Source organism: Halosimplex halobium (assembly GCF_051414055.1).
GTDB lineage: Archaea > Halobacteriota > Halobacteria > Halobacteriales > Haloarculaceae > Halosimplex > Halosimplex halobium.
This window is the reverse complement of the sequence record NZ_JBLKNX010000003.1, coordinates 173,015-278,574: the sequence shown is the minus strand read 5'-3', so window position 1 is coordinate 278,574 and position 105,560 is coordinate 173,015. Positions and strand designations below refer to the sequence as shown.

Genomic DNA, 105,560 nt, shown 5'->3' with positions numbered 1-105,560 from the left:
CGCGACGAGTACTGGGGCCAGCCCAAGCAGGACTGAGCCGCGACTCGGCCTCGGACCGCTCTACCTCTCCGCTTTCTCTCTCCGTTTCGACCGTCCCCTAGCGGCGGTGATGGCGATCGTCCTCAGTACAGCGTGTACAGATAGCGTCGACTCGGGCGCGAACCCGTCTGAAAAATCGAGGTCGGTGTCTGCCGCTGTGAGCGACAGCCGTGTTCCGGTGTTACTGCCGGACGACGTTCGCCGCGCGAGGTCCCTTCGGCGAGGACTCGATGTCGAACTCGACCTCGGTACCTTCCGTGAGGTCTTCGCCGCCGACGTCCTCCATGTGGAAGAAGACGTCTTCGTCGTCGTCGAGGTCGCCGTCGTCAGTCGAAATGAAACCGTAGCCGCCAGTGTCGTTGAAGAAGTCAACCTTACCGTTTGCCATTACAAACATACAGAGGTTTGGCTGGGAGATAACCCTTCCGAGGGTCGAGGTACCACGACTCCTCATACTGGCGCGCGAACCGGATGTCATCGAACCCCCGACCGGACACCTTTCCGTTCGGACCACAAACTGGTTCGCATGGCCTTCCGAACCACGCTCGGCTGGTCGCTGATCTCCTCGGGTATCGTCACGCTGCTGCTCGGCGTCCTCCCCGGTGGCGACCTCATGTGGGGACTGCTCCTCCTCGTTCTCGGGACCGCGACCCTGCTGTACCGGCAGACCTGACACACGGGCCCGACAGCCCGCCTCAGGAGGCGCCGCTCGCGGTGAGGTTCAGCCCTGCGATGCCGACGACGATGAGGCCGACGAACGCGACGCGAGCGGCGCTCAGCGGTTCGTCGAAGAGGACGATCCCGAGCGCCGCGGTGCCAACCGCACCGATCCCGGTCCAGACGGCGTAGGCGGTACCGACGGGCAACTGTTCGACCGCCTTCGCCAGCAGCACGACGCTGATCAGCATCGCGACGCCCGTCGCGGCGGTCGGGACCGGGCGGGTGAGCCCGTCGGAGTACTCCAGCCCGGTCGCCCACGCGATCTCGAACAGCCCGGCGACGAAGAGGAGATACCACGACATGGGCGGCCGTTCCACGAGGACGCGCCTGTGGGTTGCGGTTCGGAGCGTCCGGCGGTCGGAGCGGCCGGTGGCCGGGGGTCCGACCGTCGGAGCGGCCCGGCGGACTCGTTCGAGCGCCACCGGAGTCGAGGGGCGCCGCGGGGCCGAGGCGGGGCGCTATCGCCCGACCGCTCTGCCGGGACCGACGGTGTTTATACGCTGGGTATGTGTAGCAGTGTCTATGGAAGACATCTTCGTCGCGCGGCTGATGAGTTCGGACCTGCAGACGGTCGGCCCCGACACGCTCGTGGAGGACGCCGCCGCACAGATGCAGGACAACGGGGTGGGGTCGCTGGTCGTCGTCGACGAGGACAACCAGTTGCTCGGCATCCTCACGACGACGGACTTCGTCGACATCGTCGCCAAGTCCAAGCCGAAAGCCCAGACGACCGTCGAGCGCTACATGACGACCGACGTGGTCACGACGACGGCCCAGACCTCCATCGTCGAGGCGGCGGACCTGATGATCGACCACAGTATCCACCACCTCCCCGTCGTCGACGACGAGGAGGGCGTCATCGGGATCGTCTCGACGACCGACCTGACGGGCTACATCTCCTCCGTGCAGACGCCGTCGCCGGCCTGACACCGCGTCGGTTTTCTCGACAGCCGACTACCGGCCGACAGCGGAGTCACCGCCCGACGGCGGGACTGTCGGCTCCGTGGATTCCCGGTCGGGGCCGCCCGGCGACACCTGTCTGGGTTCGAATCCGCAACCCCGACAGTACCAACGGGGGGAGAACCGCGAGGTTCCCGGCGTCCAGTTGACCGGGAGGTGGCAACTACACTTGTGGCGACCGCTCCGCATCTCCCTCTGTATGGCACGGGAACCGTTCGACGAGTCCGACGAATCCGAGGGGGAGTCCCCCGGGATGGTCCAGACGCAGATCGAACCGCGGTCGACGACCGCCGAGAGCGAGTTGCTCGAACTGGTGGCGGAGCTCAGGGGAGTCGACGCGACGGACCTCCCCTCGCTGTACCGCGAGGTCGACCACGCGGTCGAGAACCTGTTCAAGACGCCGCCGTCCTCGGACGCGCAGATGGAGATCGGGTTCTCCTACGCCGGGTGCAGGGTCAGGATCGACCAGCGGGGCAACGTCAAGGTGGTCCCGGTCGACGGATGGTCCCCGTCGTGACCGCCGCCCGGCGGCCCGCTGGTCAACGTATTTCCCGGCGACGGTCCAACACCGTGGTATGGCCCTGCCGAACTACTCCGAGTACTGGAACGAGATCGAGCCGAGCCTCCTGATCCTGGTCGGGTTCGTCCTGTTCGTCTTCCCCGAACCCGCCACCTCGGTCCTCGGTGCGGGACTCCTGTTGCTCGGCGCGTCGTGGTGGTTCTACGAGTGGGAGCGGTAGCTCGCCCGACCCCCCGACCTCGCCCCAACCGTATTAGGACGTACCCCCACCCAAAGGAATCGTAGGCGTATTCTGATATGAACCGGGTGACAACGCCCGGTTGATGACCGACGAGACGCTCGCGACGCCGCCCGGAGGGAGTCGATGACCGACGGCAGCGCCCTCGACAGGGCGATGACGCTCGCGGAGATGGCACCCCACCCGTCAGTGACGGTCGGCGTGCTCGCGGGGCGCGAGGAGTCGTTCCCCGAGGGACGGCTGCACGACCCGCCCGTGACACACCTCGACGGGACCGAGGCGCCGGCCTACGTCCTGACGAACGGGAAACGCGGTATCGGCCTCGGCACCAAGCGCAACACGACGAAACCGGCCGGCGACCGCGGTACCGTCGTCGTGGTCACCGACCGCCGGACCCTCTGTCTGGTCGGCGGGGAGCGCGAGGACACCGCCATCGAGGTCCCGCACGACTCGGTCGTCGCGGCCTCCTACCACACGGGGCTGTTCGCCGCGCGGTTCGTCCTCCGGACGCCGCGCAAGCAGTACCACTGCTGGGCGAAGCGGTCGACGGACGAGTCGCTGCTCGCGGCGGCCGCGGAGTACGTCGAGGACCGCACCGCCGACTCGCCCGCGGAGATCGAGACCGACGACGGCGCCAACCAGCTGACCTACCGCGGCCAGCCCATCAGCCGCGAGAACCACCCCGGCGTCCCCGACGAGCCCCCGTCGGACTCCGGGACGACCGAGGGAGACGGACCGGACGGCGGCGATGACGGCCAGCCCGGCGGCGACGGGGACTCGCGGGTCCAGTATCGCGGGAAACCGGTCGACTGGTCCGAGTGAGGCGAGTCGGAGCGGGAGAAGGGGGATCCTCAGTTCGTCGTCGCGGCGGGCTCGTCGTCGGCCATCGCGAGGACCTCGTCGAAGAAGCCCTTCGAGTCGTTGGGGCCGGGGTTGGCCTCGGGGTGGTACTGCCGGGTGAGGATGTCGAGTTCGTCGTTCTCCAGGCCCTCGGGCGTCTCGTCGTTGACGTTGATCTGCGTGACCTCGAGGTTGTCGCCGGGGTCGGCGACGGTGTAGCCGTGGTTCTGGGTGGTCATGACCACCTTGTCGGTCCGGAGGTCGCGGACCGGCTGGTTGACGCCGCGGTGGCCGAACTCCATCTTCTCGGTCTCGCCGCCCAGCGCGTTGGCGACGACCTGCTGGCCGAGACAGATACCGGCGATGGGTTTCTCGCCGACGTAGCTGTCGACGAGCTCGTTGGCCTGGTCGAAGTTCTCCGGGTCGCCGGGGCCGTTGGAGATGAACAGGACATCGGGGTCGAGGTCGGCGACCTCCTCCTCGGTGGTGTCGTGGGGCATGAGGTGGACCGTCGCGTCGCGCTCGACGAGCGAGGAGATGATCGACCCCTTGGCGCCGCAGTCGATGAGCGCCACGTCCGCCCCGTCGCCGTCCTCGTTGTAGACGACGGTCTCGGGGGTGGTGACCTGGTCGCCGATGTCGGTGTGGTCGCTCATGTGCTTGCACTGGTCGAGTTCGTCCAGCGCGTCCTGCTCGGTCACGTCCTCGCCGGCGGCGATGCCACACTTCATCGCGCCGGAGTCGCGGATCTCGGTGACGATGTCGCGGGTGTCGAGCTTGTCGACGGCGGGGACGCCCTCCTCTTTCAGCCACTCGACCACGTCGTCGGTGAGGTCGCGGGCGACGACGCCGCGGGGGTGGACGCGGTCGGACTCGAAGCGCTCCTCCCGGACGCCGTAGTTGCCGATCAGCGGGTAGGAGAACGTGAGGATCTGCTCCTCGTAGGAGGGGTCGGTGAGACTCTCCTCGTAGCCGGTGTACGCAGTTGTAAAGACCAGTTCCCCGCGAGTCGTGCCCGGCGAGCGCGCGCGCGCCTCGACGACGCGTCCGCCCTCCAGTGCCACGTAGGCGTCCGTCATTACGAGATGCGTATACCACCTCCGGTGATAAGCCTTGCTTTCGAAGTCAGGTTACGAAATTCGTAACGGTGAAGTGGGGTGGCCGGAAACTGTGGGGTATTCGATGGACGACCTCGACCGGGAGATCCTGAACATCCTCCGCAGGGACGCGCGGACGCCGTACACGGAGATCGCCGACGACGTGGGGACCTCCGAGGGGACGGTCCGCAACCGCGTGGAGTCGCTGGTCGAGGAGGGCGTCATCGAGCGCTTCACCGTGGCGACGCGGACGGGGAACGTCAAAGCGATGATCGAGGTCGGCGTCGACGTGAGCGTCGACACCCACGACATCAGCGACCGCGTCGCCGAGTGGACGGAGGTCGACTTCGTCTGGCAGGTCTCCGGCGAGGAGGACATCGTCTTCGTTGTCGATGCCCAGGACACCGAGCGGGTCAACGAGATCATCACCCAGACGCGCGAACTCGACGAGGTCGTGAGCACGAAGACGAGGCTCATCCTCGACGAACGCGTCGGGTGAGCGGTTCGGGTCGGTCGGAGCGACCGCGGCGAGTCGAAGACTGTTTGAACCCGCTCTCCCACGTGACTCCCATGAGTACGGACGACGAGGGGGTTCCCGGAGACGACGGCGCGCCGTCGGCCAAGGGGGCCGACGACTACCACGACAACGCCGAGCAGTCGGTGATCGCCGTCGACGAGAACGACGAGGAGCAGGGCCTGGTCAACCGCCTCGACGCCCACACCGGCGACGGCCGTCGCCACCGGGCGTTCACCTCGCTGCTGTTCGACGAGGACGACCGCATCCTGCTCGCCCAGCGCAGCCCGAAGAAGCGGCTCTGGGACACCTACTGGGACGGCACGGTCGCCTCCCACCCGCGAGAGGGCCAGACGCAGGTTGAGGCGACCCGCCAGCGCCTCGAGGAGGAACTCGGCGTCACGCCCGACCAGTACGACAACCTCCGGGTGACCGACCGCTTCGAGTACAAGCGCTACTACATGGACGAGGGCGTCGAGCACGAGGTCTGCGCGGTGCTGAAGGCCACGCTGCTCGACACGACCCTCGACCCCGACCCCGAGGAGGTCGGCGGCCTGATGTGGGTGCCCTACGAGCGCCTCTACGAACACCCGCGGTGGTACCGCCAGCTCCGTCTCTGCCCCTGGTTCGAGATCGCGATGCGCCGCGACTTCGAGTAGGCGACGCCGACCGGGCTCCCCGGCCGGCGCTCAGTCGTTCGCTTCGACTCCCGTCCGTTCGGAATCCCGCGAGTCGTCGGGCGTACCGTCGGTCGCGGCGTCGGCCAGGGGGAGGACGAGCGCGACGGTGCAGCCGTCGCCGTCGTCGACGAATTCGACCGAGCCGCCGCACTCGCCGACGACCCACTTGACGAGCCAGAGGCCGACGCCGCTGCCGTGTTCGAGCGCCGTCTCGCGGCCCGCCTCGATGACGCTCCGCTCGTGGTCCTCGATCCCAGGGCCGTCGTCGGCGACCCGGACCTCGACGAACTCGTCGCCGCGGCGGGCCGTCCGCACTTCGACGGTCGGGTCGTCGCCGGCGTGTTCGGCGGCGTTCTCGAGCAGTTCCTCGACGGCCCGCTCCAGGCAGGGGCCGCCGACCACGGTCAGCCCGTCGGGCAGGTCGACCTCGACGGTCGCGCCGTCGTGGGCGGACTCGACGCGGTCGGCGAGCCCCTCGACGCGCTCGGTGACCGCGAACGCGCGGTCGCGCTCGTCGTCGACCATCCGGGCGACGTGGCCGACCTTCTCGCTGCGGGCGACGACGCCGTCGACCGTCTCCTCGATGCGGTCGAGCCGGCGTTCGACCTCGTCGGTCGTCTCCACGTCCCGCCGGAGCAGTTCGGCGTTGCCGGCGACGACGTTCAGCTCGTTGCGGAGGTTGTGCCGGAGGACGCGGTTGAGCACGTCGAGGCGCTGCTCGTGCCGGCGGCGGTCGGTCACGTCGCGGAGGCTGAGGACACAGCCCGCGATCCCCCCGTAGCTCCGGTACAGCGGGGAGACCCGGACGTCGTAGTAACGGCGGCCCTCCGGGCCGTCGAGTTCGAGGTCGGACTGGCCGGTGGAGACCCCGCCGCCGGACTCGGCGAGCATCGGCGCCGCGGTCTCGATCGGCGTCCCGACGGCGCCCTCGGGGTCGAGGTCGAACAGCCGCGCGGCGGCGGGGTTCACGTCGACGATGCGGTCGTCCTCGTCGAGGATGACGATGCGGTCGTCCATCTCGTCGATGACGGCCTCGCGGCCGAGCTGACGGGTGGCAGGCGTGACCGACACCAGCCGGCCGCGGAACAGCGTCGCGGTCGTGACGAGGCCGGCGGCGACGAAGCCGACGGCCCCGAGCGCGTACCGGCCGGGGACGACGCCGAACAGGGAAGCGGTCCAGGCCGTCGCGGCGGCGACCATCGCGCCCAGCAGTGCCGTCGCCTGTCCCCGGAAGAACTCCGTCGTCCGGAAGTTCAGGCGCACGAGTTCGAGCCCGCCGACGGCGAACAGGAGCAGGGAGTACCCGACGTGTGCCCACGTCGCGAGGCCGAACTCCCGGGCGAGGTACGCGGTCCCGGCGGCCGTCGCGACCCACCGGTCGGCCCAGACGAGGCCGTGGGCGTCGTTCGTCCAGACCAGCGCGACGAAGACGGCGGGTTCGACGAGCAACAGCGCCAGCCGGCGGCCCCCGATCGCGCGTTCGCTCTCGGTGTACGCCAGGACCGTCACCAGCCAGGCGGCCGGGAGGACCACGGAGACGGTCGCCGCGACGCTCGACCACCGGAGCTTCCCGGCCAGTCCGGGGGTCGCCAGCCCGAGCCCCTGGGCGAGCGCGTACAGCCCGGTCGCGGCGACGAAGACCGACAGGGGCCGCGCGGCCGGCGTGTCGCGGAACGTCCACACGAACGCGGCGACGCCGCTCGCGACGATGGCGGCGAGCAACACGACGGGCGTGAACGCCGTCGTCGTCATCGATACGGGAGGGTTCCACTGTCCCCGAAATAAGTGTATGTGGCCCGATATCAGAATTGGATCGGGTCGGTCGCGACGGTGAGTGCGGCGGCCGGGCGGGTCGGGAAGCGGTCAGGACCGGCGGTTCGCGACGGCGGTCCAGACGCCGAGCAGCCCGAGGAAGACCGCGGGGACGAACGGGAGCACGAGATACGCGTCGCGGTAGCCCAGCGGGAGCGCTTCGAGCAGTCCCTGGGCCTGCGGGATCGCGATGATAGTCCAGGGGATCACGACGAGCGCGACCACGAGCGCGGCGACCAGCGCCCATCCGCGGCGGCCGAACTCCCGCGACTCGGGGTCGGGCACGTCGTAGCCACCGGGGCCGACCGGCGGGAGGTCGCCGTCCCCGCCGGTTCCGCGGACGTGCCCGTCGGCCTCGTCCCGGTCGTCAGGACCGTCCGCCGGGCCCCGGTCGTCAGGACCGTCGCCCGGCTCCCGGTCGTCGGACCGTCCGGCGCCCTCGGGCACGTCGCCGTCGGAGGCGGGCGTCTCAGCCATCGAACTCGCTGTCGGGGACGACCACGACCTTCCCGAAGCCCTCGCGGTCCTCCAGGAGTTCGTGGGCGCGGGCCGTCTCGCTCATCGGCAGGCGGTCGCGTACGCGCACCTCGAAGGTCCCGTCCCAGACCTTCGCGAGGACGTCGTCGACCTCGCCGGGCGTGGCCATCGTCGACCCGATGATCGACAGCTGGTTCCAGAACACGCGGTTGACGTTGGTCTGGGGCCGGCCGCCCGCCGTGGCGCCGCAGGTGACCAGCCGGCCGCCCTTCGCGAGGCTCTTCAGCGAGTCGTCCCACGTCTCGCCAGCGACGTGGTCGACCACCACGTCGACGCCGCGGCCGTCGGTCAGTTCCCTGATCTGTGCGGCGAAATCGTCCTCGGTGTAGTCGATGGCGTGGTCGGCGCCGACCTCGCGGGCGTAGTCGAGCTTCTCGTCGGTGCTCGCGGTCGCGAACACCTCGGCGCCGGCGAAGTCGGCGATCTGGACGGCCGCGTGGCCGACGCCGCCCGACGCGCCGAGCACGAGAACCGACTCGCCGGGGTCGATGTCGGCGCGGGTGACCAGCATCCGCCAGGCCGTCTGGAAGACGAGCGGCGCCGCGGCGGCGGTCGCCCAGTCGACGCCGCCGGGGACGGCGACGAGGTTGTCCTCGGGGACGGCGGCGAGTTCGCCGTGGACCCCGGGGACGTGCTCGCCGATGATGTGGTAGTCGACGCACATCGACGCCTCGCCGTCGCGGCAGAACTCGCACTCGCCGCAGCTGACGCCCGCCGTGACGGCCACGCGGTCGCCGGGGTCGAAGCGAGTCACGTCCGCGCCGACGGACTCGACGACGCCCGCGGCGTCGCAGCCGGGGACGTGCGGCATCTCCAGGTCGATCCCCGGCAGGCCCTTGCGGGTCCACACGTCGAGGTGGTTCAGCGCGCCGGCCTTCACGTCGACGAGCACGTCGCCCCGGCCCACTTCGGGGTCGGGCCGCTCGGCGTACTCGACCACGTCCCGGTCGCCGTGGTCCGCGTACTGGACTGCGTACATGGTCGGACCGACGCGCGCGGTGTGCAAAACAGTGACGACCCTCCGGCCCGCTGGCGGGGGATCCACCGGGCGGCGCCCGCGGTCCGAGTGGCCGCCCCCGGCCGGAGTGTCACCACCGCACTGATTCTCAGTTCGGATAATTCGGGGGCAAGGTCATTATGGGGGTCGCCCACACGATAGCGTATGTCAACGGCCGTGGGCGGACAGCGCGAGATAGAGATCCACCACCACTTCGTGTGGGGGAGCGAGGAGGAGGCGATGGACACCGTGCTGGCGGAGTACACCGACCGCACCCCCGGCGTGTCGGTCGCCGAGGAGCAGACGGTGATCAACGCGCTCCGGCTGATGATCAAGAGTCGGATCCTGCGGGAGGACCCGCCGGACGTGTGGGACGAGTGGCCGGGCGCGAACCTCCGGCCGACCGTCGAGGCCGGCGCGACAGCCGACATCACCGACCTGTGGGACCGGACGGGCATGGAGCGGGCGTACTTCGACGGGATGGTCGACGTGGCCCGCTTCGACGGCGAGTTCCACGCCGTCCCGCTGGACATGCACCGGATCAGCAACCTCTACTACAACGTCGAGCTGTTCGAGGCCGCCGGGGTCGACCCCGCGCGGCTCTCCGGGCCGGACGAACTCGTCGAGGCGCTCCCGGCCCTGGCCGAGGAGAGCGACCACCCGATCGCCGTCTTCGGCCGGAACCCGTTCGGGCTGCTCCAGCTGTGGGAGACGCTCTTTCTCGCCCACGAGGGACCGAGCGGCTACGAGGCGGCGGCCGACGGGCGGCCGTCACGCCACAGAGCGGCCATCCGCGCCGCGTTCGCCACGCTCGGGGAGTTCCTGGCGGCGGGACCGGACAACCCGGAGTTCATGGACTCGAGCGACCTGGAGTTCGCCTTCTCCGACGGGGAGGCGGCCTGCATCAACAACGGGTCGTGGTCGACGGGCCACATGGCCGGGACCGACATGGAGTTCGGCCGCGACTGGGACTGCGTTCCCTTCCCCGGGACCGACGGCGCCCACATCGTCAACACGAACGCCATCGTCCCGGCGGCCCACACCGAGGGCGACGACGCCGTGATGGAGTTCGTCGAGTACCTCGGCTCCGCCGAGACGATCGAACGGTTCAACACGATCAGCGGGTCGGTCCCGCCGCGGAGCGACGTGTCGGTCGCCGAGCTGCACCCGATGAGCCGCGAGCTCCACGAGGCGTTCGGCGGCCGCGCGACCCAGCTGCCGTCGATGTGTCACGGGCTGGCCGTCCAGCCCGAGCAGGTCGTCCAGCTGAAAGACGCCGTCGCGACCTTCCTCCAGGACCGCGACGCAGACGCCGCCGCCGACGAGGTGGTCGACGCGCTGTCCTGATCCCCGGCCCGCCGTGGCGGGGCCGCTCTCCGCGCTGTCCCGCCCACCGCTGCCCGTTCACTGTCCCGGCCGCTCGCGACCCGGGTTCGGTCGGATGCTGGCCTTTTTGGTTCGCTGCCGGGTAACGATCCCATGGTCGATTTCCAGTCACGCGACACCAGCCGCGGGTACGGGGACGACGAGGACGAGGAGGGGGACGACGCCGAGGGGGACGACGCCGACGAGGACGCCGGCGAGAGGGGGGACGAGACGGAGCCCGTCGAGGAGTCGGCCGAGGGGGTCGAGGAGGCCGACGCCGAAGCCGCGGGGGAGGACCCGCCGGAACCGGAAGGTGGCGCCGCCGGCGCGAGCGGGGGCGGGGCGACTGCCGAGGGGGCGGAGCCCGGAGCGGCCGACGACCCGCTCGCAGCGTCGTCCGGAGACGAGAGCGGCGATCCGCTGGCGCCGGACACGTCCGGGTCGGACGCGGAGTCGGGTGTCGACGAGGGCAGTGGGCCGACCGACGACGAGTCCGGTCCACAGACCGACGACACCCGGGATCCGTCCGACGACGACACCGGTGACGAGGCTCCCGGAGGGGACGCCGGGGCCGACTCGACGGCGGACGACCCGCTGGCGCCGTCGGGCGAGCCGGAGCATGGTGACGAGGGGCAGGACACTGCGGACGACCACCCGTTCGCCGACGCGGACAGCGCCGACGCCGTCCCGGGCACCGACGCCGGCGAGACGGCCGACCCCTCGTCGAGCGGACCTGCCCGCGAGGGGGGCGACCACGCCGAGTCCGGCGCGCGTTCGACGGACTCCAGCGGCCACCCACAGGACACGGCCGACCACTCGGAGGGCCCAGGCCACCAGGAGGGCGTCGACACCCCGGAGAACGCGCACCACTCGGACGGCGCACCGGAGCACGCACACGGGTCGGGCGGCCACTCGCACGGCTCCGGCGCTGACTCACACGATTCGGGGGGCCACTCCCACGACCACGCTCACGGCGCCGACGTCGGCCTGCTCGGCGTCGCGGTCGTCACGGTCTCGTCCACGCGCACACGCGAAGATGACACGAGCGGCGACGTGATCGAGGCGGTCGTCGAGGCCGCCGACCACGAGGTCGTCACCCGGGAGATCCTCCGGGACGACCTCGACGGCGTCCAGACGGCGCTGTTGAACCTCACCGGCCGCGACGACGTGGACGTGGTCGTCACGACCGGCGGCACGGGCGTCACGCCCGACGACGTGACCGTCGAGGCCGCCCGTCCGCTCTTCGACCGCGAGCTCCCGGGCTTCGGCGAGTTGTTCCGCATCCTCTCCTACGAGGAGATCGGCACCCGCGCGATGGTCTCCCGCGCCACCGCCGGGATGGTCGACGGCGTCCCGGTCTTCTGTCTCCCCGGCAGCGAGGCCGCAGCCCGCCTGGGGACCGAGGAACTCGTCGTCGAGGAGATGGCCCACCTCGTCTCGCTCGCCCGCCGGGACGACTGACCGCCGACCTCCTCCCCCTCCCGCCGAACCCGCCTCGTAACACAGTATTCGGGCCGCACCTTTCGCCCCGACCAGGGCAACGATTAAGTCGATCCTGACTGAACGTCCAGTCAATGACGACGGACACGGTGGATCGGCTCCTCTCGGAGCTGACACTGGCGGAGAAGGTACGGCTGACGCACGGCGCGACGGACACGGAGGGGACGGCGACCGGCTTCGTCCCCGGGATCGAGCGGCTGGACATCCCGCCGGTCAGATTCTCGGACGGGCCGCTGGGGGTCCGCACCGACGACCCGGCGACGGCGTTCCCGGCGGCGACGGCGCTGGCGTCGTCGTTCGATCCGGAACTCGCTCGCGAACTCGGCCGGGCGCTGGGCCGGGAGGCGCTGGGGCGGGACCAGGACGTGCTGCTCGGGCCGGGGCTGAACCTCGTCCGGGTGCCCCACTGCGGGCGCAACTTCGAGTACTACTCGGAGGACCCGGTCGTGACCGGCCGCTTCGCCGCGGGCGTCGTCGACGGGGTCGAATCGACGGGCGTCGTCGCCACGCCGAAACACTTCGTCGCGAACAACCAGGAGACGGCCCGCGCGTCGGTCAGCGCCGAGGTCGACGAGCGCGTCCTCCGGGAGCTATACCTGCCGGGCTTCCGCGACGCCGTCGACGCCGGCGCCGGCGCGGTGATGTCCTCGTACAACCGCGTCAACGGGACGTACATGAGCCAGCACGAGCGCCTCCTGACCGAGGTACTCAAGGACGAGTGGGGCTTCGACGGTGTGGTCATGTCCGACTGGTTCGGCACCGAGAGCGTCGTCGGAACGGCGTCGGCGGGGCTGGACCTGCAGATGCCCGGCATCTCCGCCGAGGAGCTGTTCGAGTCGATGGGCGCACCCGGGGAGGAGGCCGACGGTGCGGACCGCGAAGACGGCGACGCGCCGCCCGAGGACCCGACCGAGGGATTCGACTACGCCGACGGGATGCCCGACCCGACGACGGGCGGCCTCTACCGCGAGGAGCTGGCCGACGCCGTCGAAGCCGGTGAAGTGCCGGAGTCCCGGCTCGACGACATGGTCCGGCGGCTACTCACCCAGCTGGACCGCCACGGGCTGCTCGACGGGTCTCGGGAATCGGCCGACACCGAGGGCGCCGTCGACACGCCGGAACACCGCGGGCTGGCCGAGGGGGTCGCGGTCCGCGGGACCGTCCTGCTGGACAACGACGGCGTCCTGCCGCTGGCCGACGACGCCGACGTGGCCGTGGTCGGCCCGAACGTCGACGAGGCGATCCTCGGTGGGGGCGGCTCCTCGGAGGTGACACCGGCCACCGAGACCAGCCCGGTCGAAGGGATCGAGGCCCGCGCCGAGGGCGCTGTCTCTGTCGCCCGCGGCCACCCGCGGGTCGAGGACATCTCGCTGTTCGACGCGTTCGAACCGGACGACGGCGACGAGGGCGAGGAGGGTCCCGACCCATCGGTCGACGATGCGGTCGCGGCCGCAGCCGACGCCGACGTTGCGCTCGTGTTCGTCCGCGACCAGGCCACCGAGGCCGCCGACCGCGAGTCGCTCGCGCTGCCCGGCGAGCAGGACGAACTGATCGAGGCGGTCGCGGCCGAGAACGACCGGACGGTCGTGGTCGCGAACACGAGCGGTCCCTTCGAGGCGCCCTGGCGCGAGGACGTGGCGGCCGTCGTCGCGGGCTGGTACCCCGGCCAGGCCCACGGGGCGGCCGCGGCGGCCGTCCTCTACGGCGACAGCGACCCCGGCGGGCGGCTCCCGGTGACGTTCGCGCCCGCTGAAGCGTACCCCACCGCTGACGAGCGCCGCTACCCCGGCGTCGACGGCGAGGCACACTACGACGAGGGGCTGCTCGTCGGCTACCGGCACTTCGACGCGACCGACGCCGAGCCCACGTACCCGTTCGGCCACGGGCACTCCTACGCGACCTTCGAGTACCGCGACGCCGAGGCGATCGACGACGCCACCGTCGAACTCACCGTCGAGAACACCGGCGACCGGCGCGGCCGGGAGGTCGTCCAGGCCTACGTCGACTCGCCGGCGGCGCCCGACGACCTGGACCGGCCGCCGCGGGAACTCGGCGGGTTCGCCTCGCTGGCGCTCGACCCCGGCGAGTCCAGCCGCATCGCGGTCGCGCTCGACGAACGCGCGTTCGGGCGCTACGACGCCGACGAGGGCTGGACGGTCGACGCCGGCGAGCACACCGTCTCGCTCGGCCGCTCGTCGCGGGACCTGCGACTCGACGTGCCGATCGAGCGGTAGCGGTCACCGACGGTCACAGGTCGCCGCGCCACTCGCCCTCGAAGCGCTCGACGAACTCCCGGACGAACGCGGCCCGCTCCGCCGCTAGTTCCCGTCCGGGCTCGGTCTCCATCGCCTCGGGCAGCCGCAGCAGTTTCTCCCGGGCGTGCTGGATCACGGTGTTGTCACGGTCGTTCCGGTCGTAGCTGTCCCTCGCTTCCCGGCCGGGGTCGTACATCCCCTGGCCGTGGTGGGCGCCGAAGGTGAACGCCCGGCCGATCCCGACCGCGCCCAGCGCGTCGAGGTTGTCGGCGTCCCGCAGGACCCGCTCCTCGGGCGTCGGCTCGCGGTCCAGGTCCGTCCGCTCGGCGAAGTCGTACTCCTCGTGGTGGGCCACGCAGTGACAGACCGCCTCGCGACGGTCCCCGGGAAATTCCGCGTCCGCGAGGATCGTCCGGACCTCCGGGAGCGTCTCCTTCGGGTGGGTGAACCCCTCCCCGCGCAGGCGGTGGAGGTCGTGGACAAGCGCCGCCGCGCCGACGACGGTGGTGTCGGCGCCCGTCTCCGCCGCGAGCCGGCGTCCCAGCCGGTAGACCCGCCAGGCGTGGGCCATGTCGTGACCCGTCTCGTCGCCCGCGAAATGGTCGCGGGCCTCTTCGGCCACCCGCTCGTGGACCGCCGGCACGTCGTCCGCTCGCATGACTGTGGGCCGGCGGCCCGGGACGAAAAATTTCCCGGTGGCTGTTCAGCTCCCGGCCGATCTGCCCGGCCGTCGGATCCGACCCGCTCGCCGCCGGACGCCGACCCCCTCGGCCGCCGGTTTATCCCGCCGACGGTCCTACGGGCGGTATGGTCACGCGACTCTCCGACGACGCCTGGTGGATCGACCTCGGCGGCGTCAACGCCTATCTCGTCGACGACGGCGGCGCGCTGACGCTCGTCGACGCGGGGACGCCCTGGCGCGGCGGCGACCTCGCGAACGCCGTCGTCGAGGCGGGGTACGCCCTCGGCGACCTCGACCGGGTGCTCGTCACCCACTACGACCTGGACCACGTCGGCGGCCTCCCGCGGCTCGACGGCCTCGACGTCACGGTCTACGCCGGCCGGCGCGACGCTCCGCTGGTGACTGGCCGCGAGAAGCCGCCGTTCTCCGTGCCGAAAGGGGTCTTCCAGCGGCTGGTCGGCCCGCTACTCACGCCGCCGGACAACGAAGTCGTCCCGCTGACCGGGGGCGACACCGTCGGCTCGTTCACCGTCCACGAGACGCCCGGCCACACCCCCGGCCACGTCGCCTACGTCAGCGAGGATCTGGGGTTCGCGGCGCTGGGCGACCTCGTGCGCGAGTCCGGCGGCGACCTGAAACCGACGCCGTGGGTCATCACCGACGACACCGCAGTCGCTCGCGAGAGTATCGGTCGGCTGGCCGCCGACGCGCCGGCGTTCGAAGTCGCGGCGATGGGCCACGGTGTCCCGTTCGAGCGCGGCGGGGGCGACCGACTCGCGGACCTCGCGGGACGACTCTGAGTCCGACTCACGGGACGAGTCGACGACTCACATATCGCCGGCGGACTCGCTGCCGACGTTCTTCTCCGCGCCGCCCTCGTTGGAGGCCAGACCCGGCGAGTGTCGCGATGTGCCGCCGGTGAAGTCGGTCTCCCCGCCGCCACCGCCGCCGGGGAACCGCCCGTTCTCGAAGTCGGCCGCGGTGACGCCGGACGGGCGAGCGTCCTCGGCGCGCGTGACCTCGGGGCGGTCGGGGCGGTCGGTGGCGACGTAGGCCGCTACCAGGTCGGGGTCCGTCACGACCGCCGAACGGGGGACCGGCTCGTCGTCCGGCCAGCGCCGCCAGGCGACGCGTTCCTGCTGGAGCGCCGCGCGGGTCTCCGCTTCACTACCGGCCTCGACCCGCTCGCGCGGGGTCGGTACGCGGGCGTCGAGCGCGCGTTCGACCGCGTCGGTGTCGGCGACGTGGTGGAGCCTGACCGTCGACTTCCCGGAACGGACCAGGTCGTAGCTCCCGGCGCCGAGCAGCCGGTCGAGCCGCCCGTCGCGGCGGAGGACGAGGTCGACGTCCTCCCACTGGACGGTCTCCGACCCGCGGAGGAGGTCTCCGAGCCCGCCGGGGTCGTACTCCAGGCGGTCGCGGAAGACACGCAGCTCGGACCGAACTCCGGGGACGGCCCCGGCGAACCGTTCGCTCGGGATCGGGTCGGTCATCGTGCTCTCTCGCCGGCGCTCGGGTATAAGCTTCGTGGGGAGGGCGGCCGGCAGGGCCCGCCTTCGGTGTCGCGGGTGCTACTCGGCAACTCCGTCGCCCCCGGTTCCCCCGGTGAACTCCTCGGCTTCGCTACCGTTCCCGTTGCGGGTTATCCCGTCGAGCGTGGCCGGCCGGTCCGGCCCGGGCGAGGAGCGACGCGGTCGCTCGTCGTCCCCGCGGCCGGGGGTCACGTTCCCCTCCCCGTCGAGTTTCTCGACGAGCACGTCGTCGGTCACGACCGCCGAGCGGGGGAGCGGCTCGTCGGTCGGCCAGTCCTGCCAGAGGACGCGGCTCCGCTGGAGCGCCTCGCGGACCGTCGCCTCGTCGACGGCCTCGACCCGCTCGCGCGGGGTCGGCACGCGGGCGTCGAGCGCGCGCTCGAACCCCTCGGGGTCGCGCAGGTGGCCGAAGAAGCGGTTCGACCCGCCCGAGCGGACCAGTTCGTAGCTCGCCGTCCCCAGTCGCCGGTCGACCCCGGTGTCACGGCGGATCGCCAGGTCGATGTCGTCGTAGGCGACGGTCGTCGCGCCTGGCGAGAGCCCGCCCTCGACGGTGAGGGCGTCGCGGCCGAACCGGACGCTCCGGCGAGCCGTGCCGGCCGCGACGACGCCGAGGACGCAGACGAGCGCGGCGGCCGCCCCGCCGCCGACGAGCGCGGCCGTCGACGGGCCTGCGACGCCGTTGATCGCCAGCAGCGACCGGACGAGGGCCCCGAGGAGCGCGCCGCCGGCCAGCGCGCCGACGCCCTCGCGCCAGGCGGAGAGCACCGCCGCCGACGCCGACGCGCCCGCCGCGGGACCGGTCGACACTTCGGTCATACTGCGAGAGTTTCTCCCGCAGTAACAATAATGTTGCCCCGGAAGCAACGCGGTCGGGGCGGCCGTAGCGGTCCGGACGCCCGCGGCGGTCGGGGCGGTCAGATCCGGGGTCAGTCGTCGGCGTCGGCGGCGTCGGTCAGTTCCTCGGCGACGGTGTCGGCGTCGAACAGCGCGGGGTCCATCCCGAGGACCTGCTGGCCGCTGACGAACTCCGGCAGCGAGTCGGCGGTGTAGGCGACGACCCGGATGTCGGGGTTGAGGTCCCTCGCGACGACGATGGAGGTCGCCTGCCCCGCGTCGGTCAGGACGAACACGTCGGCGTCGTGGACGCCGGCCTCTTCGAGCGCCGGGCGGTTGGCGATCCCGTCGACGACCGACACGGTCGCGCCCCGCTCGCGCAACTCGTCGGCCAGTCCCTCGGTGTCGGTCCCCGCGAAAACTGCGTTCATACCCACTGATCGGGGCCGGGGGGTTTGTGCTTCACGTTTCGCGCGGCCCCGCGAAGCGTGCCCCGGGAACGGTCACGCGTTCAGGAAAAAGCACTTACCAGTCCGTTCGAAACGCCCGACATGGACACGTCCCTCCGACGGCGGTCCCTGCTCCGAGCGGTCGCCGGAACGGGGGCCGCGGCCCTCGCCGGCTGTCCCGCGGGCATCGGCCAGTCGACAGGGTTCGAACCCGGCGAGCGCGACTGGCCGAGCTACCGATTCGGACCACGAAACACCGCGGTCCACCCCTCCGCACCCGGCCCGGGCGGCGACCTCACGGTCGCGTGGACGGGCAGCTACACCGACAGCTCGGACGGGCCGGCCGGGGTGAGCGTCCTCTCCGCCCCCGTCGTCCTCTCCGCCCCCGTCGTCCTCGACGGGACCGTCGTCCTCGACGGGACCGTCTTCGCTGCGGCGGACATCAACGACGACTCGGGCTGGCGGACGGTCGTCTCGGCGTTCGACCTCGCGACCGGCGAGCGGCAGTGGGAGCGGTCGTTCCCCATTGCCGAGATGTACGGCGAGGGGAACACCTCGCCGGCGCGGACGCTCGGATCGGACGGCGAGCGCCTCGTCGTCGGGACCGTCTCGGATGGCCCGGGTCTCGCCGCGCTCTCGCCGGACGACGGCGAAACCGAGTGGGAACAGGCCCTCGACACGCCGTACGAGTCGCCGGTGACCGCCGAGGGAGGGTCGCTGTTCGTCGGCGACCGGCTCTACGCCGCCTTCGACGCTGGCGACGGGAGCCGCGAGTCGCACTACGCGCCGGGCGAGGACCCCCTGTGGCGCAACCGGTTCCCGCCGACGGTGACCGAGGACACGATATTCGCGACTGATCACGACGAGATCCACGCCGTCGACCGCGAGAGCGGCGAGCGCCGCTGGACGGCGAGCAACGACTTCTACACGATCCTCTACCAGCAGGAGGGCGCCCCGTTCAACTCCCCGGTCGTCGTCGACGGCGTCGCCTACGCGGTCTGCGGCCGAATCACCAACCGGGACACGGGCGGGATGGTCGCGATCGACATCGAAGACGGGTCGGAGCTGTGGACGGCGATACCGGAGGGCGACGATCCCCAGACCTACGAGGGAGACCCCGCCGAGGCCGAGCAGGCCGCCTTCTACGGGATGCCGCTCGTCCTCGACGACACCGTCTACGTCCAGGGCATGGAGCGCGGCGAGTGGGGCTTCTTCGCCGTCGACGCGGCGGACGGGTCGGTCGAGCGGATGGACACCGACGGCGGGCTCGTCGCGGCCGACGACCGTTTGTACGGCGTCACCACCGAGGACGGGCGGCTGACCGCAAGCGCGGTCGACCCGTCGGCTGACGAGCGGATCGGCTCGGCGACAGTAGCACAGTGGGACGAGCCCAGGGTCGGCCCGCAGGCCGTCGCCGGCGAGTACTACGTCGCCACGACGGATCAGGGCGTCGTGGCGTTCGGACCGAACTGACTGAAGAAATCCGTGTCTGTGGAGCGGCAGACTGTCGCTACTCGTACTCGATGGTCGCCGGCGGCTTGTGGGTCACGTCGTACAGCACGCGCGAGACGTTGTCGAGTTCGCCGGTGATGCGGCTCTGGATGCGCTGGAGCGTCTCCCAGTCGATCTCCTGGGCGCGGGCGGTCATCCCGTCCCGGCTCTCGACGGAGCGGACGGCGACGACCCACCCGTGGACGCGGTTGTCGCCCTTGACGCCGGTGGCCTTGCCGAGCACCGCGGCGAGGGCCTGCCAGGGCTCGTACTCCTCCAGTTCCTCCTCGACGACGTGGTTGGCCTCGCGGGCGACTTCCAGTTTCTCCTCGGTGACCTCGCCGATGATCCGCACCGCGAGGCCGGGACCGGGGAACGGCATCCGCTCGGAGATGATCTCCTCCAGGTCGAGTTCGCGGGCCACCTCGCGGACCTCGTCCTTGTAGAGGTCGCGCATCGGCTCGACGATGCCGTCGAAGTCGATGCGTTCGGGCAGGCCGCCGACGTTGTGGTGGGACTTGATGGTCCCCTCGCTCTCGATGCGGTCGGGGTAGATGGTCCCCTGGACGAGGTAGTCGGCGTCGACCTCGCGGGCGACCTCCTCGAACTCGCGGATGAACTGCTCGCCGATGATGTGGCGTTTCTCCTCGGGGTCGGTGACGCCTTCGAGGGCGTCGACGAACCGGTCCTGGGACTCGATGACCCGCAGCGAGTCCATGTAGTCGAAGGTCTCGCGGATCTGGTCGGTCTCGCCCTTGCGCATCAGACCGGTGTCGACGTAGACGGCGGTGAGCTGGTCGCCGATGGCCTCGTAGGCCAGCGCGGCGGCCGTCGAGGAGTCGACGCCGCCCGAGAGGCCGATGACGGCGTTGGCGTCGCCGACCTCGTCGGCTATCTCGTCGATCTTCTCGTCGATGAAGGAGTCGACGTCGACCATCAGACCTCCACCTCCCCGGTGTCGCGGTCGTCCGCACGGTCCGTCTCGTCCTCGTTCGCCTGCAGGTCCAGCGCGGTGTCGAGCAGGCCGACAAAGGGCGGGCTGGCGCGGCCGGGCCGCGAGCGGAACTCGGGGTGGAACTGCGTCCCGAGGAAGTACGGGTGGTCGGGCAGTTCGAGGATCTCCATCCGGCGACCGGACTTGCCGGAGAAGCGCAGCCCTGCCGCCTCCAGGTCGTCGATGTACTCGGGGTTGACCTCGTAGCGGTGGCGGTGCCGTTCCGTGCAGGAGTCGTCCTCGTAGATCTCTTCGGCCAGGGTCCCCTCCTCGATTTCGGTGACGTGGGCGCCCAGCCGCATCGTTCCGCCCATGTCGTCGACGCCCTCCTGCTCGGGCAGGATGTCGATGACGGGGTGGGGCGTCTCCTCGTCGAGTTCGGCGGAGTGGGCGCCCTCCAGGCCGAGGACGTTGCGGGCGTACTCGACGACCGCGAGCTGGAAGCCCAGACAGAGGCCGAGGTAGGGGACGCCGTTCTCGCGGGCGTAGCGGATGGCCTCCATCTTGCCCTCGGTGCCCCGCGAGCCGAAGCCGCCGGGGACGACGACGGCGTCCATGCCGTCGAGTTCGCCGCCGTGGCCGTCCGCCAGTTCCTCGGCGTGGATCCACTCGGTGTCGACGTTGACGTTGTGGGCGAGGCCGGCGTGTTTCAGCGACTCGTAGATGGAGAGGTAGGCGTCCTCGAGACCGTACTTGCCGACCAGCGCCACGTCGACGGAGCCGGTCTGCTCCTGGGTGACGAGTTCGCGCCACTCGTTGTGTCGCTCGTTCTCGGGCAGGGCGTCGTCGGCCAGGTCCAGTCGCTCCATGACGTACTCGTCGAGGCCCTCGTCCTCGACCATCAGCGGCACCTGGTAGATGTCCGGCACGTCCGGGTTCGAGAAGACGGCGTCCGTGGGAACGTCACAGAACAGCGCGATCTTCTCCTTGGTCTGTCGCTCCAGCGGGTCGTCGCAGCGGCCGACGAGCACGTCCGGCTGGAGGCCGATCGAGCGCAGTTCCTTGACGCTGTGCTGGGTCGGTTTGGTCTTCTGCTCGCCGTTCTTCGAGTAGGGGACCAGCGTGACATGGACGAACAGGATGTCCTCCTCGTCCTCCTCGTGGGCGAACTGCCGCAGGGCCTCGAGGTAGGGCATCCCCTCGATGTCGCCGACGGTGCCGCCGACCTCGATGATGCAGACGTCGTTGCCCTCGGCGACCTCGCGGATGCGCCGCTTGATGTCGTTGGTAATGTGGGGGATCACCTGGACGGTCTTGCCCAGGTAGTCGCCGGCCCGCTCCTTCTCGATGACCGAGCGGTAGACCTTGCCCGTCGTCACGTTGTGCTTCGAGGTCATGTCGATGTCGAGGAACCGCTCGTAGTTCCCCAGGTCCAGATCGACCTCGCCGCCGTCCTTGAGGACGTAGACTTCCCCGTGCTGGAAGGGGTTCATCGTGCCCGCGTCGACGTTGAGGTAGGGGTCGACCTTCACCGCGGTCACGTCGAACCCGGCGTTCGAGAGCAGTCTGCCGGTGCTGGCGGCCGTGATACCCTTGCCCAGCCCGGACATGACGCCCCCGGTGACGAAAACGAACTTGTTCCCCAGAGTTTCGTCGTACTCTGTCTCCGGTTCCGGCATACCGACCGTGCGCGGTGTGACCTGAAAACCGTTTCGGGAGCCGCCGGGGATCTCCGCGTTTGTCAACGTGTGACGGCCGCGGGCCGCCGATCCCGTCGGTTCGCGAACCGGTCGCGAGGGGCGGGTCAGACGCGCGGTTCGAGAAAGTCCGCGACGGCGTCGGCGACCGCGTCCGTCTGGCCGACGAAGTGGTGGTCGGCGGCCAGTTCCGTCACCGCGAACCCCCGCTCGCGCGCCCGCTCGACGAGCGTCGCGGTGTCGACCGTGTCGTCGCGGCTCCCGTAGACGACCTGGCCGGGACAGTCGACCCGCTCGACGGCCGCGACCGCGTCGATCGCCTCCGGGCCGTCGCCCACGCGCGGCGCGGGCGCGAGCGCCGAGACGGCCGCGAGCGCCGGCTCCGTCGGTTCAGTGTCCGTCGGTTCAGTGTCCGTCGGTTCGAACCGCCCGGCCGCCGCGACGAGGGCGAGGCAGCCGCCGAAGCTGTAGCCGAACAGCCCGACGCTGTCGTAGCGCTCGGCGGCCCAGTCGAGCGCCGCGACCGTGTCGCGAAGCTCCCCGGGCCCCTCGTCCCACTCGCCGTAGTCGAACCGCAGGCAGGCGATCCCCCGGGTGGTCAGCGCGTCGGCGACGGCGGTCAGTCGGCGGTTCGACCGGGTCCCGCCCATCTCCGGGTGGGGCGGACAGGCGACCACGCACCCCGATGGATCCGCGCCGTCCGGTTCGTCCAGCGACCCGCGCACGTCGCGGGACCCCGGGACGATAACTGGTTCGCTCACGGGTCGAGTGTGGTCGGGCAGCACCTCGAACCTGTCGGCGGGCGGTCGCGGTGGGGGCCGACCGACATCACTCGGTCTGTTCGGCGGTCGCTGACTCGGCCGGCTCGATGCCGGTGACTTCGAAGCGCGCGCCGCCGTCCTCGCTCTCGGTCGCGACGACCTCCCAGTCGTGGGCCTCGGCGATCCGGTCGACGATGGCCAGGCCGAACCCGGTGTTGTCTGACCGAGTCGAGAACCCCGAGTCGAACACGTCGTCGCGCACGTCCGCCGGGATCCCCCGGCCGTCGTCGGCGACGTAGAACCCGCCGTCGAGGTCGCCGACGCGGACGGCGAGTCCGTCTTCGGCGTCGTCGCTCGCCTCGTCCGCGGCGCCGTGGTCGGCGGCGTCGTCGGCCGCCGGCCGACTGCTCGTGGAACCGTGTTCCACGGCGTCCTGCTGAGTCTGCGAAGCAGGGACCGTCGAGCCGTGCTCGACAGCGTCCTCAGGAGCTTGCGACTGAGGGCTCGTGGAACCGTGTTCCACGGCGTTCCGGAACAGGTTCTCCAGCAGTTGCGCGAGCCGGTCGGGGTCGGCGCGGATCGTCCGGTCGGTCTCGACGGCGAGGCGTTCGCTGTCGGTCTCGACGGCCCCCCACGCCCGGACGGCCGCCTCGGCGAGGTCGACCGATTCCGGCTCGGAGATCGCTTCGCCCTGCCGGGACAGGGTGAGCAGGTTCTCGATCATCGCGTCCATCCGGTCGACGGCGTCCCGACAGCGGTCGAAGTGTTCGGGGTCGCCGGTTTCCTCGGCGGCCTCGACCGCGCCGTTCAGCACCGTCAGCGGGTTCCGGAGGTCGTGGCTGACGACGCTCGTGAACTCCTCCAGTCGCTCGTTCTTCCGTTCGACCTCGTCGCGCTGGCTGCGCAGTTCCGTCCGGCGCTCGGTGCGGTCGAGGGCGGCCTCGAGCGTCGTCGCCAGGATCTCGACGAGCACCTCGTCGGTCCCCGAGAAGGCGTGGGTCCGCTCGGCGGAGACGACGAACACGCCGTGGTCGCCCATCGGGTGGAGGATCACGCTCCGCGAGGGGGTCGACTCGTCGACCCGGTCGTCGGCGGGGACGTCGTCGACCCGGACCGGCTCGCCCGCCTCGAAGGCGTCCCAGACCAGCGCGGCCCGCGACCCCTCGGGCGCGTCCCGCGGGTAGAGGGGGACCTCGTCGAACGCCTCCCGGACGGCGTCGACGACGGCGGTCGGTTCGAGGTACTCGCCCGGGCCGTCGAGCAGGAACACGCCGCTCAGCCGGGCTTCGAGGACGGCGTCGGCGGCCTCGGTCGCCACCCGGGCAGTCTCCTCGGCCGTCTCCGTGTGCATCAGCGCCCGCGTCCGGTGTTGCAGCCGTTCGAGCTTCCGCTCGCGCTCCGCCCGCTCGGTCACGTCGCGCGTCACGCCCAGCACCGCGCGGTCGCCGTTCTCGCCGATGTCGTACGGGAATATCTGCGGCTCGAAGACGTGGGTGTGCCCCTCGGCGTCGACCACCTCGACCCCCGAGAGGTGTTTCGGTTCGCCGGTCTCGATGACCGACCGGAAGTCCTGCAGGAACTTCGCCGCCGCGCGGTCGCTCAGCACGTCGTCGACGGTCGAGCCCTCGATCGCCTCGACGGTCGTCCCGTGGAACTCCGCCAGCGCCTCGTTGACCAGCCGGTAGGTCCCGGCCTCGTCGACCACGTACACCAGGTGGGGCAGCGAGTCGACGATCTTCCGGAGGCGGCGCTCGCTGCGTTCGACCCGCCGCTGGGACCGGGCGTGCTCGACGGCGTTCGCGACCCGGTTGGCCAGCACCGTGTACTGGTCGGTCCCGGTCTCCTTCTGGAGGTAATCGGTCACGCCCGCGGAGATGGCCTCGCTCGCCACCGCCTCCGACCCCTTCCCGGTGAAGAGGATGAAGGGGAGCTCCGGGCAGGACTCCCTGACCCGCTCCAGGAACTCGATCCCGTCGAGCCCCGGCATCTCGTAGTCCGAGACGACGCAGTCGAACGCGCAGCCCTCGAGCCGGTCCAGCCCCTCGGCCGCGTCGGCGGCCGTCTCGACGGTGAACCGCTCGTCGGCCCGTTCGAGGAACGTGGCCGTCAGCTCGGACACGTCCCGGTCGTCGTCCACGTGAAGCACCCGGATCCCCTCCCTCGATACCCCGCTCATGGTCCCTGTCAACTGGTAGCGGGCAATAACTGTTGTGACCGAGTATCGCGTCTGAGAGCGCTCGTCCCGGTCAGAACTGAATGTCACGCTCGCTGATAGCCGGCCCAGCGGGGACCGGCCCGGCGATCCGGCGGGGGAGACCCCGGCCCGCGATCCGGTCGTCGAACCCGGGAACGGGCCGGAATGTGGCTGAAAAACAATTAAAGGCTCGGGCACAAAGCGGGTGTATGGGAATCATCTCGCGCGCCTCGTACGTCGTCCGGTCGAAGATCAACGCGGTGCTCAACCGGGCGGAGGACCCCTCCGAGACGCTCGACTACTCCTACGAGCAGCTGCGCGACCAGCTCCAGGACGTGAAACAGGGGATCGCGGACCTGACCACCCAGAAGAAGCGACTGGAGATCCAGAAGCGCCGGCTGGAGGAGAACGTCGAGAAGCACAACGAGCAGGCCCGCGAGGCCGTCCGGCAGGACCGCGACGACCTGGCCCGAAAGGCCCTGGAGAAGAAGAAACAGAAGATGAACCAGATCGAGGACCTGGAGGGCCAGATCGCCCAGCTCCAGGACCAGCAGGACAAGCTGGTCGAGCAGAAGAACAAGCTCCAGAGCCGCATCGAGGAGTTCCGCACGAAGAAGGAGACGATGAAGGCCCGCTACGAGGCGGCCGAGGCCAGCGCGAAGGTGTCGGAGGCGATGACCGGCGCCGGCGACGAGTTCGAGGACGTGGGCCGGGCCATCGAGCGCGCCGAGGAGCGCACCGAGGACATGGAGGCCCGCTCGCAGGCGATGGACGAGCTCCAGGAGACCGGCGCGTTCGACGACGTGCTCTCCGACAAGGACGACATCGACCGCGAGCTCGAACAGCTCAGCACCGACAGCTCCGTCGACGCCGAGCTGAACACGCTCAAGGGTGAGATGGGCAAGGGGTCGACCGAGAGCGAATCCGAGTCCGAGAGCGCGAGCGCGAGCGGGAACGGGTCCGGCAGTGGGTCCGGTGGGTCCGGCAGTAAGTCCACCGACACCGAGGACGCGGACGTGGACATGGACGTCGACACCGACGTGGACGCGGCAGACGTGGAGACCGAGGCCGAGGACGTGTCCGTCGACGACTCGGCGGTCGAGGCGGAGCTGGAAGAGCTCAAGGAAGACGAGAAGTAGGGAGTCGGACGGCGAACCGTCCGTTCGGGAGCGGCTCCGAACCGACAGTGCTCGCCCGGACCTGACCCCGCCAGCACACTTTTTGCGCCGCCGCGCGACCGTTCGGTATGCGACTCCTGTTCGTCCACTCGGACCACCTGGAGTTCGAGGCCCGCGAGGAGGCCGGACCCGACGACCTCGCGGAGACGGAGGGCGTCCCGATGGAGGGGCGCATGGAGGAGTGCGTGACCGCCTTCATTAGCGTCGAGTCCGGCGACGAGGCCGACCTCGACGGGGTCGTCGCGAACGCGACCGACGAACTCAGGGACGTGACAGGGCAACTCAACACGAACCGGGTGGTGCTGTACCCCTACGCCCACCTCAGCGACGACCTGGCCAGTCCCGACGCCGCCAAGTCGGTCATGCGGGACCTGGAGTCCGAACTCGAGGGGGAGGGCTACGAGGTGCTGCGGGCCCCGTTCGGCTGGTACAAGGCCTTCGAGGTCGCCTGCAAGGGCCACCCGCTCTCGGAACTCTCCCGGCACGTCTCCGCCCACCGCGACGAGGCGGGGGGCGGACCCGGGGAGGGCGAGAGGGAACCCGACCGGGAGCCGAGCGAGTGGCGGATTATGTGGCCCGACGGCTCGACCGAGGACGCGGTCGAAGCCAAACCCGAGGTGAGCGAGGACATGCGGGCGTTCGTCGAGGACGAGGTCGAGGACGTGACCGCCTCGCCCGGCGAGGAGCCGCCCCACGTCGAACTCATGCGGGAGAAGTCGCTGGCGGGCTACGACGAGCTGTCGGACGCGGGCAACCTGCGGTGGTACCCCCGCGGGAAGCTGGTCCGGGACTCGCTGATGGAGTACGTCAACGACCTCGTGGTCGACTACGGCGGGATGCCCGTCGAGACGCCGGTCATGTACGATTTGGGCGCCCGCCCCATCGACGAGCACGCCGGCAAGTTCGGGGAGCGCCAGTACCGCTTCGAGTCGGGCGACCGCCGGATGATGCTCCGGTTCGCCGCCTGCTTCGGGCAGTTCTCGATCATGCGGGACATGCACATCGCCGCGAGCGACCTGCCCCTGCGGATCTACGAGATGTCGACCTACTCCTTCCGCCGCGAGCAGAAGGGCGAGGTGACGGGGCTCAAACGGCTGCGCTCGTTCACGATGCCGGATATGCACACCGCGACGGCCGACATGGCGGGCGCCCGCGAGGAGCTACTGCGGCAAGCGAAGCTCTCGCTGCGGACGGGCGACGACCTCGGGCTGGAGTACCAGCCCGCGCTGCGGGTGACCCGGGAGTTCTACGAGGCCAACGAGGTGTGGGTCGCGGAGGTGGTCGCCGAACTCGGCAAGCCCGCTCTCCTGGAGATCATCCCCGAGCGCCACCACTACTGGTCGGCGAAGATCGACTTCGCGGCCATCGACGGGCTCGGCCGACCCATCGAGAACCCGACGGTCCAGATCGACGTCGAGAGCGCCGAGCGGTTCGACATCACCTACACCGACGCCGGGGGGAGCCACCACCCGCCGATCCTCCACTACTCGCCGTCGGGCGGGATCGAGCGGGTCGTCGCCGCGCTGCTGGAGGAGACGGCGACGATGGACACGCCGCGGCTGCCGACGTGGCTCTCGCCGACGCAGGTGCGGTTCGTCCCGGTCGGCGAGGAACACGTCGAGTACTGCGACGAACTGGTCGAGGAGCTGGCGGCGGCCGGGATCCGGGCGGACGTGGACGACCGCTCGGAGTCGGTGGGCAAGCGCATCGCCCGCGCGGAGACCGACTGGGTGCCATACTACGCCGTCGTCGGCGACCGCGAGGTCGACAGCGGCCGCCTCGACGTGAACGTCCGCGCCGACGACACCGAGGTCGAGCTAACCCCCCGGGAGCTGCGCGAGCGGGTCCGCAACGAGACCGCGGGCCTGCCCCGAAAGAAGCGCTACTTGCCCGAGCACGTCAGCGACCACCCGAATTTCACCGGGCGGTGACTCAGTACGGCGGGTACGGCGTCCGCGGCGGGTCGCCGCGGTCGTCCCCGCCCTCGACACTCCCGGGGTCCGCGCCCGCCTCGTCGTCCGGTTCCTCGACGGGCTCGGTCGGTCGCTCGGCCGGACTGGCCGACTCCCCGGCCGGCTCGGTCGGTCCTCCCTGCCGTTGCACACGCGTCAGGTCCGCTGAACTCGCTTCGCCGCGCTCCCCGGGCGCGACTCGTTCGCGCCTGTCCCCCCGGGCGGGATCGGTGTCGTCCGCCACGCCGCCGAGCGGGCGCAGTTCGACGGCCGTCGACCCCGGGAGCGCTCCGTCTTCGAGTCGGTCGAGGAACCCGTCGACGGACCGGTGCTCGCCGTCGACCGTCGCGGGGGCGACGACCAGCAACCGGTCCTCCCGGACCGCGGCCACCGCGAGCCGCGGGAGCACGAGCTCCTCGTGGCGCTCCCCGGTGATCGACGAATCCACGGTCCGCACGCCGAACGCGTCCTCGATGGACGCGTCGTTGCGCTGGGCCCAGCGCTGGAAGACCGTCACGCGGTCGAGGACGAACCGGCCCGCCCGCGTCCGGACCGCGGCCCGCGAGGGCGGCGCGCGGTCCCCCCAGACCACCACCTCGTAGCCCTCGATGTCGCCGGCCGCCGCCAGCGCGTCCAGTCGGTCGAGCGCGCGCCGCTGGGGCCGGTCCTCGCCGGGCTCCAGCGACCGCACGTACACCTCGATCCGTGTGTCGCTCGCGTCTCGTCCCCCCTGCATAGCGGTCGTGTTGTTTGGTACCAATGAACATAACACTGTCGCAACCGTCCGGGGGACCGGTGAGCGGCAGTGGGACGGGCGGGGTACGGTGGGACGTTCGGCGGTGGGGGGACAGCCGGGGTGGCGCCACCGGACGGCAGGAACGGCCACCCACCACTATACGGCCCGGTGACGAACCCCCGGGCATGTACGACGACATCCTGTTGCCGACGGACGGGAGCAAGGGGACGACCGAGACGGTAGAGCACGCCATCGCCATCGCGCGGGACAACGACGCGACGGTCCACGCGCTGTACGTCGTCGACAGCCGCCGCTACCGCGCGGCCGACGCGGACACGAAAGACGAGATCGTCCGCTCGCTGGAGGTCGAGGGCGAGCGCGCCGTCGAGGACCTGGAGGTCGCCCTCGGAGACGAGGGGCTCGCCGTCGAGACGCGGCTGCGCGACGGCATCCCCCACCGCGAGATCGTCGACTACGTCGAGGAGGCGGGTATCGACCTGGTGGTGATGGGCACCCACGGCCGCACCGGCCGCGACCGCGTTCAGAATCTCGGCAGCGTCACCGACCGCGTCGTCGAGGACGTGGGGACGCCGGTCCTCGTCGTCGACATCGGCGACTGAACCCGTGCTCGTCCGCGAACTGATGACGACAGAGGTGGTGACGGTCGGCGTCGACGCGACGCTCGACGACGCCGTCGGGAAGCTCCTCGCCGAGGGCGTCGGCAGCGTCGTGGTTGTCGACGGCGAGACGCCCACCGGGATCGTCACCGAGAGCGACGCGCTCGAAGCGGCCCACGAGCGCGGGCAGCCGCTCGGCGAGATCCCCGTCCGGGACCTGGCCCACCCGCCGCTCGTGACGACCGACCCCGACCGGACCGTCCAGGGCGTCGCCCGGACGATGGCCGAGGAGGGCGTCAAGAAAGTGGTCGTCACGGAGGGGCTATCGGTGGTCGGTATCGTCACGCTGACCGACGTGGTGTATCACGTGGCCGACCTCCGGAAGGAAGCCGCCGCGGCCGCCGAGGACCTGGCCGACCGCGACTGGCGACGCGGCGGCTGACGCCGATTCGGCTGACAGAACAGCGAGGCGTGGTGGTGCCTACTCGCCGTCGTCGGGACCGCGACCGGTCTGGAGCTCGCCCTGGCGCCCCTTCGTCTGGCGGTAGTCCGTCCCGAGCAGGTCGGCGAAGTGCGCGACGAACGCCTCGGTCGCCTCGGGGGTCTGATCGGCCGGGTCGAGCATGGGAACGAGCTCGAACCCGCGGCCGCGCATCGTCGTCGCGTGCAGTTCCGCCACGTCGAGTTCGTCCTCGCTTTTGGTCGTGTACTGGAATGCCAGCGCCTCGATCGCGCGCTGGCCGACGGGGACGATGATCTCCGGGTTTATCATCCGGAGTTCGCTGGAGCGGTACCCCTCGCAGGCCCGGACCTCCTCGTCGGTCGCCCCGCGGTCGGGGTGGCGACAGCGGGTGACGTAGGTCAGGTACACCTCGTCGGGGACTGGCTTCTCCGCGCCCGGGTCGCCCTCGACGAGACCGAGGCGGTCGAGGATCTCCCAGACGAGCGACTGGTCGCCGGCGAAGGGGACGCCCGTCTCGTCGGCCGCCTCGCTGGGCTGGTCGCCGATGACGACGAAGTCCGCGCCCACGTCGCCGTAGCCGTGGACGACCCGCTCGCGCGTCTCGACCAGCTCCGGGCAGTTCGTGCACTCGCTGTCCATCCCGAACGGGTTGGCGATCTCGTCCTGGCGTGCGTCCATCAGTCTGTCCCCAGTTGGCGCTCCACGCCCATCAGTCCTCGTCGACCGTCTCGGTCATCGTGTCGGCGTCGTCGGGGTCCTTTTGCGGACTCTCGGGGTGGTACGCGGTGTCGTACTCGCCCGGCCGGTCGTCGATGCGGTCGGGGTTGATCCGCCCGCCGAGCAGCATGAAGTCGAGGATGGTCACGCGCAGCATCGCCTCGACCACGGGGACGGCACGGGGCGGCAGGCTCGGGTCGTGACGGCCGACGACTTTCGCCTCTTTCTTTTCGCCGGTCTCCCAGTCGACGGTCTGCTGTGTCTTCGGGATGGAGACGGGCGCGTGCCAGGTCACCTCGCCGTAGATGGGTTCGCCGGTGGTGATCCCGCCCTGGAGGCCGCCGTGGTCGTTGCCGACGGGGACGGGGTCGCCCTCTTCGCTGACCGCGTCGTCGCGCGTGCCGTCGTCGAACTCCCAGTCCTCGTTGCGCTCGATGCCGCGCATGTCGCGGGCCTCGCGGCCCTGCCCGTACTCGACTGCGGTCGTCGCCGGGATGGAGAACATGGCCTGGCCGAGCCGGGCGGGGAACGAGTCGAAGCGGGGCGCGCCCAGGCCGCGGGGGACGCCGCGACACTCGAAGTAGACCGACCCGCCGATGGAGTCGCCCTCCTGCTGGTAGCGGTCGATGGCGTCGCGCATCTCCTCGGCCACGTCGGGGTCGGCACACCGTACCTCGTTGTCCTCGGTGTGTTCGAGCATGTCCTCCCAGGTCACGTCCTCAGCGGTGATGTCGCCGATCTGGTTGACGTGGGCCTTGACCTGTACGTCGTGGTCGGACTGCTCCAGGACCTGCTTCGCGACGGCGCCGGCGGCGACCCAGTTGACCGTCTCCCGGGCCGACGAGCGGCCGCCGCCGCCCCAGTTGCGCGTGCCGAACTTCGCGGAGTAGGTGTAGTCGCCGTGTGAGGGTCGCGGCGCCGTGATGAATGGTTCGTACTTCCCCGAGCGGGCGTCCTTGTTCTGGATGACCATGCCGATCGGCGTCCCCGTCGTGTAGCCGTCTTGGGTGCCCGACTTGATAGAGACCTCGTCGGGTTCCCCCCGGGAGGTCGTGATCATCGACTGACCGGGTTTGCGCCGGTCGAGTTCCTCCTGGACGACCTCCTCGGAGATCTCGACTCCCGCCGGACAGCCCGACACCGTACAGCCCATCGCCTCCCCGTGGCTCTCACCGAACGTCGTGAACCGGAAGAGCCGGCCGAACTCGTTGCCATTCATTACATTGGGGTGAGTGACCCTGGCATATAGTTCTGAAGATGTAGGCGGGCGCAGTTGCCGTCTGGCCGACGGGTGTTCGTCCGTCGCTGGGTTCAAACGGTTCCGCCCCCAAACGCGGATAATGACTGAGACAGCGACGCTCGCGGGCGGGTGCTTCTGGTGCATCGAAGCGGCGTTCAAGGAAGTCGACGGCGTCGAGTCGGTCACTTCCGGGTACGCCGGCGGCCACACCGGGGACCCCACGTACAAGGAGGTCTGCTCGGGCTCGACGGGCCACGCGGAGGTCGTGCAGGTCGAGTACGACCCCGAGACGATCGCCTACGAGGACCTCCTCGAAGTCTTCTTCCGCATCCACGACCCGACCACCGAGGACCGCCAGGGCCCCGACGTGGGTTCGCAGTACCGCTCGGCCGTCTACTACCACGACGAGGAGCAGAAGGAGACCGTCGAGCGGTTCGTCCACAATCTCCAGGGGGGCGGCGACTTCGAGAGCTACGAGAACGACGAGATCGTCACCGAGATCGCTCCGCTCGACACCTTCTGGGAGGCCGAGGAGCACCACCAGGACTACTACGACAAGAACCCCAACGACCGCTACTGCCAGTTCCACGCCGAACCGAAGGTCGAGAAGGTCCGCGAGCAGTTCGGCGACCGCGCCGCTACGCAGTGAGCACCGTCGGCGAGCGCGTTCTCACTTCGAGACGGTCGCGCCCAGCTCGGCGAGCGTCTCGAAGAAGCCCGGGAACGACACGTCCACGTCTTCGGCCTCGGTGACGGTCGTCTCGCCGTCGGCGACGAGGCCGGCGACGGCCAGCGACATGATGATGCGGTGGTCGTCGCGGCCGGGCAGCGTCGCGCCGCGGAGGTCGGTCTCGGCGCCGCGGATGGACAGGCGGTCCCGTTCCTCGACGACGGCGGCGCCCATCTCGGTGAGCGAGTCGGCCATGACGCTGACGCGGTCGGTCTCCTTGTAGCGGACGTGCTCGCAGTCGACGATGGAGGTGGTGCCGTCGGCCGCGGCGCCGAGGACGGCGATGGTCGGGAGGAGGTCGGGCGTGTCGGCGACGCTGACCTCGACGCCCGTCAGGTCCGACTGCCTGACGGTGATCTCGCCGGCCTCGCGGTCCCACTCGATGTCGGCGCCCATCCGTTCGAGCACGTCGACGATGGCGGAGTCGCCCTGCGCGCTGGGGTAGGCGCCCTCGACGACGAGGCCGTCCGGCGCGGCCAGCGCGCCCGCGGCGAGGAGATAGGACATCGAGGAGAAGTCGCCGGGGACGTGGTACTCGCCGCCCTCGGGGGCGTAGGTCTGGCCGCCCTCGACGCGGTAGCCCTCGGCGGTCTCGCTGGCTTCGACGCCGAACGCCTCCAGCACCTCGATCGTGATGTCGACGTAGGGCGCGGACTTGAGTTCGGTTTCGAGGTCGACCGTGATCCCGTCGTCGGAGACGGCGCCGGCCATCAGGAGGGCGGTGACGAACTGCGAGGACACGTCGCCCGGGATCGAGGCGGTGCCGCCGGAGACGGGGCCGCCGATCACGAGCGGCGCCTGGCCGTTGCCGCGGGTGCTCTCGGCGCGGCCGCCGAGTTGCTCGATGGCGTCCAGCAGGGGGCCCTGTGGACGCGAGCGCAGCGACCCGTCGCCGGTGAGGACGGTCGTGCCGTCGGCGAGCGCGGCCGTCGCGGTGGTCAGGCGCATCGTCGTCCCGCTGTTGGCGCAGTCGATCACGTCGGCGGGCACGTCCGGCCGGCCGTCGAAGCCCGCGACTTTCAGGGTCGACCGGTCCTCCGAGAGGTCGGTCTCGCCGCCGTAGGCCTCGACGGCGCGGCGCGTCGCCTGCGTGTCGGCGCTGACCAGCGGGTCGTGGACGGTCGCCTCCTCGCCGTACCCCGCCGCCAGGATCGCCCGGTGCGTGTAGCTCTTCGACGGCGGGGCGCGCGCCCGGCCCCCGACCGTCGACCGCTCGATGGTGGCGTCCATGTGGTCCGGGTCGGCCCGCCGCGGTATCAGGCTACCGGAGACGGCGACGCTGGCGTCGACTCCTTTGCCCGCGCCCCACGGTATTTACCCCGGGCGGTGCTTCCTGGGGGTATGGACCCGGACCTGTCCGCGCTGGACGAGTTCCTCGACGAGCAGGGCGTCGACGGCTACCTCGTCCACGCCGACTCGACGGACTCGACGCAGTACTACCTCTCGGGGTTCGACGCGCCGGACCCGTTCGTCACGCTCTACGACGGCGACGTCCGACTGTTCTTCGGGCGCAGCCTGGAGTTCGGCCGCGCGAAGCGCGAGGCCCGCGCCGCCACGGTCGAGCGCGCCATCGACTACGGCTACGGCGCCTACAGCGAGGAGTACGGCCCTCGCGAGGCCATCCACCGCTCGCTCGCGGACTTCCTGGACGCCCACGGCGTCGACAGCGTGGTCGCGCCGCCGCGGTTCCCGCTGCACGTCGCCGACAGCCTGCGCGACCTGGGTGTCTCCGTGAGCGCCGACGGCGAGGACACCGTCTCGGACATCCGCGCGGTCAAAACCGACGAGGAGATAGAGCACGTCCGCGAGGCCCAGAACGCTAACGAGGCGGCCATGCACGCCGCCGAGGACCTGATCGCCGAGGCCGACGTGGAAGACGGGACGCTCTACCGCGACGGCGAGGAGCTGACGAGCGAGGCCGTCAAGACGGAGATCGAGGTGACGCTGCTCCGCCACGGCTGCGCGCTGGACGAGACGATCGTCGCCTGCGGCGCCGACGCGGCCGACCCCCACGACCGCGGGAGCGGCCCGCTGGAAGCCGGCGAGCCGATCATCGTCGACATCTTCCCGCAGAACAAGGCGACAAAGTACCACGCCGACATGACCCGCACCTTCTGCAAGGGCGAGCCCTCGGAGACCCTGCGGGAGTGGTACGACCTGACCGAGGACGCCTACCGGGCGGCGCTGGACGCGGTCGAACCCGGCGCGACCGGCGCGGACGTACACGACGCCGCCTGCGACGTGTACGAGGAAGCCGGCGAACCCACCCTCCGGAGCGACGAGGGGACCGAGACGGGGTTCATCCACTCGACCGGCCACGGCGTCGGCCTCGACGTGCACGAGGGACCGAGTCTCGCCCCCAGCGGGGAGGAGCTGGAGCCGGGCCACGTCATCACGATCGAACCGGGGCTGTACGACCCCGAGGTGGGCGGCGTCCGCATCGAGGACCTCGTGGTCGTCACCGAGGACGGCTACGAGAACCTGACCGACTACCGCGTCGAACTGGAGGTCTGAGGGCTGGACGAGCCTCGGGGTCAGGCGGTCGCGCCGGCCAGCCGGTGGAAGGCGTAGCGGCTGGCGAACCCGCTGAACAGCAGGCCGACGAGGCCGCCGGCGACGACCGCCGCGCCCTCGCCGCCACCGAGCGCGAGAGCGAGCGCGACCACGCCGCTCGTCACGACGGCGGTCGCGAGTGCCATCGCGGTCCCGACCTTCGCGGCGGTGCCCATCGGCACCTCGATCCGGATGCCGCGCCAGTAGCCGAGACTCGGGCCGGAAGCGGTCGCGAGCCAGACCGGATAGATCGCCGCGGCGCCGACGACGGCTGCGGCGGCGAGGCCGGCGGGGATCGCCACCGCGACGGCGACCGCCGCGACCACGGTGTCCGCCGAGAACAGTTCCTCCTTCCAGCGCCGGACGATGTCGGCCCGGAGTGACTGCGGTTCGTCGTTGGAGGGCATCGCTCCCCGAATTCGGACGCGTCGGGTGTAGTTCTTGTGACGCGACTCCGAGGATAGCCGTTACGTGTTGCTCGTTGAGTAGTGGTTTCTGTTGGCTGGGTCGTGGAAAGAAGTCGTATCGGAGTGGCCGCACTCGACGGTGAGCGTTGAAAGCCCTCGACGCGCTCGCGGTCGCTGAGGCGGGATATCCGCGCTCTCGGCACCGCCCGCGCGGGTAGTGCCCGCTCAGGCGACTACACAAGCGCGAGCGCGCCTCGCCCTTTCAGTCCGCCAGGGACTGCAACCGCACAGCGACTGCACCGCCCCGCACAGCACCGCAGGGGGCCTCACACCTCCCCAGCCTCTTGCGCGTCTCGGCCTACGGCCTGCGATGCTCATCCCTCGCGCGGTTCCGTAGCGCGCATGAAAGCGCGCTCCAGCGCGCGCCGACCGCACCGCAGCCGTTCACTGCAACCGCTACCGCCTCTACTGATCATTCGAGCGATCGTTGCCATCGGACGGCAGCGGGTACGTCGTTCAGGGCCAGCCACAACGACTAACCCCGCCCCTCCCGATCCGAACGATATGACCGACTACACCACCGTCTCGATCCCGAAGGACCTGGCCGACCGCGTCGAGGAGACCATCGAGGGGACGAGCTTCTCGTCGACGAGCGACCTCGTCCGCTTCCTGCTGCGGAGCATCGTCATCCAGAACCAGCAGAAAGGCGAGCTGACGGAGGCCGAGTTCTCCGAGATCGCCGACCAGCTCGAAGACCTGGGCTACCTCGACTGAATCGCGGTCCGACCGCACGGCGGTCCCACCGGACGGTCACTCGGGGAACTCCTCGGGTGGTTCCACGTCGAGCAACTCCAGGGGTTGTTCCTCGCCGCGGCGGTCGAAGACGGCCACCGACCCCTCGTCCCACGGCGGGACGGCGACGAAGATGCGCTCGTGGAAGTCGTCGCGCTGGCGGACGCGCAACTCGCCGTTTGGGTGGGAGACGAACCGCGCCTGGGTCTGGCCGACCGGCGTCCCCATGTCGACGCCGAAGACGAAGTTGACCGACCCCGCCGAGTCCGGGTAGTAGAAGTGCGTGAACACCGGCGTCTCCGGCGGCAGGTCCGCGCCCGGCAGCTCCCCGGCGGGCGTCACCGACAGCGAGATGGTCACCGGGTCCGGGTCGGACTCCCTGGCGAACCTGAGACACGACTCGACCAGCCCCCGCGTCGCGTAGACCACGGTGGGTTATTCGCCGCCCGCGGCAAAACTCCGTCGCTCGCGGCCCTCGTCGCGTCCCTCCCCGTATCGCCGAGTCTCGACACGGAGTCGGCTCAAAAGAGGAACTCCCGGGCCGTCTGGGCGTAGAGCCGCGGCGTCCGCTTGCGCGACCCGTCGAGCGCGTCGGTCAGCGCCGCGGCCGCGCCCTCCATGACGCCCTCGCCGTGGCCCACCAGGATCCGCTCGGGCGAGTAGCGACCGAGCGCTTTCGGCGGCTTCAGCCGCAGCGCGGGGTGGACGCCGATTCGCTCGTCGCTCGTGAGCATGTACGGTGACGTGCCGAGCGCCTCGGCGACGACCAGCGTCTGCGAGTCCTCGTCGTAGAGAAAGCCCTCCTTCCAGACCGGGTTGTCGACGAGCTTGTGGAGGTCGTAGCCGCTGTCGGGGAGGCTCCGCCGGATCAGGTCGACGGGCGCCGAGAGGTCCGAGCGCACGCCGCTCATCCACTCGGGGACGTACACCGGCACTTCGTGGCGCCGCGCGAGCACGTCGGCGTCCCGTTTGTGCCGGTCCAGCAGGAGGACGACGCCCCGGACGGTGCCGTACTCGGCGAGGGTCTCGTCGAGCCCGTCGCAGTCGACGGGGTCGACGAGCCACACGTCGCCGTCGGAGACCAGCGCGTGGCTCGCCCGCTGCATCTCCTCGTCGGGGTAGGCGATCCAGCCGGTGCCGCCCTCCCACTGGTCGATCTCCCGCCACGACGCCGCCTGCCCGGAGCCTTTCATCGGCATATCCCTACTTGGCGCGCCGGCCACATAAGCGCCGATACCGACGAGTTGGGCGCGACGGGGTCGAGGGACTGCGAGGGTCGAGCGGACCGTAGGGTCCGGTCAGTCCAGCCGGCTCGTGTCGATGCCGACGCCGGGCGGCGTCACGACGAGGAAGCCGCGGAACTGCATGAGGTCGCCGTCGATCTCCCGCACGTCGCGGGCGAACCCCGCGGCCAGTTCGTTCACGTCCCCCTCGATGGAGAGCACGAGCGTCCCGCCCTCCTCGACGATCTCGGCCCACTCCTCGTCGGGGGTCGTCCCGTCGAGCACGCCGAGGACGACCCGGCCGCCCCCGTCGTCGCCCTCCTCCTCGTCGGTCAGTTCCTCCTCGACCGTCTGGAGGTCGAGGTCGATCTCGCTCATACCCGCCCCCTCGCGGTCGACCGAGAAAAAGGTGTGTCCGACGGTGGGATTTCAGCCCCGGCGAACGGAACTATGCCAGGGAGGAGCCGACGGTTCTGACCCGCAGTCGTCCTGAACAGACGGTGGACCGGAACGCCCTGTCGGGGCTTCCCACGGGAGCGAGCTACTCGAACAGGTTCCTGGCCCGCGTGTAGATGGGCTGTCCGAGCCAGGACCGTCGCTCCGCGAGTCGGTCGACCTTCTCCCGTGCTCGCTCCCGTTCCATCACCTCTCGCTTCACGAGCGCCTTCAGGACGATGGGCGAGATCGCGACCTCGGCGTCGCTGGCGGTCTGGAGTTCGGGGAGCGCCCGGAGGTCGTCGGTTATCAGGAACTCGGCGTCCAGTTGCCTCGTCAGGAGCGCGCAACTGCCTTCGCCGCGGTCTATCCTGGACGATTCGAGCGTCTCCGCCACATCGTGCGTCTCGAAGTCGTCCCGGCTGTCGAGTACCGTCCGAGCGGCGTCGCCGTGCCTGTCGTCGTATTCGGCGGTGTCTTCGAGTTCCCCGACGACGGTTTCCGTGGTGTGTACGTCGAACTCCGTCGAAACGGTGTCGAACGTGTCGACGGCGGCCAGCGAGACGAGCGCGGACGTGTCCGCGACGATCACAGGTCCGCCAGGTCGTCGGCCAGTTCGTCGCCGCGACTCAGCAGGGCTTTCGACGCGCGCACCGATTCGGCGTCCTGCCGGCCGACGAACTCCTTCAGCGCCTCGAACCCGATCTCGTCGTCGAGATAGAGTTCGACCACGGCCTCCCTGAACCGCTCCTGGTCCTCGATGTCGTCCAGGTAGTCCTGCAACGCCTCGACGACGATCTCAGTCCGGTTCTTGTGCGAGACTGCTGCGGCCACGTCGGCCTTCTCGATCAGCTTCTCGGGGAGCCGGAAGTTGACGCGAGTCGTTCCCATCGTCCACTCACTGTATGTACGTCGTACCCACACGCTCATAAGACTTGGCGGAACGCTCACGCTCGAATCGACGATCCGAGCGCGGATATCGAGGACCGCCGGACTCAAACCGCCGGGGCGGCAATCCCGGGCCATGAGCGAGACAGACGAGTGGGCCGAGCAGTTGCGGGCGAACCGCGCCGAGAAGGACGAGTTCCTGGCCGAGCACCCCCAGTCGCCGATCCCGCCGGAGGAGCGCGACGACTTCGACGGACTGGACTACTTCGAGCCCGACCCCGACTACCGCGTCGACGCGACGGTGACCGTCCACGACCAGCCCGACCCCGTCGAGATGGAGACTTCCGACGGCCGGACCGTCCGCTACGAGCGCGTGGTCACCTTCGCGTTCGAACTCGACGGCGAGTCGTTCGAACTCCACGGCTACCGGCAACAGCCCGACGACGACTCCATCTTCGTCCCGTTCCGCGACAAGACGACCGGCCAGGAGACCTACGACGGCGGTCGCTACATGGAACTCGAACCGGACCGGGAACTCGAAGACGGCGACGAGGTGACGATCGACTTCAACCTGGCGTACTCCCCGTTCTGCGCGTTCAGCGATACCTTCTCCTGCCCGTACCCGCCCGAGGAGAACTGGCTGGAGACGACGATCGAGGCGGGCGAACGCCACGAGTGACGAGCGGATTCGGCCGGTCTCCGGTCGCCCGCCGCTGACAGGCTTATCCCGGCGCGGTCCCTACCGCCGGCAGTGCTCTCGGACACGCTCGGCGTCCATCACGTGTCGGTCGTCGCGGGCGACCCGACCGGGAACCGCCGGTTCTACGCGGAGACGCTCGGACTGCGCTTTCTCCTGCGGACGGTCAACTTCGAGGAGCCGTTCGTCTACCACCTCTACTACGGCGACGAGCGCGGGACGCCCGGCTCGGTGCTCACCTTCTTCACCTACCCGCGGGAGGAGCCCGGCCGGATCGGCAAACCCGACATCACGACGGCGGCGCTGCGGATCCCCGCGGACGCCGTCGACTACTGGGCCGACCGGCTGGCCGACCGCGGCGTGACCGTCGACCGGGGCGAACGGTTCGGCGAGCCCGTCCTGGCCTTCGAGGACCCCGACGGCACGTCGCTGGAACTCGTCGGCGTCCCGGGCGGCGAGGCCGCGCCGACCGACCTCGACGCCGGGACGGACCATCCCTGGACCGGCAGTCAGCCGGACGGTGCGATCCCGGCCGAACACGCGGTCCGCGGCGTCCGCGGCGTCTCCGTCCGGTCGGCGGACCCGTACGTCACGGCGAGCCTGCTCGACACGTTCGGGTTCGAGATCGTGGCCGAACGCGACGAGAGCGTCCGTTACCGGCTGCCCGGCGGACGGCAGTCGACCGTCGACCTGCTGACCGACGACGCGGAGTACGGCAAGGAGGGGCGGGGGTCGATCCACCACGTCGCGCTGAGCGTCGAGAGCGGCGAGCAGTTGCGCGAGTGGCGCGAGCTGCTCGACGAGCGGGGCTTCGACGTGTCGCGGGTGAAAGACCGGCACTTCTTCGAGTCGCTGTACGTCCGCGACGGCGGCGGGATCCTGTTCGAGCTGGCGACCGAGCGGCCAGGGCTCGGCGTCGCCGAGCGGGAGCCCGACCCCGGCGGGGAGCTCGTGCTGCCGCCGTGGCTGGAGGCGGACCGGGAGATGATCGAGGGGCAACTGCCGCCGTTCGACGGCGAGTGAGTCGCCAACCGGGGAGCTTCGGTTCGTCCGGTCGGCGTCAGGCCTCGCGGGGTGCGCCCGGTAGCTCGGGCAGGTTCGACTCGATCTCGGTGCGACGGTCCTCGAGCCACTCGGGGAGCACGAGGTGCTCGCCGAGTTCGTCGACGCTCTCGTCGACGGTGTAGCCGGGCGACTTGGTGGCGAATTCGAAGAGGACGCCGCCCTCGGTGCGGGCGTAGATCGACCGGAACCACTTGCGGTCGATGATCTGCGTCGGGCGGAGCCCCCGCTCGACGAGGGCGTCGTGCCACTGGGCCTGTTCGGCGTCGGAGACCTGGAAGGCGACGTGGTGGACCGTGCCGGCGCCCGCCTCGCCGCGCGGGGCCTCGGGGTCCTCCAGTACGTCGACGACGGCGCCGAGGTCGCCGCCGGCGCGGAACCGCTGGCGGTGGTTCTCGCTGCGGGTCGGCTGGAACCCCATCGTCTTGAGCAGGCTCCCCGTGCCGCTGGCGGTCGCCAGCGAGAGGGTCACCCCGAAGAAGCCGCGGATGGCGTGCTGGTCCGGGACGGGACCGTCCGGCGGGTCGCCGTCCGGCGCGTCCGCGCGTGCGACGAGTTCCATCGGGAGCCCGTCGGGATCCTCGAAGGTGACCACGGTGTCGCCGAAGCGCTCACGGGGCGGGCCGTGGGCGACGCCCTCCGAGTCGAGCCGATCGGTCCAGTACTCGACGGAGCCGGCTGGGACCGTGAACTGGACGGTCGTCACCTGGCCCGTGCCGACGCGGCCGGGCTGGGCGTCGGTGTAGGGGAAGTACGTCATGCTCGTTCCGGGTGACCCGCTCCGGTCGCCGTAGAAGAGGTGGTACACCGACACGTCGTCCTGATTGACGCTGCGTTTCACCAGTCGTAACCCCAGCGTCTCGGTGAGGAAGCGGTGGGTACGGCCGGGGTCGCTGGAGATGGCCGTCACGTGGTGGATCCCGGGGATGTCCGCTGGCATTGCCCCCGGTTCGGTGCCGACCACGATACCCCCTCTGCCGGCACACTCAACCCCCGGCCGCTCCGCCGCGACCGGGACCGGGGACGGACCCGGTCACGGGTCCGGCGGCTCGCGGTCCGCGTCGGCCAGCAGGTCCTCGACCAGCTCGTCCACGGCCGCGAGTTCGGCGTCCGTGATCCCGTGGTCGTCGCCCGGTTCGATGCGGGTCCGCACGTCGCCGTCGAGCACCTCGAAGACCGCGGCCGTCTCGCGGACGCGCTCGACGGGGACCGCCGGGTCGCCCTCGTGGCCGCCGACGAGTACCGGCGTCTCCTCGAGGCAGCCCTCGTACTCGCCGACCTCGGGGCCCATCAGCCCGCCGCTGGCGAGGACGATGCCGCCGTACCGGCGGGGGTTCCGCGCGGCGAACTCGGCGACGACGCAGGCGCCCTGGGAGATCCCGAGGACGACGGTCTGCTCGCGCGGGACGCCCGCCTCGCGGACCGTCCCGACCGCGTCACCGACTGCTTCGAGGGCCGACGAGAGCTCGGGCTCGGTGGCCTCCCGGGGCGCGAGAAACGAGTTCGGGTACCAGCGGTTGTGCCGGGCGGCAGGCGCGACCAGCGCGAGGCCGTGGCGGTAGAACTCGTCGGCGAGTCGGACCATCCCGTCGGCGGTCCCGCCGCGGCCGTGGACGAGGACGGCGGCCGCTTTGGCGACCGAGAGCGGCGCCCCGGCGGTGACGAGCGGCCGGTCCTGATGGGGTCCGGTCATCTCGCTGCCCCCTCGGCGGTCGGTGTCCGGCGGCGGACGGCGACCGCTCCCGTGTGGGCGTCGTACATCCGTGATACACTACGGCTGGGGGCGACTTGTACCCCGGTCTTCGGCCGGTCGCCTGCGTTTGCGACGGGAACCGGCAGCACCGCCCGGGGCCTCCCCCCTTTTCGGGCCGAATTCCCTAGTCGAGCTACTCGTGCCAGACAGCTACGCGATCGACGACGACTGGAACGCACTGTACGTCGACGGCGAGTGGAGGCCCGCCGAGGGCGACGAGACCATCGCGGTCGAGGACCCCTCGACACGCGAGCAGGTGGCGACGGTCCCCGCGGCCGGCGAGGCCGACGTGGACGCCGCCTACGAGGCCGCCGCCGAGGCGCAGTCGGAGTGGGCCGACGCGCCGCCCGCTCGCCGCGCGGAGGTGATTCAGGACGCTATCGAGACACTGCAGTCACACAGCGACGAAGTGATTGACCTGCTCACCCACGAGGCGGGCGGGTCGCCGATCATGGGCGAGACCTCGGTGCAGATCGCCACGGACCAGGCCGGCGAGGCGGCGGCGCTGCCCCGCCAGATGAAAGGCGAACACGCCGCCTCGAACGTCCCCGGCAAGGAGCACATCGTCAAGCGGGAGCCCCGAGGGGTCGTGACGGTCATCTCGCCGTGGAACTTCCCGCTGAACCTCTCGATGCGCGCGGTCGCGCCGGCGCTCGCGGCCGGCAACGCCGTCGTCATCAAGCCCGCGACGAACACGCCGATCACCGGCGGGCTGCTGTTCGCGAAGCTGTTCGAGGACGCCGGCCTGCCCGCCGGCCTCCTCAACGTCGTCACCGGGCACGGCTCGGACATCGGCGACGCGGTCGCCGGCCACCCCGAGAGCGACATGGTCGCGTTCACCGGGTCGACGGCGGTCGGCCGGCAGGTCGCGGCCACCGCCGGCGAGAACCTCGCCGAGCAGTCCATGGAACTCGGCGGGAACAACGCCCACGTCGTCACCGCCGACGCCGACATCGACCAGGCCATCGACAGCGCCACCTTCGGCTCGTTCGTCCACCAGGGCCAGGTCTGTATCTCGATCAACCGCCACGTCGTCCACGAGTCGATCTACGACGAGTACGTCGACGCGCTGGTCGACCGCGCCGAGTCGCTCCCCGTCGGCAGCGCCCACGAGGAGGACACCGTCGTCGGCCCGATCATCAACGAGTCCCAGCGCGACGAGATGCTGGGGTACGTCGAGGAGACGGTCGACGCCGGCGCGACCCTGGAGACGGGCGGCGAGACGGCCGACCTGGAGGGCGTCGACGACTCGCTGGTCGTCCGCCCGACCGTGCTCTCGGGCGTGACTAACGACATGGCCGCCGCGTGTAACGAGCACTTCGGCCCCATCGCGCCGGTCATCCCCTTCTCCGACATCGACGAGGCCGTCGCGATCGCCAACGACACGGAGTACGGCCTCGCCGGTTCGGTCCACGCCGGCGACCTCGGCGTGGGGATGGACATCGCCGACCGGATGGAGACCGGGCAGGTCCACATCAACGACCAGCCGATCAACGACGAGGCCCACGTCACCTTCAGCGGGACGGCCGCCTCCGGCGTCGGCGGCTACAACGACGGCGCCATCCTCGAACAGGTGACCGAAACGAAGTGGATCTCCCTGCAGCGCGAGCCCCGCGAGTACCCGTTCTGACGGGGTGGCTTCCCGTCGGCTTCCGTCGGGATTCAGTCGGCCGTCCAGTCGCTGTCGATGAGGATCGTGATGCTACCGATGGAGGGTGCGCTGGATGGGAGGGGGGAACGCGATCGCATCGAAACAAGCCATTTGTGGCCGGTCTGTGTATATCTAGCCGTGAGTCCGTGTATTCAGGTCAGTGAGGACACGAAGGAACTGCTGGAGCGGCTGAAGCGCGACGACGAGACGTTCGACGAGTTACTGCACCGGCTCGCCAGCGACGAACAGCCGGTGGACATCGGTGCGTGGAGTAGCGAGGAGGCGGAGCAGGCTCGCGAGGCTGTCCGTCGCTCTCGCGAAGGTTTCCGGTGAAGAGCACCCACGAGACGCTCGCGAGCGGCGCCGCAGGCCGGTTCAGACTGTGGGAGGACCAACACCGCTCGCTGGCGACCGCGGAGGGCGCGGAGGGACAGACCGTCTGGGACGCGTTCCTGCTATTCGACGAGAACGGCGACGTGGTGGACGTAGTTCGGCGGAAGCCGTCGACCGTCACCGAGATCGTCGGTGGCGAGTGGAACGACGCCGGCCATGCGAGCCGGGACGGGCGGCAGCGAAAGATTCCGTGGGACAAGGTGATAACACGATAAATGACGTCCGAGCCCTCGCGAAAAATAGCCCCTGTAGATTACAGGTCTCATCTCGAACCTTTTCCGTCAGGATGGCGTAGTTCTAAGTTGTGTTCATCGATAAACCCCGACGTGTTCTCCTTGAAACGGAGCAATGGGACCTTGATGTATTGATTCGAGAGGATTATTGGCCGCGATTCAAGTGGTTGAAAGAAACTCTCGACAGAGTACTAACCGTGACAAATGTATCATTCATTAATGACTATCTCGTACAAACCGGTGGTTGGATACTCAACCTGGCAACCACTACCATTGGCCCCATCAAAACGGAGCTTTCACTATTTGGCTTAGCGATTCTTGCAAGCAGTTATTTATCATTTGACATCGGTGGCTATCGAGTCGTGTCGGGTCTCGGCATTCCAGATTCGTTTCCGATTACATTCACGGAGGAGTATGAAATAGAACTGATTGAGTAGCGACACAAAATAGAGGGGTCGGCTAAGAAGATGTCCGAGTTCGTGTCCGGTTCTCGGCCAAAAAGTCGGACAACCAGCTACACTAATAAGCCCAGATTCGTGGGGTCAGTCCTCAGAGATTTCGATGCCAGCCACTTCGCACCATACAGAAGATCTCTTGAATTTTGTAGAATACGGATATAGCGATTATCATCGAGATCGCGATCATAACTTCCAACACCAACTGAACATCAGGAACCTGTCCGAATACGTGGTATCCCGCAAGCATTGAGCCCGTAGCGACCGACATTAGGCTGTACTGAGTAAGAAGGGCAACAGGGATCGTCAAAATTCCAGCTCCAACCACCATCGGGATGCTATCGACAGTTCGAATCTGCGATGAGTCAAGGAACGGGAACAGCTCAGGATTCCCCCTGAACTCCAACCATTCTGGTGCTGGAAGTTGGTTGAAGAACGTTGTTTCCGCCCCTCGTAGAAATTGAAGGCCAAACGAAATACTGAGTGTGAGAATTACACCAGTCGTTACTAAAGACCAGAATATCTTGAGGATCTGTATCACCTCAGCCGGAGAACCCACTCTCATGTTCAGATGACAATAACACTCCCTCTAAATTAAAGCTCTAGTCCGAAATCTGGAGAAGCCGGCTATCAGAAATGTTCGATTCTATTGTGTAGATCCGAACATTCTGAGGATAGTGGCGTCCGGTTCTCGGCCAAGAGCCGGATTTGTTTAGTGCGGGAAGTCTCAAACCAGGTTATTCACTTGGTAAGCGCTTTGCTAACGATTTACTATAATGTGTTTTTATTCGATTTTGATTTAGAATGGGCGTGTGTTCCACCAAGGACACAATCACAACTAGGGCAAGCGACGATGGATATGCTGGAAAATTGAGACCAACTTGTTTGATCGAATGAATCGCCCTCAAATGAGCTTTTTGAATCACGCTGTGTCGAAACTTCGCGAAGCCAGCTTCTTGAAGACTCTTCCTGATGTCCACACTCTGGGCATTTGACCATACTACTGCGTGTTTCTACTCTGTATTAATTTTAACCACAAGATCAGATCTTTAGTAGCGGTGAACGCACATAACGTTGGTTCCAAGATAATGGGTGCAGACAAACACATTCGTAATAACTATATTAGCGAGTTTGTGTCGGCCGGTGCAGTCCCGAAACTAATTTTGCGAACCCCTTCACCCCCTTCTTAGCTCCCCCGATGTGAAATTAGCAGGGTACAGTGAACAGGGAATACGGCTTGGTAGTGACAGAAATTTGTGTCCGGTTCTCCAAAGATAATAAATCATCTTTGTCTGCCCTTCTGACTGTAATCCTGCTCTTCAATTCATCTCAAGCTGTCCGCCTTACTCCCAAACCGGATCACTACCAGCCCGTGAACGACATCGTGCCACGCGTTAGCGCGGCGCCGCGCCGAGCGGAGCCTTTATTGCCTCCGAGAGAACAGATAGGGGTACAATGTCCAATACAGAGGGCACGTCGGCTTCGCCGGCGGATCGAGTTCTTCCAGGGTACTCTGAATAGTACCTCGGAAGTCCACGAGGCACGTATTTTCGACACCACGCTCCGCGACGGGGAGCAGTCACCACGCACGTCGTTCTCCTACGAAGACAAACGGGAGATAGCGGCGGTGCTGGACGACATGGGGACCCACGTCATCGAGGCGGGCTTCCCGGTCAACTCCGACGCGGAATTCGAGGCCGTCCGCGACATCGCTGAGGCGACCTCGACGACGACCTGCGGGTTAGCGCGGGTCGTCGAGAAAGACGTCGAAGCGGCACTGGACTCCGGCGTGGAGCTGGTCCACGTGTTCGTCTCGACGAGCGACGTACAGCTGGAGGACTCCATGCACGCCACCCGCGAGCAGGCCGTCGAGCGCGCCGTCCAGTCGGTCGAGCGCGTCAAGGAGGCCGGCGTGGAGTGTATGTTCTCGCCGATGGACGCCACCCGGACCGACGAGGCGTTCCTGATGGAGGTCGTCGACGCGGTCTCGGAGGCGGGCACCGACTGGATCAACATCCCGGACACCTGCGGGGTGGCGACGCCCGGCCGGTTCCGCGACATGATCGCGAAGGTCGCCGACCGCACGGACGCGGACATCGACGTGCACACGCACGACGACTTCGGGCTGGCCGCCGCGAACGCGCTGTCGGGCTTCGAGGCCGGCGCCGCGCAGGCGCAGGTCTCGGTCAACGGCATCGGCGAGCGCGCGGGCAACGCGGCCTACGAGGAGGTCGTGATGGCCCTGGAGTCGCTGTACGACGTGGACACGGGGATCGACACGACCCGGATCACGGAGATTTCGCGGGTCATCGAGGGCAAGAGCGACATCCCGGTGCCGGCGAACAAGCCGGTGGTCGGCCGCAACGCCTTCTCCCACGAGAGCGGGATCCACGCGGCCGGCGTCATCGAGAACTCCGACACGTTCGAGCCGGGGGTCATGACCCCGGAGATGGTCGGGGCCGAGCGCGAACTCGTTCTGGGCAAACACACCGGCCAGCACTCGGTGCGCGAGCGGCTGGTCGACGCGGGCTACGAGCCCACCGACGAGGAGGTGCGCGAGATCACCCGGCGCGTCAAGGAGCACGGCGCGGACGACAACCGCGTCACCATGGAGGTCCTGAAGGAGTTCGCCCAGGACGCGGGCGTCGACCGCGAGGTCTCCGAAGAGGAGGTCCGGGCGTAGGACGATGCCCGCCTCCCCGGCCGTCGAGCACACACGGAGAGAGCCGACGCTCCACCGGGGAGCCGTGCGAGCGGCGACAGCCCCGCAGCTGGCGCGAGCGCCGCGAACGGTGCGTCCCGGAACGGCGCGAGCGGCGCCAGCGGCCGCGCGGCGGACACGGAAAATTTATTGCCGCCGGTGTGCAGAACACCGTAGTGATGAGACGGCCCGCTGGCGGCGAGGCGTTCGAACTCGCGTCCAGCGGCACGCTTCGCGCGATCGTAGGGGCTCCCTAGCCCCACCACTCACAGCTGTTCATTCTCGGCGGACGCATCGGACCGACGCGGAGCTGACTCGACGATACCACCACACATGAGCGAACAAACACCAGTGTCGCCGCCGGAGGGCGACCGGACGGACGCGGACGAACAGGCGACTGAGACAGCGGCGGAGGCCGGCGACGGCTCGACCACGCGCGACAGCGTGTCGACGGGCGCGGAGTCGGTCGTCGCGGCGCTCGAACAGGCCGGCGCGGAGACGCTCTTTGGCGTGCAGGGCGGGGCGATCATGCCCGTCTACGACGCGCTGTACGACTCCGAGGAGCTGACCCACATCACGATGGCCCACGAGCAGGGGGCGTCCCACGCGGCGGACGCCTACGGCATCGTCTCGGGCAAGCCGGGCGTCTGCCTGGCGACCTCGGGACCGGGCGCGACCAACCTCGTGACCGGCCTCGCGGACGCGTCGATGGACTCGGACCCCGTCATCGCGCTGACCGGGCAGGTCTCGACCGAGATGGTCGGCAACGACGCCTTCCAGGAGACCGACACCGTCGGCGTGACCCAGCCGGTCACCAAGCACAGTTACTTCGCGGACGACGAGGACACCATCGGTACCGAAGTCGGCGAGGCGTTCGCGCTGGCCGACGAGGGGCGCCAGGGGCCGACGCTGGTCGACCTGCCGAAGGACGTGACCCAGGCCGAGACCGACGCGTTCCCGGGCGAACCGGAGACGCCGGACACGTACAACCCGCCGACGGAGGCCGACGCCGAGGCCGTCGACGCGGCGGCCGCGGCGCTGGCGGAGGCCGAGCGCCCCGTGATCCTCGCGGGCGGCGGCGTCATCAAGGCCGAGGCCAGCGACGAACTCCGGCAGTTCGCCAAAGAGTACGAGATCCCGGTCATCACGACGATGCCGGGCATCGGATCCTTCCCGGAGGACCACGAGCTCTCGCTGGAGTGGGCCGGGATGCACGGCACCGGCTACGCCAACATGGCGATCACGAACACCGACTGCATGCTGGCCATCGGGACCCGCTTCGACGACCGCCTGACGGGCGACGTGGAGACGTTCGCGCCAGACGCCGAACTCATCCACGTCGACATCGACCCCGCCGAGATATCCAAGAATATCGAGGCGGACTACCCGCTGGTCGGCGACGCCAAGCAGGTCCTGCGGCAGCTGGACGACGCGATGCCGGTCGCCTACGACGCCGCTGACACCTCGCCCGACGAGTACGCCGAGTGGCGCGAGCAGTGCCAGAACTGGAAGGAAGAGTACGCGATGACCTACGACATGCCGGAGGACGAGCCGCTCAAACCGCAGTACGTGGTCGAGCGGTTCTCCGAGCTGGCCGACGACGACGCCATCGTCACGACGGGCGTCGGCCAACACCAGATGTGGGCCAGCCAGTTCTGGACGTTCACCGAGCCCCGAACCTGGGTCTCCAGTCACGGCCTGGGCACGATGGGCTACGGCGTCCCCTCGGCTATCGGCGCGAAGATCGCCGCCCCGGACCAGGAGGTCGTCTGCTTCGACGGCGACGGCTCCTTCCTGATGACCGTCCAGGAACTCTCCGTCGCGGTCCGGGAGGATCTGGACATCACGTACGTCGTCCTGAACAACGAGGCGGTCGGGATGGTCCGCCAGTGGCAGGACGGCTTCTACGAGGGTCGCCGGATGGCCTCGGAGTACCCGTGGATCCCGCAGTTCGACATGCTCGCCGAGGCGTTCGGCGCCCGCGGGTTCCGCCTGGAGGACCCCGAGGAGGTCGACGAGATAATCGAGAAGGCGCGCAGCTACGACGGCCCCGCGGTCATCGACGCGATCATCGACCCCGCGGAGAACGTCTACCCGATGGTCCCCAGCGGCGGGGACAACGGCCTGTTCGCACTGAACGACGACCAGCTGGACGACATCTAACAACGAGGTGACACGACTATGACACAGGGAATGGACGGCCCGCACCCGGACGAGCGGATGCGACCGGAGGGCCGTCGGAACTCGCAGGGCATTCGCATCGACCCCGAGGCCGAGGCGACACACCAGCCGCGCAAGGCGGTGCTGTCGACGCTGGTGAACCACGAGCCGGGCGTCCTCGCGGAGGTCTCCGGACTCTTCAGCCGCCGGCAGTTCAACATCGAGAGCCTCACCGTGGGCGCCACGGACGACCCCGAGGTCGCCCGGATGACGATCGTCATCGAGGAGCCCGAGCCGGGGGTCGAACAGGCCAAGAAGCAGCTGGAGAAGCTCGTGCCGGTCATCTCCGTCGAGGAGCTCGAACCGGAGGCGGTCCAGCGCGAGCTGGTCCTCGTGAAGGTCAGCGGCGAGAAGCCCGACGACGTGAACGCGGTCGCGGACATGTACGACGGCAACGTCGTCGACGCCTCGCCGGAGGCCATCACGGTGGAGATCACGGGCAGCCAGCAGAAGATCGAGGCCGCGGTCGAGGCGTTCGACCAGTTCGACGTGCAGGAGGTCGTCCGCACGGGCGCGGCGGCGGTCGAGCGCGGGGCGGACACCCTGGAGGACACGCGGCGGAAAGCGGAGACGATATCAGAGACGGGTGAGACCCCTCAGACAGCTACAGATGACTGACGACTTCACCGTACCCGTCTACGACGACGGCGACGCCGACGCATCGTACATCGAGGACGAGACCGTGGCCATCCTGGGCTACGGCAGCCAGGGCCACGCGCAGGCTCAAAATCTCGCCGACAGCGGCGTCGACGTGGTCGTCGGCCTCCGCGAGGGCTCCAGTTCGCGCCAGGAGGCCGAGGCCGACGGCCTCCGCGTCGAGACGCCGGACGACGCCGCCGCGGAGGCGGACATCGTCGTCATGCTGGTCCCGGACACCGTCCAGCCGGCCGTCTACGAGGCCATCTCCGACGGCATCGAGGCGGGCGACACCCTCCAGTTCGCCCACGGCTTCAACGTCCACTACGGACAGATCGAGCCGCCGGAGGGCGTCGACGTGACGATGGTCGCCCCCAAGAGCCCCGGCCACCTCGTCCGCCGCACGTACAAACGCGGCGAGGGCACCCCCGGCCTCATCGCCATCGAGCAGGACGCCACCGGCTCCGCGAAGGAGCAGGCGCTGGCCTACGCGCAGGCCATCGGCTGCGCCCGCGCCGGCGTCATCGAGACGACCTTCCAGGAGGAGGTCGAGACGGACCTGTTCGGCGAGCAGGCCGTCCTCTGTGGCGGCGTGACCGAGATGGTCAAGGCCGGCTTCGAGACGCTGGTCGACGCGGGCTACGCGCCCGAGATGGCCTACTTCGAGTGTCTCAACGAGCTGAAGCTGATTGTCGACCTCATGTACGAGGGCGGCCACATGGGCATGTGGAACTCCGTTTCCGATACTGCGGAGTACGGCGGGCTCACCCGCGGCGAGGAGGTCATCGACCGCGAGGGGATGGACAAGCTCCTCGAAGAGGTCCAGAACGGGGAGTTCGCCCGCGAGTGGATTTCGGAGAACCAGGCCAGCCGGCCGGCCTACAAGCAGTACCGCGACGCCGAACAGAACCACCAGATCGAGGAAGTCGGCGGGCGCCTGCGCGAGCTGTTCGCGTGGGAGGACGCCGACGAGTGACTCACCGCGAGACAGACAGATGACAGACGAACCGACCACGACACCGACGACAGACACGACGACCGACACCGTCGGCGACGCGGCCCCGAAGGCGACGATGGCCGAGTTCAGCCACACCAACCCCCACACCGGGAAGGCGTTCGGCGACGACTTCGCCTTCCAGCGAGGTCCCGCCGTGGCGGCCGACGGGGGACGCGCGGACGCCGAGAGCGACGAGCAGACGATGGAAGACGTCGACCACGAGCACCCCGACGAGGACGCGGCGGACGCCAACCGCGTCTTCCAGCGGGGTGAAGAGGGACGAGACGGATCAGTATGAGTCAGGGCACACTGTACGACAAGGTCTGGGACCGACACAAGGTAACGACGCTGCCCAACGGGCAGGACCAGCTGTTCGTCGGGCTCCACCTCATCCACGAGGTGACGAGCCCGCAGGCGTTCGGCATGCTCCGCGAACGGGACATCGAGGTCGCGCGGCCGGACCTGACGCTGGCGACGGTCGACCACATCGTCCCGACGGCCGACCAGTCCCGACCCTACGGCGACGACGCGGCCGAGAACATGATGTCCGAGCTGGAGGAGAACGTCCGCGAGGCGGGCATCGAGTTCCTCGACCCCACGAGCGGTGAGCAGGGCATCGTCCACGTCGTCGGCCCGGAGCAGGGGCTCACCCAGCCCGGCAAGACCATCGTCTGCGGCGACTCCCACACCTCCACGCACGGCGCGTTCGGCGCGCTCGCGTTCGGCATCGGGACCAGCCAGATCCGCGACGTGCTGGCCACCCAGACCATCGCGATGGAGAAGCAGAAGGTCCGCAAGATCCAGGTCGACGGCGAACTCGGCGAGGGCGTCGAGGCCAAGGACATCATCCTGGAGATCATCCGCCGGCTGGGCACCGAGGGCGGCGTCGGCTACGTCTACGAGTACGCCGGCGAGGCCATCGAGAACCTCGACATGGAGGGGCGGATGTCCATCTGCAACATGTCCATCGAGGGCGGCGCCCGCGCGGGCTACGTCAACCCCGACGAGACCACCTACGAGTGGCTGCAGGAGACGGACTACTTCCAGGAGCATCCCGAGAAGTTCGAGGAGCTGAAACCGTACTGGGAGTCCATCCGCAGCGACGAGGACGCCGAGTACGACGACGTGGTCCGCATCGACGCTACGAAGTTGGACCCCGTCGTCACCTGGGGCACCACGCCCGGGCAGGGCATCGGCATCCACGACCCCATCCCGGCGCCGGAGGACCTGCCGGAGGGCAAGCAGGACACCGCCCGTCGCGCCCAGGATCACATGCGCGTCGAGCCCGGCGAGACGATGGAGGGCTACGACATCGACGTGGCCTTCCTCGGCTCGTGTACCAACGCGCGCCTGCCGGACCTGCGACGGGCGGCCCGCGTCGTCAAGGGCCGCGAGGTCGACGACGACGTGCGCGCGATGGTCGTCCCCGGCAGCCAGCGCGTCCAGCAGCAGGCCGAGGAGGAGGGCCTCAAGGACGTGTTCGAGGCGGCCGGCTTCGACTGGCGCAACGCCGGCTGTTCGATGTGTCTCGGCATGAACGAGGACCAGCTGGAGGGCGACGAAGCGTGTGCCTCCTCGTCGAACCGCAACTTCGTCGGCCGCCAGGGCAGCAAGGACGGGCGGACCGTCCTGATGAACCCGCGGATGGTCGCCGCCGCGGCGATCACCGGGGAAGTGAGTGACGTGCGCGACCTGGAGGAGGTGCAGGTCGCATGAGCGGGACGGAAGAGATCCCGTCGGTCGACTACGTGGAGGGGACGGGCGTCCCGATCCGCGGCAACGACATCGACACCGACCAGATCATCCCGGCGCGGTTCATGAAGGTCGTCACCTTCGACGGGCTGGGCGAGTTCGCCTTCTTCGACCAGCGGTTCGACGACGAGGACAACCAGAAAGAGCACCCGATGAACGAGGACCGGTTCCAGGACGCCTCGGTCATGGTGGTCAACGACAACTTCGGCTGCGGTTCCTCGCGCGAACACGCCCCACAGGCGCTGATGCGCTGGGGCATCGACGCGCTCATCGGCGAGGGGTTCGCCGAGATCTTCGCGGGCAACTGCCTCGCGCTCGGCATCCCCACCGTGACCGCCGACCACGAGACGATCAACGCGCTCCAGCAGTGGGTCGACGACAACCCCGACGGCGAGATCGAGGTCGACGTGCGCGCCGAGACGGTCACCTACGGTGACAACGAGATCAGTGTCAGCGTCGACCGCGCCCAGCGCGAGGCCCTCGTCGAGGGCAACTGGGACACCACCGCGCTGATGAAGGCGAACCAGAACGCCATCGAGGAGACGGCCGCGTCGCTGCCGTACCTCGAATCCGCGGACTGACGCCGACCCCCGTTCGGCCCTGTCGCTTTCTCCGGATACCGAGCCGCCTTCACCGGCGGCGCGACGATATCGGCGAGCGAACGCCGCCACGTGACTGCCCACGGAGCCGCGGCTGTCGGGTCGGCAAGCGTCGGAAGTCGTCACCGCGGAGCCGCGTCAGTCGTCGTCCGCGGCGGTGTCGAGCTCCTCGTCCGCCTCGCCGGGAGTCTCCAGCGCGGGGTCGTCATCGTCGCCGCTGTCCAGCGCAGGGCCGTCGCTCGCCCGACCGCCGGCGCCGCCGTCGACGGTGAACTCGTCGAGTCGCTCGCGCAGCTCCTCGGCGAGGTCGTCCAGTTCGTCGGCGGTGCCGGCCATCTGCGAGGCGGTCGTGGTCCCCTGTTCGGCGGCGGAGGCGACCTCCTCGGCCTCCGCGCGAGTCTCGCGGCTGGCATCGGCCACGTCGTCGGCCATCGCGACGACCTCCTGGGCGGAGGCGGCCTGCTCGTCGGTGGCGTCGTTGATCGACTGGACGCCGGTGTTTGCCTCCTCGACGTGGTCGGCGATCTCCTCCAGCGTCCGCAGGCTCTCGTCGACGGTCTCGCGGCCGTCCGCGACGGTCTCGTGCATCTCGCGCATGTCCGCGACCGTCTCGGCGGTCGACGACTCCACGCCGTCGATGAGGTCGGCGATCTCGTCGGTCGCCTCGCTCGTCTCCTCCGCGAGGTTCTTCACCTCGTCGGCCACGACCGCGAAGCCCTCGCCGGCCTCGCCCGCGCGGGCGGCCTCGATGGAGGCGTTCAGCGCGAGGACGTTCGTCTGCTCGGCGATGTCGTCGATGAGCGCGACGATCTCGTCGATCTCAGAGACCTCCGCCTCCAGCCGCTCCATCTCGTCGACGGTCGCGTCGGCCCGGTCCTCGATGGTCTCCATCACGTCGATGGACTCCTCGGCGAGGTCGGTCCCCTCGCGGGCGTCGGCCGCGGCCGCCGCCGACAGTTCGGCCACCTCGTCCGACGAGGAGGCGATCTCCTCGACGGTCGCCGAGAGGTCGTTCATCTCGCCGGAGACCTCCTCCAGGCTCCCGGTCTGCTCGTCGGCGCGGGCGGCGATGTCCTCGATGGACTCGGCGACCTCCCGGCTGGCGGAGGCGACCTCGCTCGACCCGCGGGAGACCTGCTCGCTGACGCCCGCGACCTCGTCGCTGAACCGCTTGATCTCGACGACGGTCGACTCCAGGTCGGCCAGCATCGCGTTGAACTCGGTGGCGATGGTCCGCATGGCCTCGCTGTCGCGGTCGGCGTCCATCCGCGCGGTCAGGTCGCCGTCGGCGGCCCGTTCGAGGACCTCCGCGGCTTCCCCCGCCTGCCGCTGCAGGTCCTCGGCCAGCTGTTCGGCTTCCTCGCGGGCGGCCTCTGCCTCGCTCCGGGCCTCGTCCAGGTCCGCGACGAACGCCTCGGTGTTCTCGTGCATCGTCGTCAGTGCGGCGCCCAGCCGGCCGGGCACCTCCTCGTCGAGGACCGGAGCGTCGAACTTCTGGTCGGCCAGCGCGTCGGCCTGGCCGGCGGCCACCGAGAGGTTGCCGTGCATCTCCTCGAAGGCGGTGACCATCTCGCCGATCTCGTCGTTGCCCGCGTCCACGTCCAGCTCCTCGTCGAACTCGCCGCGTGCGAGCCGCTGGGCGTGGTCGCGGACCTGTTCGATCGGCCTGGCGAAGTAGCGGGCCAGCCCGTAGCCGGTCGCGACGACGCCGACGAGGACGGCGCCGAGGATGAGCAGGATCGTCTGGCGGGTCGCGTCGGCCTCCTCGCGGAGCTGTGCGCCGAGGGCGGCCGCCGGGTCGGTCACGTCGGACTCGGGGACCGTCGCGACCATGGTGAACGTCCGTTCGCCCACGTCGATCGGCCGGAAGCCGACGTAGCGTTTGGCCGCGTCGCTGTCGTTGCCGAGGCTGTAGGTCGCGAGTCCGGCCTCGCCCTGGAGCATCCGTTCGTTGACGATCGTCGCCAGAGAGTCGCCCAGTGCCCCCCGGGCGAGGTTGGCCTTGTCGCGCAACAGCGCCTCGCGGGGGTAGCTGACGAGTTCGCCCCGGTCGTTGACGATGTAGAGGTAGCCCGAGTCTGCGACCGTGACGCTGTTGGTGATGTTGGTGACGTGGTGGTAGTTGAACTCCGCCGCCAGCACGCCGGCCAGCCGGCCGTCGTGGTAGACCGGGGTCGCGAGCGTGGCCCGCTGTTCGCCGTCGCGCATCTCGATATCGCCGACGACGACTCGGCCGGGACGGGCGCCTTTCGCCCGGGAGAACCACTCGGCGTCCGCGTAGGCGGTCCCGTCCGTCGAGACGTTCACCGAGCCGGTGCCGGTGCGCGTGACGCCGACGATCTCCCGGCCCTCGGCGTCGGTCAGCCGGAGGCTCCGGTAGGCCTGGACGTTCTCGCCGTCGACCGTCATCGTCTGGGTCCACAGCGCGCTCTCGAACGAGGCCGCGACGGTCGAGCGGGCGTCGTCGACGCCGCGCTGGCGGAACTCCGCCGCGGGGACGCTCGACGCGACCACCCAGTCGAAGCGGTCGGAGTAGGTGTAGGAGACGACCTGCGTCGTCCCGCCGCCCTCCACTGTGTAGGTCTCGGTCGCCCAGTCGCTCCCGTTGCGGACGCTCTCGTCCGAGCGGACCGTCCCGTTGATCGCGTCGTAGACCATCGACAGCTCGCCGACGCCGTCCGCGAGCCGCTGGCCGTCGCCGACCTCGTGGTGGACGACGACCCGGCTCTCGCGGTCGGTGACCGTCGCGTGGCCCGTCTCGCCGACGTAGCCGGGGCGGAAGGTGTCGGCCAGCGCCCCCTCGTCGGTCGTCCCGTTGCCGGTCGTGCCGGCGATCCGACGCTCGACGGCCGCCTCGACGGCCCGCCGCTCCTCGGCGCTCAGGTCCGTCCAGTCGCGCCCGTCGTAGCGCTCGGCGATGACCGTCTCGGCGGTGCTCTCGACGGCGTCGCGGACGTGCAGCGCGACGTAGCCGGCCTGCCGCGCGCTCCGCTCGCGCGCCGCCGTCGACTCGCCGCTCGCCGTCGCGTAGTAGTCGGCGACCGCTGCGGTCCCCGCCAGCGACTTCACGTCGGCCCGCCGCTCGTTGAGCAGGTTCCCGATCTCCTCGCCCCGGGCCTCGACGCTGTTGTTCAGCTCGTCGGTCACCTGCGCCTCCAGCGACGCCGCGCTCGCCCGCTGGGACTGCTCGCTCAGGTCCGTCATCGCCCCGTTGGCCGTCACCCCGACCACCGCCGTCGGTACCAGCGAAACCACCAGAAAGACGAGGATCAGCTTCGCACTCAGCCTCATTATCATCCCAGCTATCGCCGGTTCTCTTATGTTTGATTCATCAGTTATCAGCGGTGATATCGATTCAGGCGGCCCGCGCGGGCGACGGAGCTATCGCGACCGCGGCGCCGCCCATTTCACCCGGGCGGTCGTAGGCCCGCGGGTGCCCACGCTGGACCTCACCCACCCGCTGGCGACGGGGATGCCGGTGTACCCCGGGACGGAGCCCGTGCGGGTCGAGCCGGCGGCGACGCTCGACGCGGACGGCTACCGGACGACCCGGCTGGACCTGGACTCCCACGCGGGAACGCACGTCGACGCGCCCGCACACCTCACGGCCGGGCCGGCGCTCGACGAGTTCCCCGTCGAGCGGTTCCGGTTCGACGCCGCCGCGGCGGACCTGCGGCCGCTCGACGCGCGCGAACAGGTCGACCTCGACGCGCTCCAGGGGGCGCTGACCGCCGACCCCGCCGAGGTCGACGTGGTCGCGGTCGTCACCGGCTGGGACCGCCACTGGGGCGACGAGCGGTACTTCGACCACCCGTATCTTTCCGCCGAGACCGCGGGATGGCTGGCCGACCGCGGCTGCGATCTGGCCGTCGATACGGTCAACCCCGACCCGACGCCGACAGAGCGGGCGAGCGACGACGAGCCCGACGGATTCCCCGTCCACGACCGACTGTTCGACGCCGACCGGCTGATCGTCGAGAACCTCCGGGGGCTCGACCGGGTCCCGGACCGGTTCGAACTGCACGCCTACCCGCTCCGGTTCGCGGGCGCCGACGCCTCGCCGGTGCGGGCGCTGGCCGACACCGACGGGGGCGACTCTGGCGGGGACGCCGACGGCGACTGACAACCGGTGGCGGTCCGAATGCCGTCGCTAGCGCACATCGACACCCTCTTTTCGGCACCCGATGGAGGTACTCGCATGACTCACGAGATCGCCGTGATCCCCGGCGACGGCATCGGGCAGGAAGTCACACCGGCGGCAGTCGACGTGCTGGAGGCGGTCGACGCCGACTTCGACTTCGTCGAGGGCGAGGCCGGCGACGCGGTGAAGGAGGCGACGGGCGAGGCGCTGCCTGCCGAGACGCGCGAGCTGGCCGCCGACGCCGACGCGACACTGTTCGGCGCCGCCGGCGAGACCGCCGCCGACGTGATCCTCCCGCTGCGGGACGTGGTCGGCTCGTTCGCCAACGTCCGCCCCGCGCGCTCCTACCCCGGTCTGGACGCCGTCCAGCCGGACACGGACCTCGTCTTCATCCGCGAGAATACCGAAGGCGTCTACTCCGGCATCGAGGCCGAGATCGACGACGGCGTCCGCACGCTGACGCGCGTGATCACCGAGGACGCCTCCCGCGAGATCGCCGAGTTCGGGTTCAGGTACGCGAAACAGAACGACTTCGACGATGTCACAATCGCCCACAAGGCCAACGTCATGCGCGAGACGGACGGCCTCTTCCTGGAGACCGCCCAGGAGGTCGGCGACTCGTTCGACATCGACTACGACACGGCGCTGATGGACGCGCTGGCGATGCACCTCGTCATGCACCCCGAGGACTACGGCGTCGTCATCTGTCCGAACCTCGCGGGTGACATGCTCTCGGACCTGGCGGCGGGACTCGTCGGCGGGCTGGGCCTGCTCCCGAGCGCGAACGTCGGCGAGGACAACGCGCTGTTCGAGCCGGTCCACGGCTCGGCGCCCGACATCGCCGGCGAGGGGATCGCCAACCCCTCCGCGATGATCCTCTCGGCGGCGATGCTGCTCGACCACCTCGACTATTCCGAGGAGGCGACCGCCGTCCGCGAGGCCGTCGAGGGCGTCCTCGCCGACGGCCCGCGCACGCCGGACCTCGGTGGCGACGGCTCGACCGACGAGGTGACCGCGGCCGTCGTCGACCGGCTCTGAGACGGCCCCGTCCGCGTTCGACCACCGTCGGGACGCAGCGGCTGCCGCGTCCCGAACCGACGATCGTCCCCGAGATTTTTGTACTCCAGCGAACGTAGTTTCCCGCGTATGCCGACGGTCGAACTCGACGAGGAGACGATAGAGCGCCTGGACGCACTGCGCGAGGACGGCGAATCGTACGACGAGATCGTCGCCGAACTCATCAACATCTACGAGGCCGAGGGGCTGACGCTGTTCACCAGCGAGTAGCGGGCCGCGACCGCCGGGCGGTGACGGGTCGGTTGCCGCCCGTGCGTTCCGGCTGGAATCCGGTCACTCCCGGGCGAGGACGCAGACCTCCTCCCACTTCCCGTTCGCTTCGAGTTTCTCCTGAAGGTCGCCGGCGTACATCTGGGCCATCTCCTCCGCGGCGGCCAGCTGCTCGCGGTCGATCCCGTCGTCGCCGCCGAGTCCGAGGGCGTCTTTCACGCCGTCGAGGATGCCCCCGGAATCGTCGTCGGGTCGGCCGCCGCCGGCGGCCATCCCCGACGCCTGGTCGACCTTCTCCAGCTCGGGGACGACGCTCTCGACCTTGCTCGTGTCCGCCACCAGCCGGGCCGAGTCGGGGTCCTCGGGGTCCTCGATCTCGAACTCGACGGCCGTCATGATGAGACCCCACTGCTGGCGCGAGAAGTTCGAGGCGGCGACCTTCTCGGCGAACTCCTGGTCGGTCTGCATCCGCTCGCCGACGATCCGGTCGCTCCACGCTGAGTCGCTCATGGGTTCGCGTAGCACGCTCTCCGGTATGTATCTCCCGCTCGCGCGAGGGACTCCCCGTCGAAACGCGCGGTCGTCAGCCCCCGTTGTTCTCGCCGGCGGAGTCGACACCCATCGCGTCGAACAGTTTCTTCCGGACCGCTTCCTCGGTCAACTGGAGCAGCGTCTCGCGGTTGTCCTCGCTGGTCTCGATGCCGGTGAAGATCCCCAGCGGGATCTCGACGGCGGCGTCGGTCGAGTGGCCCTTCGCCTCCCCCATCTCGCCGAAGGCGTCGTCGAGCACCTTCCCGATGTTCATCCGGATGTCCTTCGAGCGGGCGGCGAGGTAGATGGTGTCGTCGGCGATGGCGAAGACGGCCGTCGTGGTGATCCCCTCCAGATTCAGGAGATGCTGGGCGGCCTGGGCCAGGGCGTCGCGGTCGCGGATGAACCCGGCGTTGGAGACGAGATGAGAGCCGCTGACCTCCCGGTTGCGGATCGCCTCGGCGAGCACGTCCAGGGTCTCGGGCGACATCGACGGCGACTCGACCTGTTCGAGCGTGTCGTGGTCGGCGAAGGGGTAGAGGTAGGCCGCCGCCGTGAGGTCGGCGGGCGTCGTGTCGCGCTTGAAGTCGAGCGTCTCCGCGCGGATGCCATAGAGCAGGGCGGTGGCGACCTCCTGGCTGAGATTGAGATCGAGTTCCTGGATGTACTTTGTGAGGATCGTCGAGGTCGCGGAGACGTTCGAGCGCACGTCCTCGAAGCGGGTGTCCAGGTCCTCGTTCTCGTACTCGTAGTGGTCGAGGAGGATGTCGATCTCGCCGGCGGCGGGCTCGCCGCCCTTGGCGTAGTCGACCAGGGCGACGGTGTCGTAGTCGTCCATGTCGACCTCGTCGCGGGAGACCAGGTCGATGCCCAGCAGGTTGACGAACGCGCGGTTCTCCTGGTGGCCGATCTCGCCCTCGTAGATGATGTCGGCCTCCACGTCGCGGCTGGCGGCGATGTCCCGCAACGCCGCAGCGGAGGCGATGGAGTCGGGGTCCGGGCTGCGGTGGACGAGGATGGCCATGCGATCCTCGGTGTCGTCGATGACCTCGGCGAGGTTGCGGGCCTTGAACTCGAGTTCGCCGGTCTCCAGAGCGCGCAGCGCGGAGTCTGCGATGACGGCGGAGGGGTTGATCACCACGTCCGCGCCGAGGTCCTTGAGTTCGTCGGCGGAGACGGGGTCGGAGGCGCGGGCGACGATGAAGTGGTCGTCGCCGCGGGCGCGGATGTTCTCGACGGCGGCGGAGTTGGCCTCCACGTCGGAGGACATGATGAGGACCACGTCGCAGTCGGCGACGGCGTCGACGACGGCCTCGTCGCGGATGTCGGCGACGTTGGCGTCGAGGTCCTGGTCGCGCAGCGCCTCGACGCGGCCCTCGTCGCGGTCGATGATCTCGACCTCCTTGCCCTCGCTCACGAGTTCCTCGGCGACGGCGTGACCCACGCTCCCGCACCCGAGGATGGCGTAACGAGACATCGACGCCATCGTGATGCCGGCACTCATACTGTCACGTCACAGGGCCACGACGCATATAATTCCCCCTTGTTCCGACCGCCCGGGACCGAACAGTAACGTATTTCAGTCAACCTCCGTAACTCGAGTCCGTGGGCCGGTAGCTCAGTCCGGCAGAGCGTCTGACTCTTAATCAGACGGTCAGGGGTTCAAATCCCTTCCGGCCCGCTTTCTGCCGCGAACTGACCCGCGAGTAGCCCGCTGTCCGTCCGTTCATCGATACTGCTGGCGTCTCAGAGCCACTGCACCGTCGAAAACGAGTCGTGCCGCTGCACCGATGTCGATTAGCGCCACTCGTCGAGCGAACAGGCGTCGGCCTCGGAAATGGAGGCCCACGCCTCGTCGCGGGCGATGTCGGCGACGACGAACCGGGCGACCCCGTCGACTTCGTCGACCGTCGCGACGATCTCCCGCTCGTCCACCGATCGTCCGTCGACCGACCGCACATCGGTGCTCATACTCGGATATTCATCGATTTGTGTGATGAATGTTTTGGTTTTGGCACCATCGTAGCACAGATTCAAAGGAGTATTCGACATCGCTGAATTATCGTCCCGATTTCTCCAGTAGATGTGGACGATAGCGATCTATCGGTCCGAGGTGGTCAGCCGGGTCTTCGTGGTCGGCTGACAGGGTAGTACGTCAGTGAAAACGGGTACTGTGGAAAGTGGCCGAAACCGGGCGACGTGGAGCGTTCGGGCGAAATCGAACGACTTCGCGGCGGCTCGCTACTGGTTGATGCCGTACACGTCGCTCGACCAGTCGCGGGCCGGGTGGTCGTAGACCGGTTCGTCGCGGTCGCGGCCGTCGAGCGTCTCCAGGTCCTCGTCGGCCATCGACCAGTCGAACAGGTCGAGGTTCGACTCGACGTGGGCCGGCGAGGAGGATTTGGGCAGGACGACGACATCGCGCTCGACCGCCCACTTGAGGACGATCTGAGCGGGATGCCTGTCGTACTCGTCGGCCAGCGCCTGGACGGCCTCGTCCTCGAAGACCTCGGTGCGGGCCAGCGGCGCCGCGGCCTCGACCACGGTGTCGGTCTCGCGGCAGTACTCGACGAGGTCGGGCCGCTGGAGCCACGGGTGGAACTCGATCTGGTTGACCGCGATCGGCACGTCGGAGATGTGGTGGGCGCAGGACAGCTGGTAGGCACTGAAGTTCGAGACGCCGACGTTCCGGACGAGCCCCTCGTCGTGCAGCGTCGCCATCGCGTCGAGCGTCTCCCGCAGCGAGATCGCGGGGTTGGGCCAGTGGATCAGGTACAGGTCGAGGTAGTCGGTGCCCAGCCGGTCCAGCGAGTCCCGGCAGGACTCGATCACCGAGTCGTAGTTGAGGTTCTTCGCGAGCACCTTCGACGTGAGGAACACGTCCTCGCGGTCGTAGTCCGCCAGCGCCTCGCCGATCGCCGCCTCGTTCTTGTACCCCTCGGCGGTGTCGACGTGGCCGTAGCCGGCGTCGAGCGCCGCGCGGACGCCCTCCTGCACGGTCTCGCCGCCGATGTTCCACGTGCCGTACCCGACCTGCGGGAGTTCGTCGCCGCTCGGTAGCGTCTGCGTCGGAACCGTCATAGAAGTCTCACCGGTCATCCGTTGGTCCGGTGGCGGGTTGTAAGTACTGATACCGGACGGTCGTGCCCGATCAGAGCCGGTAGAGCGCGAGCTCCGTGAGCGCCGACAGGAGCGCGCACCCGAGCGCGAACGCGAACCGGTGGAGCCCTCACCCGTCGACCGGCGAGAAGAGTAGCGGTGCGACAGTGAGTTCGAGCGGCGTCCCCGCGATTATCCGCGGTTGGTCGGCTGTGTAGCCGTAACTCGGTTTCGTCATCTATCCGGACCGGCACTTATCAGTCTGTATTCACCACGTCTACGTCCACGAGGTCGTGCAGTGGCGGCCTGTCGAAATCGTTCCTGTTGTGAGTGACGAACGTCCCGTTCGCTTCGTGAGCGGTCGCCAGATTCAACAGATCGACAGGAGGGACGTTCACGCCCTGGGACTGCAGTTTCTCGTCGAGGTACGCGGCTTCGAGCGCGGTGTCGTCGGTGAAGTCGACGATCCGGTCGAAGTTCGACCGTAGCGTCGACTGGGTCTGTCGCATCTCGGTTCGGGAGTCCTGTGCCTTGTAGGACTCCCAGGCGACCAGCGAGGGGATAGTCCACTCTTCGCTGCTGTACTGGTGGAGGTGATTGATCACCGACTGGTCCGTCTCGACGAGATTCGCGACGATGTCCCGGTCCAGAACGATCATCGGCCCATCCGTTCCTCGAGCGATTCGTTCAACTCGTCGTGTGCTTCCTGCATGTCCGCCTCGAAGTCCTCACCACCGATACTGCTCAGGTCCTCCGCGATCCGCTCCACGTCTTTCTCCGTTCGGCTGAGACGGTCCAGCAGGTCGTTGAAACTCTCGTCCTCGCGTTTGAGGTCACGGAGACGCTCTTTCACGTCCTCACTGACCCTGATAGTGCTCATATGTATACAGTGTGTACACGCTTTTGTATCTCTTACGCCGCCACAGCCACTCCACTTTTTGGGCCTGCAGAACGTTCGAATCCGCCGAGGAGGCCGGTCTGACACTGACGGGTTACGTCCTCTTCGGCTTCGTGGTTTTAAAATACCCCTCCGAATCGCGGCGATTCCGCGATCTCCGAGGCGGTCGAAAAAGCGGCAGGGACGGCCGCTTTCCTTATATATCGGATAGGTTCGGGCGGATGTTGAACCGGAGGAAGGCGCGCTCTCCGGAAGCGCAAGCGCTTCCGTGCGCTCGTTCGCTCCGCTCACTTCGCTGCGCGCCTTCCAGGGTTCAAACCGCCCTCACGAACGCATTCGCTCCTCGCGTTCGCTCGTCGCAGAATGCGATGGGTTCGGGCGGTCACCAACCACTCGGGTTTAGACCGCTGTACGGCGCGGCGATTCGACTGTGCTCGTGGTGGACGAATGGACTCACTCATGGTCTGGATCGTATGACAGTTTGTCGAGGTGAGGACGGCGCCGCCGCTCCATGCGCTTGCGCGGCTCCGTCTTGTCGTAGTGGTTCTTCAGCGTCTTGATCGCGACGTTCGCCCGCTCGGCGACGACCTTGATCGGAACGCCGCAGTCGAGCTGCCAGCTGATCGAGCCGGTTCGGATCTGGTGGGGTGACCGACTCGACGGGCACTTGCTCTCGTGGTTCGGCTCCCGGAAGTCGCAGGTCGGGATCTCGTGGTTGTGCGGGCACTTGCCGTAGCTGCACGGCTGTGTCACCTGATAGGACATCCGCCGGACGGAGTTCATCCCCATCCGGCCCTCGCGGCTCGTCAGCAGCGGCTCACGGCCGTTGTCGTCGCGCTTGTCCCATCGGTCGCCCTTGATGTAGTCCTGCACCGCCTCGGCGACTTCCGGCGGGAGACCGACCACGCGCTCACCTTCGGTCTTGTTCTTCAGCGGGCTGTCCGTCTCCGGGCGGTGCTTGAACTCGATGAGTTGCTCTTCGGCGTCGAAGTCGCGGCGGTCGAGCCCGCGGAGCGCGCCGAGACGCGCGGCCGTGGACCACGCAAGTTCGAGGAACGCGTGGTGACGGGTCCCGCGTTCGTGCTCCCGGTAGTAGTCGAGCAGCGGGAGCGCCTCTTCAGCGGCGAGCTTCTTGTCGCTGCTCCGGGCCTCCTTCGGGATGTGGATGTTCGGGACCTTCTCGGACAGCCCATCGTCGACCGCCTCGATGCGCTCCAGGTACTCGACGAACCGGCGGATCGTCCCCATCTCCTTCCCGAGGGTCATCACCGCCAGGTCGCGGGAGCGCCGTTCCGTCTCGTACTGCTCGAAGTGCCAGCCGTTGAGTTCGCTGACGCGGTCGATCCCCTGGTCCTCGCACCACTCGACGAACAGGCGGATGCGGTAGTAGATCGACTTCATCGAATGCTCCGTGCGCTCGGGGCGCTTGCGGTCGATGTAGCGCTCCCACGCCTCGCGCGGCCGCAGGTCCGGGCCGTCAGTCATGCCTCCGTCTCACCGAGTCTCGACTGATCGTCTGCAAGTAGTCGCTCCTCTCCGGGCTGGATGTTCCGCCATTGGAGGGACCACTCCTCCATCCGCTCGCGGAGGTCACTCACGCGATTGTCGAGTGTCTCCACATCGGGGGCAGACACGGTGGCCTTCATGGTCTCCTTGTTGCCGCTGTCACCGCCGCGGGTCATCTTGACGGTGAGCTCGATATCGTCGTCACTCATCGCTGCCTACGCCTCCCTTCTGGCGGGCCGTCTCGATCAGGTCCTCGTCGGCGAGTCGGCGCGAGCGAAGTCCGTCGTCACCACGCTCGCCGTACCGCTCGACCGTCACTTCACGGACGGCCTGGACCTTGTGGGGCGGGAACTTCACGCGCTCGCCGTCCCACTCGGTCACGCGCACCCAGCCGCTATCGAGCACGCAGTAGTCGGCGACGAGTTCGTTGCCGAGTCCGTTCCGCTGGAGGAACGCGGGGGATGCGCTCCCAGGCAGGTCTTCGGGGTCGTAGGCCCCGCGACCCTCCTCGTCGGTGTCGCTGCTGCGACTCTTGAGAACGCCGCCGTCGGTCATGATGTCCGAGTCGGCGAACGAGTCGACGGCGTCGAGGTCCACGCGCTCGGTCAGCTCCAGCGCGCGGTCCTCGATCGCGCCGGCCTTCCCCTCCGTGGAAAACTCGTGCGGAAGCTCGCCGGCCTGGAGCCGGCGAAGGGCGGTGAGTTCGTGAACGAGTTCGAGAGTGACGGCGTTCTGAACGCGGGTCTGTTCGGCGATGGCTTCGAGCGCGTCGGCCTGGCGCTCGTCGACAGGCTGACCGCCGTCGGTGACTGGTCGGTGGGGTTGCTTGATCTCAACTGAGCCACCAGTGGCCCTTTCGGCGTCGGGGACATTGCGGTAGATGGACAACTTCGAGCCATCAGCTCGCTCCCCTCGGGGAAACGCCTCTTGCTTCCACTCGACGACAACCTGTCCGCTCGACATGAGCGCGCCCAGGGCGACAGCCTCGTCATCTCGGACGATTTCGACAGGGTTGACCAGAAAATCGTCGCTCATGGGCCTTCCTCCACGTCGTCGTCACTCTTTTGCTCGCTCGCTTCATTACCAAAAACGGGGGCACTGGACTCACTGGACATGATTCAGGCAGCCCCCTCGTTTTGACGACCGTTCTCGTAGTTTTCGTCCCTACACAGTACCTCGTCCGGAGTGTCGAAAGGCGAGTCGTTGGCCTGCCGGACGCAGTGGCGGATGTACTCTGCACGGCTCATTCCGTGCCTCTCCTTCTCTTCCTCGATTCTCTGGAGCATGGACGGCTCCATGCCCACGGTCACATTTGCATGTGGCATGCATTGTTGATTGATTGCCCGATGAGTAATATAGTTAACGGCGAGTGCAATACAACTGTTAGGGTAATCAAGAACCCCGACGGCACTATAAAATACCGGCGACAATCAATCATTCATTGATGAGGTATTCCGGCGACTGGATGGTGCTCGCCGACGATCGGATTCTGGAATATATCCGAGAGAAGGACTCAGGTCGCCCGAAAGAGATGACTGATAGTGGATACGTCCGATATACGCGGTCGTACATCTCTCAGCGATGCAAGAAGCTCGTTCAGCACGGGCTTCTCCGAGATCTCGGTAACGGCGTCTACGTCATCACCAACCGGGGAGAGCGGTATCTAGACGGCGAAATCGATACGTCCGAAGACGCCCCCGATGAGGTGGATTCTCCTTTCGAGAACGGGAACGGCCCATCTGCAGGTGAGAACCACGAGCAAGCGTGACGTATGGCTATGAGAAAGTCGGCTTTCTGGATGAAGCAGTTGGACGAGCGGATCTTAGAGACACTCGACCGAATTGGGATGTCGACTCCCCGGACGATCGCCCGTGAGAGCCGAACCTCTTGTTCGGCCGGTCACGTCCGGGAGCGCATCGACAAGCTCCGCCACCCCGGTTTCGTCGCGAAGTTCCACGGCGAGACGTTCGTGTTGACCCGTGACGGGCAGCTGTATCTGGACGGGAAGATCGATGCGAATAATCGGCCGTGGCCACCAGAGGATAAAGTACTAAGACGATAGATAGTTCCTCAGAGCCATTAAAATCAGATCCCTACATAATAATTGTAATTCACATGCCTGGTATGGAAAAATTGCAGAAGGGAGAGTTCAATCCTGATTTCAGAGATGTTATAGAAGAAGTTATTTTCACACATTCCACCAGATTGACTGCTTACTACAAGATAGCGGTTTTACCGGGGATTTTTCTAATGATTGGGTGGGTTCTGATTTTTTTACAGTCTGTTGGGTTTCCCTTACAATATTCGAATGACCTAATAACTAAAGTTCTGACTATCGGATACGGATTTTCAATACTGATCCACGGATATTATTTATTGCTGCTACTCGCTCTTGTGTACAATTCTTTGAGGAATCTGCTTGATTTTTCTTCGGAGGACCGAGAAGATGAGTGGTATAGTTTTGAGGTTCCAGATTATGATGGAGTCACGGACTCTGGTGATGAATTAGAATATGAGTACAAATTGACTGTAAATCGAATGGATCTTTTGGATACGTCCCGGTATCTTCTTGGAACAATTATTGTTCTTTTATGGGTGGTTGTCAACCTTATTGAGGGGCACTTCAATTTCGGTGAGTTATTCATTTCAAAAGTTGTCGATATTATATCTGAGGAAAACTCACAGAAGATACTCAAATCAGTTATCGGGTTGGTTTCTGTAGGTCTGCTCAATTTATTCAATAGTGTGAACAAACAGCAACTCATATCATTAATAATTCTGACACCACTATTTTTCTCAGCGATCGAAATGATCGGTAGTGTGAGGAGAATAATAAAACGAAACAAGATTAGGGAGTACAGGGGTGAAAATAACCGTCTATCAGAGCCCTTTGGCTATAGTTTCATATTCTTCCTAATACTTTGTTATAAATTGGCGTTCGGGAATACTATTGAAGAGAAAAGATATATCCTGAAGATGACCGTGGCAACTTGTTTGGTTTTATTTGGGAATTTATTGTTTTTACTTGCGTTGGGGGTGGCTATACTAAACTGATTTCTTGGTAAATTAGTCTCGGTGCCCACAATCTGGACAAATTTACAATAGCCACTCTTTGGACTGAGTGGGTTTATGCAGCCGATGGACTCTTATAAGTCACTGAACCGTTTTCCTTGTTAATCCGGACCTTGTGAATTTCTGCTCGGCGATCTCGGATTGAGAACTCCCAGAACTCCTCAAATCCATCGTTCACGTCCGTGACATCGTCGATACCTATCTCCCACCCCTGGTAAATTGTCTTCAGTTGCACCGTCTCTTTCGCAATTCTGCGAAGTTGTTGTTGATGCTGCTCTTTGAGATCTGCATATTCTTTCCCACCTGCAATCGCAGCTCCAAATAGAGCACCGGCAGCCGCTCCTGCTGGACTGAACAGTGCGCCCAACGCTCCACCAAGCGCGGCCCCAGCAGTACTTGGAATCCCGGTCATTTCGACTTTCTCCGCCGAGAGCTGTGGAACTTCCTCCCAGCCCGACCCGTCGGTTCTGAGTTCCTTGCTATCTCGCTGTAGGGTGTCCTCAAGATCGTCGAATCTCGAAGTGAGATCTCCTTCGAGATTCCCGAACCGATTCGCTACATCTGATTTCAGCGCGTAGATTAGATAGACGTTGAGAGCTCCCAGAATAATAATTAGAGCCATTAGAGTAACCTCTAAGCCAAAGGTTTGGAGAGTGTACGGAGCAGCGCCTGCGATCCCCAAGGTCATAGTTAGGCCCTGTAACGCATTTTCAACGAAGTTCTCGAACCGAGCCATACCCTTGACCCCGTTCCGATGTTATTTATCATTTTCAGGTCACCGATTAGAGCCATTCGACCTTCTGGCGCTCGCGCCGTTGCGCTTCCGGTGAGTGCGTCCCCCGGTAGTGGTCTAAGAACGTCTCCAGATCGTCCCAGCCGCCCCAGTCGCAGACGACCATCGCATCTACGTCCTCGCTCCGGAGACTCGTCGCCCAGGTCCGACGGAGATCGTGAAAGCCGACGTACTCCCAGCCGGGCTCGTCGGTCTCGTCGAGCAGCTTGTCGGTGGCCTTCGCGGTCCATCGCCGGAGCGTCCGCGTCGACACGTCGACCACAGGCGCGTCTGTCGGCTCCTCACGCACGTCGCCGACCGTTCGGATGGTCGTGGCGAGGTTCGGCGGGATCGGCGTCTCGCGGTACTTGTCGGTCTTCGCGGACCGCCACACACGGAGTACCGAGCCGGCGTCAGTATCGGGATGGACGTGCTCGGGCGCGACCCGAATCACTTCGTCGGACCGGAGCCCACACCGCACGCCCAATCCCATCGCGATTCGCTTCTCGGTGTCGTCGAAGTAGTCGAGCAGCTGGCCCACTTCTCGCTCGGACAGCCACACTTTCATCCCGTCCCCGTCGGGGTAGCTCTCTAAGTTCATGTCCGGTATCTCAGCTTTGCGGTCAGAAATCCTAGAGTCTTGGGGTCAACCGGGGGTGAATCGGGGTGTGATCGGCTCGGATCTGTCCGACTCTTGGGCAGGAACCGGACACTATTCTTCAGTAGATAATTCTCTGCGGGAGTTGAGGATTCTCTAACTGTATGATTAGCACATTCAGATTTTTCAGAGGCGAATCAAGATGAATTGGCTAACCGGATTTCTGTATCAGAGTTATTCTGATCCATGATTTCGTCCGGTTCGACATCATATTCGACTACATCCGCATCCTCCATCCATGTAAGCCATGCAGCCACGACAGGAGTCATGAGTCCTAATCGCTGAGATAGCTCTTTGAGCGTTAGTGATCCTCCGGCTTCTTCCAGTTCCTCAACGATCCGACGGCGTTTCTCCATCTTCAAAACATCCTCGAACTCATTCATTTCGATACTTTCGGATATCGATTTCAAATTTCGGTTTATCTTTTTTAGTATCTCGACAGATTGATCTCGTCCCATAAGGGAGTCCGCACTGGTGTTCTGTAAAAATATCTCCAAATCTATTGAATCGTCAAGGGGCTTTTCCTCTCCGAATACGTTGGTAAAGGTGCCTGAGACACGTAATTCTTCAAAACCACTATCAGAATTCACCGGTACTTTTGGATCTAATGACCCGACGAAATCTCCCGGAGCAACATTCTTTGAGGAAACTTGATGCTCTTCACCTCCTGGCTTCAGCTGAAAGGTGGCTGAGACAGAGGTTGCGGGCCCATTTCCGATATTCTTGAGTTTTGGGCCCATAGCACCAATACTGTATCCCTCTAGTTCAAGTGCGAATATTGGCATGACTTCTTGTTTCCGGGCATCTCGGGTTTCGGTTACCAGGGACCACGTTAGGATAACATATGCCGCTGTTACAAGTGCCAAGATTACTGAAGAGCCTGTATTTACGAATGACTGGAGTCCTGTGAATGGTCCAGTTACCCCGACTAGATTAGGGTATGACAAAACAGCATATCCTGCAATCAGCAACCCGAGCAGGGTCCCAACTAGTAGAATGATGAAATTGAATACTCTCTGAGTTACATCCATCTTTCATCACAATCGGAACAAGATTGTATTAAATTTGGTTCCTTGCTATTCCTTTGTGTTTTCCATGCCCAGTACTGAACAGGTCCGATTCTGGCGAATCCGGCACCATTATATGGTGGTAAAGGCAGAGCGATACGCACACTCTGGGCGAGAACGTCGGTAAGTAACAGGGTTCCCACCGCGTGCTTCGCTCGGTTTAGAGTACGTCGTAATCGTCGTCTTCTTCGACATAATCAACCTCGTTTGCAGCTCGTCGTAGTGCCATCTTCCGCTCGGTCATGTTCATGATTCGGCCTTCGAGGCTTTCGATGGCCTGGGCGATTTCTTCCTCATCCTCGGCGACATAGTATCCCTTGTTACCACCGACGATGGGAATCCGCTCCTGAAACATGATGTCACGGATGCATTCGCGCGTGGTGGGGAACGAGCCAACATTGTCCATGTCAAGTTCGTCGTCAATCTCCCGAGAGGTGATCGGATCGTCAGCACCACGATGCTCAAGTAGAATCTCTTTCACTCGCTCGTACTGCTTATCAGTGTAGCTCATAGCTGCCGATACTGTCCGCTGGAAAATAAAAGTCTAGCAGACACTTACCGCGTTTTGTAGTAGTGTGACCCGAGTTCGTTCGCAAGTACTTGGGCGAGGTAGTCGTTCCCGACGGTCTGTGCCGCATCAATCGCGTCACACAGTTCATCGTCGAGCGTCGCGTCGTCCTCGTCGTCGTACTCGCGTCGAGTCGGGATATCTGCGGGAACCGCCCGTTCGACCGCGTGCGTCGGTTGCTGAACTGCCATACCCCTCTATTTCCACTCCTGGTATTTCCTAGTTTCGACAGTTTCCGACGTGCGTCTGACGATCTGTACTCAATACGTCTCTGTCTGGATGGAGCGGACTCGAACTTGCCACAAGCGGAATCCCGTTTTCAGGTCAACCCCAGTACACCGAGCGGCGAGACTCCGTCGGGCTCGGTCTTCCAGTCGGTCCGTGCCGGGTCCCACGCCTCGTAACTGTCGCCACCTGTCGATTGGCGCTCTCGATGAAATATCTGCGCGACCACACCGAACTGAGTGCACAGTTGACGGTGACGCTCAACAGTGGACCCGTGGCCCGCCCGCGACTCTGCGAGGTCGTGAGAGACCATCTGGACACCTGACTCTCCCACGTCATCGAGAATTCGGAGAAACAGGTCGTAGTCCTCGCATAGCGAGAACTTCGGCCGATACCGATACCGGTTCTCGAACATCACCGAGGAGTGGAACAGCGCACAGCCGTCTTCGAGGTCCTCCGCGTGGAACTCCTTGGGCTCGACGTACTCGCCGTCCGGCCCGATCTCGCTCCGGTACTTCGCGAGCTGGCCGACGAGCACCGTCTCGGTCTCTTCGAGAACCTGCCGCTGGTACTCCAACCGACCGGGACACATTCGGTCGTCGTCGTCCAGCACGGCGATATAGTCGCCCTTCGCCGCGTCGAGGAGCGTGTTCCGAGCTTCCGGGATCGACCCCTCCGCGCGAACCGTCCGCCCTCGCTCGGGGAACATCCCGGATACCAGCCGGCGAACGTACTCGTGCCGGTCGGCGTGGCCGACCAACACCTCGACGCCGTCGAGGTTCTGCTCACGCACCGACTGGAGAGCGGCCGGGAGCGTGTCCCGACCCACGGTGATGATACAGACCGAGACCGTCGTCATGGCGAGAAGCTGCAGTTCCCGGCCACCTCCCAGTAGCCCTCGGAGTCGTTCCACGTCACCCAGGCGAGTGCGCCGGTTGCGACCTGGATGTACCCACCGCTGGCCGGGTCGATAGTGAACCCGATCCGCTGGAACTCGGCGCTCGCGGCGTCTTCGAGGTTGGCGTCGTTGCCGCCGAAGTTGGCGACGACGAGGTAATCCCCGTCGGACACCCCCGTGCTGTCCAGGGTCAGCACGCTCCCGGAGAACATCACGACGCCGTTGTAGTCGCCCGTGTGGGTGGTGTTGGAGCTGTACCGTCCCACCAGCGAAATTCCGCCACCACCGCCGCCGATCACCCCGGTGTGGACCTTCCCGCCAGGGTCGGTGAAGGCGTCCTTCGCCTCGACGCTGCTGAACTCTGGGTCGGTCGTCTGGTAGTGCTTCAGGTTCCCGTCTTCGTCGTAGACTGGTACGTAGTCGGTCATGCGTTGTCCTCCCTGTCGTCGGTCTGCTCGTCTTCTGCGCTCTCCAGCGCCGCCTGCATGGCCTGCTGTTCGTCCATCCCCGGCGGCGGACGGTAGGCCGGGATCGCCGCGAACATCGCCCGTCCGAACCCGCGCAGGCGCTCCTGAGCGTAGTATGTCGGACACAGCGACCCGGCGAGGAACGAGACGAGGATCGTCGCGAGCAGCGTGGTCGGGATGTCGTAGCCGAACATCACCCATCACGCTCCTCGTCGTCGACGGGCTGGCCGCCGTCCGTCGCCGGTTCGCCGCCGATGAGGTAGTTCTCTGCTCGCTTCACCCGTTGCTCGACGCCGCCCATCCGGTCGTGGACGTGCTCGATCCGTCGGTCGAAGTGGCGCGTCTGCCACGCGTTCAAGGCGAACAGGCCCACGAGGACGAGCACGAGCGCGGCGTTGCCGCCGAGCGCCTGGATCATGATGTCGGTCAGCTCGCTCAACTGCCGTCACCTCCCAGGTCGACGCCCCAGATGCTCCCGATCGCCGCGACACCGACGACTTCGGAGATGGGACCGGGCTCGACGACCAGACCGGGAATCATCAGGACGAGCACGATTAGGGTCAGAAACCCCTTCTGGAGCGCGTCGTCGGACAGGTCGCCGCTCATGCCGATCCTCCCGACGCGCTCACTTCACGGGCGACGAGGAACGCGACCGCGGCGATCGCGATCATCATCGGCCACGAGGTCGCACGGCCGATCGTCTCGTCCACGTCGCCCATCGCCCAGTCCCCCGCGGCGCCGACGGACTCCCAGAACCCGTCTGCGAGCCCGCCGCCTGCTTCATCATCGAACTGTCGAGGAATCGCCCCGAGGGTACCGGTGACGAAGCCACCGGACCGCTCAGACAGCGGCTGAGTAGCCATTCCCTCGGTTTCAGGAACCTCGGCGTCGGAACCGGGCGACTCCATGCCGGGAACGTAGGTGTCCAGATCGAGAGCGCCGCCGCCTGGTTCGTCATCGAACTGGCGCTTCGACGCGCGCTCGACCCCGGACGCGAAGCCGTCGTATGTACTTACCACGCCGTCGGCAACCCCTCCGCCTGGCGTATCGTCGAACTGGCGACCGATCGCCTCGTCGGTGCTGCCGGCGAGGTGGTCAGCCGTCGACGCGATTCCGTCAAGGAGCCCCGCCATCAGGATCCCCTCCCGGCCGCGTAGAGTCCGCCGAGAACGACCAGCGCGAGCAGGGCGTACATCATGCCGCTACCGCCGCCCTGGCCGTCCGGGCCGGAAGTGAACACTCGAACGACCCGAGGGATGCTGTTCTGGGTGTCGTCAGGCCCGCTCTCGTCAGAGTCGGAGTCGGTGCCGGTGACACCTCCGTCCGAGTTAGAGTCCGGGTCGGAGGTCCCGTCGGTCATGCTCGTCACTCGGATTGCAGCTGGGCCACCGTCGACGATGTCCGCGTACTGCGAGATGACGCCCGCACCCCCTTCCGGAGTCGCAACGACACCCTCGGCGCGGCCGCCCTCCTGGACGTAGGAGTCGCTCGCGACGACGTTCGGCGTGTCCTCGCCGGTCGCGATGTAGTCGGGAGTGGTCCCGACGGCGCCGTACGATTCGTTCTGGATCTCCTCGCTGCCGGCCTCGGGGTGCATCCCGGCGCGAATGAACCCACTCGCTGCCTGGGTGGGCGCCATCGCTACGTCCCTCCCTGAGACACAGCGTAGGCGCCGCCGAGCGACAGCACGACGACCAGGGCGAGCATCGGATCGAAGCCTCCGAGGGCATCGCTATCGGACTGATTCGACCCGCTGGAACCGGACCCGCCTGAACCAGCGGTGAAGGCCCGGTACTGACCGAGCGCCTGATCGGCGCCGGTCGACTCGACGGTCTGGTTCGGGTTCCCGGAATCGCTCGACTGCGAACCGTCGCTCTCCGTCGTCGGAGGGGCCTGCTGGTTCTGCTGGTCCGGCTGCTTCGGCCCGCCGCCGCCGACGGTCGTCGTGGTCACGTCTCGCTGGCCCGTGCTGCTCGACCCACTGGACTGGTTCGAGCCGTCCGAGTCACCCGAGTCTCCACCGTTGGAGCTGTCGGAGTCTCCGGAGTCAGACCCGCCGGTTCGCTGTTCGATTAGGTCCTTGGTAGCGGGTGCGAGCGACTCGAAGGCCCCACCGACGACGTTCCCGGTCTTGTCGATAACGTCGATGTTCGTCCGCTCCTGGATGTCTTCGCGGACCCGCTCCGGGATCTTCGCGTTCGTGTTCGTGGTCGCTTTCGAGCTGCCGGAACCCCCGGAGCCGCCGGAGTCGCTACCCCCGGACCCGCTCGAACTACCCGAGTCGCTGGACTCGCCGGAGTCCTGCTGGTCCTGGCGCTTCTCGGCCACCTCTTTGATGTCCTGCTGGTCGCCGATCGGGTCGTACTCGTACTCTCCGAACTGCTCTTTCTGCGAGTCGGACAGGCCGGCGGTCATCCCCTCCTGATACTCGCGATGGGTGACGGTCGCGCCCGTCTCGCCCACCTGTGCCTTCTCGCGCTGGTGGTCGGGCGATGCTTCTTCCGCTTCCTCCTCCGAGTCGTATCCGAAGTTCGGGTCGTCGTAGTCGAACCCGCCTTCGGGTGCTTCGACAGTTGCCATGTGTTAGGCCCCCTTCGCGCCAATGCTGGCGCTGTTGAGGTTCTGATCCACGGAGATCCGAGCGTCGTCGAATCCCGTGCTGAAGTTGTACGTGCTCGACTCCGCGCTGTCGGGCGACGCCTGGTGCTCGCGGTACCACGTCGTCCCGCCGTCCGGGCTCACTTCGACCGTCACGGTCGCCGAGCCGGACACGTCCCACGCGGCGGTCACGTCGGTGCGCCCGTCGGGGACGGACACGCTCGCGGGGTTGCCGCTCCCGGCCGACGTGGTAGTCGCCGAGGAACTCGCTCCGTCGACGTTCCGCGCCGGGTCGACGAGCGTGTTCGTCGAGTCCATCACCCGCGCTTTCCCGACGTTGCGGCCCTGTCGAGACGTGAGATCAGCCGTGATCGTCTCCGCGGACACGTCGAGCGGGCCGTCGGAGTCGACGAGCAGGCTGTCGCCCCCGTTCGAGTCGAGGGCGTCGGCGAGCGCTCGGATCTTCGCCGCCACGTCGACGGCGCTCTGTGCCTGCCCCCCGATCTCCGTCAGGACCACGTCGAGGTCGGCCGCTTCGGTGACCCGAAGCTCGTCCGTCCCCTGCGTGGCGAGGGCGTTGGTCAGTGCGTCGAGGAAATCCGACGAGTACTGCTGCGTGTTGGACATTCAGGCCACCTCCATCCCGCCGAGTTCGTAGTCGACGGTGAGAGCGACGAACCCGTCGAGGTCGCTGCTGGAGCTGACGTTGTCGGCGTCGACGCCGATACGCTGCCCCTCGAACACAGCGACGGAGAAGTCGAAGTCGTAGGTCGTCCCGGACCCGACGATGTGGTCGGGGATATCGGGACTCTCCTCGGTCGCTTCGGCTTCGTTGATCGGTTCGCCGCCCGCGACGAGCGTCAGGCGAAGGTCCGTGCGACTCCCTTCCGGGAAGAAGACGATACCCCGCTCGATCCGCCCGTCCTCGGGTAGTTGCTGGCGATACCGCTCGGTATCGCCGCTGTCGACGCTGATCGGGAAGGTGAACGGCACGCGCCCGCCGCGCCCGCTCATGCTCGCACCTCCTTGATCGTGACGTAGAGGAGCAGGAACGTCTGGATAATCGCGAGGTACAGCTGCAGGTCTTCGCTCGTGAGCGTGATCTCGGCCCCGTCGGCCATCGAGAACGACAGCGACGGGCCGGTAGCGGCCTGGGCGGTGGAACTGCTGGACCCGCCAGACGCCGAAAAAGCCTGCGTAGGCTCGCGACTATCAGCAGACGCCCCACCCGCTTCGATGAGTGGAACGCTCATGCTGGGTCATCCCTGCTTGGGCGCGATGATGTCGGTCTTGACCGCCTGCGACAGGTCCGGGAGGTCCTGGGTCGCCCGGTTGATCGGGATGGAGACGACCGCGTTGGTCGCGACGGTGTTCTGACCGTTCGCTTCGCCCGAGTCGTCCCACGCGAACGGCACCGACCCCTCCGCGTAGATGTCGATGGTCCACTTCCGCGGGACCATCGGATCGAGCGGGTTCCCCGCGGTGAAGTCGATCTCCGGCGGTTCCTTGTGCTGGTTCCGCTCGTGGAGCATCGAGGTGGTCGCGTCGAAGACCGTTTCCTCGACCCGGCCTTGGGACTTCGGCGCCGTCTTGACGATCTCGACTTCCACGGGGTCGCGGGGCACGTAGTAGGCGTGCAGATACTCCTGCGAGCCGGGGCCCGTGTAGGTGAACGAGTTGCCCGCGTAGTCGACGGTGTCCGCCTCGGCGCGGCTGCCGCCCTCGTAGAGCACGAAGTCGGTCGTGTTGTTGGTCGGGAGCGCGTCGTGGGCGAGGTCGTAGGTGGTCTGACTGCCGTCGCCGGGCGTCTGGAACTGCTCGACGGTGGTGAACACCAGCCGAACGGACTCCTCGCGAAAGGCCAGCGGCGTCTCGACGTGGTAGCTCGCGATCTTCGTGCGAGCCCCGGCCACGCCGGTCGAGAGGTCGAAGTTCTGGCGCTTGAGTCGCTGTTCTTTCGCGGGCATGTCCTCCAGCGCCTTCCGGACTTCTTTGGTCGTAGGCATCCGTGGTCACCCCGAGAACGGGCGCTCTTCGACGCCCTCGCGGACGATGTAGAACTCGGAGTTCGACCAGTCGATCTGCTTCGAGCAGTCGAGTTCCACGCGGAGCGTGTCGCGGTCGCGGACGTTGACGGCCTGGCCGTTCATCCGGACCTTCACGGAGTCGATGTTCTCCTCGTTTCGCTGTTCGGAGGTGCTGAGCCCGTTCCAGGCGGCGATGTTGTCCTCCTGAACGCTGACGGCGACGGGCGAGTCGTCGGTCGGCCGCATCACCCGGAAGATCAGCTCCGTGTCGGTGGGGAGCTTGTTGTTGTTCGAGTCGCGGAACTTGGCGATGACCGGCAGGCCGCGGGAGGCGCCGGTCGGCACCGCGTCCAGAAAGCGGAGTCGAGTGCCGTTCTCCGGGTTGATCTCCAGGATCGGCGTGGTGACGCCGGTGTCGTTCGTCCGCTGGGTGACGATATCCGAGAGGTGGCTGATGGACTTGCCCATCTCAGGCACCTCCCATCGAGGTGACGCGCTGCTTCACGTCGGCGCGTTCGAGCAGTTTGTCGACGGTGTAGGTGGCACCGCCGAGGGTGATCATGTGCGAGTAGGCCGGGCTCATCTGCCCGCCGGCCATGATGAGAACCCCATACAGCTCGTCGGGAGCGTCGAAAGGGGTGTTCGGTTCGATGACGTTGCGAGCGACCGACGGCGCGAGGAAGCCCGCCATCGTCGCGGCGGCGTCCTCCCACACGTCGGTGTCGGCCACGGTGTCGAAAGCCTCGTTGAGCGAAGCCATACGGGTCGGAAAATGAGAGGTGTTTATGTAACATACCGACAATATTATAGAGGAGTTTCATGGGATAGTACACGAGAGTCGCGGATATCTTTGGTAGTGTCTTGAAACAATAATCTGCTGAAGATTACGAGATGCTACTTGATGGTCAGTCCTTTTGATTGATATCATAGACAAACCTCAGCGCCGCGATCCAACCAGGGACTAGGACCAATAGGCTGAAAAATACGATGATATGGTTATATTGTCGGAAAAGGAGATCATCTTCGGTGTAGACCCGATATCTGCTATCAGAATTCACTTTAGCAGATTGCTCAAATTCAAATGAAACCATCTCCCCACCTTCCTCCCTGTTTATGCTAAGATTGATCTCGGATTGACGTGGTTCAAATTTTAGTTCATACCATCCTGTCTCTGGGGGCGCCCGAATGTGAAACTCACTACCGGTGTAAGGGGCATAAGCCTGAGAAAGATTGACTTTGGTCTGCGAATAGGACTCACCTTCACCAATCGGGCTCCACACAACTGTGATCGCATCAGTTGGAACTCCGATAAATTCCTCTGGAGTAAATTCATTTTTGAGGTTTCTGAAACTACAATGTAGAACCTTTTGATTTATTTTTGAATGTTGTTGTGTTGGCGTACAGGAGATCGAGATTCTAGCTTCATCCATCCCCTCTGAAATAGTCGTTTCACCCTGAACTCTTTCCACTTCTACAGCAGTAGTCCCTTGAACTATCCCTGTTGCTGAGGAGAATGCTAATACGGTAATTGCGGATAGGAGAAATATCAAAATCTTCGCTCCAAATCGTTGCGGCCAAAAATCCGAGTTAATTATCTTCTCAAAGGTGCTGGCGATATCTTCAAGAGACATACCGATTAAAAGTATCCTCTATCATCAAGGCTTCTATATGTTTGGAATATCTGGCGGTAAGCGCGACTGCAATGTGTCTCTTCACAAAATTCTGTACAATCTTAAGCGAAACTTCATCGTGTCTACTCCAGACTTTCTTCTGCTAGGTCAAGTAGTGTCCGTACCATCTCGGCGTTTGAGGCAACCGAGCCCGGCAGTTCCTGATCGAGCCGATCCTTCATCTGTGTCGCCCGTTCTGCATCGTCTCCGTACAGTGTTGCGTGGAACTCGCTCATACTTTCAGCCCCTTGCCCTGCTTGCCGTAGTGGGTGCTCGTCATCTCGCCCGCCAAACCGCGCGTGTTGCGCCGCTCTCGCGTCCCCTCGTTGTCCGAGTAGATCCACTCGGACCCGACCGTGTCGTCGCCGTCGACGTGCTTCTGTAGGCTCTCGGGCGCCTCCCGACCGTCCGGTTCCAGCTCGTCAGGGACGTGGGGAACCGTCCGAACTTGCGGGTTGTGGAGGTCGACGGGGTACTCGGTGATCTTCTCGACCTTCTTCAGGTCGGCGGAACTCTCGAAGCCGCCGAGTAGGCGGGCCTGGCACTGGCTGGCTACGTCCTCCTCGGCCTTCGCGAGCCGCTGAGTCACCCAGATCGAAGACGCACCCTCACCACGCCCGGTGGTCGCCAGTCCCGTGATGGGCTCGGGGACCTTCTTTTTCTGCGGGGCGACGAAGTGCGCCTCGTCGATGACGATCAGCACGTCTCCGGTTCGGCGAGCACCCGAGACGACTCGGGCAGACATCTCCCGCCACTGGTCAGGCTGAAGCCGCTGGTGACGTGCGAGCACGACCTTCTCGTTCTCCTCGATGAACTCCTGCCAGGTGGACGCCGACCACTCCATCTCGCGGGGCCCGGCGATCCACCAGCTGGTCAGGCCGGCCTTCGGAAGCCCCCGGTACTCGTCCTTGTAGTCGAGGACGACGACGTGGTCGTAGTCCGGGATGTTCTCCTCCATGACGTGCTGCGATTTGAACGACTTACCCCATCCAGACTGCGCCGCAAGTAACAGATTCATGGGTCGCTGTGCCCCTCCTCGGGTCGGCCGGCGTCGACGACGATCGTCCCGTCGAGCACGAGATCCCCGCCGTGCCAGCGCGAGAGCTTCACCGAGTCGCCGTCTTCGAGGCGCTGCAGGTGATCCTCCGAGAGCGTCATCGACTGCTCGGTCCACGTCCGGGAGCTGGTGTCCGGGTCGGCCGTGACCGCCTCGTAAACCCACCAGACGAGCAGCCCGATCACGTAGCCGATGAAAACCCAGTCCGACACAGAGAGGCGTCGAGTGTCTACTCTCATGCCGAATCACCTCCCTCGACGGTGGCCGTCGCGGCGTTGATCCCGTCCTCGACCGCCTCGAAGTTCCCCGCGAGGATCGTCCGCATGGCGTCCTTCCGACTCCACTCGATGACTTCGCGCTCGAACTCCCGGAGCGAGACACCGAATTTCCGCTCTACGTGCAGGCGAGCGAGGTCCTCGTCGGTGTGTTCGGAGAAACTCTCGCCGCCGCGCTCGCGCCAGGTGTCCGCCCACGTCTGTTTCTGTTCCTCCCACTTGCCCTCGTCGAGCCCGGCGTAGGCCATCGCGTCGTCTGCGTTGTCCAGTTTCCCGCCGACCACGTCGGTGAACCACCAGCGCTTGAACTCGCGGCTCGCGATGGCGTCGACAAGGTCCAGCAGTTGCTGCTCGCGCTCCTCTTCGTCGGCGTTGATCTGCACGCCGTCGATGTCGAGCGAGTCGTGCAGCCCTTTCACGGCCCGGAGTTGCCGGAACTCCAGGGCGACAAGGATCTCCACGAGGGCCTGCACGAGTTCGCTCTCGGTCGGGTCCTGTGCCACCTGTCGAAGTTGCTGGAATCGTTCCATTCCGCTTCCGAACATCAGAGATCCGCCTCCTGTAGCGCCTTGCTGGCGAGGTCTGTCTTCGTCCCGACGACCACGACCATGAACATCGTCGTGCCGATGAGAAGGGCCTGTTCGGGGGGCATGTCCGATTTCCCGCGGCTCTGCATCCACTCGTCGAAGTACTCGTCCAGATGGAGCTGGCGAGCGAGGTCTTCCTCCACCGTGTCGGCGTCGTCGGTGCCGTGTTCCTCGATGATGGCGTTGCTGACCGTCGTGAGGGTCCCGACGTACATGTCGCCCCACGAATCGCCGTCGGCTACGTCAGCCTCCTCAACTGCTTCCTCGACTTCCTCGTCGGCTGCCCCCTCCGGTTCCTCGCCGTCGGCGCCGGCTTCGGCTTCCACCTCGTCGGCGATTTCGTCGAGGTCGGCGTCGGCGAACTCGGACTCGTCGATCTCGGGAAGGTCGTCGTCGCCGGCCGTCTCGTCAGCGTCGGGCTGTTCCTCCGCGGTCGCTTCGGCTTCTTCGGCGCTCATGCCGTCCCCTCCGGACAGTCCTCGTGTCGTGGTTCCCCTGCCGTCGTTCGTCGCACCTCACCCGTGATGGGCTGGTTACAGACGTAGCAGAGGGTTCTACTCAATCAGGGACACCTCCTCGGTGTCGTCGGACTCTTGGCCGCCGTCTTCCGTCTCGGTGGTCTCCGAGTCGGGGAGCGGTTCCGCGTCGCTGCTACGGCGCTGTGCGACCACGTAGAGAAGCACGAGCACGCCGAGAATGCCGACGAGAAGCATCATCGTCCGCTGGTCGAGCGACGGGAGCGACAGACCCCCTCCGCCGCTGTCGCCGTCGTCCGTTTCTTCGTCGTCGCTGTCCTGTTCCTCGTGCTGCTGCTGATACTCCTCCTCGCTGGGCATGTCGGTGTCCTCCTCCGTGTCTGTTTCCTCGGTGCTCGCTGCCTGTTCGTCCGCTTCTGCTGATTCCTCGCTGTCTTCGGCCTGTGCGCGCACCTCCTCTCGCAGCTCGCTCCAGTCGTGGTCGTCGTCGACGCTGCCGTTGATGTGGCCCTTCACCGAGTCGAGGGCCTGCTGTTCGTCTTCGCCGTAGTCGCACCCCTCTACGGGGCAATGGTGATCGCTCATGTCTGAGAAGCCGCTTCTGCGTGTGGTTCGCCCTCGTGGGCGTCCTGTGCTCGCGCTTCGAGCCGGTCGCTCAGGTCTTCCAGCCGATCGAAAGTAATCGGCTCTTGGCCGTGCTGCTCGCGGATTCGGTTGATCGCCGCCCCCGCCTGTTCGGCGTGGGTCTTCGCTTCGTCGGCATCCTGCAGCTCTTGGTCGAGGCGGGTCACCGCGGCCTTGTACCCCTGCCAGGCCCGTCCGAGGGCCCCCGCGTCGGCCCCCTCGATCGCCTGGTCTTCACCCCCGTCGAGGGTGGTCTCGTCGGCCCGGTCGTCGTCGAGCAGCCGAGAAACTTCAGATTCGTCGTATCCGCACGCGTCGGTCAGAAACTCGCACGCGTCGGGGTCCCCGTGCTCGCAGTGGTCACGGGCGTGGTCGCACCCCTCGTCCTGGGTGCGACGGGCGGCACGACCCGCCTTCTGGGTGGGGGTCTCGCTGTCTTCGCGGCGGCGACCACCCCCCTCGCGGCCTGCTCGTTCCATCACCTCCCGGTGTTCGTCGACGGTCAGGGTGGGGTCGTAATGGGCCAGCCAATCGGACACCCCCTCGGAAGCTGCGAGCGCCTTCACGCTACGGGCGTGAGGGACTGACGCGCGGGCTTCCGAGAAGTCGATCTCCCCCCGTTCGTGGTCGGAGAGGGGGGCCTGACCAGACCCCCCTTCCCGCTCGGCACGGGAGTCGAGGGCCTGTTGCCGGGCCTGGTCGATGACGTGGTCGGGGGTATCGGACGCGAAGACCACCTCTTTGAGGCGCCTGTCGTCGTCGCTACACAGGTGGTCGCTGTGCTCGTCTCGAACGGCGTCGGCCGCTGTTTTCGTTCCAAACTCGATGGTCGTCACAACTGCCTCCGAAACGACCAACGGGCACCCTAGAAATAAAAACTGTCAACGAGTGAATAATTGAATGAGTGATTGACTGACTACGGCCAGGGTTGCGGCCGGCAAATCGGAAGTTGCCTCAACGAGTGGATTAAAATTCAGTTTAACCACAACTTTGTTACCATCGCAACAGAATCGGACTAGAAAATATATGCAGGTTGGTTTCAGTGGGTCCCGGTGGTCAACGTGAGTAATCCAACAGATCTTCAACAGGCCATTCTCTATACGGTCCGCGAACACCCACGATGGTCCAATGCAGAAGTTGCAGACCATGTCGGCTGCTCTGATAGCTATGTCAGCAATACCTTGGAGGAATATGATACTTCTATTCTCGACACGATAGACAACCCTACCACCGCGGATGAGGTTGACCACGAACCAAGTGAGTACGGTTCCGGTACGCAAGACGGTATCGGACTGGTCGAGATGCTGGTCCTGATGCTAATATTGTGGGTCGTAGGCTGGAAAGTCGGAATTGTTCCGGCGCCCGGAGAGGTGCTTACAACAGCGATATTCTGAATTGAGTTCGTCCGTTCATCACAGAAACTCATCGATAGTCGGGGCCATATCTTAGCGAGTGGCACCACCAAAGAAGGGTTAATCAGCCTGAACAGTCGCACCTCCCGTCGCGGCGGCCTTCGAGAATGGCCGGATGTACACTGCCAGGTAGTCGCTCGGGGGCATCCCGTTCTGGAGGTGGACGTAGCCGCGTTCAGCGAGCTTGTGCAGCAACACGACCGCCTGGTCCTGGTCGGCGTCGCCCACAGCCTGCGCGAGCGCCTTCTTCGCCGTCTCACCGCGGACGATCCCGCTCTCGTTGCGCTTCTTGCACAGCGTCCGGTAGGCGACAGCGAGGTCCCGGTCTTTGGGCTCTTCCCACGGCTCGATCTCCTCGCCCTCGTCGTCGGGGGCGTCGACTTGCTGGCGGACGTAGCCCTCCAGGTCGGCGCTCATGTTGTCCACCTGCTGTTTGTACTGCTCTTTCAGCCGAGTGGGGAGCCGGAAGGTGATCTTGTCGCTCCCGTCCTCGTCGTGGAGCTGGGAACCGCCGGGCATGTACTAACAGCACCCCCCAGCGTAAGACGAGACGAAACCCCAACATTGCGAGCGGATCGGCACCGATGTTGGTACATGTAGGACAGCCCCCCGTGGGGTGCTGACCGGGACTCGCGCTAGCGGGCGGGCGGTCGTGCGCGTCACCGGCCGACACCTCCCATGCAGTCACGGGCTCGACGGAGCAGGTTGCCGACTGTACCGGGCGAGCGCCCGCTCAGGTCGGCATACTCGCGGACGCCCATCTCACCGTGGTCGCAGGTCAGATGCGCGTCGAGTTCGGCAGAAGTGAGATCGTCGTAGCGGTTCGGGTCGTCGTCGAGTTCGAGCCACGCTGGTGGCTCTGGGTAGTTCCGGCCCGTGTCGAGGTGGGAGACGACGATCCGGCCGCGGGTCCACTGCCACCACAGCGAGGCGACGTGGGCGCACCAGCCGTCGTTGAACTGGTGTCCCTTGCAGGAACAGTCGGCGAGCAGGGTCCGCCCCTTCAGCGCCCACGTCACTCTGTGTTCGCTCTCGCCGTCGCTGAGGCGAACCATGCGCTCGGCGTCGTTCACGGGCCCGCCGCTGTCGCGCTCCGTCTGCGCCCGCTGCCAGGGCGTCGAGAGCGTCCAGTCGTCGGGCATCGACAGCGTTTCCGGACCGCCGAGTCGGTCGGGGAGGTCGTCGCTCGGCTGCCAGCTGCGGCTGCCGAGACTCATGGGTCGACCCCCTGCTCACTATCCGTACGTAGTGACCAACTGATCGGCGGGCCAAAGACTGAACGGTGTAGGCTCTGAACCACAGATATGGCTGCGACTGCCGCCCAAATCCGTGAGCTGATGGTGATGGTGATTGGTTTACAGCTCTCAATTGTCGGTGCCTTCTTCGAACTGCTGTCTCTGACACTGACTGGAGTATTAGTTACGGCCGTTGCATCCTTATATGAGATATCCAGGTGGATGGGGTTCCGCTGAGAGTCAATACCGCTCATGGGCGACACACCCCCGAGTGACGGCTCGGACAGGGCCGGCCATCTTCGATGATGGGTGTTCCGCAGTACTGACAGATCGTCGTCTCGCGAAGTGGGCGCTTCAAAAAGACCACCTCCGAATCGCGGCGAGTCCACGATTTCTGGAATGGCCGAAAAAGCGGCGCAGAAGGCCGCTATTGTTATAAATTGGATGGGTTCGGGCGGATTTGAACCACCGGTCTCGGCCTTGTAAAGGCCGCGTCATAACCAACTAGACCACGAACCCTCGCCACGATTTTCCGTCCGGGTGGGAATAACCCTTTCTCTCTCGGTCGAACCCGCAGGCTTACGCCGGCGGCGGCCCTCCCGACGCGTATGGTCGACAGTCGGATCGTCTGGGGGTTCGGGGCCTGTCTCCTGGTGGTGGTCGGGGGCGTCTACGCGGTCCAGTCCGGCCTGCTCTACCAGCTGAACCCGCCGGACCCGGACGGCTACGACCGGGTGACGGTCACGGCCTACGACGAGAACGGGACGGAACTCGCGACGGTCGAGGCGCGGGTCGCCGACACCGAACCCAAGCGCTACCTCGGCCTCAGTAACACCACCGACCTGATGACAGGGGAGGGGATGCTGTTCGTCCACGAGGAAGTGGACAGCTACGGGTACGTGATGCGGGATATGGCATTCCCGCTGGACATCGTCTTCCTGGGTGCCGACGAGCGCGTCACGACGATCCACCACGCGGCGATCCCGGAGGGGAGCTACGAGAAGACCTATCGCGGCCGCGGGAAGTGGGTGCTGGAGGTGCCCCGCGGGTGGGCCAACCGCACGGGCGTCGACGCGGGCGACCGGATCGCGATCCCCGAATCGGCACACAACGTGAGCGGGTGAGGCGGTGGGAGGGGTGGGGTAGCTCTCGGGGTGTGTTCCGATACGGGAACGTTTCTCACGGCTTCGACGCGCTTTAGGAACCTCGTCCCCTGAGCGTATGCGATGAGTGTAGACCTCGACGAGGAGGAGGTCTTCGAGGACGTACGCGACCGGGTCGACTACCCGATGCGACGGCTGTTCGCCGAGTACGGACGGGAGAACGCCTTCCAGTTCGTGGTCGGGTTCGTCAGCAGCGTCGCGGCGCGTATCCTCGACCTCCTCCCGCCGCTCTTGCTGGCGGTCGCTATCGACTCTATCTTCGGCGAGCAACAGTACAGCCTCTGGCTGGTCCCCCAGTCGTGGCTCCCCGAATCACAGATCGGACAGATCTGGCTGACCGTCGGCATCATCGCCGCCGCGTTCCTGATCGGCGCGGGCTTTCACTGGACGCGCAACTGGGGGTGGAACTCCTTCGCCCAGAACATCCAGCACGACGTGCGAACGGACACCTACGACAAGATGCAGCGGCTCAACATGGACTTCTTCGCCGACAAGCAGACCGGCGAACTGATGTCTATCCTCTCGAACGACGTGAACCGGCTGGAGCGGTTCCTCAACGACGGGATGAACTCCTTCTTCCGGCTGTCGATCATGGTGCTGGGGATCTCGGTCATCCTGTTCTCGATGAACTGGCGACTCGCGCTCATCGCGCTGGTGCCGGTGCCGGTCATCGCCTTCTTCACGAAGAAGTTCATCGACGTGATCCAGCCCAAGTACGCGGACGTGCGGTCGTCGGTCGGCCAGCTCAACTCCCGGCTGGAGAACAACCTCGGCGGCATCCAGGTGATCAAGACGGCCAACACCGAGACCTTCGAGTCCGACCGCGTCGACGACGTCTCGGAGGACTACTTCGACGCCAACTGGGACGCCATCGACACGCGGATCAAGTTCTTCCCGGGGCTGCGGCTCATCTCGGGGCTCGGGTTCGTGCTGACGTTCGTCGTCGGCGCGTTCTGGGTGGTCGGCGAACCGCTCGGGCCGCTGTCGGGCGAACTCAGCTCTGGTGCGTTCGTGGCCTTCATCCTCTACACCCAGCGGTTCATCTGGCCGATGGCCCAGTTCGGGCAGATAATCAACATGTACCAGCGCGCCCACGCCTCCAGCGAGCGCATCTTCGGCCTGATGGACACGCCGAGCCGGATCGTCGAGGACCCCGACGCGGAGCCGCTCGCGGTCGAGGAGGGGCGCGTCGAGTTCGACGACGTGAGCTTCGGGTACGGGGACGACCCCGAGGCCGAGACCATCGTGGAGGACATCACCTTCGACGTCGAGGGCGGCGAGACGGTCGCGCTGGTCGGGCCCACGGGCGCCGGCAAGTCGACGGTGATGAAGCTCCTGCTCCGGATGTACGACGTGGACGAGGGCGCCATCCGCATCGACGGGACGGACCTGCGCGAGGCGACCATCCCGAGCCTGCGCCAGGCGCTGGGGTACGTCAGCCAGGAGACGTTCCTCTTCTACGGGACCGTCGAGGAGAACATCGAGTACGGCACCTTCGACGCCGACCGCGAGGACATCGTCGAGGCGGCGAAGATGGCCGAGGCCCACCAGTTCATCCAGAATCTCCCCGAGGGCTACGACACGAAGGTCGGCGAGCGAGGCGTGAAACTCTCGGGCGGCCAGCGCCAGCGCATCGCGCTCGCGCGGGCGATCCTCAAAGACCCGGACATCCTGGTGCTCGACGAGGCGACCTCGGACGTGGACACGGAGACGGAGATGCTCATCCAGCGTTCGCTGGACAAGCTGACCGCCGACCGGACGACTTTCGCCATCGCCCACCGGCTGTCGACGATCAAGGACGCGGACAAGATCGTCGTGCTGGAGGACGGCCGGATCGTCGAGCGGGGCACCCACGAGGAGCTGCTGGCCGAGGACGGGCTGTACGCGAAGCTCTGGGCGGTCCAGGCGGGCGAGATCGACGAACTGCCCGAGGAGTTCGTCGAGCGGGCGGCGCGGCGCCGCTCGAAGGTCGAGGCCGACGCCGAGGCCGAAGCGGGCGACGACGACTGACCGGGGGGCGCGGCCAGGTGGCGGTCGTGGGCGGGGTGGTCGTGGTGGGCCCGACCGCTCGGGCCAGTGGTGGGCCCGACCGGGCGGGTGCAGGCGGGAAGCTTTTTGCGTCCGGACGTGGCACCGTCGGGTATGAAGGTCCTCCTGGGCATGGGCGGGAGTCCCGACGGGTTCGACGCGCTCGACGAGACGCTGGCCCGCGCCCGCGAGGCGGGCGACGACCTGACGGTGGCCGTCCTCGACACGTCCGAGGACTACGACGTCGACGACGTGGAGTCGCGGATCCGCGACCGGGTCGCCGACGCCGACCTCGACGCCGAGGTGACCCAGCTCCCGGGTCACCCGGGGAGTCAGCTGTCGCAGTTCGCCGAGCGCGAGGGGTTCGACCGCATCGTCATCGGGGGCGGCCAGCGCAGCCCGATGGGAAAGATCGAACTCGGCGAGGTCGCCGAGTTCGTCCTGCTGAACGCCGACACGACGGTGACTCTCGTTCGATGACCGGACGCACCTACCCCGACGAGCCGGCCGACTCGTTCCCGGAGCCCCCGCTCGAGTTCACCGACGGCGAGGACCGCGAGATCCGCATCGAACGCAGCGGCGTCGACGACTTCGAGCGGCTGGTCGGGATGTACGACGAGTTCGACCCGGCCGACCGCGCGCAGGGCATCCCGCCGGTCAAGGAAGAGGCCGTCCGCGAGTGGCTGGACACGCTCCTCTCGGAGGAGTCGGTCAACGTCGTCGCTGTCCACGAGGGCGAGCCGGTCGGCCACGCCATCCTCGTCCCCGACCGGGAGGCCGCCTACGAGCTCGCGGTGTTCGTCCTCGGCGACTACCAGAGCGCGGGGATCGGCACCAGGCTGCTGGAGGCGTTGCTGGGGGCCGGCCGGGCGGCCGACATCGAGAAGGTGTGGCTCACCGTCGAGCGCTGGAACGAACCCGCCATCGCGCTGTACGAGAAGCTCGGCTTCGAGACGAGCAACGCCGAGAGCTTCGAGCTGGAGATGGCGATCCGGCTGTCCTGAACGGTCGCGACCGGTCTCCGGACTCCCGCGCTACACCGAGAGGACGGGCTGGCTGGCGTACTCGACGACGTACTGGGCGGACTTGCCGAGCGTCTCGTCCGGTTCGGTCCCGTGTTCCCGGGGGACGACGACGAAGTCCGCGGGGAGCTCCTCGGCCACGTCGAGGATGGCGCTGCCGGGGTGCTGGCGCAGTCGCGACCGGGAGAAGCCGACGACCGTCGAGTGGGTGACCGGCACGTCGTCGGCGAACTCCGCGGCGTCGTCGGCGAACGACACCTGTTCGTCGGCGACCGCTTCCGGGTCGACCTCGCCGGTCTCGATCCCGCGCTTGACCGGTTCGTCTATCACGTGCAACACGTGCACCGCCGCGTCGTACCGGTCGGCGATCGCGAGCCCGTAGCGGACGGCCTGTTCGGCCTGGTCCGTCGCGTCGACCGGCACGAGGACCTGATCGATGTCCAGCGTCATTGTTCCCGTGTCGGTGGGGCGAGGGGAAAAAGACACCGGGGTCGGACCGCTCCGCCCGCCCCGGCTCCGACGACGACACCACTGGGACGAGGCGACGACCCGGGCGCGACCGCGTCGGGGATGGCGTGGTTTATATCACTGGGCGCGGATCACACGACCATGTTCGACACGGTGGTCATCGCGACCGACGGCTCGGACAGCGCCTCGCGGGCCGTCGACGTGGCGCTGGACTTCGCCGGCAAGTTCGAGGCGGAGGTCCACGCGCTGTACGTGGTCGACAGGGGGGACGTGGCGGCGTCGCCGGACGAACTCAGGAAGGAACTCGTCGACGCGCTGGAGGCCGCCGCCGAGGAGGCGCTCGACGACGTGCGCGAGCGCACCGAGGGGTCGGTCGAGACGGCCGTCCGCAACGGCCGCCCGGGCACCGAGATCACCAACTACGCAGAGGAGGTCGACGCCGACGCGGTCGCGCTCGGGACGCGCGGCCGCCACGGCGACCACGGGTTCGTCCTCGGCAGCGTCGCCGAGGCAGTCGTCCGCCGCTGTGACCGGCCCGTGCTCACCGTCCGCCAGCTTGACGAGGGCGAGGTCGCGCCGGGCGACGCCTGAGCAGCCGGCGACGGCGGGCGTCGCTGCGGGCGCGAGGTGGTCCGTACTCGCGGGGGACTCCGACCGAGTCCGGCAGGGTTCGCAACCGGGGGCTTGATACCCTCGCGGGCGCTCTCGGGCGTATGGACGACCGGATCATCGACGGCGACCGGCTCCCGCTCGAACGGAAGTCGGTCCTGCCGGGCGAGGGCTTCTTCTACCCCGATTCGCTGCGGGAGACGAAAAAGGAGAGCGAGGCCGTCGAGGCGCTGTCGGGCGCCGAGACGGTCGTGATCGCCGACACCGACGCCGACGGGCTGGGTTGCGTCGCGCTCGTCCGCGAGGTCCACGGCGACGACGCCGCTCTGGTCCCCTCCGGGCCCCACGAACTCCGCCAGAGCATCGAGTGGGCCGTCGAGTACGCCCCCGACGACGCCGTCGTCTTCATCTGTGACCTCTGTCCCGACAGCGAGGGGGACATCGAGGGGATCGAGGCGCTGGCCGAGCGGACGACGGTCCGCTGGTTCGACCACCACCAGTGGGACGACGACCTCGCGGCCGCCGTCGAGGCCGCCGGCGTGGACCTGACCGTCGGCGACTCCGACGAAGTCTGCACGACCGACGTGGCGCTGGCCGAACTCGACTACGGCTTCCCCGAGAAGTTCGAGGCGCTCGCGCGGGTCACACGCGACCACGACCTGTGGATCAAGGAGGACGAACGCAGCGACGACCTGGCCGACTACGCGATGTGGGCCGAGCCGGAGGAGTACGTCCGGGTGATCCGTCGCTACGGTGTCGACTTCCCCGAGGCCGTCGAACAGTTCCTCGAAGAGGAGCGCGTCGAGAAGGAGGCGCTGATCGAGAAGGCCGTCGAGCGGGGTGAACTCCGTGAGGTCGGCGAGTGGACCGTCGGCGTCACCTACGGCCGCTGCTCGCAGAACGAGGTCGCCGAGGCGATGCGCCAGCAGGGCGCCGACGCCTCCGTGATCGTCAAGCCGGCCGGCAGCGCCTCGATCCGCGGCTCGGAGACCTTCGAGCGCGCCCACGAGGTCGCCGAGCAGGTCAACGGCGGCGGCCACCCCCGAGCCGCGGGGTGCAAGCCCGACATCTACGACGACATGCTCGACTACGCCCACCACTGGACGACCCGCGGCGCGGTGGCGAAACAGGCCATCCTCGACGCCTTCCGCGCGCTCCCGCCCAAGGACGAGGAAGGCCTCGACACCGAGCGGTAAGTTCAGCGCAGGTTTCTCACGTTCTCCCGGAGTCGGTCGGCCCGCGCCTCGCGCGCGGACTCGTCCGCGCCGCCCCACCAGGCGTCGAACCACCGACACTCGACCAGCCACGTGACCGCGAGGTAGAACGACTGCCGGCGTTCGAACGCCGCGTCGCGCTCGAACCCGTCCTCCCTGCCTTCCTCGTACGCGTCGATGAACGCCTCGCGAACGCGCTCCCGGGCGGCCGAACCGACGGGCGCCCGCCCGGAGAACTCGCGGACGGCCCAGGCCAGTTCGTACCGGGGGTCACCGGCCTGCGCCGCGCCCCAGTCGAGGACGGCCGTGGGCTCGCCCGTCCCGGGGTCGGCGAGCAGGTTCCCGGGTCGGTAGTCGCCGTGCAGGAGCGCGGCGTCGGCCGCGAGGTCGAGGTCGGCGAACCGGCCGTCGGCGTACTCGCGGAGCGGCCCCGTCAGGTCCGCGAAGCGCGTACCGACCAGCCCGTCGAGCGAGTCGTCGACGATGTCGCGCAGCCTGTCGGGCCACGTCGCTCGACCGTCGCGTACGGCCGGACTGCCGTCCCCGGAAACCAGGTCGCCGAACGCGTCGAACGACCGCAGGTCGTGGACCCGGGCGAGGTGTCGCCCGGACTCGCGGAGGAGTCGCTCCGCGACGGCCGCCCGACCGTCGACGGCGACCCCGAGCGGCGGTTCGCCGGGGAGTCGCTCCATCAGGAACGCGGGGGCGGGAAGTCCGTCCCGGGAGCGATAGGTGCCGTAGACCGCCGGGACGGGGATGTCCGTCTCCCGCTCGACGAGTTCGAGCAGGTCGACTTCGACGAGGAACCGTTCCGGGGACCGACCCTCTGCCGGACCGTCCCTCCGGAAGCACTTCAGCACGGCCTCGCGCCGTCGGTCCTCCGCGTCCCGGGCCGTGACACCGTACACGATGTCGCTGCCGGCCGGCATCGGCTCGGCGTTCAGGACGGTCCAGTCAGCGCGGAGGGCGGCGACGGCGGTCGCGACCTGTTCGTCCGAGAGCGGGTCGCGGGGGCCGTACTTCGGGTCGGTCATCGCCGGGCGTCAGCTCTCACTTCTCGCCGGCGAGCCACTTCTCGGAGTAGGCGGTGCCGCAGGTACACTGGACGTAGGCGTGGATCACGTCGCCCTCCTGGTAGAGTCCCTCGACCTCCTCGTTCTGTTCCTCGGCGAAGGCGAAGACGAACCGGGCGTCGTGCGGTCCCTCGGTGTCGTCGCTATCCGGGCAGACCCCGCCGGTCGCGTCGGCGTCGACGGTCCCTTCGTTGGGCATCGCCTGCTTGGCGAAGGCCATCGGGTCCAGATCGGTCGCGCGCTGGAAGGCGCTACGGCCGCTGTCGCCCTCGACGACGAGGACGACCCCGTCGTCGACGCGCTCGCCGTGGCCCGCCAGGGCGTCGATCCCCGAGACGGCGTCGTCGGCGAAGTACATGAACACGTCCTCCGGCCGGTCGCCGGCCAGGAACTCCTCGCGGTCGCTCATGTCCGCCGAGAGTCGGGGAGCGGTGAAAAGTGGCGCGGCTCCGGGTCGGCGCCTCCGACCGCTCGCCGGCCTCGCTCCCCGCTCACTCGGGGAGGACGGGCGCGGACTCGCCGAGCAGGTTGATGAGGACCAGCGCGCCCGAGGCGAGCGCGAGGAGGACGACGGCCACGGGGTAGGCGGCGTCGAGGCCGCGGCCCTGGAAGGTGGCCCAGATCTGGACCGGGAGCGTGCGCGGGTAGTACGCCAGCACGAGCGTCGCGCCGAACTCGCCGGCCGCGCGGGCGAACGCGAGCGTGACCCCCGCCAGGATCCCCCGCCGGGCCAGAGGCAGGCTCACGCGCCGGAAGGTCCTCCACTCGGACGCGCCGAGCGTGCGGGCCGCCTCCTCGGTGTGAGCGTCGACGCGTTCGAACGCGCTCCGGGCGGTGAGGACGACGAACGGCGAGGCGACGAACGTCTGGGCGAGGACGACACCCGCGAAGGTCCCGGTGACCTCGACGCCGAGCAGGCCGCCGAGCCCACCCGACCCGACGGCGCTCAGGAGGACCATCCCGCTGACGACCGGCGGGAGCACGAGCGGGAAGGCGACGACGGCGGTGACGAGCGTCCGCCCGCGGAACTGCGCGCGGGCGAGCCAGTAGGCCAGCGGCACGCCGAACAGCGTCGCGAGCGCGGTGCTGACCGACGCCGAGACGAGCGTGTTCCTGGCGGCGCCGACGACGAACGGCGCGTCGAGCGCCGCCAGGACCGCGCCCGGCGGCTGGGCGACGAGCAGCCACGCGACCGGGACGGTGTAGAGAGTGAGCAGGACGCCACCCAGAACGGGCGCCGTGGCACCCCACGGCGAGAACTCACGGGCGGTGGGCACGCGGGACATCACCACTGTACTCGGGGAACGTCTCGGGGACGGCGAAGCCGTGGTCGCCCAGGTATCCGCCGCCGACGAGCGTCTGGAACGTTTCGGCGACCCATTCGGCGTCCCGCCGGGCGACGGCGCCGTAGGCGATGGGGGCGCCCCGCACGGTCTCGCCGGTCGGGAGATCGTAGCTGACCGCTCCGTAGGTGTCCGCCAGAGCGGGGTCGCTCAGGTCGATCTCGGCCGGGAGGTCGACGTAGTCGTAGCCCCGATCCTCGGCCATGCTCCGGTAGACGACCGCTGCGTCGAGGTCGCCGGTCTCCAGCCGCGAGAGTAGCGTGGTCTCGGGGTAGACGGCCCGCGGGTCGACGAGGACGTCGCGCAGGCCCGGCCGGTCGTAATACTCGCCGGCGAGGGCGAGCGCGAACAGCGTGCGGTAGCCGAGCGGGTCCAGGTCCGGGTCCGTCCGCCCGAGGGTCGCGTCGCCCGCGAGCAGCGGGTCGAACCAGCGGTCGGCCGTCCCGACGCGGCGGCCGGCCTCGCTCTCGGCGTCGTAGGCGACCACGAGCGCGTTCGTGGCGAACGCGGCGTGCCAGTCGGCGGCCAGCGGCCCGTCGAACAGCGCCGTGTCGGCCAGCGCGACGATGTCCGGGTCGCGCTTGCCCTCGGCGACGAGCCGCGCGACCGTCACGGAACCGTGGGCCTCGACGCGCACCGGCCGGTCGACCGCCCCGCGCAGCCCCTCCGAGAAGGCCAACTGGAGGCTCCCGGCGGCCAGAACCGACACCGGCCGCTCGCCGTCGTCTTCGCCGCCCACCCCGGCGACGCCTCCCACGTTCCCGACACAGCCGCCCAGCCCCGCCGACAGCCCGACCGCTCCCGTCGCGCCGAGCCCGGACAGGAATCCGCGCCGGGTGGTTCCCTCGCCGTCCACCCGGGCGTCGGCGGCATCGGTGGCGTCGGCAGAACCGACGCGCCCGTCGGCCGACCGTTGTGTCGGCATAGACATATCGACGTTGTGTCGGTCGAGACATAACGATTTTGGTCGGCGAAGTCGAGGGGTGGGGTATGGACGCGGGGTTCGAGGCGCACCTGCGGGTCGGCGGGGAGACCTTCGACGAACGGGACGCGGCGCTGTTGCGCGCGGTTGCCGCGGAGGGGTCGCTCAACGCCGCCGCCTCGGCGCTCGGGCGCTCGTACTCGCGCGCCCACGGCCGCATCGGCGACCTGGAGGACGCCGCCGGGCCGCTGGTCGAGCGCCGCCGCGGCGGGAGCGAAGGCGGCGGCAGTCGCCTGACCGACGAGGCACGCGAACTCCTCGCGGAGTTCGACCGCCTGCAGGCCGCGCTCGGTGGGACGGCTGCCACCGAACGGCTCGTCCTCGACGGCCGCGTCGCGGCCCGGGACGGCGACCTCGCCACCGTCGAGACCGACGCCGGGACGGTCCGGGCGCTCGCGCTCACCGACGCCGATAACGTGCGGGTAGCCTTCCGCTCGGACGCGGTGACGCTACACGACCCCGAGAGCGCTCCCAGAGGTGACGTGACGAGCGCCCGGAACCGCTTCCGGGGGCAGGTAATCGGCGTCGACCGCGGCGACGGCACGGCCCTCGTGCGTATCGACGTCGGCGCGGACGACCCGCTGGCGGTGCGAGTCACCGAGACGAGTCTCGAACGGCTCGGGCTGGAGCGGGGCGCTGACGTGGTCGCCTCGTTCAAGGCCACCGCGACGCGCGCGACCGCCGCACCCGGTGCGGGCGTGCGGGAGGACCGGGACCGCGGGACCGGCGAGTAACGGCAGGGACTCGGCTCATACGGATTATTGGGAGCGTTTACCGGGTCGACCGCACGACTGCGTGCGGTCGATCCCGGAATGACTTGCAATAATCCGTATCAGAGCTCCTTCTCCATCTCGACGTGGTCGATGCCCGCCTCCTCGAACACGTCGCTGGTCCGTTCGTACCCGAGCCGCGCGTAGAACCCCTCGACGTGCGTCTGGGCGTGCATCACGAGGCGGTCGATCCCCCGGTCGGCCGCGGCGGCCTCCAGTCGGTCCATCAGCGCCCGACCGATCCCCTCGCCGCGGCGGTCGGCGAGCACGGCCACACGCTCGACCTTGCCGACGCCCGGGTCGACCTCCTGGAGCCGCGCCGCGCCGACGGGGTCGTCGTCGACGGCGACGAAGTGGACCGCCTCGTCGTCCTCGCCGTCCATCTCGATGTTCTCGGGGACGCCCTGTTCTTCGATGAAAACCTCGCGCCGGACCGCGAGGGCGGCCTCGCGGTCCGCCTCGCCGCCGGCGACGCGAACGTCGACGCTCATGGGGGAGCGACGGGGCCGGACGGCCCTGAGAATTGCGGTCGCGGCGCGTCGACGGAGCCCCGTTGATTTTTTGCCGTTCGCGCACCTACTCGGCGGGTGGTATGTCGGACTTCGAGACCTACGAGTGCGAACAGTGTGGCGAATCGTTCGTCGCGCACGACAGCGCTCGGGCGGCGACCGACACCTACTGCAGCCCTCGGTGTCTGTCCGAAGGGAAGGGACTGAACTGACCGAAAACGGCGTCCGGGCGCGCCCCGTCAGGCGTCGTCGGGGCTGTAGTTGGGCGCCTCGTCGGTGATCATCACGTCGTGGGGGTGGCTCTCCTGCTGGCCCGCCGACGAGACCTTCACGAACTCGGCGCGCTCCTTGAACTCGGGGATGGTCTCGGCGCCGACGTAGCCCATGCCCGACTGCATCCCGCCGACGAGCTGGTGGAGTTCGGAGGCCAGCGACCCCTTGTAGGGGGTCGCCGCCTCGACGCCCTCGGGGACGAACTCCTCGTCCTCCTCGTCCTCTTTGAGGTAGCGGTCGCCGCCGCCCTCGGACATCGCGCCGACCGAGCCCATGCCGCGGTACTGTTTGTACTTCTTGCCGTTCATCGTGACGACGCGACCCGGCGCCTCGTCGGTGCCGGCGAAGTACGACCCCAGCATGACCGCGTCCGCGCCCGCGGCGACGGCCTTGATAGCGTCGCCGGAGTAGCGGATGCCGCCGTCGGCGATGACGGGCACGTCGTGCTGGCTGGCCACGTCGGCGACCTGCGCGACGGCGGTGATCTGGGGCATCCCGGCGCCGGTGACGACGCGGGTCGTACAGATCGAGCCGGGGCCGATGCCGACCTTGACGCCGTCGGCGAAGTCGACGACGGCCTCGGCGGCCTCGCGGGTGCCGATGTTGCCGACGACCACGTCGGCGTCGACGGACTCCTTGATCTCGCGGGCGCCCTCGATGACGTTGAGATTGTGCGCGTGGGCCGTGTCGATGAACAGCACGTCGGCGCCGGCCTCGTCGGCGGCCTCCGCGCGCTCGGCCTCGAACGGGCTGACGGCGACGCCCGCCCGGAGGGCGCCGTCCTCGTCGCGGGCGGCCGCGTCGTACTCGCGGCGCTGGAGGATGCCCTGCATCGTGATGAGCCCGATGAGCCGGTCCCCGTCGTCGACGATGGGGACCCGTTCGATCTTGTGCTCGTACATGAGCTCCAGCGCCTCGCGAGGGGTCACGTCCTCCGGCGCGGTGATGACCTCGTCGGTCATCGCCTCGCGCACCTCGTCGGACTCGCCCACTTCGAGGTACGGGCGGATGTCCGTGCCGGAGATGATCCCGAGCACCTCGTCGTCGTCGCTGACGACCGGCGCGCCGGAGACGCCCGCGCGGGCCATCATCTCGTCGACCTCGCGGACCGTCTGGTCCGGCGAGGCCGTCACCACGTCGCGGATGATGAGCTCGTCGGCGCGCTTGACGCGCTCGATCTCCGCGACCATCTCGTCGACGTCCATGTTGCGGTGCATGACGCCCAGGCCGCCCTCCCGGGCCATCGCGATGGCCATCTCGCTCTCGGTGACGGTGTCCATCGCCGCCGAGAGCACCGGCACCTGCAGCTGGACGTTCTTCGAGACCCGTGTCGTCGTGTCGGCGTCGTCCGGTTCGACGCGGCTCTCCTTCGGCCGCAGGAGCACGTCGTCGAACGTCAGCGCCTCCGGTACGCGGAGTTTCTCCGAGAAAGGTTCGGGATCGTTCGCCATGTAAACCGTCGCCCCCGCCGGCCCAAAAACGTTGCGAGACGCCCGCTCCGTGCCAGCCGTTCCCGAGACACGAGCTCACGGCCCACCGATCCGAAGCTGATGCCGAACGGCCGTTCGGCTGTCCCGACGATCTATTTGCCTCGGTCGTCTATGAGTTCGCCCGCCGTGTCCGCGGGTTCGTCCCTTCCGACCGCTGTTCGACCGGATCGCGCCGTATGTGGCCGCCTCTCACGCAATTCTTATACTCGGCTGGAAAATAGTGATAGATATGGACTCCGCCAGTCCCACCACCGCTGGCATCGGCCAGAAGACTTCCAGCGACGCCGCCGGCGTCGCGACGAAAGCTTCTGCCGAGTTCTTTACATGGGGCTGGAATTTCGGGGTGAAATCGACCTCGACGTTCGGCGCGAAGCGGCGGCCCGCGGTCGTCCGCCGACGCCCGTATCGGAGGTCGGATCACCCACTGGCCACGGGAGACGGCCACTGCTGAGCGCATGAGTAGCTCCCAGCACCCGGTCGCACTCACCGTCGAGCGGCGCGTCGGCGGTGCGACGAAGCTCCTCGCGACCATCATGTGTCTCCCGCTGGTCGACGGCATCTTCCCCGCGCTCGTCCTCGCGGGCGCGCTCGGCGATCCTATCGGCATCCTCGAGGTCGGCCTGCTCATCTTCGGTGGCAGCGCGACCGTCGCCGTCGTCCTCGCCGAGATGGACGGCTCCCGCCGTGAGGTCGCGACCGCCATCCTCGCCGTCGGCGCCGTGCTGATCCCGGTCGCCGCCGTCGAGGCCGCGCTGGCGCCGACCATCCGCGACATGCTGAACATGCCGGTGTTCTCCCGGTTCGCGGGCCTCGTCATCCTGACCGTCGCCGCGAAGACCGCCAGCGCCCGCGTCGGCGAGTACCTCCCCCGTCCGGCGATCGTCATCGCCCTCGGGCTCGTCGCGAGTTTCGACCCGAGCGGCCTCTCGCTGTCGGTGACGACCGACCCCGAACTCGTCGCGCGGGCGGTCGCCGCGGCCGGCGTCGGCGTCGGCTTCGCCCTCCTCGTCGCGCTACTCGGGCCGTGGCTCCGCGCCGTCGTCGACATCGACCGCTTCCGCTTCGGCAGCGCGGTCGCGCTCGGCGTCCTCCCGCTGTCTATCTTCGGTCTGGTCCCGGGCGACGCCCCCATCGCGCTGGCGGTGCTGTGCGTCACCGCGCTGTTCGCCTTCGACCCCGACGGCGACCGCGAGTACGACGGCGTTCCGGGCGACGTGTCCGACGACCCCGCGGTCGCCGACGGCGGCGAACCCGAGGACGCCGAAGCGCAACCGGAGGACCCGGCCGACGACGAGTCGGAATCGGTCCCCGGCCGCGTCTCCGACTACGTCACCGCCGAGGACGAACGCGCGCCCTGGCTGTGAGCCTGTGTCCCCTCCCGCGCAGGGCGTCCGGAAGCAGAGGGCTTACGGGCGGGCGCGGCGACGTACGGGTATGGCAGACAATCGCGTCGTGCAGGGGCGGATGGTCACCCCCAAGCGCCTGGCCGAACTGATCGAGGGCGAGTCGGTCATGGACGCCGAGGCCATCGAGGACGCCGACCGGGACTGCCCCGAGTGCGGCGAGAACGTGCTGAAAGTCGGCTACATGCCCGGCGTCACCTCCTTCGTCACGGGCTACAAGTGCCAGGAGTGCGACTGGGCCGAGACCGACGAGGACTGACTACGGGAGACCGAAACCCCTTTAGTGGAATTGGGCTTATCCGGTGATGCAGGCGGGGTCGTGGCCAAGTCCGGCATGGCGACTGACTCCAGAGGCAACGGCGCCCGGGACGACACTCCAGCTGATATACTGAACGGGTCGGCTGATCACTGACCCTGTGATGACCCTCTGGGGTTCCGAGGCGCTACCGGAGATATCAGTCGATCGGGGGTTCAAATCCCTCCGACCCCATACCGTATAAAAGTAAAGCGGCTCTGTTTGCCGCTTGACGTTCACTCTACAATCAGCCCTCTCAAGCGAACGCTCTGACTGTCGGGTGGCGTTCAAGAGGATGTAACGGCGGAATTCTTTTGTGACGATGCGCCGTCGTTTGACGTATGAGCGGGAGTGGCGGACCATCTTCGGTACTCGATGACTTCGAGAAGTCGCTCTGCTCCGATCCGGCGGTCGAGTTCGCGGTAGCGTTTGGGTCGCAGGTCGAGGGCGAACCGACTCAGTCGTCCGATATCGACGTCGCAGTCAGGTTCTCCGACGACCTTTCCGACCGCCAGCGGTTCGAAAAGCGGTGCTTCCTGTCCGGCGACCTCCAGCGCGAAGACGCTCCTTTCGTCGACCTCTCGGACATCGAGTCGCTCCCGGTGGACCTCGCACGGGACGCCGTCAACGGGAGGTTTCTCTGCGGGGACGAACGGGAGTTCGAGCGGTTCAAGGCGGACGTCGAAGCGACCTTCGCCGAACAGCGCGACACGCTTCGAGATCGCCAGCACGGTGTAATCGACCGGATCGCGGAGGACGGACTGCGTGGCTGACGAACGGATCGTCTCGACGAAGCTCGAACAGATCGAGCAGTATCACGGCGAACTGAAAGAAAAGCAGCAGACGCTATCACGGGACGAGTTCCTCCGGGATACCACAGAGCAGCGCGCCGTCGAGCGGATGTTCGAGAACGCTATCCAGGCCAGTTCCGACCTCGCTCAACACATCGCCACGCAGGACTTCGATTTCGACGGCACTACGGCTAAGGGAGCAGTTCAGACGCTCCATCGGGAAGGAGTCGTCGACGAAGAGACGGCGACGACGCTAGTCGCTGCAGTCGGTTTCAGGAACGTACTCGCTCACCAATACGGGCACGTCGATCATGCCGAAGTGTACGAGACGCTCCAGACCGGTCTCACCGTGTACGATTCGTTCAGCCGGCAGGTCGCTCGGTGGTTCCGAGACGGCGGGTGACCGACTACACGCGATCGGCATGGACTTACCCCAGCCACACGCTCGCGAACGAATCGAAGTACTCGTCGCCGGTGTCGACCAGTACGTGGTCGGCGCCCAGTCCGGTCACTCGATTCTTCACCTCGTCGACGTGGGCGTCCAGCCGCGACCGATACGTGTCGGCCAGCGACTGGCTGAAGTACGACCGGCGGGTCGTCTCGCTCTCGGGGTCCGCGAACAGCGCGTCGCCCACCACGTCGGGGTCGCGCTCGTCGGGGGCCATCACCCGCACCAGCAACACGTCGACCTCGTTGCGCGCCAGCGCCGACACGCCCGATTCGATCGCCTCGGGCTCGGCCAGGCAGTCGGTCAACACGACGACGAGCGACCGCGAGCGGATCCGGTCGGCGTAGGCTTCGAGCACCGCCTCGAAGTCCGCCTCGCCTTCGGGGTCGAGCCCGTTGACCTGGTCGATCAGTGCGAGCACCTCGCCGCGGTTCGACCGCCCTGTGTCCAGCCGCTCGGAGCGCTCGCCCATCGTCGAGAAGCGGAAGTCGTTGTGCTCCTCGGCGGTGAGATAGCAGAAGCCGAGTCCGATCTTCGCGGCGTACTCGAACTTGTGGGCCGCGCCCTCTCCGTAGTCCATCGACGCGGAGGAATCGAGGAGCACGTGGACCGTGAGGTTGCGCTCCTCCTCGAACTGCTTGATGTAGTACTCCTCGGTGCGGGCGAACAGCTTCCAGTCGACGAGGCGGGTGTCGTCGCCGGGGGAGTACCGCCGGTAGTCGCTGAAGGTGAGCCCCTCGCCGACGCGCGGTGACTGCTGTTCGCCCTGGCGGAGGGCGGCGGTCTCGCGGTCCAGTGCCGCGTCGAAGCGGTCGAGTTCGTCGAGGAAGTCCGGGTCGATGGTCATCGCGTGGCCTCCGGGGTGTCGGGGACGGCGGCCCGTCGCACGGTAGGCGTCATTCGAGCAGGTCGGCGACCACGTCGTCGGGGGTCTGTCCGTCTCGTTCGGCGCGGAAGTCGAGGATGATGCGGTGCCGGAGGACGGGCGCGGCGAGCGCCTCGATGTCCTCCTCGGCGACGTGGTTCCGGCCGCGGAGGAAGGCTCTGGCCTTCGAGGCGACGACCAGCGCCATGCTCGCCCGCGGGCTGGCGCCGAACTCCACTTCCTCGGCCTCGCGGGTCCGCCGGACGAGGTCGATGGCGCGGTCGCGCAGGTCCTCGGCGATGGGTACCTCGCGGACGAGTTCCTGGGCCTCGCGGATCTCCGCGCGGGTGAGCACCCGCTCGACGGGCACCTGCTGGCTGCGGCTGGTGTAGAGATCGACGATGTCTCGCTCCTCGTCGGCCCCGGGGTAGTCGACCAGCAGTTTGAGCATGAAGCGGTCGGTCTGGGCCTCCGGGAGGGCGTAGGTGCCGCCCTGGTCGATGGGGTTCTGCGTCGCGAGGACGAAGAAGGGGTCGGGCAACTCGTAGGTGTCGCCGCCGGCGGTCACCTGTCGCTCCTGCATCGCCTCCAGAAGCGCGGCCTGGGTCTTCGGCGTCGCCCGGTTGATCTCGTCGGCGAGCACGACGTTGGCGAAGACGGGCCCCTTCTCGAAGACGAACTCCCGGCCGTCGTCGGTCTCGCGGATGATCTCCGTGCCGGTGATGTCCGAGGGCATCAGGTCGGGGGTGTTCTGGATCCGCGAGAACGCCAGGTCGGTCACCTCGGCGAGGGTGCGGACCATGGTGGTCTTGCCGAGCCCGGGGTTCGATTCGAGCAGGGCGTTGCCGTCGGCGAGGATGCACACGAAGAGCCCTTCGAGCACGTCTCGCTGGCCGACGATCCGCTCGCCGACCTCCTCGCGGGCCGTCGCGAGTTTCCGCTGCAGTGCGTCCACGTCGTCCGTGTCGGGTTCGTCTTGCATGAGTCGGAGGGTCAGGTTAACTGGCACTGTCGTCGCTGCTGTCGTCGCTGCCGTCGCCGCCGGTGCCGTCGCCGGCCGCGCCGCCGCGGATCCGCTGGTTGTACTCGCGGACGAGGTCTGCGTCCTCGACCTGCTCGGGGGCGGCGAACTCGGCCTGCTGGCTGTCGACGGCGCTCGAACTCCCGTCGCCGGCGCCGCCGGACTCGCGGTCGGGGAACGTCCGGTCCTCCGCCACGTCGCGGCCGCCGCCGGACGACTCCAGCTCGGCGGTCCGGTTGTCGTCGCCGGCCGAGACCTCCTCGCGGTCGCCGAGGACGCGGTCGCCGTCGAGCAGCCCGGTGTAGTTGGTCGGCTCGTCCGTCCGGCCGTCGTCGGTCGCGGGCCCGTCCCGGTCGAGCAGCGCCAGGTCGACGACCGCCACCTGGAGGGTCGCGAGGCTCAGCGCGGCGATCACGACCGCGGCCGCGCCGAGCCGGCCGACGTTCAGCAGGCCGACGGCCGAACTCCCCCGCAGGTCGTCCAGTACCTCCTCGTAGAGCCGCCGGGCCATCCGCGAGTCGGCGTCGGCCTCGACCGCGTCGCGGGCGGTCCGCAGCTTCCCGGCGACCTCGGGGTTGACCGCCTCGAACTGCTCGACGAGCGGCTTCCGGACGCGCAGCCACACCGCGAGTGCGAGCGCGAGCGCGCCGACCGCGGCGGCGACCGTCGCCGACCCCGGGACGGCGACCGTCCCGAGGTTCCGGCCGAGCGCCGAGCCGACGGCCCCGGTCACGCTCGCCGGGACGGGCAGCCGGTCGGGGAGCCACGACGGGTCCAGCGCCGCGAGGACGAGGTTGGCGCCGAGGAAGACGGCCGTCGCCTCGACGGCCGCGGCTGTCACGGCCGCCTTCCAGGCCTCGCGGCGGATCTCGTGGACCGCCGCGTCCATCCGCTCGCGGGAGTCGTCGCCGGTCATCCGTACCCCTGGCAGGTCGTCTTGTTCCGGTTCGCCGGGTCCGAACAGAGCCGGTCGAGGTCGGTCTCGAGGCCGTCGATCGTCTCGTTTTGCTCGTCGATCGTCGCTCTCAACTCGTCGATCAGCGTCTCGCGGTCCCGGAGTTCGTCCTCGAGGTCCGCCACGTCGTCCTCCAGGTCGGCGATCGTGCGGTTCTTCCGGTCGAGGTCGTCACGGAGGTCGCCGACGCTCGATTCGAGTTCGTCGATGCGGTCGTCGCGCTCGGCGAGCGCCACCTCCAGTTCGTCGATGCGGTCCTCCGCGTCCGAGAGGTCGGTCTCCAGCGTGTCGACCCGGCCGCGCAGGTCGGCGACCGTCGACTCCAGTTCGTCGCGGCGCTCCCGGAGGGTGGCGACCGTCGACTCCAGTTCGTCGCGGCGCTCCTCGAGGGCGGCCACCTCGCTCTCCAGCCGCGAGATGTTCTCGTTGGCGTTCGCGAGCCGCTGGCGGGTCCGCGCGAGCTGTGTCTCGGTGGTGTTGAGCTGGCGCTCGGTGCGGTTGAGCTCCCCGGCGACCTGGTCGACGTCCTCGGTCCGGGTGTTCAGCTGCGCCCGCGTCTCGTTGAGCCGCTGGCGCAGCGTCGCTACCTCGGTCCGCGTCTCGTTGAGCTCGGCGGTCAGCTGGGCTTTCTCCGTCCGGAGGGCGTCGTTCTGTGACCGCAGTTGCTGGGCCGAGTCCTGATAGAGGACGGTCGCGCCCGCCGCGCCGGCGGTGGTGAGGACGACGAGGGCCACCAGGCCCAGACTGATCGGTCGGCCGATTGCGCTCACGGGAGACCACTCGTGAGTGACGTGCGACCGCGGTACACTTGAACGCGCCGGACGATCACTTCTGTCGAGAAGACGACCAGCGCGCCGAGCAGCGCGACCCACCCCCAGGTGTCGCGCACCGAGCGGACCCGCGTCGATTGCTCGCGGGCGAGTTCCGCGATCCGCGCGCCCTCGTCGGGGGCGAACTCCCGGCCGCCGGTCACGTCGACCAGCCGTTCGAGGTCGGGGTCGACGCCGAGGCGGGCGTACTCGACCGGGTAGTTGGCGGCGTAGGTCGCGTCGAGCAGGTCGTGGTAGCCGGCCTCGCGGGGGGTGAACTCCCCGCGGAACGTCCGCTCGGCGACCTGCCGGAACGTGACGTTCGCCGCGCTCGGGCGCTCGTCGCCGCGGTAGGTGAGCGTCGCCCGGCTCCCCACGCGGGCGTCGCTCACGTCGGTCACGCCCGTCCGGTCGCGCGCCGGGTCGCCGATGGCGTAGTTGACCGACTTCGTGACGACCAGCGAGTCCGGCCGGTCGAGCAGGCCGTCGAGACCGCCGTCCTCGCCGTAGGCGGTCAGCGAGACGACGCGACCGAGTCCGAACCGCCAGGAGGCGATCGCGGGCGTCCCGTCAGCGGTCGCCACCTGGTAGTCCGCGCCCGCCTTGACGGCCACGTCGTTGGCCCGCGAGGGGTTTGCCGTCAGCGTCACCCCGGAGGTGATGAACGTGTTCTGGCGCACGACGGTGAGGTTCTGCCCGCGGAACTGCCGGGAACTCCCCCCGAACAGCAGGCGCAGGCGGCTGGTCTCGTCGGCGGCGAAGTAGGAGCCGCCCGACTCCTCGGCGATCCGCCGGAGCGTGTCCGCGTCGACGCGGTCGCCGGCGCCGACGGTGATGACGCGGACACCCTGCCGGCCCAGCTGGCTGGCGACCGCGGCCGGCTCCTCCACGTCGTCAGCGCCGTCGGACAGGAGGATGACCGTCCCGGGCCTGTCCCCGAGCATGTCCGCCGCGCCCAGCAGGCCGACGGCGATGTCTGTGCCGCCGCGGGTGGTCTGCAGGCGGCGGATCCGCTCGCCGATGGTCTCGCGGGCCTCGCCCAGGGGCTGACGGTCGGCGATCCGGTAGGGCTCGCCCCCGAAGGCGACGACGCCGACCTGGTTGCGGTCGCCCAGCTGGTCCAGCACGTCCAGCGCGATGCCCTTCTG

At 67.6% G+C, this 105,560-nt stretch carries 133 protein-coding genes and 3 tRNA genes (2 of these 136 running past the window's edge); 56 read left to right on the top strand and 80 right to left on the bottom strand.

Going from position 1 to position 105,560, the window contains the following annotated elements:
- On the top strand, positions 1-36 hold the 3' portion of the coding sequence (gene carB, locus ACMGFG_RS04525; RefSeq protein WP_436929160.1) for a carbamoyl-phosphate synthase large subunit. The gene continues 3,252 nt to the left of window position 1, outside the view; only the last 36 of its 3,288 coding nucleotides appear in the window; the start codon falls outside the window, past its left edge; it ends in the stop codon at positions 34-36.
- Between the two features lie 184 nt (positions 37-220).
- On the opposite strand, the gene ACMGFG_RS04520 is transcribed toward carB, so the two are convergent.
- Positions 221-427 carry a cold-shock protein gene (locus ACMGFG_RS04520; protein ID WP_008418277.1) on the bottom strand — a complete coding sequence of 69 codons (207 nt, stop codon included), beginning with the start codon at positions 425-427 and terminating at the stop codon, positions 221-223.
- A 138-nt stretch (positions 428-565) separates the two neighbouring features.
- Between ACMGFG_RS04520 and ACMGFG_RS04515 the strand changes: the two genes are divergently transcribed.
- A complete protein-coding gene (locus ACMGFG_RS04515) occupies positions 566-712 on the top strand; it encodes a hypothetical protein (RefSeq protein ID WP_436929159.1) in 147 nt (48 codons plus the stop codon).
- A 22-nt stretch (positions 713-734) separates the two neighbouring features.
- On the opposite strand, the gene ACMGFG_RS04510 is transcribed toward ACMGFG_RS04515, so the two are convergent.
- Positions 735-1,061: a DMT family transporter gene (locus ACMGFG_RS04510; RefSeq protein ID WP_436929158.1), complete on the bottom strand. Its 327-nt coding sequence runs from the start codon at positions 1,059-1,061 to the stop codon at positions 735-737.
- A 220-nt stretch (positions 1,062-1,281) separates the two neighbouring features.
- Here ACMGFG_RS04510 and ACMGFG_RS04505 point away from each other — a divergent pair, with 220 nt between their 5' ends.
- The 4 genes from ACMGFG_RS04505 (at position 1,282) to ACMGFG_RS04490 (ending at position 3,299) form a co-directional block, all read left to right on the top strand.
- Complete coding sequence (locus ACMGFG_RS04505; RefSeq protein WP_436929157.1) at positions 1,282-1,686, top strand: CBS domain-containing protein; 405 nt, start codon at positions 1,282-1,284, stop codon at positions 1,684-1,686.
- Positions 1,687-1,918: 232 nt separating this feature from the next.
- Complete coding sequence (locus ACMGFG_RS04500; RefSeq protein ID WP_436929156.1) at positions 1,919-2,236, top strand: HalOD1 output domain-containing protein; 318 nt, start codon at positions 1,919-1,921, stop codon at positions 2,234-2,236.
- A gap of 58 nt (positions 2,237-2,294) precedes the next feature.
- Entirely contained in the window at positions 2,295-2,459 is a 165-nt protein-coding gene (locus ACMGFG_RS04495) for a hypothetical protein (RefSeq protein ID WP_436929155.1), read from the top strand.
- Positions 2,460-2,603: 144 nt separating this feature from the next.
- Positions 2,604-3,299, top strand: coding sequence for a hypothetical protein (locus tag ACMGFG_RS04490; protein WP_436929154.1), 696 nt, complete (start codon positions 2,604-2,606; stop codon positions 3,297-3,299).
- Between the two features lie 29 nt (positions 3,300-3,328).
- Here ACMGFG_RS04490 and carA read toward each other — a convergent pair whose 3' ends face one another.
- Positions 3,329-4,396 (bottom strand): glutamine-hydrolyzing carbamoyl-phosphate synthase small subunit, encoded by a 1,068-nt coding sequence (gene carA, locus ACMGFG_RS04485; RefSeq protein ID WP_436929153.1) that lies wholly within the window; start codon positions 4,394-4,396, stop codon positions 3,329-3,331.
- A gap of 103 nt (positions 4,397-4,499) precedes the next feature.
- Here carA and ACMGFG_RS04480 point away from each other — a divergent pair, with 103 nt between their 5' ends.
- Together ACMGFG_RS04480 and ACMGFG_RS04475 are read left to right on the top strand one after the other, a co-directional pair.
- Positions 4,500-4,913, top strand: a complete 414-nt coding sequence (locus tag ACMGFG_RS04480) for an Lrp/AsnC family transcriptional regulator (protein ID WP_135363625.1) — start codon at positions 4,500-4,502, stop codon at positions 4,911-4,913.
- Between the two features lie 71 nt (positions 4,914-4,984).
- Positions 4,985-5,587, top strand: a complete 603-nt coding sequence (locus tag ACMGFG_RS04475; protein WP_436929152.1) for an NUDIX hydrolase — start codon at positions 4,985-4,987, stop codon at positions 5,585-5,587.
- 30 nt (positions 5,588-5,617) lie between these two features.
- Here ACMGFG_RS04475 and ACMGFG_RS04470 read toward each other — a convergent pair whose 3' ends face one another.
- The 3 genes from ACMGFG_RS04470 to ACMGFG_RS04460 all read right to left on the bottom strand — a co-directional run bounded on the left by ACMGFG_RS04470 (position 5,618) and on the right by ACMGFG_RS04460 (position 8,936).
- Positions 5,618-7,360, bottom strand: coding sequence for a sensor histidine kinase (locus ACMGFG_RS04470; protein WP_436929151.1), 1,743 nt, complete (start codon positions 7,358-7,360; stop codon positions 5,618-5,620).
- Between the two features lie 111 nt (positions 7,361-7,471).
- Positions 7,472-7,897, bottom strand: a complete 426-nt coding sequence (locus ACMGFG_RS04465; RefSeq protein WP_436929150.1) for a DUF7977 family protein — start codon at positions 7,895-7,897, stop codon at positions 7,472-7,474.
- The gene (locus ACMGFG_RS04460) at positions 7,890-8,936 is read right to left on the bottom strand and encodes a zinc-binding dehydrogenase (protein ID WP_436929149.1); all 1,047 of its coding nucleotides are present in this window, start codon (positions 8,934-8,936) and stop codon (positions 7,890-7,892) included. The genes ACMGFG_RS04465 and ACMGFG_RS04460 overlap by 8 nt, the downstream gene beginning before the upstream one ends.
- Before the next feature lie 183 nt (positions 8,937-9,119).
- On the opposite strand from ACMGFG_RS04460, the gene ACMGFG_RS04455 reads away from it, so the two are divergent.
- From ACMGFG_RS04455 to ACMGFG_RS04445, 3 genes are all read left to right on the top strand, one after another.
- Entirely contained in the window at positions 9,120-10,301 is a 1,182-nt protein-coding gene (locus tag ACMGFG_RS04455; protein ID WP_436929148.1) for an ABC transporter substrate-binding protein, read from the top strand.
- Positions 10,302-10,433: 132 nt separating this feature from the next.
- Positions 10,434-11,780, top strand: a complete 1,347-nt coding sequence (locus tag ACMGFG_RS04450) for a MogA/MoaB family molybdenum cofactor biosynthesis protein (protein WP_436929147.1) — start codon at positions 10,434-10,436, stop codon at positions 11,778-11,780.
- Between the two features lie 113 nt (positions 11,781-11,893).
- Complete coding sequence (locus tag ACMGFG_RS04445; RefSeq protein ID WP_436929146.1) at positions 11,894-14,053, top strand: beta-glucosidase family protein; 2,160 nt, start codon at positions 11,894-11,896, stop codon at positions 14,051-14,053.
- A 13-nt stretch (positions 14,054-14,066) separates the two neighbouring features.
- On the opposite strand, the gene ACMGFG_RS04440 is transcribed toward ACMGFG_RS04445, so the two are convergent.
- Positions 14,067-14,732 carry an HD domain-containing protein gene (locus ACMGFG_RS04440; RefSeq protein WP_436929145.1) on the bottom strand — a complete coding sequence of 222 codons (666 nt, stop codon included), beginning with the start codon at positions 14,730-14,732 and terminating at the stop codon, positions 14,067-14,069.
- Between the two features lie 149 nt (positions 14,733-14,881).
- Between ACMGFG_RS04440 and ACMGFG_RS04435 the strand changes: the two genes are divergently transcribed.
- Complete coding sequence (locus ACMGFG_RS04435; protein WP_436929144.1) at positions 14,882-15,556, top strand: MBL fold metallo-hydrolase; 675 nt, start codon at positions 14,882-14,884, stop codon at positions 15,554-15,556.
- Between the two features lie 27 nt (positions 15,557-15,583).
- Here the strand turns inward: ACMGFG_RS04435 and ACMGFG_RS04430 are convergent, their stop codons facing one another.
- From ACMGFG_RS04430 to ACMGFG_RS04420, 3 genes are all read right to left on the bottom strand, one after another.
- Entirely contained in the window at positions 15,584-16,249 is a 666-nt protein-coding gene (locus ACMGFG_RS04430; RefSeq protein WP_436929143.1) for a hypothetical protein, read from the bottom strand.
- Between the two features lie 78 nt (positions 16,250-16,327).
- Positions 16,328-17,107: a hypothetical protein gene (locus tag ACMGFG_RS04425; RefSeq protein WP_436929142.1), complete on the bottom strand. Its 780-nt coding sequence runs from the start codon at positions 17,105-17,107 to the stop codon at positions 16,328-16,330.
- Between the two features lie 110 nt (positions 17,108-17,217).
- Positions 17,218-17,556, bottom strand: coding sequence for a DUF7126 family protein (locus tag ACMGFG_RS04420; RefSeq protein WP_436929141.1), 339 nt, complete (start codon positions 17,554-17,556; stop codon positions 17,218-17,220).
- A gap of 120 nt (positions 17,557-17,676) precedes the next feature.
- Between ACMGFG_RS04420 and ACMGFG_RS04415 the strand changes: the two genes are divergently transcribed.
- Positions 17,677-19,047 carry a PQQ-binding-like beta-propeller repeat protein gene (locus ACMGFG_RS04415; protein WP_436929140.1) on the top strand — a complete coding sequence of 457 codons (1,371 nt, stop codon included), beginning with the start codon at positions 17,677-17,679 and terminating at the stop codon, positions 19,045-19,047.
- A gap of 37 nt (positions 19,048-19,084) precedes the next feature.
- Here ACMGFG_RS04415 and guaA read toward each other — a convergent pair whose 3' ends face one another.
- The 4 genes from guaA to ACMGFG_RS04395 form a co-directional block, all read right to left on the bottom strand.
- Positions 19,085-20,002, bottom strand: a complete 918-nt coding sequence (gene guaA, locus ACMGFG_RS04410) for a glutamine-hydrolyzing GMP synthase (protein WP_436929139.1) — start codon at positions 20,000-20,002, stop codon at positions 19,085-19,087.
- Positions 20,002-21,678 carry a CTP synthase gene (gene pyrG / locus ACMGFG_RS04405; RefSeq protein ID WP_436929138.1) on the bottom strand — a complete coding sequence of 559 codons (1,677 nt, stop codon included), beginning with the start codon at positions 21,676-21,678 and terminating at the stop codon, positions 20,002-20,004. The genes guaA and pyrG overlap by 1 nt, the downstream gene beginning before the upstream one ends.
- Positions 21,679-21,803: 125 nt before the next feature.
- Positions 21,804-22,457: an alpha/beta hydrolase gene (locus ACMGFG_RS04400; RefSeq protein ID WP_436929137.1), complete on the bottom strand. Its 654-nt coding sequence runs from the start codon at positions 22,455-22,457 to the stop codon at positions 21,804-21,806.
- A 67-nt stretch (positions 22,458-22,524) separates the two neighbouring features.
- Positions 22,525-24,633, bottom strand: a complete 2,109-nt coding sequence (locus ACMGFG_RS04395) for a PAS domain-containing sensor histidine kinase (protein ID WP_436929136.1) — start codon at positions 24,631-24,633, stop codon at positions 22,525-22,527.
- A gap of 227 nt (positions 24,634-24,860) precedes the next feature.
- Here ACMGFG_RS04395 and ACMGFG_RS04390 point away from each other — a divergent pair, with 227 nt between their 5' ends.
- Positions 24,861-25,790, top strand: coding sequence for a PspA/IM30 family protein (locus tag ACMGFG_RS04390; protein ID WP_436929135.1), 930 nt, complete (start codon positions 24,861-24,863; stop codon positions 25,788-25,790).
- Between the two features lie 107 nt (positions 25,791-25,897).
- The gene (locus tag ACMGFG_RS04385; RefSeq protein ID WP_436929134.1) at positions 25,898-27,760 is read left to right on the top strand and encodes a threonine--tRNA ligase; all 1,863 of its coding nucleotides are present in this window, start codon (positions 25,898-25,900) and stop codon (positions 27,758-27,760) included.
- A gap of 1 nt (position 27,761) precedes the next feature.
- Here ACMGFG_RS04385 and ACMGFG_RS04380 read toward each other — a convergent pair whose 3' ends face one another.
- Positions 27,762-28,517, bottom strand: coding sequence for an HTH domain-containing protein (locus ACMGFG_RS04380; protein WP_436929133.1), 756 nt, complete (start codon positions 28,515-28,517; stop codon positions 27,762-27,764).
- A 185-nt stretch (positions 28,518-28,702) separates the two neighbouring features.
- Here ACMGFG_RS04380 and ACMGFG_RS04375 point away from each other — a divergent pair, with 185 nt between their 5' ends.
- Positions 28,703-29,137, top strand: a complete 435-nt coding sequence (locus ACMGFG_RS04375) for a universal stress protein (RefSeq protein ID WP_436929132.1) — start codon at positions 28,703-28,705, stop codon at positions 29,135-29,137.
- A 4-nt stretch (positions 29,138-29,141) separates the two neighbouring features.
- The gene (locus tag ACMGFG_RS04370) at positions 29,142-29,576 is read left to right on the top strand and encodes a CBS domain-containing protein (protein WP_436929131.1); all 435 of its coding nucleotides are present in this window, start codon (positions 29,142-29,144) and stop codon (positions 29,574-29,576) included.
- Positions 29,577-29,615: 39 nt separating this feature from the next.
- Here ACMGFG_RS04370 and ACMGFG_RS04365 read toward each other — a convergent pair whose 3' ends face one another.
- Positions 29,616-30,275, bottom strand: coding sequence for a uracil-DNA glycosylase (locus ACMGFG_RS04365; RefSeq protein ID WP_436929130.1), 660 nt, complete (start codon positions 30,273-30,275; stop codon positions 29,616-29,618).
- 31 nt (positions 30,276-30,306) lie between these two features.
- Entirely contained in the window at positions 30,307-31,533 is a 1,227-nt protein-coding gene (aroC, locus tag ACMGFG_RS04360; RefSeq protein WP_436929129.1) for a chorismate synthase, read from the bottom strand.
- A 121-nt stretch (positions 31,534-31,654) separates the two neighbouring features.
- On the opposite strand from aroC, the gene msrA reads away from it, so the two are divergent.
- Complete coding sequence (gene msrA, locus ACMGFG_RS04355; protein ID WP_436929128.1) at positions 31,655-32,203, top strand: peptide-methionine (S)-S-oxide reductase MsrA; 549 nt, start codon at positions 31,655-31,657, stop codon at positions 32,201-32,203.
- A gap of 21 nt (positions 32,204-32,224) precedes the next feature.
- Here the strand turns inward: msrA and aroA are convergent, their stop codons facing one another.
- Entirely contained in the window at positions 32,225-33,514 is a 1,290-nt protein-coding gene (gene aroA / locus ACMGFG_RS04350) for a 3-phosphoshikimate 1-carboxyvinyltransferase (RefSeq protein ID WP_436929127.1), read from the bottom strand.
- Between the two features lie 111 nt (positions 33,515-33,625).
- On the opposite strand from aroA, the gene ACMGFG_RS04345 reads away from it, so the two are divergent.
- Positions 33,626-34,798 (top strand): M24 family metallopeptidase, encoded by a 1,173-nt coding sequence (locus tag ACMGFG_RS04345; RefSeq protein WP_436929126.1) that lies wholly within the window; start codon positions 33,626-33,628, stop codon positions 34,796-34,798.
- Positions 34,799-34,818: 20 nt separating this feature from the next.
- Here ACMGFG_RS04345 and ACMGFG_RS04340 read toward each other — a convergent pair whose 3' ends face one another.
- Positions 34,819-35,244 (bottom strand): hypothetical protein, encoded by a 426-nt coding sequence (locus ACMGFG_RS04340; protein WP_436929125.1) that lies wholly within the window; start codon positions 35,242-35,244, stop codon positions 34,819-34,821.
- Positions 35,245-35,808: 564 nt separating this feature from the next.
- Here ACMGFG_RS04340 and ACMGFG_RS04335 point away from each other — a divergent pair.
- The gene (locus ACMGFG_RS04335; RefSeq protein ID WP_135363596.1) at positions 35,809-36,018 is read left to right on the top strand and encodes a ribbon-helix-helix domain-containing protein; all 210 of its coding nucleotides are present in this window, start codon (positions 35,809-35,811) and stop codon (positions 36,016-36,018) included.
- 36 nt (positions 36,019-36,054) lie between these two features.
- On the opposite strand, the gene ACMGFG_RS04330 is transcribed toward ACMGFG_RS04335, so the two are convergent.
- From ACMGFG_RS04330 to ACMGFG_RS04310, 5 genes are all read right to left on the bottom strand, one after another.
- Positions 36,055-36,465: a JAB/MPN domain protein-containing protein gene (locus ACMGFG_RS04330; RefSeq protein ID WP_135363595.1), complete on the bottom strand. Its 411-nt coding sequence runs from the start codon at positions 36,463-36,465 to the stop codon at positions 36,055-36,057.
- A 92-nt stretch (positions 36,466-36,557) separates the two neighbouring features.
- Positions 36,558-37,235 carry a hypothetical protein gene (locus tag ACMGFG_RS04325; RefSeq protein ID WP_436929124.1) on the bottom strand — a complete coding sequence of 226 codons (678 nt, stop codon included), beginning with the start codon at positions 37,233-37,235 and terminating at the stop codon, positions 36,558-36,560.
- Positions 37,236-37,334: 99 nt separating this feature from the next.
- On the bottom strand, positions 37,335-37,637 hold the full coding sequence (locus tag ACMGFG_RS04320; RefSeq protein WP_436929123.1) for a DUF5779 family protein: 303 nt from the start codon (positions 37,635-37,637) through the stop codon (positions 37,335-37,337).
- Between the two features lie 163 nt (positions 37,638-37,800).
- Positions 37,801-38,286, bottom strand: coding sequence for a PIN domain-containing protein (locus ACMGFG_RS04315; RefSeq protein WP_436929122.1), 486 nt, complete (start codon positions 38,284-38,286; stop codon positions 37,801-37,803).
- Positions 38,283-38,585 (bottom strand): ribbon-helix-helix protein, CopG family, encoded by a 303-nt coding sequence (locus ACMGFG_RS04310; RefSeq protein ID WP_436929121.1) that lies wholly within the window; start codon positions 38,583-38,585, stop codon positions 38,283-38,285. The genes ACMGFG_RS04315 and ACMGFG_RS04310 overlap by 4 nt, the downstream gene beginning before the upstream one ends.
- A 133-nt stretch (positions 38,586-38,718) precedes the next feature.
- Here ACMGFG_RS04310 and ACMGFG_RS04305 point away from each other — a divergent pair, with 133 nt between their 5' ends.
- Complete coding sequence (locus ACMGFG_RS04305) at positions 38,719-39,261, top strand: DUF1684 domain-containing protein (protein WP_436929120.1); 543 nt, start codon at positions 38,719-38,721, stop codon at positions 39,259-39,261.
- Positions 39,262-39,333: 72 nt separating this feature from the next.
- On the top strand, positions 39,334-40,302 hold the full coding sequence (locus ACMGFG_RS04300; protein ID WP_436929119.1) for a VOC family protein: 969 nt from the start codon (positions 39,334-39,336) through the stop codon (positions 40,300-40,302).
- A 37-nt stretch (positions 40,303-40,339) separates the two neighbouring features.
- Here ACMGFG_RS04300 and ACMGFG_RS04295 read toward each other — a convergent pair whose 3' ends face one another.
- Positions 40,340-41,281 carry a VOC family protein gene (locus ACMGFG_RS04295; RefSeq protein ID WP_436929118.1) on the bottom strand — a complete coding sequence of 314 codons (942 nt, stop codon included), beginning with the start codon at positions 41,279-41,281 and terminating at the stop codon, positions 40,340-40,342.
- A 93-nt stretch (positions 41,282-41,374) separates the two neighbouring features.
- A complete protein-coding gene (locus tag ACMGFG_RS04290; RefSeq protein ID WP_436929117.1) occupies positions 41,375-42,034 on the bottom strand; it encodes an alpha/beta hydrolase in 660 nt (219 codons plus the stop codon).
- Between the two features lie 199 nt (positions 42,035-42,233).
- Here ACMGFG_RS04290 and ACMGFG_RS04285 point away from each other — a divergent pair, with 199 nt between their 5' ends.
- From ACMGFG_RS04285 to ACMGFG_RS04270, 4 genes are all read left to right on the top strand, one after another.
- Entirely contained in the window at positions 42,234-43,724 is a 1,491-nt protein-coding gene (locus tag ACMGFG_RS04285; protein ID WP_436929116.1) for an aldehyde dehydrogenase family protein, read from the top strand.
- 159 nt (positions 43,725-43,883) lie between these two features.
- The gene (locus tag ACMGFG_RS04280) at positions 43,884-44,078 is read left to right on the top strand and encodes a DUF7557 family protein (protein WP_436929115.1); all 195 of its coding nucleotides are present in this window, start codon (positions 43,884-43,886) and stop codon (positions 44,076-44,078) included.
- Positions 44,075-44,353 carry a PD-(D/E)XK family putative nuclease gene (locus tag ACMGFG_RS04275; protein ID WP_436929114.1) on the top strand — a complete coding sequence of 93 codons (279 nt, stop codon included), beginning with the start codon at positions 44,075-44,077 and terminating at the stop codon, positions 44,351-44,353. The genes ACMGFG_RS04280 and ACMGFG_RS04275 overlap by 4 nt, the downstream gene beginning before the upstream one ends.
- Positions 44,354-44,442: 89 nt before the next feature.
- Complete coding sequence (locus ACMGFG_RS04270; RefSeq protein WP_436929113.1) at positions 44,443-44,808, top strand: hypothetical protein; 366 nt, start codon at positions 44,443-44,445, stop codon at positions 44,806-44,808.
- Positions 44,809-44,920: 112 nt separating this feature from the next.
- Here the strand turns inward: ACMGFG_RS04270 and ACMGFG_RS04265 are convergent, their stop codons facing one another.
- Positions 44,921-45,391, bottom strand: coding sequence for a hypothetical protein (locus ACMGFG_RS04265; RefSeq protein ID WP_436929112.1), 471 nt, complete (start codon positions 45,389-45,391; stop codon positions 44,921-44,923).
- Positions 45,392-46,252: 861 nt separating this feature from the next.
- On the opposite strand from ACMGFG_RS04265, the gene ACMGFG_RS04260 reads away from it, so the two are divergent.
- From ACMGFG_RS04260 to leuD, 7 genes are all read left to right on the top strand, one after another.
- Complete coding sequence (locus tag ACMGFG_RS04260) at positions 46,253-47,509, top strand: LeuA family protein (RefSeq protein ID WP_436929111.1); 1,257 nt, start codon at positions 46,253-46,255, stop codon at positions 47,507-47,509.
- Positions 47,510-47,860: 351 nt separating this feature from the next.
- Entirely contained in the window at positions 47,861-49,690 is a 1,830-nt protein-coding gene (gene ilvB, locus ACMGFG_RS04255) for a biosynthetic-type acetolactate synthase large subunit (RefSeq protein ID WP_436929110.1), read from the top strand.
- An 18-nt stretch (positions 49,691-49,708) separates the two neighbouring features.
- Positions 49,709-50,365, top strand: a complete 657-nt coding sequence (gene ilvN, locus ACMGFG_RS04250) for an acetolactate synthase small subunit (RefSeq protein WP_436929109.1) — start codon at positions 49,709-49,711, stop codon at positions 50,363-50,365.
- A complete protein-coding gene (gene ilvC / locus ACMGFG_RS04245; RefSeq protein ID WP_436929108.1) occupies positions 50,358-51,359 on the top strand; it encodes a ketol-acid reductoisomerase in 1,002 nt (333 codons plus the stop codon). The genes ilvN and ilvC overlap by 8 nt, the downstream gene beginning before the upstream one ends.
- Positions 51,360-51,378: 19 nt before the next feature.
- Positions 51,379-51,678 (top strand): DUF7989 family protein, encoded by a 300-nt coding sequence (locus tag ACMGFG_RS04240; protein ID WP_436929107.1) that lies wholly within the window; start codon positions 51,379-51,381, stop codon positions 51,676-51,678.
- Positions 51,675-53,096: a 3-isopropylmalate dehydratase large subunit gene (leuC, locus tag ACMGFG_RS04235; protein ID WP_436929106.1), complete on the top strand. Its 1,422-nt coding sequence runs from the start codon at positions 51,675-51,677 to the stop codon at positions 53,094-53,096. Before ACMGFG_RS04240 ends, leuC begins: the two co-directional genes overlap by 4 nt.
- Positions 53,093-53,713, top strand: a complete 621-nt coding sequence (gene leuD / locus ACMGFG_RS04230; protein ID WP_436929105.1) for a 3-isopropylmalate dehydratase small subunit — start codon at positions 53,093-53,095, stop codon at positions 53,711-53,713. The genes leuC and leuD overlap by 4 nt, the downstream gene beginning before the upstream one ends.
- Before the next feature lie 156 nt (positions 53,714-53,869).
- On the opposite strand, the gene ACMGFG_RS04225 is transcribed toward leuD, so the two are convergent.
- A complete protein-coding gene (locus ACMGFG_RS04225) occupies positions 53,870-57,022 on the bottom strand; it encodes a methyl-accepting chemotaxis protein (protein ID WP_436929104.1) in 3,153 nt (1,050 codons plus the stop codon).
- A gap of 142 nt (positions 57,023-57,164) precedes the next feature.
- Here ACMGFG_RS04225 and ACMGFG_RS04220 point away from each other — a divergent pair, with 142 nt between their 5' ends.
- The 3 genes from ACMGFG_RS04220 (at position 57,165) to ACMGFG_RS04210 (ending at position 59,159) form a co-directional block, all read left to right on the top strand.
- Entirely contained in the window at positions 57,165-57,854 is a 690-nt protein-coding gene (locus ACMGFG_RS04220; protein ID WP_436929103.1) for a cyclase family protein, read from the top strand.
- Between the two features lie 75 nt (positions 57,855-57,929).
- Entirely contained in the window at positions 57,930-58,910 is a 981-nt protein-coding gene (locus ACMGFG_RS04215; protein WP_436929102.1) for an isocitrate/isopropylmalate dehydrogenase family protein, read from the top strand.
- Positions 58,911-59,018: 108 nt separating this feature from the next.
- A complete protein-coding gene (locus tag ACMGFG_RS04210; RefSeq protein ID WP_167837312.1) occupies positions 59,019-59,159 on the top strand; it encodes a DUF7557 family protein in 141 nt (46 codons plus the stop codon).
- A 63-nt stretch (positions 59,160-59,222) separates the two neighbouring features.
- Here ACMGFG_RS04210 and ACMGFG_RS04205 read toward each other — a convergent pair whose 3' ends face one another.
- Together ACMGFG_RS04205 and ACMGFG_RS04200 are read right to left on the bottom strand one after the other, a co-directional pair.
- Complete coding sequence (locus tag ACMGFG_RS04205; protein ID WP_436929101.1) at positions 59,223-59,669, bottom strand: DUF5799 family protein; 447 nt, start codon at positions 59,667-59,669, stop codon at positions 59,223-59,225.
- Positions 59,670-59,742: 73 nt separating this feature from the next.
- On the bottom strand, positions 59,743-61,194 hold the full coding sequence (locus ACMGFG_RS04200) for a DHH family phosphoesterase (RefSeq protein ID WP_436929100.1): 1,452 nt from the start codon (positions 61,192-61,194) through the stop codon (positions 59,743-59,745).
- 103 nt (positions 61,195-61,297) lie between these two features.
- On the opposite strand from ACMGFG_RS04200, the gene ACMGFG_RS04195 reads away from it, so the two are divergent.
- Positions 61,298-61,371: transfer RNA gene (locus tag ACMGFG_RS04195), tRNA-Lys, on the top strand.
- A 116-nt stretch (positions 61,372-61,487) separates the two neighbouring features.
- Here ACMGFG_RS04195 and ACMGFG_RS04190 read toward each other — a convergent pair.
- From ACMGFG_RS04190 to ACMGFG_RS04155, 8 genes are all read right to left on the bottom strand, one after another.
- Complete coding sequence (locus ACMGFG_RS04190) at positions 61,488-61,661, bottom strand: DUF7556 family protein (protein WP_436929099.1); 174 nt, start codon at positions 61,659-61,661, stop codon at positions 61,488-61,490.
- Between the two features lie 270 nt (positions 61,662-61,931).
- Positions 61,932-62,771, bottom strand: coding sequence for an aldo/keto reductase (locus ACMGFG_RS04185; protein ID WP_436929098.1), 840 nt, complete (start codon positions 62,769-62,771; stop codon positions 61,932-61,934).
- 275 nt (positions 62,772-63,046) lie between these two features.
- Entirely contained in the window at positions 63,047-63,448 is a 402-nt protein-coding gene (locus ACMGFG_RS04180; protein ID WP_436929097.1) for a type II toxin-antitoxin system VapC family toxin, read from the bottom strand.
- The gene (locus ACMGFG_RS04175) at positions 63,445-63,669 is read right to left on the bottom strand and encodes a DUF7557 family protein (RefSeq protein ID WP_436929096.1); all 225 of its coding nucleotides are present in this window, start codon (positions 63,667-63,669) and stop codon (positions 63,445-63,447) included. The genes ACMGFG_RS04180 and ACMGFG_RS04175 overlap by 4 nt, the downstream gene beginning before the upstream one ends.
- Before the next feature lie 471 nt (positions 63,670-64,140).
- Positions 64,141-65,172, bottom strand: a complete 1,032-nt coding sequence (locus ACMGFG_RS04170) for a tyrosine-type recombinase/integrase (protein ID WP_436929095.1) — start codon at positions 65,170-65,172, stop codon at positions 64,141-64,143.
- On the bottom strand, positions 65,169-65,402 hold the full coding sequence (locus ACMGFG_RS04165) for a DUF7389 domain-containing protein (RefSeq protein ID WP_436929094.1): 234 nt from the start codon (positions 65,400-65,402) through the stop codon (positions 65,169-65,171). The genes ACMGFG_RS04170 and ACMGFG_RS04165 overlap by 4 nt, the downstream gene beginning before the upstream one ends.
- Complete coding sequence (locus ACMGFG_RS04160) at positions 65,395-66,228, bottom strand: hypothetical protein (protein WP_436929093.1); 834 nt, start codon at positions 66,226-66,228, stop codon at positions 65,395-65,397. Before ACMGFG_RS04160 ends, ACMGFG_RS04165 begins: the two co-directional genes overlap by 8 nt.
- An 83-nt stretch (positions 66,229-66,311) precedes the next feature.
- Complete coding sequence (locus ACMGFG_RS04155; protein WP_436929092.1) at positions 66,312-66,479, bottom strand: CopG family transcriptional regulator; 168 nt, start codon at positions 66,477-66,479, stop codon at positions 66,312-66,314.
- A gap of 158 nt (positions 66,480-66,637) precedes the next feature.
- Between ACMGFG_RS04155 and ACMGFG_RS04150 the strand changes: the two genes are divergently transcribed.
- Genes ACMGFG_RS04150 through ACMGFG_RS04140 form a run of 3 tightly spaced genes read left to right on the top strand, consistent with a single transcriptional unit; the run spans position 66,638 to position 68,247 of the window.
- The gene (locus ACMGFG_RS04150; RefSeq protein WP_436929091.1) at positions 66,638-66,961 is read left to right on the top strand and encodes a winged helix-turn-helix domain-containing protein; all 324 of its coding nucleotides are present in this window, start codon (positions 66,638-66,640) and stop codon (positions 66,959-66,961) included.
- 30 nt (positions 66,962-66,991) lie between these two features.
- Positions 66,992-67,255: a hypothetical protein gene (locus ACMGFG_RS04145; RefSeq protein WP_436929090.1), complete on the top strand. Its 264-nt coding sequence runs from the start codon at positions 66,992-66,994 to the stop codon at positions 67,253-67,255.
- 53 nt (positions 67,256-67,308) lie between these two features.
- Positions 67,309-68,247 carry a hypothetical protein gene (locus ACMGFG_RS04140; RefSeq protein WP_436929089.1) on the top strand — a complete coding sequence of 313 codons (939 nt, stop codon included), beginning with the start codon at positions 67,309-67,311 and terminating at the stop codon, positions 68,245-68,247.
- Between the two features lie 73 nt (positions 68,248-68,320).
- Here ACMGFG_RS04140 and ACMGFG_RS04135 read toward each other — a convergent pair whose 3' ends face one another.
- The 27 genes from ACMGFG_RS04135 to ACMGFG_RS04005 form a co-directional block, all read right to left on the bottom strand.
- On the bottom strand, positions 68,321-69,001 hold the full coding sequence (locus ACMGFG_RS04135) for a hypothetical protein (RefSeq protein WP_436929088.1): 681 nt from the start codon (positions 68,999-69,001) through the stop codon (positions 68,321-68,323).
- 46 nt (positions 69,002-69,047) lie between these two features.
- Positions 69,048-69,638 (bottom strand): tyrosine-type recombinase/integrase, encoded by a 591-nt coding sequence (locus tag ACMGFG_RS04130; protein ID WP_436929087.1) that lies wholly within the window; start codon positions 69,636-69,638, stop codon positions 69,048-69,050.
- Positions 69,639-69,832: 194 nt separating this feature from the next.
- Positions 69,833-70,726 carry a hypothetical protein gene (locus ACMGFG_RS04125; RefSeq protein ID WP_436929086.1) on the bottom strand — a complete coding sequence of 298 codons (894 nt, stop codon included), beginning with the start codon at positions 70,724-70,726 and terminating at the stop codon, positions 69,833-69,835.
- 196 nt (positions 70,727-70,922) lie between these two features.
- A complete protein-coding gene (locus tag ACMGFG_RS04120) occupies positions 70,923-71,273 on the bottom strand; it encodes a hypothetical protein (RefSeq protein WP_436929085.1) in 351 nt (116 codons plus the stop codon).
- Between the two features lie 44 nt (positions 71,274-71,317).
- On the bottom strand, positions 71,318-71,521 hold the full coding sequence (locus ACMGFG_RS04115; RefSeq protein ID WP_436929084.1) for a hypothetical protein: 204 nt from the start codon (positions 71,519-71,521) through the stop codon (positions 71,318-71,320).
- Positions 71,522-71,649: 128 nt separating this feature from the next.
- The gene (locus ACMGFG_RS04110; protein ID WP_436929083.1) at positions 71,650-72,414 is read right to left on the bottom strand and encodes a glycosyltransferase family 2 protein; all 765 of its coding nucleotides are present in this window, start codon (positions 72,412-72,414) and stop codon (positions 71,650-71,652) included.
- On the bottom strand, positions 72,411-72,881 hold the full coding sequence (locus ACMGFG_RS04105; RefSeq protein WP_436929082.1) for a hypothetical protein: 471 nt from the start codon (positions 72,879-72,881) through the stop codon (positions 72,411-72,413). The genes ACMGFG_RS04110 and ACMGFG_RS04105 overlap by 4 nt, the downstream gene beginning before the upstream one ends.
- The gene (locus ACMGFG_RS04100) at positions 72,878-73,114 is read right to left on the bottom strand and encodes a hypothetical protein (protein ID WP_436929081.1); all 237 of its coding nucleotides are present in this window, start codon (positions 73,112-73,114) and stop codon (positions 72,878-72,880) included. Before ACMGFG_RS04100 ends, ACMGFG_RS04105 begins: the two co-directional genes overlap by 4 nt.
- Entirely contained in the window at positions 73,114-73,359 is a 246-nt protein-coding gene (locus ACMGFG_RS04095; RefSeq protein WP_436929080.1) for a hypothetical protein, read from the bottom strand. Before ACMGFG_RS04095 ends, ACMGFG_RS04100 begins: the two co-directional genes overlap by 1 nt.
- Positions 73,356-73,526 carry a hypothetical protein gene (locus ACMGFG_RS04090; RefSeq protein ID WP_436929079.1) on the bottom strand — a complete coding sequence of 57 codons (171 nt, stop codon included), beginning with the start codon at positions 73,524-73,526 and terminating at the stop codon, positions 73,356-73,358. The genes ACMGFG_RS04095 and ACMGFG_RS04090 overlap by 4 nt, the downstream gene beginning before the upstream one ends.
- On the bottom strand, positions 73,523-74,053 hold the full coding sequence (locus ACMGFG_RS04085; protein ID WP_436929078.1) for a hypothetical protein: 531 nt from the start codon (positions 74,051-74,053) through the stop codon (positions 73,523-73,525). The genes ACMGFG_RS04090 and ACMGFG_RS04085 overlap by 4 nt, the downstream gene beginning before the upstream one ends.
- Positions 74,053-74,559: a hypothetical protein gene (locus tag ACMGFG_RS04080; protein WP_436929077.1), complete on the bottom strand. Its 507-nt coding sequence runs from the start codon at positions 74,557-74,559 to the stop codon at positions 74,053-74,055. The genes ACMGFG_RS04085 and ACMGFG_RS04080 overlap by 1 nt, the downstream gene beginning before the upstream one ends.
- 2 nt (positions 74,560-74,561) lie before the next feature.
- A complete protein-coding gene (locus ACMGFG_RS04075; protein WP_436929076.1) occupies positions 74,562-75,500 on the bottom strand; it encodes a hypothetical protein in 939 nt (312 codons plus the stop codon).
- Positions 75,501-75,503: 3 nt separating this feature from the next.
- Positions 75,504-76,145, bottom strand: coding sequence for a hypothetical protein (locus tag ACMGFG_RS04070; protein ID WP_436929075.1), 642 nt, complete (start codon positions 76,143-76,145; stop codon positions 75,504-75,506).
- The gene (locus tag ACMGFG_RS04065) at positions 76,146-76,532 is read right to left on the bottom strand and encodes a hypothetical protein (RefSeq protein ID WP_436929074.1); all 387 of its coding nucleotides are present in this window, start codon (positions 76,530-76,532) and stop codon (positions 76,146-76,148) included.
- The gene (locus ACMGFG_RS04060) at positions 76,529-76,771 is read right to left on the bottom strand and encodes a hypothetical protein (RefSeq protein ID WP_436929073.1); all 243 of its coding nucleotides are present in this window, start codon (positions 76,769-76,771) and stop codon (positions 76,529-76,531) included. Before ACMGFG_RS04060 ends, ACMGFG_RS04065 begins: the two co-directional genes overlap by 4 nt.
- Positions 76,772-76,777: 6 nt before the next feature.
- The gene (locus tag ACMGFG_RS04055) at positions 76,778-77,524 is read right to left on the bottom strand and encodes a hypothetical protein (RefSeq protein ID WP_436929072.1); all 747 of its coding nucleotides are present in this window, start codon (positions 77,522-77,524) and stop codon (positions 76,778-76,780) included.
- A 6-nt stretch (positions 77,525-77,530) separates the two neighbouring features.
- Positions 77,531-78,013, bottom strand: coding sequence for a hypothetical protein (locus ACMGFG_RS04050; protein ID WP_436929071.1), 483 nt, complete (start codon positions 78,011-78,013; stop codon positions 77,531-77,533).
- 1 nt (position 78,014) lies between these two features.
- Positions 78,015-78,305, bottom strand: coding sequence for a hypothetical protein (locus tag ACMGFG_RS04045; RefSeq protein WP_436929070.1), 291 nt, complete (start codon positions 78,303-78,305; stop codon positions 78,015-78,017).
- A 145-nt stretch (positions 78,306-78,450) separates the two neighbouring features.
- Complete coding sequence (locus ACMGFG_RS04040) at positions 78,451-79,176, bottom strand: hypothetical protein (RefSeq protein ID WP_436929069.1); 726 nt, start codon at positions 79,174-79,176, stop codon at positions 78,451-78,453.
- Between the two features lie 122 nt (positions 79,177-79,298).
- The gene (locus ACMGFG_RS04035; RefSeq protein WP_436929068.1) at positions 79,299-79,451 is read right to left on the bottom strand and encodes a hypothetical protein; all 153 of its coding nucleotides are present in this window, start codon (positions 79,449-79,451) and stop codon (positions 79,299-79,301) included.
- A complete protein-coding gene (locus tag ACMGFG_RS04030; protein WP_436929067.1) occupies positions 79,448-80,233 on the bottom strand; it encodes an ATP-binding protein in 786 nt (261 codons plus the stop codon). Before ACMGFG_RS04030 ends, ACMGFG_RS04035 begins: the two co-directional genes overlap by 4 nt.
- The gene (locus ACMGFG_RS04025) at positions 80,230-80,511 is read right to left on the bottom strand and encodes a hypothetical protein (RefSeq protein ID WP_436929066.1); all 282 of its coding nucleotides are present in this window, start codon (positions 80,509-80,511) and stop codon (positions 80,230-80,232) included. Before ACMGFG_RS04025 ends, ACMGFG_RS04030 begins: the two co-directional genes overlap by 4 nt.
- Positions 80,508-81,092 carry a hypothetical protein gene (locus tag ACMGFG_RS04020; RefSeq protein WP_436929065.1) on the bottom strand — a complete coding sequence of 195 codons (585 nt, stop codon included), beginning with the start codon at positions 81,090-81,092 and terminating at the stop codon, positions 80,508-80,510. The genes ACMGFG_RS04025 and ACMGFG_RS04020 overlap by 4 nt, the downstream gene beginning before the upstream one ends.
- Positions 81,092-81,592 carry a hypothetical protein gene (locus ACMGFG_RS04015; protein WP_436929064.1) on the bottom strand — a complete coding sequence of 167 codons (501 nt, stop codon included), beginning with the start codon at positions 81,590-81,592 and terminating at the stop codon, positions 81,092-81,094. Before ACMGFG_RS04015 ends, ACMGFG_RS04020 begins: the two co-directional genes overlap by 1 nt.
- A gap of 96 nt (positions 81,593-81,688) precedes the next feature.
- Positions 81,689-82,195 (bottom strand): hypothetical protein, encoded by a 507-nt coding sequence (locus ACMGFG_RS04010; protein WP_436929063.1) that lies wholly within the window; start codon positions 82,193-82,195, stop codon positions 81,689-81,691.
- Entirely contained in the window at positions 82,192-83,070 is an 879-nt protein-coding gene (locus tag ACMGFG_RS04005) for a hypothetical protein (RefSeq protein WP_436929062.1), read from the bottom strand. Before ACMGFG_RS04005 ends, ACMGFG_RS04010 begins: the two co-directional genes overlap by 4 nt.
- A 216-nt stretch (positions 83,071-83,286) precedes the next feature.
- On the opposite strand from ACMGFG_RS04005, the gene ACMGFG_RS04000 reads away from it, so the two are divergent.
- Complete coding sequence (locus tag ACMGFG_RS04000) at positions 83,287-83,628, top strand: hypothetical protein (RefSeq protein WP_436929061.1); 342 nt, start codon at positions 83,287-83,289, stop codon at positions 83,626-83,628.
- Between the two features lie 78 nt (positions 83,629-83,706).
- Here ACMGFG_RS04000 and ACMGFG_RS03995 read toward each other — a convergent pair whose 3' ends face one another.
- Together ACMGFG_RS03995 and ACMGFG_RS03990 are read right to left on the bottom strand one after the other, a co-directional pair.
- Entirely contained in the window at positions 83,707-84,165 is a 459-nt protein-coding gene (locus ACMGFG_RS03995) for a hypothetical protein (protein WP_436929060.1), read from the bottom strand.
- A 140-nt stretch (positions 84,166-84,305) separates the two neighbouring features.
- Positions 84,306-84,863 (bottom strand): SWIM zinc finger family protein, encoded by a 558-nt coding sequence (locus ACMGFG_RS03990; RefSeq protein WP_436929059.1) that lies wholly within the window; start codon positions 84,861-84,863, stop codon positions 84,306-84,308.
- A gap of 87 nt (positions 84,864-84,950) precedes the next feature.
- On the opposite strand from ACMGFG_RS03990, the gene ACMGFG_RS03985 reads away from it, so the two are divergent.
- Positions 84,951-85,118, top strand: coding sequence for a hypothetical protein (locus ACMGFG_RS03985; protein WP_436929058.1), 168 nt, complete (start codon positions 84,951-84,953; stop codon positions 85,116-85,118).
- Between the two features lie 208 nt (positions 85,119-85,326).
- Here ACMGFG_RS03985 and ACMGFG_RS03980 read toward each other — a convergent pair.
- Positions 85,327-85,400 (bottom strand) — tRNA-Val (locus tag ACMGFG_RS03980).
- Positions 85,401-85,489: 89 nt separating this feature from the next.
- Here ACMGFG_RS03980 and ACMGFG_RS03975 point away from each other — a divergent pair.
- The 4 genes from ACMGFG_RS03975 (at position 85,490) to ACMGFG_RS03960 (ending at position 89,076) form a co-directional block, all read left to right on the top strand.
- The gene (locus tag ACMGFG_RS03975) at positions 85,490-86,005 is read left to right on the top strand and encodes a DUF192 domain-containing protein (RefSeq protein ID WP_436929057.1); all 516 of its coding nucleotides are present in this window, start codon (positions 85,490-85,492) and stop codon (positions 86,003-86,005) included.
- A 102-nt stretch (positions 86,006-86,107) separates the two neighbouring features.
- Complete coding sequence (locus ACMGFG_RS03970) at positions 86,108-88,054, top strand: ABC transporter ATP-binding protein (protein ID WP_436929056.1); 1,947 nt, start codon at positions 86,108-86,110, stop codon at positions 88,052-88,054.
- Between the two features lie 132 nt (positions 88,055-88,186).
- Positions 88,187-88,552 (top strand): universal stress protein, encoded by a 366-nt coding sequence (locus ACMGFG_RS03965; RefSeq protein WP_436929055.1) that lies wholly within the window; start codon positions 88,187-88,189, stop codon positions 88,550-88,552.
- On the top strand, positions 88,549-89,076 hold the full coding sequence (locus ACMGFG_RS03960; RefSeq protein WP_436929054.1) for a GNAT family N-acetyltransferase: 528 nt from the start codon (positions 88,549-88,551) through the stop codon (positions 89,074-89,076). Before ACMGFG_RS03965 ends, ACMGFG_RS03960 begins: the two co-directional genes overlap by 4 nt.
- A 30-nt stretch (positions 89,077-89,106) precedes the next feature.
- Here the strand turns inward: ACMGFG_RS03960 and ACMGFG_RS03955 are convergent, their stop codons facing one another.
- Complete coding sequence (locus ACMGFG_RS03955; protein ID WP_436929053.1) at positions 89,107-89,544, bottom strand: universal stress protein; 438 nt, start codon at positions 89,542-89,544, stop codon at positions 89,107-89,109.
- 159 nt (positions 89,545-89,703) lie between these two features.
- Between ACMGFG_RS03955 and ACMGFG_RS03950 the strand changes: the two genes are divergently transcribed.
- Entirely contained in the window at positions 89,704-90,153 is a 450-nt protein-coding gene (locus ACMGFG_RS03950; protein WP_436929052.1) for a universal stress protein, read from the top strand.
- Between the two features lie 122 nt (positions 90,154-90,275).
- Complete coding sequence (locus ACMGFG_RS03945; RefSeq protein WP_436929051.1) at positions 90,276-91,367, top strand: DHH family phosphoesterase; 1,092 nt, start codon at positions 90,276-90,278, stop codon at positions 91,365-91,367.
- 2 nt (positions 91,368-91,369) lie between these two features.
- Here ACMGFG_RS03945 and ACMGFG_RS03940 read toward each other — a convergent pair whose 3' ends face one another.
- The 4 genes from ACMGFG_RS03940 to ACMGFG_RS03925 all read right to left on the bottom strand — a co-directional run bounded on the left by ACMGFG_RS03940 (position 91,370) and on the right by ACMGFG_RS03925 (position 94,726).
- Positions 91,370-92,419, bottom strand: coding sequence for a phosphotransferase family protein (locus ACMGFG_RS03940; RefSeq protein ID WP_436929050.1), 1,050 nt, complete (start codon positions 92,417-92,419; stop codon positions 91,370-91,372).
- Between the two features lie 16 nt (positions 92,420-92,435).
- Positions 92,436-92,867 (bottom strand): DUF5807 family protein, encoded by a 432-nt coding sequence (locus tag ACMGFG_RS03935; protein WP_436929049.1) that lies wholly within the window; start codon positions 92,865-92,867, stop codon positions 92,436-92,438.
- An 82-nt stretch (positions 92,868-92,949) separates the two neighbouring features.
- Positions 92,950-93,744, bottom strand: coding sequence for a molybdate ABC transporter permease subunit (locus ACMGFG_RS03930; RefSeq protein ID WP_436929048.1), 795 nt, complete (start codon positions 93,742-93,744; stop codon positions 92,950-92,952).
- Positions 93,719-94,726 (bottom strand): extracellular solute-binding protein, encoded by a 1,008-nt coding sequence (locus tag ACMGFG_RS03925; protein ID WP_436929047.1) that lies wholly within the window; start codon positions 94,724-94,726, stop codon positions 93,719-93,721. Before ACMGFG_RS03925 ends, ACMGFG_RS03930 begins: the two co-directional genes overlap by 26 nt.
- 65 nt (positions 94,727-94,791) lie before the next feature.
- On the opposite strand from ACMGFG_RS03925, the gene ACMGFG_RS03920 reads away from it, so the two are divergent.
- Complete coding sequence (locus ACMGFG_RS03920; RefSeq protein WP_436929046.1) at positions 94,792-95,517, top strand: molybdenum-dependent transcriptional regulator; 726 nt, start codon at positions 94,792-94,794, stop codon at positions 95,515-95,517.
- A 98-nt stretch (positions 95,518-95,615) separates the two neighbouring features.
- On the opposite strand, the gene ACMGFG_RS03915 is transcribed toward ACMGFG_RS03920, so the two are convergent.
- On the bottom strand, positions 95,616-96,044 hold the full coding sequence (locus ACMGFG_RS03915) for a GNAT family N-acetyltransferase (RefSeq protein WP_436929045.1): 429 nt from the start codon (positions 96,042-96,044) through the stop codon (positions 95,616-95,618).
- A 101-nt stretch (positions 96,045-96,145) separates the two neighbouring features.
- Between ACMGFG_RS03915 and ACMGFG_RS03910 the strand changes: the two genes are divergently transcribed.
- Positions 96,146-96,274, top strand: coding sequence for a hypothetical protein (locus ACMGFG_RS03910; protein WP_436929044.1), 129 nt, complete (start codon positions 96,146-96,148; stop codon positions 96,272-96,274).
- Between the two features lie 27 nt (positions 96,275-96,301).
- On the opposite strand, the gene guaB is transcribed toward ACMGFG_RS03910, so the two are convergent.
- On the bottom strand, positions 96,302-97,786 hold the full coding sequence (gene guaB, locus ACMGFG_RS03905; RefSeq protein ID WP_436929043.1) for an IMP dehydrogenase: 1,485 nt from the start codon (positions 97,784-97,786) through the stop codon (positions 96,302-96,304).
- Positions 97,787-98,054: 268 nt separating this feature from the next.
- Between guaB and ACMGFG_RS03900 the strand changes: the two genes are divergently transcribed.
- The 6 genes from ACMGFG_RS03900 (at position 98,055) to hepT (ending at position 100,717) form a co-directional block, all read left to right on the top strand.
- Entirely contained in the window at positions 98,055-98,276 is a 222-nt protein-coding gene (locus ACMGFG_RS03900; RefSeq protein ID WP_436929042.1) for a hypothetical protein, read from the top strand.
- A 4-nt stretch (positions 98,277-98,280) separates the two neighbouring features.
- Entirely contained in the window at positions 98,281-99,189 is a 909-nt protein-coding gene (locus tag ACMGFG_RS03895) for a DUF5794 domain-containing protein (protein WP_436929041.1), read from the top strand.
- A 70-nt stretch (positions 99,190-99,259) separates the two neighbouring features.
- Positions 99,260-99,487, top strand: a complete 228-nt coding sequence (locus tag ACMGFG_RS03890) for a DUF5795 family protein (RefSeq protein ID WP_135363546.1) — start codon at positions 99,260-99,262, stop codon at positions 99,485-99,487.
- Between the two features lie 54 nt (positions 99,488-99,541).
- Positions 99,542-99,718: transfer RNA gene (locus ACMGFG_RS03885), tRNA-Trp, on the top strand.
- Positions 99,719-99,864: 146 nt separating this feature from the next.
- Positions 99,865-100,296, top strand: coding sequence for a type VII toxin-antitoxin system MntA family adenylyltransferase antitoxin (gene mntA, locus ACMGFG_RS03880; protein WP_436929040.1), 432 nt, complete (start codon positions 99,865-99,867; stop codon positions 100,294-100,296).
- A complete protein-coding gene (hepT, locus tag ACMGFG_RS03875) occupies positions 100,289-100,717 on the top strand; it encodes a type VII toxin-antitoxin system HepT family RNase toxin (protein WP_436929039.1) in 429 nt (142 codons plus the stop codon). Before mntA ends, hepT begins: the two co-directional genes overlap by 8 nt.
- Before the next feature lie 25 nt (positions 100,718-100,742).
- On the opposite strand, the gene ACMGFG_RS03870 is transcribed toward hepT, so the two are convergent.
- The 5 genes in view from ACMGFG_RS03870 to ACMGFG_RS03850 are tightly spaced (at most 49 nt apart) and all read right to left on the bottom strand, a layout consistent with a single transcriptional unit that may run on beyond the window.
- Positions 100,743-101,609 (bottom strand): DUF58 domain-containing protein, encoded by an 867-nt coding sequence (locus ACMGFG_RS03870; protein WP_436929038.1) that lies wholly within the window; start codon positions 101,607-101,609, stop codon positions 100,743-100,745.
- Between the two features lie 49 nt (positions 101,610-101,658).
- The gene (locus ACMGFG_RS03865; RefSeq protein ID WP_436929037.1) at positions 101,659-102,609 is read right to left on the bottom strand and encodes an AAA family ATPase; all 951 of its coding nucleotides are present in this window, start codon (positions 102,607-102,609) and stop codon (positions 101,659-101,661) included.
- 16 nt (positions 102,610-102,625) lie between these two features.
- On the bottom strand, positions 102,626-103,564 hold the full coding sequence (locus ACMGFG_RS03860) for a DUF7502 family protein (protein WP_436929036.1): 939 nt from the start codon (positions 103,562-103,564) through the stop codon (positions 102,626-102,628).
- Entirely contained in the window at positions 103,561-104,373 is an 813-nt protein-coding gene (locus ACMGFG_RS03855) for a coiled-coil domain-containing protein (RefSeq protein WP_436929035.1), read from the bottom strand. Before ACMGFG_RS03855 ends, ACMGFG_RS03860 begins: the two co-directional genes overlap by 4 nt.
- Positions 104,370-105,560, bottom strand: the end of a protein-coding gene (locus ACMGFG_RS03850) for a VWA domain-containing protein (protein ID WP_436929034.1). Its footprint extends 1,200 nt past the window's final position; only the last 1,191 of its 2,391 coding nucleotides appear in the window; its start codon lies beyond the right edge, outside the window; the stop codon is at positions 104,370-104,372. The genes ACMGFG_RS03855 and ACMGFG_RS03850 overlap by 4 nt, the downstream gene beginning before the upstream one ends.

Coding starts and splice junctions, on each gene's coding strand:
- ACMGFG_RS04490 (WP_436929154.1), top strand. CDS start 2,604: ATGACCGACGGCAGCGCCCTCGACAGGGCGATGACGCTCGCGGAGATG.
- ACMGFG_RS04080 (WP_436929077.1), bottom strand. CDS start 74,559: ATGGCGCCCACCCAGGCAGCGAGTGGGTTCATTCGCGCCGGGATGCAC.
- mntA (WP_436929040.1), top strand. CDS start 99,865: ATGAGCGGGAGTGGCGGACCATCTTCGGTACTCGATGACTTCGAGAAG.
- ACMGFG_RS04165 (WP_436929094.1), bottom strand. CDS start 65,402: ATGAGTGACGACGATATCGAGCTCACCGTCAAGATGACCCGCGGCGGT.
- ACMGFG_RS04420 (WP_436929141.1), bottom strand. CDS start 17,556: ATGAACGCAGTTTTCGCGGGGACCGACACCGAGGGACTGGCCGACGAG.
- ACMGFG_RS04090 (WP_436929079.1), bottom strand. CDS start 73,526: ATGAGCGGCGACCTGTCCGACGACGCGCTCCAGAAGGGGTTTCTGACC.
- ACMGFG_RS04305 (WP_436929120.1), top strand. CDS start 38,719: ATGAGCGAGACAGACGAGTGGGCCGAGCAGTTGCGGGCGAACCGCGCC.
- ACMGFG_RS03965 (WP_436929055.1), top strand. CDS start 88,187: ATGAAGGTCCTCCTGGGCATGGGCGGGAGTCCCGACGGGTTCGACGCG.
- ACMGFG_RS04395 (WP_436929136.1), bottom strand. CDS start 24,633: ATGAGCGGGGTATCGAGGGAGGGGATCCGGGTGCTTCACGTGGACGAC.
- ACMGFG_RS04455 (WP_436929148.1), top strand. CDS start 9,120: ATGTCAACGGCCGTGGGCGGACAGCGCGAGATAGAGATCCACCACCAC.
- ACMGFG_RS04120 (WP_436929085.1), bottom strand. CDS start 71,273: ATGAGCTACACTGATAAGCAGTACGAGCGAGTGAAAGAGATTCTACTT.
- aroC (WP_436929129.1), bottom strand. CDS start 31,533: ATGAATGGCAACGAGTTCGGCCGGCTCTTCCGGTTCACGACGTTCGGT.
- ACMGFG_RS04075 (WP_436929076.1), bottom strand. CDS start 75,500: ATGGCAACTGTCGAAGCACCCGAAGGCGGGTTCGACTACGACGACCCG.
- ACMGFG_RS04085 (WP_436929078.1), bottom strand. CDS start 74,053: ATGGCGGGGCTCCTTGACGGAATCGCGTCGACGGCTGACCACCTCGCC.
- leuD (WP_436929105.1), top strand. CDS start 53,093: ATGAGCGGGACGGAAGAGATCCCGTCGGTCGACTACGTGGAGGGGACG.
- ACMGFG_RS04020 (WP_436929065.1), bottom strand. CDS start 81,092: ATGTTCGGAAGCGGAATGGAACGATTCCAGCAACTTCGACAGGTGGCA.
- ACMGFG_RS03940 (WP_436929050.1), bottom strand. CDS start 92,419: ATGACCGACCCGAAGTACGGCCCCCGCGACCCGCTCTCGGACGAACAG.
- ACMGFG_RS03995 (WP_436929060.1), bottom strand. CDS start 84,165: ATGCCCGGCGGTTCCCAGCTCCACGACGAGGACGGGAGCGACAAGATC.
- ACMGFG_RS04320 (WP_436929123.1), bottom strand. CDS start 37,637: ATGAGCGAGATCGACCTCGACCTCCAGACGGTCGAGGAGGAACTGACC.
- ilvB (WP_436929110.1), top strand. CDS start 47,861: ATGAGCGAACAAACACCAGTGTCGCCGCCGGAGGGCGACCGGACGGAC.
- ACMGFG_RS03900 (WP_436929042.1), top strand. CDS start 98,055: ATGGACTCCGCCAGTCCCACCACCGCTGGCATCGGCCAGAAGACTTCC.
- ACMGFG_RS04115 (WP_436929084.1), bottom strand. CDS start 71,521: ATGGCAGTTCAGCAACCGACGCACGCGGTCGAACGGGCGGTTCCCGCA.
- ACMGFG_RS03860 (WP_436929036.1), bottom strand. CDS start 103,564: ATGACCGGCGACGACTCCCGCGAGCGGATGGACGCGGCGGTCCACGAG.
- ACMGFG_RS04105 (WP_436929082.1), bottom strand. CDS start 72,881: ATGACCGACTACGTACCAGTCTACGACGAAGACGGGAACCTGAAGCAC.
- ACMGFG_RS03865 (WP_436929037.1), bottom strand. CDS start 102,609: ATGCAAGACGAACCCGACACGGACGACGTGGACGCACTGCAGCGGAAA.
- ACMGFG_RS04415 (WP_436929140.1), top strand. CDS start 17,677: ATGGACACGTCCCTCCGACGGCGGTCCCTGCTCCGAGCGGTCGCCGGA.
- ACMGFG_RS04500 (WP_436929156.1), top strand. CDS start 1,919: ATGGCACGGGAACCGTTCGACGAGTCCGACGAATCCGAGGGGGAGTCC.
- ACMGFG_RS04190 (WP_436929099.1), bottom strand. CDS start 61,661: ATGAGCACCGATGTGCGGTCGGTCGACGGACGATCGGTGGACGAGCGG.
- ACMGFG_RS04365 (WP_436929130.1), bottom strand. CDS start 30,275: ATGGACGCACGCCAGGACGAGATCGCCAACCCGTTCGGGATGGACAGC.
- ACMGFG_RS04180 (WP_436929097.1), bottom strand. CDS start 63,448: ATGATCGTTCTGGACCGGGACATCGTCGCGAATCTCGTCGAGACGGAC.
- ACMGFG_RS03890 (WP_135363546.1), top strand. CDS start 99,260: ATGGCAGACAATCGCGTCGTGCAGGGGCGGATGGTCACCCCCAAGCGC.
- ACMGFG_RS04010 (WP_436929063.1), bottom strand. CDS start 82,195: ATGAGCGATCACCATTGCCCCGTAGAGGGGTGCGACTACGGCGAAGAC.
- ACMGFG_RS03955 (WP_436929053.1), bottom strand. CDS start 89,544: ATGACGCTGGACATCGATCAGGTCCTCGTGCCGGTCGACGCGACGGAC.
- ACMGFG_RS04055 (WP_436929072.1), bottom strand. CDS start 77,524: ATGCCTACGACCAAAGAAGTCCGGAAGGCGCTGGAGGACATGCCCGCG.
- ACMGFG_RS04170 (WP_436929095.1), bottom strand. CDS start 65,172: ATGACTGACGGCCCGGACCTGCGGCCGCGCGAGGCGTGGGAGCGCTAC.
- ACMGFG_RS04375 (WP_436929132.1), top strand. CDS start 28,703: ATGTACGACGACATCCTGTTGCCGACGGACGGGAGCAAGGGGACGACC.
- ACMGFG_RS04125 (WP_436929086.1), bottom strand. CDS start 70,726: ATGGATGTAACTCAGAGAGTATTCAATTTCATCATTCTACTAGTTGGG.
- ACMGFG_RS04070 (WP_436929075.1), bottom strand. CDS start 76,145: ATGTCCAACACGCAGCAGTACTCGTCGGATTTCCTCGACGCACTGACC.
- ACMGFG_RS04385 (WP_436929134.1), top strand. CDS start 25,898: ATGCGACTCCTGTTCGTCCACTCGGACCACCTGGAGTTCGAGGCCCGC.
- ACMGFG_RS04150 (WP_436929091.1), top strand. CDS start 66,638: ATGAGGTATTCCGGCGACTGGATGGTGCTCGCCGACGATCGGATTCTG.
- ACMGFG_RS04050 (WP_436929071.1), bottom strand. CDS start 78,013: ATGGGCAAGTCCATCAGCCACCTCTCGGATATCGTCACCCAGCGGACG.
- ACMGFG_RS03930 (WP_436929048.1), bottom strand. CDS start 93,744: ATGTCCCGCGTGCCCACCGCCCGTGAGTTCTCGCCGTGGGGTGCCACG.
- ACMGFG_RS04445 (WP_436929146.1), top strand. CDS start 11,894: ATGACGACGGACACGGTGGATCGGCTCCTCTCGGAGCTGACACTGGCG.
- ACMGFG_RS04460 (WP_436929149.1), bottom strand. CDS start 8,936: ATGTACGCAGTCCAGTACGCGGACCACGGCGACCGGGACGTGGTCGAG.
- ACMGFG_RS04480 (WP_135363625.1), top strand. CDS start 4,500: ATGGACGACCTCGACCGGGAGATCCTGAACATCCTCCGCAGGGACGCG.
- ACMGFG_RS04110 (WP_436929083.1), bottom strand. CDS start 72,414: ATGACGACGGTCTCGGTCTGTATCATCACCGTGGGTCGGGACACGCTC.
- ACMGFG_RS04290 (WP_436929117.1), bottom strand. CDS start 42,034: ATGACCGGACCCCATCAGGACCGGCCGCTCGTCACCGCCGGGGCGCCG.
- ACMGFG_RS03970 (WP_436929056.1), top strand. CDS start 86,108: ATGAGTGTAGACCTCGACGAGGAGGAGGTCTTCGAGGACGTACGCGAC.
- ACMGFG_RS04015 (WP_436929064.1), bottom strand. CDS start 81,592: ATGAGCGCCGAAGAAGCCGAAGCGACCGCGGAGGAACAGCCCGACGCT.
- ACMGFG_RS03925 (WP_436929047.1), bottom strand. CDS start 94,726: ATGCCGACACAACGGTCGGCCGACGGGCGCGTCGGTTCTGCCGACGCC.
- ACMGFG_RS04200 (WP_436929100.1), bottom strand. CDS start 61,194: ATGAGTGCCGGCATCACGATGGCGTCGATGTCTCGTTACGCCATCCTC.
- ACMGFG_RS04025 (WP_436929066.1), bottom strand. CDS start 80,511: ATGAGAGTAGACACTCGACGCCTCTCTGTGTCGGACTGGGTTTTCATC.
- ACMGFG_RS04160 (WP_436929093.1), bottom strand. CDS start 66,228: ATGAGCGACGATTTTCTGGTCAACCCTGTCGAAATCGTCCGAGATGAC.
- ACMGFG_RS04035 (WP_436929068.1), bottom strand. CDS start 79,451: ATGAGCGAGTTCCACGCAACACTGTACGGAGACGATGCAGAACGGGCG.
- leuC (WP_436929106.1), top strand. CDS start 51,675: ATGAGTCAGGGCACACTGTACGACAAGGTCTGGGACCGACACAAGGTA.
- ACMGFG_RS04435 (WP_436929144.1), top strand. CDS start 14,882: ATGGTCACGCGACTCTCCGACGACGCCTGGTGGATCGACCTCGGCGGC.
- ACMGFG_RS04295 (WP_436929118.1), bottom strand. CDS start 41,281: ATGCCAGCGGACATCCCCGGGATCCACCACGTGACGGCCATCTCCAGC.
- ACMGFG_RS03870 (WP_436929038.1), bottom strand. CDS start 101,609: ATGACCATCGACCCGGACTTCCTCGACGAACTCGACCGCTTCGACGCG.
- ACMGFG_RS04240 (WP_436929107.1), top strand. CDS start 51,379: ATGACAGACGAACCGACCACGACACCGACGACAGACACGACGACCGAC.
- ACMGFG_RS03895 (WP_436929041.1), top strand. CDS start 98,281: ATGAGTAGCTCCCAGCACCCGGTCGCACTCACCGTCGAGCGGCGCGTC.
- aroA (WP_436929127.1), bottom strand. CDS start 33,514: ATGGACGCCACCATCGAGCGGTCGACGGTCGGGGGCCGGGCGCGCGCC.
- ACMGFG_RS04335 (WP_135363596.1), top strand. CDS start 35,809: ATGACCGACTACACCACCGTCTCGATCCCGAAGGACCTGGCCGACCGC.
- ACMGFG_RS04310 (WP_436929121.1), bottom strand. CDS start 38,585: ATGGGAACGACTCGCGTCAACTTCCGGCTCCCCGAGAAGCTGATCGAG.
- ACMGFG_RS04425 (WP_436929142.1), bottom strand. CDS start 17,107: ATGACCGAAGTGTCGACCGGTCCCGCGGCGGGCGCGTCGGCGTCGGCG.
- ilvN (WP_436929109.1), top strand. CDS start 49,709: ATGACACAGGGAATGGACGGCCCGCACCCGGACGAGCGGATGCGACCG.
- ACMGFG_RS04470 (WP_436929151.1), bottom strand. CDS start 7,360: ATGACGACGACGGCGTTCACGCCCGTCGTGTTGCTCGCCGCCATCGTC.
- ACMGFG_RS04510 (WP_436929158.1), bottom strand. CDS start 1,061: ATGTCGTGGTATCTCCTCTTCGTCGCCGGGCTGTTCGAGATCGCGTGG.
- ACMGFG_RS04210 (WP_167837312.1), top strand. CDS start 59,019: ATGCCGACGGTCGAACTCGACGAGGAGACGATAGAGCGCCTGGACGCA.
- ACMGFG_RS04130 (WP_436929087.1), bottom strand. CDS start 69,638: ATGAACTTAGAGAGCTACCCCGACGGGGACGGGATGAAAGTGTGGCTG.
- guaA (WP_436929139.1), bottom strand. CDS start 20,002: ATGGTCGACGTCGACTCCTTCATCGACGAGAAGATCGACGAGATAGCC.
- ACMGFG_RS04040 (WP_436929069.1), bottom strand. CDS start 79,176: ATGTCTCTTGAAGATATCGCCAGCACCTTTGAGAAGATAATTAACTCG.
- ACMGFG_RS04155 (WP_436929092.1), bottom strand. CDS start 66,479: ATGCTCCAGAGAATCGAGGAAGAGAAGGAGAGGCACGGAATGAGCCGT.
- ACMGFG_RS04515 (WP_436929159.1), top strand. CDS start 566: ATGGCCTTCCGAACCACGCTCGGCTGGTCGCTGATCTCCTCGGGTATC.
- ACMGFG_RS04215 (WP_436929102.1), top strand. CDS start 57,930: ATGACTCACGAGATCGCCGTGATCCCCGGCGACGGCATCGGGCAGGAA.
- ACMGFG_RS04205 (WP_436929101.1), bottom strand. CDS start 59,669: ATGAGCGACTCAGCGTGGAGCGACCGGATCGTCGGCGAGCGGATGCAG.
- ACMGFG_RS04100 (WP_436929081.1), bottom strand. CDS start 73,114: ATGTTCGGCTACGACATCCCGACCACGCTGCTCGCGACGATCCTCGTC.
- ACMGFG_RS04065 (WP_436929074.1), bottom strand. CDS start 76,532: ATGAGCGGGCGCGGCGGGCGCGTGCCGTTCACCTTCCCGATCAGCGTC.
- ACMGFG_RS04225 (WP_436929104.1), bottom strand. CDS start 57,022: ATGAGGCTGAGTGCGAAGCTGATCCTCGTCTTTCTGGTGGTTTCGCTG.
- ACMGFG_RS04390 (WP_436929135.1), top strand. CDS start 24,861: ATGGGAATCATCTCGCGCGCCTCGTACGTCGTCCGGTCGAAGATCAAC.
- ACMGFG_RS03950 (WP_436929052.1), top strand. CDS start 89,704: ATGTTCGACACGGTGGTCATCGCGACCGACGGCTCGGACAGCGCCTCG.
- msrA (WP_436929128.1), top strand. CDS start 31,655: ATGACTGAGACAGCGACGCTCGCGGGCGGGTGCTTCTGGTGCATCGAA.
- ACMGFG_RS04135 (WP_436929088.1), bottom strand. CDS start 69,001: ATGGCTCGGTTCGAGAACTTCGTTGAAAATGCGTTACAGGGCCTAACT.
- ACMGFG_RS04145 (WP_436929090.1), top strand. CDS start 66,992: ATGAAGCAGTTGGACGAGCGGATCTTAGAGACACTCGACCGAATTGGG.
- ACMGFG_RS04185 (WP_436929098.1), bottom strand. CDS start 62,771: ATGACGGTTCCGACGCAGACGCTACCGAGCGGCGACGAACTCCCGCAG.
- ACMGFG_RS04430 (WP_436929143.1), bottom strand. CDS start 16,249: ATGACCGACCCGATCCCGAGCGAACGGTTCGCCGGGGCCGTCCCCGGA.
- carA (WP_436929153.1), bottom strand. CDS start 4,396: ATGACGGACGCCTACGTGGCACTGGAGGGCGGACGCGTCGTCGAGGCG.
- pyrG (WP_436929138.1), bottom strand. CDS start 21,678: ATGCCGGAACCGGAGACAGAGTACGACGAAACTCTGGGGAACAAGTTC.
- ACMGFG_RS04380 (WP_436929133.1), bottom strand. CDS start 28,517: ATGCAGGGGGGACGAGACGCGAGCGACACACGGATCGAGGTGTACGTG.
- ACMGFG_RS03985 (WP_436929058.1), top strand. CDS start 84,951: ATGGCTGCGACTGCCGCCCAAATCCGTGAGCTGATGGTGATGGTGATT.
- ACMGFG_RS03960 (WP_436929054.1), top strand. CDS start 88,549: ATGACCGGACGCACCTACCCCGACGAGCCGGCCGACTCGTTCCCGGAG.
- ACMGFG_RS04265 (WP_436929112.1), bottom strand. CDS start 45,391: ATGAGAGTGGGTTCTCCGGCTGAGGTGATACAGATCCTCAAGATATTC.
- ACMGFG_RS04440 (WP_436929145.1), bottom strand. CDS start 14,732: ATGCGAGCGGACGACGTGCCGGCGGTCCACGAGCGGGTGGCCGAAGAG.
- ACMGFG_RS03915 (WP_436929045.1), bottom strand. CDS start 96,044: ATGAGCGTCGACGTTCGCGTCGCCGGCGGCGAGGCGGACCGCGAGGCC.
- ACMGFG_RS04520 (WP_008418277.1), bottom strand. CDS start 427: ATGGCAAACGGTAAGGTTGACTTCTTCAACGACACTGGCGGCTACGGT.
- ACMGFG_RS04140 (WP_436929089.1), top strand. CDS start 67,309: ATGCCTGGTATGGAAAAATTGCAGAAGGGAGAGTTCAATCCTGATTTC.
- ACMGFG_RS03945 (WP_436929051.1), top strand. CDS start 90,276: ATGGACGACCGGATCATCGACGGCGACCGGCTCCCGCTCGAACGGAAG.
- ACMGFG_RS03990 (WP_436929059.1), bottom strand. CDS start 84,863: ATGAGTCTCGGCAGCCGCAGCTGGCAGCCGAGCGACGACCTCCCCGAC.
- ACMGFG_RS04475 (WP_436929152.1), top strand. CDS start 4,985: ATGAGTACGGACGACGAGGGGGTTCCCGGAGACGACGGCGCGCCGTCG.
- ACMGFG_RS04045 (WP_436929070.1), bottom strand. CDS start 78,305: ATGGCTTCGCTCAACGAGGCTTTCGACACCGTGGCCGACACCGACGTG.
- ACMGFG_RS04345 (WP_436929126.1), top strand. CDS start 33,626: ATGGACCCGGACCTGTCCGCGCTGGACGAGTTCCTCGACGAGCAGGGC.
- ACMGFG_RS03920 (WP_436929046.1), top strand. CDS start 94,792: ATGGACGCGGGGTTCGAGGCGCACCTGCGGGTCGGCGGGGAGACCTTC.
- ACMGFG_RS03975 (WP_436929057.1), top strand. CDS start 85,490: ATGGTCGACAGTCGGATCGTCTGGGGGTTCGGGGCCTGTCTCCTGGTG.
- ACMGFG_RS04060 (WP_436929073.1), bottom strand. CDS start 76,771: ATGAGCGTTCCACTCATCGAAGCGGGTGGGGCGTCTGCTGATAGTCGC.
- ACMGFG_RS04505 (WP_436929157.1), top strand. CDS start 1,282: ATGGAAGACATCTTCGTCGCGCGGCTGATGAGTTCGGACCTGCAGACG.
- ACMGFG_RS03910 (WP_436929044.1), top strand. CDS start 96,146: ATGTCGGACTTCGAGACCTACGAGTGCGAACAGTGTGGCGAATCGTTC.
- ACMGFG_RS04340 (WP_436929125.1), bottom strand. CDS start 35,244: ATGCCCTCCAACGACGAACCGCAGTCACTCCGGGCCGACATCGTCCGG.
- ACMGFG_RS04030 (WP_436929067.1), bottom strand. CDS start 80,233: ATGAATCTGTTACTTGCGGCGCAGTCTGGATGGGGTAAGTCGTTCAAA.
- guaB (WP_436929043.1), bottom strand. CDS start 97,786: ATGGCGAACGATCCCGAACCTTTCTCGGAGAAACTCCGCGTACCGGAG.
- ilvC (WP_436929108.1), top strand. CDS start 50,358: ATGACTGACGACTTCACCGTACCCGTCTACGACGACGGCGACGCCGAC.
- ACMGFG_RS04465 (WP_436929150.1), bottom strand. CDS start 7,897: ATGGCTGAGACGCCCGCCTCCGACGGCGACGTGCCCGAGGGCGCCGGA.
- ACMGFG_RS03935 (WP_436929049.1), bottom strand. CDS start 92,867: ATGAGCGACCGCGAGGAGTTCCTGGCCGGCGACCGGCCGGAGGACGTG.
- ACMGFG_RS04325 (WP_436929124.1), bottom strand. CDS start 37,235: ATGCCGATGAAAGGCTCCGGGCAGGCGGCGTCGTGGCGGGAGATCGAC.
- ACMGFG_RS04495 (WP_436929155.1), top strand. CDS start 2,295: ATGGCCCTGCCGAACTACTCCGAGTACTGGAACGAGATCGAGCCGAGC.
- ACMGFG_RS04450 (WP_436929147.1), top strand. CDS start 10,434: ATGGTCGATTTCCAGTCACGCGACACCAGCCGCGGGTACGGGGACGAC.
- ACMGFG_RS04175 (WP_436929096.1), bottom strand. CDS start 63,669: ATGAGCACTATCAGGGTCAGTGAGGACGTGAAAGAGCGTCTCCGTGAC.